At 59.5% G+C, this 113,184-nt stretch carries 94 protein-coding genes, 1 tRNA gene, 1 rRNA gene, 1 pseudogene and 1 riboswitch; of the genes and pseudogenes, 61 read left to right on the top strand and 36 right to left on the bottom strand.

What is annotated here, in order from left to right:
- Positions 1-85, top strand: a 5S ribosomal RNA gene (rrf, locus tag EFR00_RS34320); the annotation flags it as partial.
- A gap of 96 nt (positions 86-181) precedes the next feature.
- Positions 182-258: transfer RNA gene (locus EFR00_RS28740), tRNA-Met, on the top strand.
- Here the strand turns inward: EFR00_RS28740 and EFR00_RS28735 are convergent.
- Positions 215-1,942, bottom strand: coding sequence for a recombinase family protein (locus tag EFR00_RS28735; RefSeq protein ID WP_077994996.1), 1,728 nt, complete (start codon positions 1,940-1,942; stop codon positions 215-217). The two genes, EFR00_RS28740 and EFR00_RS28735, sit on opposite strands and share 44 nt — an antisense overlap.
- A gap of 12 nt (positions 1,943-1,954) precedes the next feature.
- Positions 1,955-2,149 carry a hypothetical protein gene (locus EFR00_RS28730; protein WP_125864879.1) on the bottom strand — a complete coding sequence of 65 codons (195 nt, stop codon included), beginning with the start codon at positions 2,147-2,149 and terminating at the stop codon, positions 1,955-1,957.
- A gap of 517 nt (positions 2,150-2,666) precedes the next feature.
- On the opposite strand from EFR00_RS28730, the gene EFR00_RS28725 reads away from it, so the two are divergent.
- From EFR00_RS28725 to EFR00_RS28710, 4 genes are all read left to right on the top strand, one after another.
- On the top strand, positions 2,667-4,946 hold the full coding sequence (locus EFR00_RS28725) for a ParB/RepB/Spo0J family partition protein (RefSeq protein ID WP_077994914.1): 2,280 nt from the start codon (positions 2,667-2,669) through the stop codon (positions 4,944-4,946).
- Positions 4,947-5,119: 173 nt separating this feature from the next.
- Positions 5,120-5,521, top strand: a complete 402-nt coding sequence (locus EFR00_RS28720) for a hypothetical protein (protein ID WP_077994915.1) — start codon at positions 5,120-5,122, stop codon at positions 5,519-5,521.
- Positions 5,522-5,622: 101 nt separating this feature from the next.
- A complete protein-coding gene (locus tag EFR00_RS28715) occupies positions 5,623-5,916 on the top strand; it encodes a hypothetical protein (protein WP_077994916.1) in 294 nt (97 codons plus the stop codon).
- Positions 5,917-6,578: 662 nt separating this feature from the next.
- Positions 6,579-6,893 (top strand): DUF736 domain-containing protein, encoded by a 315-nt coding sequence (locus EFR00_RS28710; RefSeq protein WP_077994917.1) that lies wholly within the window; start codon positions 6,579-6,581, stop codon positions 6,891-6,893.
- A 53-nt stretch (positions 6,894-6,946) separates the two neighbouring features.
- Here the strand turns inward: EFR00_RS28710 and EFR00_RS28705 are convergent, their stop codons facing one another.
- Together EFR00_RS28705 and EFR00_RS28700 are read right to left on the bottom strand one after the other, a co-directional pair.
- The gene (locus tag EFR00_RS28705) at positions 6,947-8,092 is read right to left on the bottom strand and encodes an XRE family transcriptional regulator (protein ID WP_077994918.1); all 1,146 of its coding nucleotides are present in this window, start codon (positions 8,090-8,092) and stop codon (positions 6,947-6,949) included.
- Positions 8,046-8,744: a hypothetical protein gene (locus EFR00_RS28700; protein WP_125864878.1), complete on the bottom strand. Its 699-nt coding sequence runs from the start codon at positions 8,742-8,744 to the stop codon at positions 8,046-8,048. Before EFR00_RS28700 ends, EFR00_RS28705 begins: the two co-directional genes overlap by 47 nt.
- A 320-nt stretch (positions 8,745-9,064) precedes the next feature.
- Between EFR00_RS28700 and EFR00_RS28695 the strand changes: the two genes are divergently transcribed.
- The 14 genes from EFR00_RS28695 to EFR00_RS28630 all read left to right on the top strand — a co-directional run bounded on the left by EFR00_RS28695 (position 9,065) and on the right by EFR00_RS28630 (position 20,642).
- The gene (locus EFR00_RS28695) at positions 9,065-10,246 is read left to right on the top strand and encodes a DUF932 domain-containing protein (protein WP_077994921.1); all 1,182 of its coding nucleotides are present in this window, start codon (positions 9,065-9,067) and stop codon (positions 10,244-10,246) included.
- Positions 10,247-10,519: 273 nt separating this feature from the next.
- On the top strand, positions 10,520-10,732 hold the full coding sequence (locus tag EFR00_RS28690; RefSeq protein ID WP_077994922.1) for a helix-turn-helix domain-containing protein: 213 nt from the start codon (positions 10,520-10,522) through the stop codon (positions 10,730-10,732).
- A 150-nt stretch (positions 10,733-10,882) separates the two neighbouring features.
- Positions 10,883-11,146 carry a DNA -binding domain-containing protein gene (locus EFR00_RS28685; protein WP_077994997.1) on the top strand — a complete coding sequence of 88 codons (264 nt, stop codon included), beginning with the start codon at positions 10,883-10,885 and terminating at the stop codon, positions 11,144-11,146.
- Between the two features lie 25 nt (positions 11,147-11,171).
- Positions 11,172-11,510 carry a transcriptional regulator domain-containing protein gene (locus EFR00_RS28680; protein WP_125864877.1) on the top strand — a complete coding sequence of 113 codons (339 nt, stop codon included), beginning with the start codon at positions 11,172-11,174 and terminating at the stop codon, positions 11,508-11,510.
- A 37-nt stretch (positions 11,511-11,547) separates the two neighbouring features.
- Entirely contained in the window at positions 11,548-12,087 is a 540-nt protein-coding gene (locus EFR00_RS28675; protein WP_425376257.1) for a DUF2285 domain-containing protein, read from the top strand.
- A gap of 163 nt (positions 12,088-12,250) precedes the next feature.
- Positions 12,251-12,514 carry a helix-turn-helix transcriptional regulator gene (locus tag EFR00_RS28670; RefSeq protein ID WP_077994924.1) on the top strand — a complete coding sequence of 88 codons (264 nt, stop codon included), beginning with the start codon at positions 12,251-12,253 and terminating at the stop codon, positions 12,512-12,514.
- 17 nt (positions 12,515-12,531) lie between these two features.
- Positions 12,532-13,392, top strand: a complete 861-nt coding sequence (locus tag EFR00_RS28665; protein WP_077994999.1) for a replication initiator protein A — start codon at positions 12,532-12,534, stop codon at positions 13,390-13,392.
- Positions 13,393-13,687: 295 nt separating this feature from the next.
- Entirely contained in the window at positions 13,688-14,206 is a 519-nt protein-coding gene (locus tag EFR00_RS28660; protein ID WP_077994925.1) for a DUF2840 domain-containing protein, read from the top strand.
- The gene (locus EFR00_RS28655) at positions 14,203-14,784 is read left to right on the top strand and encodes a S26 family signal peptidase (RefSeq protein ID WP_077994926.1); all 582 of its coding nucleotides are present in this window, start codon (positions 14,203-14,205) and stop codon (positions 14,782-14,784) included. The genes EFR00_RS28660 and EFR00_RS28655 overlap by 4 nt, the downstream gene beginning before the upstream one ends.
- Positions 14,750-15,076, top strand: a complete 327-nt coding sequence (locus EFR00_RS28650; protein WP_077994927.1) for a DUF736 domain-containing protein — start codon at positions 14,750-14,752, stop codon at positions 15,074-15,076. The genes EFR00_RS28655 and EFR00_RS28650 overlap by 35 nt, the downstream gene beginning before the upstream one ends.
- A 45-nt stretch (positions 15,077-15,121) precedes the next feature.
- On the top strand, positions 15,122-16,081 hold the full coding sequence (locus tag EFR00_RS28645; RefSeq protein ID WP_245435281.1) for a lytic transglycosylase domain-containing protein: 960 nt from the start codon (positions 15,122-15,124) through the stop codon (positions 16,079-16,081).
- A 240-nt stretch (positions 16,082-16,321) separates the two neighbouring features.
- Positions 16,322-18,064: a relaxase/mobilization nuclease domain-containing protein gene (locus EFR00_RS28640; protein WP_077994929.1), complete on the top strand. Its 1,743-nt coding sequence runs from the start codon at positions 16,322-16,324 to the stop codon at positions 18,062-18,064.
- A gap of 129 nt (positions 18,065-18,193) precedes the next feature.
- The gene (locus tag EFR00_RS28635) at positions 18,194-20,212 is read left to right on the top strand and encodes a conjugal transfer protein TraG (protein ID WP_077994930.1); all 2,019 of its coding nucleotides are present in this window, start codon (positions 18,194-18,196) and stop codon (positions 20,210-20,212) included.
- Position 20,213: 1 nt separating this feature from the next.
- Complete coding sequence (locus EFR00_RS28630; RefSeq protein WP_077994931.1) at positions 20,214-20,642, top strand: CopG family transcriptional regulator; 429 nt, start codon at positions 20,214-20,216, stop codon at positions 20,640-20,642.
- 556 nt (positions 20,643-21,198) lie between these two features.
- Here the strand turns inward: EFR00_RS28630 and EFR00_RS28625 are convergent.
- Complete coding sequence (locus tag EFR00_RS28625; RefSeq protein WP_077994932.1) at positions 21,199-22,143, bottom strand: LysR family transcriptional regulator; 945 nt, start codon at positions 22,141-22,143, stop codon at positions 21,199-21,201.
- Between the two features lie 403 nt (positions 22,144-22,546).
- Here EFR00_RS28625 and EFR00_RS28620 point away from each other — a divergent pair, with 403 nt between their 5' ends.
- The 18 genes from EFR00_RS28620 to EFR00_RS28535 all read left to right on the top strand — a co-directional run bounded on the left by EFR00_RS28620 (position 22,547) and on the right by EFR00_RS28535 (position 39,152).
- Entirely contained in the window at positions 22,547-23,332 is a 786-nt protein-coding gene (locus tag EFR00_RS28620) for an amino acid ABC transporter ATP-binding protein (protein WP_077994933.1), read from the top strand.
- 13 nt (positions 23,333-23,345) lie between these two features.
- Positions 23,346-24,005, top strand: a complete 660-nt coding sequence (locus EFR00_RS28615; protein ID WP_077994934.1) for an ABC transporter permease — start codon at positions 23,346-23,348, stop codon at positions 24,003-24,005.
- 11 nt (positions 24,006-24,016) lie between these two features.
- A complete protein-coding gene (locus EFR00_RS28610; RefSeq protein WP_077994935.1) occupies positions 24,017-24,748 on the top strand; it encodes an ABC transporter permease in 732 nt (243 codons plus the stop codon).
- A complete protein-coding gene (gene alr / locus EFR00_RS28605) occupies positions 24,738-25,907 on the top strand; it encodes an alanine racemase (RefSeq protein WP_167482305.1) in 1,170 nt (389 codons plus the stop codon). The genes EFR00_RS28610 and alr overlap by 11 nt, the downstream gene beginning before the upstream one ends.
- A complete protein-coding gene (locus EFR00_RS28600) occupies positions 25,904-26,749 on the top strand; it encodes a transporter substrate-binding domain-containing protein (RefSeq protein ID WP_077994937.1) in 846 nt (281 codons plus the stop codon). Before alr ends, EFR00_RS28600 begins: the two co-directional genes overlap by 4 nt.
- Before the next feature lie 73 nt (positions 26,750-26,822).
- Positions 26,823-28,064: a CapA family protein gene (locus tag EFR00_RS28595; protein ID WP_077994938.1), complete on the top strand. Its 1,242-nt coding sequence runs from the start codon at positions 26,823-26,825 to the stop codon at positions 28,062-28,064.
- A gap of 222 nt (positions 28,065-28,286) precedes the next feature.
- The gene (locus EFR00_RS28590; RefSeq protein WP_077994939.1) at positions 28,287-29,174 is read left to right on the top strand and encodes a LysR family transcriptional regulator; all 888 of its coding nucleotides are present in this window, start codon (positions 28,287-28,289) and stop codon (positions 29,172-29,174) included.
- Positions 29,175-29,364: 190 nt separating this feature from the next.
- On the top strand, positions 29,365-30,372 hold the full coding sequence (gene trbB / locus EFR00_RS28585; RefSeq protein ID WP_077994940.1) for a P-type conjugative transfer ATPase TrbB: 1,008 nt from the start codon (positions 29,365-29,367) through the stop codon (positions 30,370-30,372).
- On the top strand, positions 30,369-30,713 hold the full coding sequence (locus EFR00_RS28580) for a TrbC/VirB2 family type IV secretion system protein (protein WP_077994941.1): 345 nt from the start codon (positions 30,369-30,371) through the stop codon (positions 30,711-30,713). Before trbB ends, EFR00_RS28580 begins: the two co-directional genes overlap by 4 nt.
- Positions 30,713-30,994, top strand: a complete 282-nt coding sequence (locus tag EFR00_RS28575; protein WP_077994942.1) for a VirB3 family type IV secretion system protein — start codon at positions 30,713-30,715, stop codon at positions 30,992-30,994. Before EFR00_RS28580 ends, EFR00_RS28575 begins: the two co-directional genes overlap by 1 nt.
- 9 nt (positions 30,995-31,003) lie before the next feature.
- Positions 31,004-33,508, top strand: coding sequence for a conjugal transfer protein TrbE (gene trbE, locus EFR00_RS28570; RefSeq protein WP_077994943.1), 2,505 nt, complete (start codon positions 31,004-31,006; stop codon positions 33,506-33,508).
- Entirely contained in the window at positions 33,505-34,272 is a 768-nt protein-coding gene (gene trbJ, locus EFR00_RS28565) for a P-type conjugative transfer protein TrbJ (protein WP_077994944.1), read from the top strand. The genes trbE and trbJ overlap by 4 nt, the downstream gene beginning before the upstream one ends.
- 13 nt (positions 34,273-34,285) lie before the next feature.
- On the top strand, positions 34,286-34,609 hold the full coding sequence (trbK-alt, locus tag EFR00_RS28560) for a putative entry exclusion protein TrbK-alt (RefSeq protein ID WP_077994945.1): 324 nt from the start codon (positions 34,286-34,288) through the stop codon (positions 34,607-34,609).
- Positions 34,606-35,958 (top strand): P-type conjugative transfer protein TrbL, encoded by a 1,353-nt coding sequence (gene trbL, locus EFR00_RS28555; RefSeq protein WP_077994946.1) that lies wholly within the window; start codon positions 34,606-34,608, stop codon positions 35,956-35,958. Before trbK-alt ends, trbL begins: the two co-directional genes overlap by 4 nt.
- A complete protein-coding gene (trbF, locus tag EFR00_RS28550) occupies positions 35,955-36,644 on the top strand; it encodes a conjugal transfer protein TrbF (protein WP_077994947.1) in 690 nt (229 codons plus the stop codon). The genes trbL and trbF overlap by 4 nt, the downstream gene beginning before the upstream one ends.
- Before the next feature lie 20 nt (positions 36,645-36,664).
- Complete coding sequence (gene trbG, locus EFR00_RS28545; protein WP_077995000.1) at positions 36,665-37,705, top strand: P-type conjugative transfer protein TrbG; 1,041 nt, start codon at positions 36,665-36,667, stop codon at positions 37,703-37,705.
- On the top strand, positions 37,702-38,901 hold the full coding sequence (locus EFR00_RS28540) for a TraB/TrbI/VirB10 family type IV secretion system protein (protein ID WP_077994948.1): 1,200 nt from the start codon (positions 37,702-37,704) through the stop codon (positions 38,899-38,901). Before trbG ends, EFR00_RS28540 begins: the two co-directional genes overlap by 4 nt.
- Positions 38,898-39,152: a DUF2274 domain-containing protein gene (locus EFR00_RS28535; protein ID WP_077994949.1), complete on the top strand. Its 255-nt coding sequence runs from the start codon at positions 38,898-38,900 to the stop codon at positions 39,150-39,152. The genes EFR00_RS28540 and EFR00_RS28535 overlap by 4 nt, the downstream gene beginning before the upstream one ends.
- A 77-nt stretch (positions 39,153-39,229) precedes the next feature.
- Here EFR00_RS28535 and EFR00_RS28530 read toward each other — a convergent pair whose 3' ends face one another.
- The 12 genes from EFR00_RS28530 to EFR00_RS28475 all read right to left on the bottom strand — a co-directional run bounded on the left by EFR00_RS28530 (position 39,230) and on the right by EFR00_RS28475 (position 59,638).
- A complete protein-coding gene (locus EFR00_RS28530; RefSeq protein WP_077994950.1) occupies positions 39,230-42,352 on the bottom strand; it encodes a helicase-related protein in 3,123 nt (1,040 codons plus the stop codon).
- The gene (locus EFR00_RS28525) at positions 42,349-44,211 is read right to left on the bottom strand and encodes a phospholipase D family protein (protein WP_077994951.1); all 1,863 of its coding nucleotides are present in this window, start codon (positions 44,209-44,211) and stop codon (positions 42,349-42,351) included. The genes EFR00_RS28530 and EFR00_RS28525 overlap by 4 nt, the downstream gene beginning before the upstream one ends.
- Positions 44,201-45,367 (bottom strand): DUF6361 family protein, encoded by a 1,167-nt coding sequence (locus EFR00_RS28520; protein WP_077994952.1) that lies wholly within the window; start codon positions 45,365-45,367, stop codon positions 44,201-44,203. Before EFR00_RS28520 ends, EFR00_RS28525 begins: the two co-directional genes overlap by 11 nt.
- Before the next feature lie 112 nt (positions 45,368-45,479).
- A complete protein-coding gene (locus EFR00_RS28515; RefSeq protein WP_077994953.1) occupies positions 45,480-48,878 on the bottom strand; it encodes a UvrD-helicase domain-containing protein in 3,399 nt (1,132 codons plus the stop codon).
- On the bottom strand, positions 48,878-51,532 hold the full coding sequence (locus tag EFR00_RS28510; RefSeq protein ID WP_077994954.1) for a PD-(D/E)XK nuclease family protein: 2,655 nt from the start codon (positions 51,530-51,532) through the stop codon (positions 48,878-48,880). The genes EFR00_RS28515 and EFR00_RS28510 overlap by 1 nt, the downstream gene beginning before the upstream one ends.
- A 181-nt stretch (positions 51,533-51,713) precedes the next feature.
- The gene (locus EFR00_RS28505) at positions 51,714-52,157 is read right to left on the bottom strand and encodes a ubiquitination-like system serine protease family protein (protein WP_077994955.1); all 444 of its coding nucleotides are present in this window, start codon (positions 52,155-52,157) and stop codon (positions 51,714-51,716) included.
- On the bottom strand, positions 52,154-53,326 hold the full coding sequence (locus tag EFR00_RS28500) for a ThiF family adenylyltransferase (protein WP_077994956.1): 1,173 nt from the start codon (positions 53,324-53,326) through the stop codon (positions 52,154-52,156). Before EFR00_RS28500 ends, EFR00_RS28505 begins: the two co-directional genes overlap by 4 nt.
- Complete coding sequence (locus EFR00_RS28495; RefSeq protein WP_077994957.1) at positions 53,301-54,056, bottom strand: multiubiquitin domain-containing protein; 756 nt, start codon at positions 54,054-54,056, stop codon at positions 53,301-53,303. The genes EFR00_RS28500 and EFR00_RS28495 overlap by 26 nt, the downstream gene beginning before the upstream one ends.
- Positions 54,057-54,137: 81 nt before the next feature.
- The gene (locus EFR00_RS28490) at positions 54,138-57,539 is read right to left on the bottom strand and encodes a UvrD-helicase domain-containing protein (protein ID WP_077994958.1); all 3,402 of its coding nucleotides are present in this window, start codon (positions 57,537-57,539) and stop codon (positions 54,138-54,140) included.
- A 1-nt stretch (position 57,540) separates the two neighbouring features.
- Positions 57,541-58,119: a hypothetical protein gene (locus EFR00_RS28485; RefSeq protein ID WP_077994959.1), complete on the bottom strand. Its 579-nt coding sequence runs from the start codon at positions 58,117-58,119 to the stop codon at positions 57,541-57,543.
- Positions 58,116-58,973, bottom strand: coding sequence for a response regulator transcription factor (locus EFR00_RS28480; protein WP_077994960.1), 858 nt, complete (start codon positions 58,971-58,973; stop codon positions 58,116-58,118). Before EFR00_RS28480 ends, EFR00_RS28485 begins: the two co-directional genes overlap by 4 nt.
- Before the next feature lie 131 nt (positions 58,974-59,104).
- The gene (locus EFR00_RS28475; protein WP_077994961.1) at positions 59,105-59,638 is read right to left on the bottom strand and encodes a hypothetical protein; all 534 of its coding nucleotides are present in this window, start codon (positions 59,636-59,638) and stop codon (positions 59,105-59,107) included.
- A 695-nt stretch (positions 59,639-60,333) separates the two neighbouring features.
- On the opposite strand from EFR00_RS28475, the gene EFR00_RS28465 reads away from it, so the two are divergent.
- Both EFR00_RS28465 and EFR00_RS28460 read left to right on the top strand, forming a co-directional pair.
- Positions 60,334-64,425, top strand: coding sequence for an Eco57I restriction-modification methylase domain-containing protein (locus EFR00_RS28465; RefSeq protein ID WP_077994962.1), 4,092 nt, complete (start codon positions 60,334-60,336; stop codon positions 64,423-64,425).
- A 433-nt stretch (positions 64,426-64,858) separates the two neighbouring features.
- A complete protein-coding gene (locus EFR00_RS28460) occupies positions 64,859-66,439 on the top strand; it encodes a recombinase family protein (RefSeq protein ID WP_167482304.1) in 1,581 nt (526 codons plus the stop codon).
- Between the two features lie 438 nt (positions 66,440-66,877).
- Here EFR00_RS28460 and EFR00_RS28455 read toward each other — a convergent pair whose 3' ends face one another.
- Positions 66,878-68,743 carry a DUF6119 family protein gene (locus EFR00_RS28455; protein WP_077994964.1) on the bottom strand — a complete coding sequence of 622 codons (1,866 nt, stop codon included), beginning with the start codon at positions 68,741-68,743 and terminating at the stop codon, positions 66,878-66,880.
- 152 nt (positions 68,744-68,895) lie between these two features.
- On the opposite strand from EFR00_RS28455, the gene EFR00_RS28450 reads away from it, so the two are divergent.
- Positions 68,896-69,549 carry a hypothetical protein gene (locus EFR00_RS28450; RefSeq protein WP_077994965.1) on the top strand — a complete coding sequence of 218 codons (654 nt, stop codon included), beginning with the start codon at positions 68,896-68,898 and terminating at the stop codon, positions 69,547-69,549.
- Positions 69,549-70,628: an ImmA/IrrE family metallo-endopeptidase gene (locus EFR00_RS28445; protein ID WP_077994966.1), complete on the top strand. Its 1,080-nt coding sequence runs from the start codon at positions 69,549-69,551 to the stop codon at positions 70,626-70,628. The genes EFR00_RS28450 and EFR00_RS28445 overlap by 1 nt, the downstream gene beginning before the upstream one ends.
- A gap of 67 nt (positions 70,629-70,695) precedes the next feature.
- Here EFR00_RS28445 and EFR00_RS28440 read toward each other — a convergent pair whose 3' ends face one another.
- The 3 genes from EFR00_RS28440 to EFR00_RS28430 all read right to left on the bottom strand — a co-directional run bounded on the left by EFR00_RS28440 (position 70,696) and on the right by EFR00_RS28430 (position 72,587).
- Positions 70,696-71,142 carry a DUF488 domain-containing protein gene (locus EFR00_RS28440; protein ID WP_208655987.1) on the bottom strand — a complete coding sequence of 149 codons (447 nt, stop codon included), beginning with the start codon at positions 71,140-71,142 and terminating at the stop codon, positions 70,696-70,698.
- Positions 71,143-71,147: 5 nt separating this feature from the next.
- Positions 71,148-71,774 (bottom strand): DUF488 domain-containing protein, encoded by a 627-nt coding sequence (locus EFR00_RS28435; RefSeq protein ID WP_077994967.1) that lies wholly within the window; start codon positions 71,772-71,774, stop codon positions 71,148-71,150.
- A gap of 102 nt (positions 71,775-71,876) precedes the next feature.
- Positions 71,877-72,587, bottom strand: coding sequence for a dual OB domain-containing protein (locus EFR00_RS28430; RefSeq protein ID WP_125864874.1), 711 nt, complete (start codon positions 72,585-72,587; stop codon positions 71,877-71,879).
- Between the two features lie 278 nt (positions 72,588-72,865).
- Between EFR00_RS28430 and EFR00_RS28425 the strand changes: the two genes are divergently transcribed.
- The 12 genes from EFR00_RS28425 to EFR00_RS28370 all read left to right on the top strand — a co-directional run bounded on the left by EFR00_RS28425 (position 72,866) and on the right by EFR00_RS28370 (position 89,385).
- Positions 72,866-73,555, top strand: coding sequence for a dual OB domain-containing protein (locus tag EFR00_RS28425; RefSeq protein ID WP_425376256.1), 690 nt, complete (start codon positions 72,866-72,868; stop codon positions 73,553-73,555).
- Between the two features lie 454 nt (positions 73,556-74,009).
- Positions 74,010-74,828 (top strand): AfsR/SARP family transcriptional regulator, encoded by an 819-nt coding sequence (locus tag EFR00_RS28420; protein WP_077994969.1) that lies wholly within the window; start codon positions 74,010-74,012, stop codon positions 74,826-74,828.
- 104 nt (positions 74,829-74,932) lie between these two features.
- On the top strand, positions 74,933-75,547 hold the full coding sequence (locus tag EFR00_RS28415; RefSeq protein ID WP_077994970.1) for a DUF6008 family protein: 615 nt from the start codon (positions 74,933-74,935) through the stop codon (positions 75,545-75,547).
- A gap of 64 nt (positions 75,548-75,611) precedes the next feature.
- Positions 75,612-75,821 carry a hypothetical protein gene (locus EFR00_RS28410; protein ID WP_077994971.1) on the top strand — a complete coding sequence of 70 codons (210 nt, stop codon included), beginning with the start codon at positions 75,612-75,614 and terminating at the stop codon, positions 75,819-75,821.
- 258 nt (positions 75,822-76,079) lie between these two features.
- Positions 76,080-77,156 carry a DUF1702 family protein gene (locus EFR00_RS34315; protein WP_425376255.1) on the top strand — a complete coding sequence of 359 codons (1,077 nt, stop codon included), beginning with the start codon at positions 76,080-76,082 and terminating at the stop codon, positions 77,154-77,156.
- Positions 77,153-79,057: a CRTAC1 family protein gene (locus EFR00_RS28400; RefSeq protein WP_077994973.1), complete on the top strand. Its 1,905-nt coding sequence runs from the start codon at positions 77,153-77,155 to the stop codon at positions 79,055-79,057. The genes EFR00_RS34315 and EFR00_RS28400 overlap by 4 nt, the downstream gene beginning before the upstream one ends.
- Positions 79,054-80,091, top strand: coding sequence for an RnfABCDGE type electron transport complex subunit D (locus EFR00_RS28395; RefSeq protein ID WP_125864872.1), 1,038 nt, complete (start codon positions 79,054-79,056; stop codon positions 80,089-80,091). The genes EFR00_RS28400 and EFR00_RS28395 overlap by 4 nt, the downstream gene beginning before the upstream one ends.
- Before the next feature lie 132 nt (positions 80,092-80,223).
- Complete coding sequence (locus tag EFR00_RS28390) at positions 80,224-85,902, top strand: type I polyketide synthase (RefSeq protein WP_077994974.1); 5,679 nt, start codon at positions 80,224-80,226, stop codon at positions 85,900-85,902.
- Complete coding sequence (locus EFR00_RS28385) at positions 85,899-86,396, top strand: acyl-CoA thioesterase (RefSeq protein ID WP_208655984.1); 498 nt, start codon at positions 85,899-85,901, stop codon at positions 86,394-86,396. The genes EFR00_RS28390 and EFR00_RS28385 overlap by 4 nt, the downstream gene beginning before the upstream one ends.
- 71 nt (positions 86,397-86,467) lie before the next feature.
- The gene (locus EFR00_RS28380; RefSeq protein ID WP_125864871.1) at positions 86,468-87,184 is read left to right on the top strand and encodes a helix-turn-helix transcriptional regulator; all 717 of its coding nucleotides are present in this window, start codon (positions 86,468-86,470) and stop codon (positions 87,182-87,184) included.
- A gap of 122 nt (positions 87,185-87,306) precedes the next feature.
- Entirely contained in the window at positions 87,307-88,071 is a 765-nt protein-coding gene (locus EFR00_RS28375) for a hypothetical protein (RefSeq protein ID WP_077994976.1), read from the top strand.
- Positions 88,072-88,077: 6 nt separating this feature from the next.
- Positions 88,078-89,385 carry an AarF/UbiB family protein gene (locus EFR00_RS28370; protein WP_077994977.1) on the top strand — a complete coding sequence of 436 codons (1,308 nt, stop codon included), beginning with the start codon at positions 88,078-88,080 and terminating at the stop codon, positions 89,383-89,385.
- A 108-nt stretch (positions 89,386-89,493) separates the two neighbouring features.
- Here EFR00_RS28370 and EFR00_RS28365 read toward each other — a convergent pair whose 3' ends face one another.
- From EFR00_RS28365 to EFR00_RS28310, 12 genes are all read right to left on the bottom strand, one after another.
- Entirely contained in the window at positions 89,494-89,928 is a 435-nt protein-coding gene (locus EFR00_RS28365; RefSeq protein ID WP_167482302.1) for an SRPBCC family protein, read from the bottom strand.
- A gap of 1 nt (position 89,929) precedes the next feature.
- Positions 89,930-91,132, bottom strand: coding sequence for a Dyp-type peroxidase (locus EFR00_RS28360; RefSeq protein WP_077994979.1), 1,203 nt, complete (start codon positions 91,130-91,132; stop codon positions 89,930-89,932).
- On the bottom strand, positions 91,133-92,311 hold the full coding sequence (locus EFR00_RS28355; protein WP_077994980.1) for an NHL repeat-containing protein: 1,179 nt from the start codon (positions 92,309-92,311) through the stop codon (positions 91,133-91,135).
- Between the two features lie 16 nt (positions 92,312-92,327).
- Positions 92,328-93,548 carry a hypothetical protein gene (locus EFR00_RS28350; protein WP_077994981.1) on the bottom strand — a complete coding sequence of 407 codons (1,221 nt, stop codon included), beginning with the start codon at positions 93,546-93,548 and terminating at the stop codon, positions 92,328-92,330.
- Positions 93,549-94,082: 534 nt separating this feature from the next.
- On the bottom strand, positions 94,083-94,847 hold the full coding sequence (locus EFR00_RS28345; protein WP_077994982.1) for a bestrophin-like domain: 765 nt from the start codon (positions 94,845-94,847) through the stop codon (positions 94,083-94,085).
- 221 nt (positions 94,848-95,068) lie between these two features.
- A complete protein-coding gene (locus tag EFR00_RS28340; RefSeq protein ID WP_077995003.1) occupies positions 95,069-96,202 on the bottom strand; it encodes a calcium:cation antiporter in 1,134 nt (377 codons plus the stop codon).
- A gap of 144 nt (positions 96,203-96,346) precedes the next feature.
- The gene (locus EFR00_RS28335; protein WP_077994983.1) at positions 96,347-97,054 is read right to left on the bottom strand and encodes an SDR family NAD(P)-dependent oxidoreductase; all 708 of its coding nucleotides are present in this window, start codon (positions 97,052-97,054) and stop codon (positions 96,347-96,349) included.
- 108 nt (positions 97,055-97,162) lie between these two features.
- Positions 97,163-97,552, bottom strand: coding sequence for a DUF779 domain-containing protein (locus EFR00_RS28330; RefSeq protein ID WP_009986469.1), 390 nt, complete (start codon positions 97,550-97,552; stop codon positions 97,163-97,165).
- Between the two features lie 200 nt (positions 97,553-97,752).
- Positions 97,753-99,261 (bottom strand): aldehyde dehydrogenase, encoded by a 1,509-nt coding sequence (gene adh, locus EFR00_RS28325; protein ID WP_077994984.1) that lies wholly within the window; start codon positions 99,259-99,261, stop codon positions 97,753-97,755.
- Between the two features lie 166 nt (positions 99,262-99,427).
- Positions 99,428-100,387 carry a helix-turn-helix domain-containing protein gene (locus tag EFR00_RS28320; RefSeq protein WP_077994985.1) on the bottom strand — a complete coding sequence of 320 codons (960 nt, stop codon included), beginning with the start codon at positions 100,385-100,387 and terminating at the stop codon, positions 99,428-99,430.
- Between the two features lie 99 nt (positions 100,388-100,486).
- Entirely contained in the window at positions 100,487-101,695 is a 1,209-nt protein-coding gene (locus EFR00_RS28315) for a TIGR03862 family flavoprotein (protein WP_077994986.1), read from the bottom strand.
- Between the two features lie 68 nt (positions 101,696-101,763).
- A complete protein-coding gene (locus EFR00_RS28310) occupies positions 101,764-102,186 on the bottom strand; it encodes a MerR family transcriptional regulator (RefSeq protein WP_077994987.1) in 423 nt (140 codons plus the stop codon).
- 71 nt (positions 102,187-102,257) lie between these two features.
- On the opposite strand from EFR00_RS28310, the gene EFR00_RS28305 reads away from it, so the two are divergent.
- From EFR00_RS28305 to EFR00_RS28270, 6 genes are all read left to right on the top strand, one after another.
- Positions 102,258-104,495 (top strand): heavy metal translocating P-type ATPase, encoded by a 2,238-nt coding sequence (locus EFR00_RS28305; protein WP_077994988.1) that lies wholly within the window; start codon positions 102,258-102,260, stop codon positions 104,493-104,495.
- Positions 104,496-104,822: 327 nt separating this feature from the next.
- Positions 104,823-105,049, top strand: a riboswitch (cobalamin riboswitch).
- Between the two features lie 262 nt (positions 105,050-105,311).
- Positions 105,312-105,533: a glutaredoxin-like protein NrdH gene (gene nrdH / locus EFR00_RS28295; protein WP_009989857.1), complete on the top strand. Its 222-nt coding sequence runs from the start codon at positions 105,312-105,314 to the stop codon at positions 105,531-105,533.
- A gap of 13 nt (positions 105,534-105,546) precedes the next feature.
- Positions 105,547-105,951 (top strand): class Ib ribonucleoside-diphosphate reductase assembly flavoprotein NrdI, encoded by a 405-nt coding sequence (gene nrdI, locus EFR00_RS28290; RefSeq protein WP_077994989.1) that lies wholly within the window; start codon positions 105,547-105,549, stop codon positions 105,949-105,951.
- Positions 105,930-108,134, top strand: a complete 2,205-nt coding sequence (gene nrdE / locus EFR00_RS28285) for a class 1b ribonucleoside-diphosphate reductase subunit alpha (protein ID WP_077994990.1) — start codon at positions 105,930-105,932, stop codon at positions 108,132-108,134. Before nrdI ends, nrdE begins: the two co-directional genes overlap by 22 nt.
- 201 nt (positions 108,135-108,335) lie before the next feature.
- Positions 108,336-109,310, top strand: a complete 975-nt coding sequence (gene nrdF, locus EFR00_RS28275; RefSeq protein WP_077994991.1) for a class 1b ribonucleoside-diphosphate reductase subunit beta — start codon at positions 108,336-108,338, stop codon at positions 109,308-109,310.
- A 103-nt stretch (positions 109,311-109,413) separates the two neighbouring features.
- Positions 109,414-110,637, top strand: a complete 1,224-nt coding sequence (locus EFR00_RS28270) for an adenylate/guanylate cyclase domain-containing protein (protein ID WP_077994992.1) — start codon at positions 109,414-109,416, stop codon at positions 110,635-110,637.
- Between the two features lie 116 nt (positions 110,638-110,753).
- Here EFR00_RS28270 and queE read toward each other — a convergent pair whose 3' ends face one another.
- The 3 genes from queE to queC are packed head-to-tail and all read right to left on the bottom strand — an operon-like array spanning position 110,754 to position 112,545.
- The gene (queE, locus tag EFR00_RS28265) at positions 110,754-111,482 is read right to left on the bottom strand and encodes a 7-carboxy-7-deazaguanine synthase QueE (protein ID WP_077994993.1); all 729 of its coding nucleotides are present in this window, start codon (positions 111,480-111,482) and stop codon (positions 110,754-110,756) included.
- A complete protein-coding gene (gene queD / locus EFR00_RS28260) occupies positions 111,479-111,835 on the bottom strand; it encodes a 6-carboxytetrahydropterin synthase QueD (RefSeq protein ID WP_077994994.1) in 357 nt (118 codons plus the stop codon). Before queD ends, queE begins: the two co-directional genes overlap by 4 nt.
- Positions 111,835-112,545, bottom strand: coding sequence for a 7-cyano-7-deazaguanine synthase QueC (queC, locus tag EFR00_RS28255; RefSeq protein ID WP_077994995.1), 711 nt, complete (start codon positions 112,543-112,545; stop codon positions 111,835-111,837). The genes queD and queC overlap by 1 nt, the downstream gene beginning before the upstream one ends.
- Before the next feature lie 452 nt (positions 112,546-112,997).
- Between queC and EFR00_RS28250 the strand changes: the two are divergent.
- Positions 112,998-113,184: pseudogene (locus EFR00_RS28250) on the top strand (sugar ABC transporter substrate-binding protein); the annotation flags it as partial.

The following is a 113,184-nucleotide window of genomic DNA, read 5'->3' as shown; positions in this document are numbered from 1 at the left end:
GTTCCCTTTCCGAACACGGCCGTGAAACGCCCCTGCGCCCATGGTACTTCGTCTTAAGACGCGGGAGAGTAGGTCGCTGCCAGGTCTGCAAATCGCAACTATAATCTTCTCATCACATCCAACGGCCCAAAGCCGATCAAAAGGGCCGCTCACAAAGCGGCCTTTCGTGTTAATATAACGCCGCGGGGTGGAGCAGCCCGGTAGCTCGTCAGGCTCATAACCTGAAGGCCGCAGGTTCAAATCCTGCCCCCGCAACCAACGATCCCTGCGATCCACAAAAGCCCCCTCCGTGGGGCTTTTTGCGTTTCTGCACTCCATCATCCGCAGAACTACGAAGCAACCCTTCGAGCACGTCCGTTTCGGCAAGGAAGGCCGGATCCTTCTTGCCGGATGCAAACTTCAGGATCGCCGCGAGGTCGCCGCGCAGCACGATCGCCAGTTCACCGCCATTGGGGACCAGTTCGATCCGCTCGACGAGCGTACGCAGCACCTGCGCGGCACGCGCCCGTGTTTCTTCATCGCCGAGCTGGTCATGAAGGGCTGCGATCTCGTCGTGGTAATATTTGGCGAGGTTCGGATGCAGCAGCGGAGGGGGCGCTTCCGTCGTATCGAGCATCAACGACAGCTCCTTCTTCCGCTTCTCGAGACCCACCATCTTCTCGTTGATCCGTTCAGCGGCGCCACCCTTCAGAATGAGATCCAGAAGTGTGTCGAGTTCACGGTCGATACGTTTGATCTCCGCTTCGGCGGAGTCGAGCGATGCGCGTGCTTCCATCCTGGCCTTGTTCACTTCCCGGGTGAACTCCTCGCAGAACTCCTTGAAGAGCTCCGGCTCCATCAGGTGCGTGTCGAGTCCGTTCAGGATGCTCGCTTCAAGCGTGTCGCGGCGGATATTGAGCCGGTTGTCGCAGGTTCCCTTGGTGCGGGCATTGGTGCAGCCGAGCATGTCCTTCGAGATCATCGAATAGCCGCCACCGCAGCAGCCGCATTTGACGAGGCCGGTGAAGAGATGCTTCGGACGCCGGCGATCGTTCAGAGGAAGATTGTCGCCCGGCTTGGTTCCGGGTTCCATGGCCAGTTGCGCTTGCCGCGCTTTCACCAGGTCCCAGAGGCTCTGGTCGACGATCCGGAGCTCCGGCACATCCTGGACAACCCAGTCGCTTTCCGGATTGAGACGCGACACGCGTTTGCCCGTGTCCGGGTCTTTCAGGTAGCGAAGCCGGTTCCAGATCAATTTGCCGACATAAAGCTCATTGTTGAGGATGCCGGTCCCGCGCTTCGGATTGCCATGAATGGTCGAAGGGCCCCATTCGCTGCCCTGCGGTCCGGGCACGCCCTCGCTATTCAGCAGCATCGCGATGGTTCGCGACGACTTGCCGGCGAGATATTCGGCAAATATCCGGCGGACGATATTGGCCTCGGCCTTGTTGACCGTCCGCTCGCCGCGACTGGCCTCGCCGGAAGCGTCGATCTGGCGCACGACGTCATAGCCGTAGCAGAGGCCGCCACCCGATTTGCCGTCCTCGACCCGGCCCCGAAGGCCGCGGCGCGTCTTGTCGGCAAGATCCTTCAGGTAGAGCGCGCCCATCGTGCCCTTGAGGCCGATATGCAGTTCGCTGACTTCACCCTCGGAAAGGGTGACGATGCTGACGCCGGCGAAGCGCATGCGCTTATAGAAGCCGGCGATGTCCTCCTGGTCGCGCGACAGCCGATCGAGAGATTCCGTCAGGATCAGGTCGAACCGGCGTTTGAGACCGTCGGCGATCAGTTCCTGCACGCCAGGCCTGAGCAGCGACGCGCCCGAAATCGCCCGGTCCGAATAGCTGTCGACCACCGTCCAGCCCTCACGCTCGGCGCGGGCGCGGCAAACACGTAGCTGATCCTCGATCGAGGCATCGCGTTGATTGTCGGAGGAGTATCGGGCGTAGAGCGCGACCTTCATGCGGCGGTCTCCCTAGTCGGGGAAACGATCGCGGGACGCGCGCTCCCGTTCGGCTTCGACGAATTTGCGGGCAGCCTGTCGCGCGAGAAGCCGCACGAAATCGCGAAGGCGAGGATCCGGTTTCTTCGGATCGTAAACCGGCATGGTCGCGGAGGGTTGAAGGTCCACCCGAACCTGCTTTGCGGCTGTGCCCTTCTGTCTTGCCACAACGCCATCCTCGCCGACGAACGGACCAATCCGTTCCGGGCAAAGATTGGGCTGAAAGCCCCGATCTGTGAATGCGAATTCCCGGGCATTGTGGCGAACTCCGGCGCAAAACACTGATTGGCCCGCGTCTCGGGCGCATTCGGGCGTAGTCCGTGCGGCGGAGACAGCAAGCTCGGGCGCAACCATAGCGGAAAATCGCGATGGGCGAATCCCCCAAAATCGATTTTTTCGTTCACATTTTTCCTTGGAAGCCGACCAACGGGCGACGTGCCTAAAGGGGAGCCAAGGGGTCTTCCCCCTTGCTCCCCTGCAAACGCCGCCTGCGCATGGCAGGCCCGCCGGCTCGCAAGCCGTGGCACTGTCCGCCCGGCCTTCACTTCTCCGATCCGTCTCGCTCGCCCTGCAGCCCGGCGATGCTCGCCGGCATTTGCCCCCTCCATCCCCGCGCGCTCACGCGCCCCCGGGAGGCATGTCGGGGACATGCCTCCGGCATTGAACCAAAGAAAGGATTGGAACAATGGCAAGGACAGCGAAGAAGGCGAGAGCCGTCACGATCACGACGGCGGACGATTTGGCAACGGACGAAAACGTGCTCAGCATCGCAGACGCTGCGGCGGATGTGATTGCGGCTCTGCCCGCTCCGGAGAGCAGTGCGGCGGCAGCCACAAGCGGCAGGGAAATCCTGATCCCGCTCGACAAGCTCAAGAAATCGCCGCGCAATGCGCGCAAGACCCCGCACAGCAACGAGACGATCGAAACCTATGCGGCGAGCATCGCCGCCAAGGGCATTCTCCAGAACCTTGTCGTCGAACCGGAATTCGGCGCTGATGGCGAGCCGACCGGTTCTTACTTGGTGACCATCGGTGAAGGCCGCAGGCTGGCGCAGGTCCTGCGCGCCAAGCGCAAGGAGATCGAACCGACGGAGCCGGTCCGCTGCGTCATCGATACGACAAACGATCCGTTCGAAATCAGTCTGGACGAGAATGAGTCACGTACCAATCTCTCGGTTGCCGACCAAGTGGAGGCCTTCCGGACGCTTGCGGAAAACCGGGGTTGGGGTGCGGAAGAAATCGCCGCCCGCTTCGGCGTGACTGCCCATGTGGTGAAGCAGCGGCTTCGTTTGGGTGCGGTCAGCCCGAAGCTGATGCAGGTCTATCGTGACGGTGGATTGACCCTTGAACAGTTAATGGCCTTCGCCGTCACCGACGATCATATGCGGCAGGAGCAGGTCTATGACGGCCTCGGCTATAATCGCGAGGCCTACATCATCCGCCGCGAGCTTACACGGACGCATGTGCAGGCAAACGACCGAAAGGCGATGTTTATCGGCGCGGAAGCCTATATCGACGCGGGCGGGTCGATCCTGCGCGACCTGTTTACGGAGGATCGCGGCGGATACTTCGAGGACGCTGCCCTTCTGGACCGGCTGGTCCTCGAAAAGCTGCAAAATATCGCCGCCGAGCTAAAGGCAACGGAGGGATGGAAATGGACGGAAGTCTTCATCGACTACCCGCACGCCCATGGGCTCCGCCGTGTCTACCCGCAGCCGGTCGATCTTTCGGTGGGAGACCTTGCCGCTCGCGAGGCGGCACAGGAGGAGTTCGACCGCTTGACGGCGGAATGGGAGAATACCGACGAAGATTTGCCGCCCGACGTCGATCAGCGCTTTTCCGAGCTTGAAGCGGAGATCGAGCGCCTTGACGCCTTGCGGCATGCTTACGACCCGCAGGAAGTGCCCGTCGGCGGCGCATTCGTCTCGCTCAACTATGAGGGCACGGCTCGCATCGAGCGCGGCTTCATCCGACCGGAGGACGAAAAGCCGGGACCCGAAGCGGACGGCGCAGAGGATGGGATAACCGTCATCGATGGCGTGCGCGTCAATGCGGACGGAGAAGTCATCGAGGATACGGAAGGGCAGGGAGGTGACCAGCCCTACGGTTCCGCCAATCAGGCCCCGGAGGACGACGAAGGCGATGCTACGCAGCCGGTTTCCGATATTCTCACCCGCGACCTGACCGCGCATCGGACGCTTGGGCTTCGCCTCGCCCTTGGCGAGCAGCCGGATATCGCGCTGATCGCCGTCACCCATGCGCTCGCCGCGCAGACCTTCTATCGCGGCATGGACGCCCACGTCCTCGAAATCCGGCCCACCAGTGCCGCGCTTTCCGGTCATGCGGACGGCATTGAGGATACGGCGGCGGCGAAGATGCTGGCGGATCGCCATGCGGGTTGGGCGACGGACATGCCGCGTGACGTGGCCGATCTCTGGGACTTCATCGCCGGGCTGGATCCGGTGAGCGTCATGGCCCTGTTTGCCCATTGCGCATCCTTGACCGTGAATGCCGTCAAGCAACCATGGGAGCAGCGCCCGCGTGCGCAGCGCTCCGCCGAGAGGTTGGCAACGGCGCTGACTTTGGACATGAGCCGGTATTGGAGGCCGACCGTTCGCAGCTATCTTGGCCGCGTCACGAAGGCGCATATTCTCGCCGCCGTGCGGGAGGCCTGCGGCAACGAAGCGGCGGAGCGGATCGCGGACATGAAGAAGACGCCCATGGCGGAGGCTGCCGAGCATCTTCTCGGGAAAACCGATTGGTTGCCCCCGCTCCTGCGCACCGAGCGGCCAGCTTTGCTGGCCTCTGAAGGTGACGGCACTGTGGACGAAGAGGCGTCGGTCCCGACCACCAGCGGGGACGTCGATCCTCGCGAAGCGGAGGGGTGGGGCGAAGACGGGGACCATGTGCATGCCGAAGACGACGGCACGCACGACGAGCCTGTCTTCTCAGAAGCCGCTGAGTGAACAGGGTTTGGCCGGAGCCACAGCGCTCCGGCCTAAATTCTCCACATCGGGAAAATTTGCGGCCGCGCCACAAGGGCGCGGCCGTGACCTCGACGCAAACACGGCTACCACCTTTATCAAACGCGCAGCATCACATCGTCGCCAGATGTCGAGAGTGCGCGGGGAATGTTGCCATGACGCCGATTATCCTCCTGGCTGTCACGCTGTCCGTTGCGATGTGCGTACTTGCCTTTGCGCTGGCGACCCATGCCCTGCCGTTCATGCTTGGCCTTGCCGCATTCCGCCTCGCGCACGCATGCGGCGCAGGAGTGATAGTCGCTGGCATCGTTGCCATCGTCGCCGCTACCCTGTCGTTCGCGCTGTTCGTTTACCTCTGGGAGGTCTTGCGCAATCAAACTGCCCGACTTGTCGTCGCCGTCGTCTATGCAGTGCCTGCCGCTGTCGCAGGATATGCCCTCATGCACGGCGCGGTTGGTGCTGCGTCTGTATCGGAACCTACGAGGCAATTCTTCTGCCTAGCCTGCGGCGCAGTCGTCGGTTTCTCGGCAGCGGCGCGGCTCGCCCGACTGAGATGAAGCGCCCCGGCGGTGGCCGTCTATGTAGGATTCACAGTATTGCGGGTTTCCCATGCGACGGGAATGTGCACGCTTCGACTTCAATGAAGCAGGAGAAGCATATGAAGCAGGATCAATCATTCGAGTTGTTCACCTACTCCGTGGTCAGCGACAACGAAGAGCCGCGTTGGAAGGAAACCGGCATTTCGGACGTCTACTTTGCCAGCTTCGAAGAGGTAAAAGCCGAAGTCATGAGGTTACACGACGATCTGAAGTCGGCGGATGAGGAGCTTCCTGCCTTCCGAATCGAAAAGATCGAAACGCTTCCCGTCTCGAAAGCCAACTTGCTGACGCTGCTCAACGAGGGCATGGGCGCCTTCCTCAAGAGCTACGAAATTGTGGAAACGGTGGGTTAGCAGCGCCGGGCCTGTCGTTCCGGTTGGTCCCGTCAGTGCAAGGCCGGCGGTGACTCTCACGCGAAACAACGTAGCACCGCACCGGGCTGAAGAGCAGTCCGGTGCCCTGTCCAAGCCATCCATGCAAGTTCAACGACGAAACGCGGATCATCCAGCTTGGCGGGATGGACTGTGGCGACCATGCCGTTAGCCACTTCCAACTTACGCCGAGCGCGGCTGGCGGCGGAGAACAACAGTACTCTGGCCATCACGCCCGCCGTCGCGATGGCGGAAAACACTCACAGGCTTAGATGACACGGTGCCGGTGTTGCGCGTGCCGAAGATACCGTTGTCCACGGGTAGGCGAAGGCGTCGATGGTAGCCATGATGCGGTCGTCCCGTTTCCACCCACAAGATCACGCCCAATGCGAACTCGATTGATCTGGTCTGACCGAAGACCGGCGGCGAACGGCCGCCTCGATCTCAATTCCGCAACGTCCGACATCCGCTTTTTTCCGCCGCCGGCCTGATGGCCGACTTTGCATCGCGAAATCAAAAAAGCGGCTGTCGGCCGCCCTTCATTCCATTCCGGCCATTCTGGTGCGGCCCGATCGTCCCCGGTCCAACGACCGTCATCGAGATCGCGATAGGCGCGATCCGATCAGCAAAAAGGACAATGCATCATGGCTACCATCGGCACCTTCACCCGTTCCGAAACCGGCGAAATCTCGGGCTCGGTCAAGACCCTCACCCTTAACGTCAAGTCCGTGAAGTTCGTGCCCGCCGAGGGCGACACCGAAAACGGCCCGGACTACCGCGTGTTGGCAACGGCCGTCGAGTTCGGAGCCGCTTGGAAGAAGCAGTCCGACAAGGGCAACTCTTACCTTTCCGTCAAGCTGGACGATCCGAGCTTCGCTGCCCCAATCTACGCCAGCCTGGTCGAGACCGAAGGCGAGGAACTGGCCCTCATCTGGTCGCGCCGACGCGCCAGCAACTGATCCAGCCACCGCCAGGGCCCCGCGCAAGCGGGGCCTTTTACTCAACAGCGGCTTCAGTCGCGGCTCGCCACAAGCCGCAGCTTTGGCTTGCTGCCGTCTTTCAAGTTCTTTTCTGGCGGGGCAAGGCTGTGCATTTCAGCAAATTCATGTGGATTTGTTCGAAGTGCGTCAGCCAATTCCTCCAAAGAGTACCCTAGCTCTTTCATGTGAAGGTCGACGAGTTGCCTACCGAGCTTGCCAGATTCCGGCTGAATGTCGAATTCCTTGGGTTCTCGTGTCCGGTACCCGTACATGCTCATCTGTTTGTACAAACGGGTAGCACTTGGATCTGAGATGACGCCGAGTGACTTGGCTCGGTAGATCAACGCGGACATAGCAACCCGCCATTTCTGTTTCAGTTGCCCTAGCTTCGGGATCGATAGTCCCCGCTTCAGATCCGCCAACACCCCCGTTTGCGGCATGAGGAGTTCGGCCGCAAATTCATTCGCCTCTTTCTCCATCGCCTCATACGGGTAGGGATGAAGCACGACGTGTCCATATTCGTGCGCCAAGCTAAAGCGCTTGCGATCTGCAGGCCGATTCCGATTAAGGACGATGACCGGCCTCATGCCAGTCGGCCGGAGGGTGACGCCATCGATGTCGGCCTCGCCGAAGTCACCTTCGACGACAAGGATTCCGGTCGATTCGACATATCGCACGAGGTTTCCGATCGGAGCATCCCCCAATTGCCATGACGCGCGCACACGAAGTGCCGCCATGCTGGCCGATGTCACCGCACCGGCGTGTTCGCTGACACTCGACTGGCTATCGACGACCTCAAATTGCAGAAGCTGGTATTCCGGTTCTAAATCGATTGCGTCCAACAGTCTGCGGAACTGGAAGACGAAATGATTGGCGAGCGCAATGACAGCATGTTGATCTTTGGCGGAGACAGCAGCCTTCTTCCGGAACGCTGCACCGTGAAGGCTCATTGGAGTCCTGTAAAGCAGCTCCTGCTCATAAAAAAAGCTTACCGGGAATCCCAAGAAACGCGCGATCGATTGGATCTCTTCCAACGAAAGCACGTCTCGGGTGCCGTTTTCGATACGAGAGATCGCTGCTTGAGCAACCCCTGTCCCTGCGGCCAATTCCTTCTGAGTTTTTCCGCGTCTGTTACGAGCTAGAAGCAGCATCTCCCCGTTTATTGGTCTCGCTGCCATGTTTGAACTCGTCTCCTTTTACCTTCTTCAACGTCACCTTTGTTCCGCTCGGCCCATCTACAGGGGCGGGTTCCGCCACGCCAGTAGCCTCAGAGGCCGCACCGCGATGGATTTCGATTTTCCGCTGGTCGACTTTGTCCGCGAACTTGAGATACGCCCGCGCAACTGAAGCACCTGTACCACTAAGATGGCAGGCGATAAAAAATAGGAGGTCGGAAGGTGCTTCCACTTCAAAGCCAGGGAGTGTGGGCTCCCGCTCAATGTCAAAGGCTGCGAATTGATGTGCTGCTTTGGACGTACCACCGCGCGGCCCCGCCAAATGAAGCTCGAAGCAAACTGTATAGTTCTTCCCTTCAATGGGAAGGGTGCCGGTAATCTTGTTGCTCTGACCATTCTCGCAATAGTCGACACACAATCCGTGATCGGAAAGACTGGCCGCCGCGGCGGCGTCGGGCAGTGCCCCATTCAGCACCGATCCAGTCGCCCTCGGGTCGCCCAAGTCCACATGCCGGACTTTTGCGAAATCGGCCAGGGTGCCTTCGAGCTCTCCGATGAGCGCCCAGATTGGTGCTTCAAACTGTTCTCGAGCAGCGAGCAGCGCGTTGTCTCTGTTCAAGTCCGAATCGCCTTCTACCATTTCGACATCTTCCATATAGCTGCGCCGGCGATTGCTGTCAAAATATTCAGAAAAATATTCACTGCCTGAATATTCTTGTCCACATCTACATCATGGGGAGCCAAGGGAGACTTTCCCCCTTGCTCCCCGCAAACGCCGCCTGCGCATGGCAGGGCCGCCGGTTCGCAGGACTGATCACAGCTATCACCTCCCGATTTCTCCACCTGGTCCCGCTCACGCTGGCAGCCCGGCCATGCTCGCCGGCATTTGCCCCCTCCATCCCCGCGCGCTCGCGCGCCCCCGGGAAGCATGTCGAGGGACATGCCTCCGGCATCCAAGGGAAAAGGAGCAAGGACATGAACGTCATGAATAGCCAGCAGGTAGAGCATGGTTTCAAGGTGGACATCTCGCGCGGCGAGCGGATCGGGCGGGTTTCGTCGGAATGGTTTTCTAGGCCGGACGACGAGCGCTATCTGTCGTTGACGGAGCTTTACGACGCCGTGAAGGCGAGAGCGGATCGTGCAACGGCCCGGACCGTGGAAAGCCGCGCCGTACGGGTCGAAGCGAGCCGCGACAATGCCGAACGGCTCGCGCTTCTCGTTCCCGGACAGGAAGAACCCATTGCACCGACGCATTGGAGTTTTGGCCAGCTTTGCAGCCTCGTGGGCGCACCGGCAACCTATATGCGCCAGCTTCCCGCGCCATTGGCTGGCATCAATCTGCAGCATGGCTTGCTGTCGCATCGGGCGGAACTCATCAAGACGCTGGAAGCGGAAGACGGTCGCATCGAGTTGCGTGCCGTGACCGGTCCCGACTATGGCCGCATCTGGGATCATGAACTTGTCTCGGCAGTGATGAAGATCGCGGGCGACGGCGTCGGCGATACGATGTGGAAGGTGCCGGGCGTGCTGGATTGGGCGACGATGACGCACAATCCGTTCGTGGACGTGACGAAGGACACCACGACGCTTTATGCCAGCGATCGCGACGTCTTCCTGTTTCTGGTGGACGATACGCATCCGATCGAAGCCGGACGGCTGCCGAACGGAGAGCCAGATTTGTATTTCCGGGGCTTCTATGCGTGGAACAGCGAAGTCGGCAGCAAGACGCTGGGAATAGCAAGCTTTTATCTCCGCGCCGTCTGCATGAACCGCAACCTGTGGGGTTGCGAAAATTTCGAGGAGATCACCATCAGGCATTCGAAGTTCGCGGCGCAGCGGTTCGCGCATGAGGCAGCACCCGCCTTGCGCTCGTTCGCCAATTCGTCGCCCGCGCCATTCGTGGCCGGGATCAAGGCGGCGCGGGAACGGATCGTTGCCCACACTGACGAGGATCGGCAGACGTTCCTGCGCAAGCGCGGTTTCAGCAAGGCGGAAACCGGCAAGATCATCGATGTCGTCTTGCAGGAGGAAGGGCGCCCGCCGGAAAGCGTCTTCGACTTCGTGCAGGGAATAACGGCGCACGCCCGCACCAAGTCGCATCAGGATACGCGGCTCGATCTTGAGGCGAAGGCGAAGAGCCTGCTTGAGCGGGTTTGATCACAAACAACGAACCGGAAGCGAGGGAGGATTTCGCTTCCGGTCCGCCGGCCCGCCGCGCGTCAAGTCGACGCGCTGGAAACTGCCGTATTCGACGTGAGCCGTGAACCCATCTTTCCGGCATAGCGGTATTCCCGCTTTGGCAGCGCGCTCGCCGGGCTGCGCCCGGCTCGCTATTTCGGCACACAAACTTTCCGTCCGTCCACTGGCCATCGGGCCGAATACCTAATATATTGGGTGGTAGTATATTGGGTATCTGGTGACTCCTCGCTCATGAGCCTGAGGGAGAGAGTCGCCAGAAACCTGCGTCGCGTCCGACATGAGAAGTCCATGTCGCAGGAAGAGCTTGCCCATCGTGCTCACGTCAACCGCAACTATGTCGGCATGCTGGAACGCGAAGAGTTCGCGGCATCCATCGACATGCTCGAGAAGCTCGCCCTTGCACTCGGCGTCGATCCGATCGAGTTCCTGCGCGACGAGGCGTGATGTCGGCACCAGCGCTCACCGAAACATCTCACAAACTGGCCCGCCAATAACCCCAATGTTGTCTTGCCGGAACGTTGCCCTTGTGAAATTCTTAATGGGTCGATGGGGCAGGACCAGAATGAAACACGCCCGCACGGTAAGGATCGATCGATGAACAAGCCCCTGCGCGACGAGGGCCCGCCGCTGACCGACCGCGTCAATGACTATGACGAGGCGCATTTCGCGACCTATCTGCGCTTGCTCGACGCCGATGCCGAGGGCGCCGATTGGCGCGAAGCGGTGAAGATCATCTTCGGCATCGATCCGGACGCCGATCTCGATCGCGCCAGGCGTATCCATGAAACCCATCTCGCCCGCGCCCGCTGGATGACGAAGGAGGGTTACCGGCATCTGCTCGACGGGCGCATGCAGTAACCTCTTGAAACGTCACGTTGCTGCCATGATCTCCGTGCGCGCGTTGCGGGCATTGGGGGGCGACTTCATTCCAAATATGGGGGTTGCTCCGTTCGAGTCCGGATGGATACATGTGCGCCTCTCTCATGTTTCTGGACCGGAAGGACTGCCGATGGAACCATTAGAGGATTGGCGCTCGCCGAAGTTCGAAGAGGAACTTGGGCGGCTCGATCGAGGCGGGATCAGTTTCGAATTCCTTCGCCGCAATGATGAATACAGAGCCCACTACAAGGCAGCGACGGATGAACGCGGCAAGGACACTGCCGCGCTGATCGCTGCCAGGGAGGGCTTGACCCGGCAGTGGGGTCTCACGTTTCCCGGCTGATCCGTACCGGCCGGCCACACAATCCAAACCTGTCTGGCTGCCGCAGCTCTTTCCCGCGACACTGATCATCACGCCGGCGCCACTAGGCTTCGAAGGCTGCCTTTCCCTCGAACCCAAAACTCTCCCGGCGGAACACGCCGTGGATGCCGGCGGCTTCCACGTCGACATCCGCGACGTCGACGGTCTTCATCGCCTGTGGTTTCCAGGCGGTGACGCGCCGCTCAAGGCCGCCATTCTCATTCCGCTCGATGCACACCTTCCCGAACGCATCCAGAGCCTTCAGCGGTGGCATCGCTGGCTCTTGATCCAAGCGTCCGTTCCAGTGCCCCGCTGGCAGCGGTTCTCCCCCTATCGCATTCATCGCTTCAGCCTGATGCTCCGCGCCTGGGACGGCGTCAGCAAGGGCGCCTCCCGGCAGGAAGTGGCAAGCGTGCTGTGGAACCCGGCGCTGAACAAGCTACGCTCCATAGACTGGAAGAATTGCCCGGAACGCCGCCGTCTGCACCGTCTGCTCAAGGCCGCGCAGCAGCTGATCAAGGACGGCTATCTCCGCCTGCTCAAGCCAGATTCCGAATAATCAGAACTTTTGATCTCGCGCACCCGGCTGCCCCCGCATCGTGCCTGCGATGGGGGGACACTCACAGGAGCGCGCGCATTTTGTCACTCCGTGTCGCCCTCTGATCTTCGCCATCCTCGCAGCCGTTCCGCCAATGCCGTGGCGGTTGTGACGGAGACCGCAGATGCAGCAGAAAACCGATCCCGCTTGGCCGCGTTTCGTGCGCACCCCCGAAGCCGCGCGATTGCTCGATCTTTCTCCCCGCACGCTGGAAAAGCACCGTTGCGAGGGAACAGGCCCAATCTATCGCAAGCTCGGCGGCCGCGTCGTCTATTCGGTCGCCGATCTTGAGGCCTGGGTGGAAGCCGCCGCGCGGCAGTCGACGTCTCAAGCCGCGAAAGCGCGGGTGACGCCGGCGCTCATTCCCGCTGCCGGCACGGCGCGATGACGGTCGCGGTTTTTCCCATGACGACGCATCGGACTTACCAGGGCCAGCAGCTCGAACTCTTCCAGGCGCGGGGCGGGGATATCGCGGCAAGAGACGCACAGGACCTGATGTCCTGGCCGTTCTTCTCGCTCGCCAAATCGCGCCGTGTCCGGCCGATCGACTTCAAGATGGGAGACGTGGCCATTCGGGTCGAGGCGACCGCCGAGCACGGCATGGCGACGATCTGGGATGCGGACATCCTGATCTGGGCGGCGTCACAGATCGTCGAGGCGCGCGACAAGGGATTGCGCACATCGCGGTTCATGTCGGCCACCCCTTACGAAATCCTCTCCTTCATCAATCGCGACGACTCCGCCCGCAGCTATGAGCGGCTGAAGGCGGCGCTCGACCGGCTGCAATCGACCACCGTCGTCACTTCGATCCGCCAACCGTCCGAGCGGCGTCGGCATCGCTTTTCCTGGATCGCCGAATGGAAGGAGCGGCTGGATGACAAGGGAAGGCCGCTTGGCATCGAGCTCATCCTGCCGGACTGGTTCTATGCGGGTGTTCTCGACAATGCGCTGATCCTGACGATCGACGACGCCTATTTCGATCTGACCGGCGGCCTGGAACGCTGGCTCTATCGCCTCGTGCGCAAGCATGGCGGCCGCCAGAGCTGGGGGTGGAGTTTCGATCTAGAGCATCTGCATCTGAAATCCGGCAGCCTCTCTCCGTTGCGTCGCTTCCGCTTCGAGCTGCGGGCGATTGTCGCCCGCCAGCCACTGGTCGGCTATCGGCTGGCCCTGTCGATTGACCCGGACGGGCGCGAGCGGCTGACGTTTCGTCCTGCGCGCGTTGAACGTTCCGCCGCACGACGGACTTCGGGAGCGATGTCATGAGGCCTCGACCGTCAAACCGTGAGATGGCCCGCTGTGGACAAGCTGTGGATGGGCCCGTGCTATCGGGAACGGCAAAGCCCGTGCTATCAGGGACGCGATCCCCGTGCTATCGGGAACGCAAACGCCTCGTAACCCATTGGCGCGTAACGGGCAATTTGGCCCCTTCTAACTTACCTAACACAGAATCCTTCGGATTCTGCCTAACGCACCCCCGCAAAATCACAGCTGTGGATCCTCCGATTGCGGGCCGATCCGACCCGCCGAACCCACCCGTGCGGCGGCTGGGAGGCGCGCCATGAACACGCTTGAGAGGCCGGACAGCTTCCCGAGAGATGCGACCGTGGTGGAACTCACCTGGCGCAAGGGCAAGATCGAGCATTGGCTCCGCTTTGGAGAAATTGCCGCCGAACAGCGGATCGGCCGCGACAAACGCATCGTCGGCTTTGCGCCCGGCAGCCTCTTCGCCTTCGTCCGCTGGGCGGCCAACGATTATGGCACGGTGATTTCGCGCATCGACATCGTCCGCGCTGTCCGCGCCGGCGAGATCTATCAAACACTGCCCTTCGTTCGCCCCGGCGGCGATATCCTGCTCAGGCTCCACGGCTGGCCGAAGGTCGAGACCGTGCTCTTCGCCATCGACGCGATCGAGGCGCTCGGCATCAAGCCCGCCGAGGTCTCGCCTGACCATTGGCGGCACCTTCATCACCGCCTCAGCGTCAACGAACCCTTCCACGCCTATTCGCGAGAGCAGCATCGCGCCTGGCTGAAGCGGGCGGCGATCGGCGATCCGCGTGATGAAGGAGAGGCCCGATGACGCGCTTTGCTTGGCTCATCGCGACCTACGTTTCGGCTCTCTTCACCACGGGGCTGATCTTCTTCCATCCACAAAAGAAGCTCATGTGGAATGCCTCGGCGAGCGCGCCGATCGGGCTCTATCGCATAGAGCCGGTCGACGAACTGAATGTTACCGATCTTGCCGTGGTGATGCCGCCCGACGAGCTCGCGGGCTTCCTCGATCAGCGCGGTTATCTGCCGAACGGCGTGCCGCTGCTGAAGCGCGTGCTGGCGCTGTCGGGCACACAAGTCTGCCGCAATGGCACGGCGATCAGCGCCTACGACATGGTCTATGGCACAGCACTGGAGCGCGACGGCCGTGGTCGCCCGCTGCCCGTCTGGCAGGGCTGCATCACGATCCAAAAAGACCAGGCCTTCTTCATGAACTGGGACGTGCCCGACAGCCTCGACGGCCGGTATTTCGGGGCGCTTCCGCTCACCACCGTCATCGGTCGCGCCGTTCCGGTGTGGACCTATGACGCACCACCGACACCCACTTCCTCAACCACCGAAAGGAAAAACCATGAGCCAGATTGGTACCTTCACGCGCAAGGATGATGGCTTCTTCGGACGCATCCGCACGCTCACCCTCGACATCGAAGTCACCATCCTGCCGGCCGACGAGACGGACGTGGAGAACGCGCCGAACCACCGCGTCTTTGCCGCCGGTCAGGAAGTCGGTGCGGCATGGGACCGTACCGGCGAGCGTGCCGGCAGCTATCTCTCGGTCGCGATCGACGATCCGTCCTTTGTCGAGCCAATCCGCGCCCGCATGTTCGAATCCGACACAAAGAAGGATATCTGGAACCTTCACTGGACGCGCAAGATCCGGCGCGACGAACAGGGCTGAGCCATGCGAGACAATCGTTCGCGCGGCTCCTCAAGCCCAATCCCCTTGATCGATTGGGTGCCGGTCAATCCCCTCGACCCGATCGCCTCTCCGACAGCCGTCGCGCACAGCGAAGGTCAAGGGCGGCGGCTGGTTTTCCGGGAAGCGGGCCTGCCGTCCGGCGCTGCCCGTCCGGAAAACTCCGGTCGGCGGCGAAGCCTTGCCCTTGACCGCAGCGAGCACGATGGCAGGCTTAGCTCGGTTCGAGAGACGGGCCGCCAGGACGTCATGCGAGCGATCATAGCGTTGCCGATCGCACTCGCAACGATCGTCGCACTGCCCGGCGTTGTGTCGGCTGATCCGCCACCGAGCGATCGTCTAGCGGACCATGCATCGGTTTCCGCGACGCCCGGTCCGTATGCCGATGCCGTCACCGAGGCGGCCAAACGCTTCGCCATTCCGGAGCGTTGGATACACGCCGTCATGCACGTCGAGAGCCGCAATGATCCGTCCGCTATTTCAACGAAAGGTGCGATGGGCCTGATGCAGATCATGCCAGCGACCTGGGTCGAGCTGCGCGCGCGCCATCATCTTGGCGATGACGCTTACGATCCCCGCGACAACATCCTGGCGGGCGCTGCCTACCTTTCCGAACTGCACGATCTCTATGGCTCCCCAGGCTTTCTCGCGGCGTACAATGCGGGTCCGGGTCGCTATGAAAGGCATCTTGTTTCCGGCAATCCCTTACCGCGGGAGACCGTCGACTACATGGCAAGACTCGTGCCGATGATTGACGCCGAGGCTGCGCCCGTCGTGCGGATCGCGGTGCGTATACGGCGCAATGAATGGGCTGGTGCACCGTTGTTCTTCGTGTCCAGAGCCGACCGTGATCAAGCCAAGGATGCGTCGGCGAACAGGCGATCGAAAGCAGGTGACACAACAGCGATCGTTGATCTTTCGGCTCTCGAACCGGCGGCAGATGGCATATTCGTCAGGCGCGTAACCGATGAGGAGCGGCGGCCATGAGAAGTGTGGCTTGGCGTGCTGCAGCGGTCCGGATCGTAATTGGTGCGGGAGAGGGCGGGGGAGCCGCGAATTCAGCCGTGGAGGGCAAGATAAAAGGCCGCACATCGCGGCTGGGACGGTCGGTTGCTTTGATTGGTTTTTTCCGGCTTTTCCGCACCTCGCGGACCACAAACGCGATGTGCGCGTCAGCGAATTTCCGAATATTTTCAACGAAGATCGCACATCGCAGCAGGAAAGCGTATGAGCCGCGACGATGACTTCCACATCCGGCCAGGGCGCATCCGTTCAAGCAAGGCGCAGCGTGCAAGGCCATTCATCGCCCAAGCGCTCGCTGCCGCCGAGAAGGCCGGCAGGCGCGTATCGCGATCCGGCAAAATCAGGCCCGGCCGGTGCCGCGGGCCGAGCTTCGCCCGCGGTCGCGTGGCGAGCGTGCGCGCCAACCGTCTGATTACCAGCCGGACGCGGCTTTGCGCGGTCAAGGCACGCTTCGTTCGCAACAAGGGGGAGCGCGGGCCGCTCGCCCGACATCTGAACTACCTGCGCCGCGACGGTGTCACCCGCGACGGCAATAAGGCGCGCATGTTCGGTCCGGAGACCGAAAATGCCGATGCAAATGACTTCACCGATCGTTGCAAGGACGATCGGCATCACTTCCGGTTCATCGTCTCGCCGGAAGACGCGGTGGACATGGAGGATCTGAAGCGCTTCACGCGCGAACTGATGAGCCAGGCGGAGAGGGATCTCGGAACAAGGCTCGACTGGATCGGTGTCGATCACTGGAATACCGACAATCCGCACGTGCATGTTATCCTGCGTGGTCGGACAGATGACGGGCAGGACCTGGTGATAGACCGAGACTATATCCGATCCGGCCTTCGGGATCGGGCGCAGGACCTCATCACCCAGGAGTTGGGGCCTCGCACCGATCTCGACATCAGCCGCTCGCTGGAGCGGCAGATCGAGGCGGATCGCTGGACCGAGATCGATCGCCAGCTTGTCCGCGACGCCGATAAGCATGGCATCATCGATGTCGCGCCGCCGCCTGACCACCAGCCCGACGAACACCTGGTGCAGAAGGTCGGGCGGCTGCGCCATCTCGAACGCCTTGGCCTTGCCGAAACCATTGGTGCCGGCCAGTGGATTATCGCTGAAGAAGCCGAGGCGACCTTGCGGGAACTCGGCGCCCGCGGCGACATCATCAAGCGGATGCATCAGGCGCTGTCAGGTCAGGGGATCGAGCGAAGCGCCGCCGATTACGTGCTTTCCGGTGAGGTGCAGGATCAGCCGCTCATTGGTCGGCTGGTCGAGCGCGGTCTCGATGACGAGCTATGCGGTACCGCCTTTGCCGTGGTCGACGGCACAGATGGTCGTACCCACCACATTCGGTTTTCCGATATCGAGGCGGCGGGCGATAGCGCGCCGGGCTCGATTGTCGAACTGCGTTCCTTCGAGGACGCGAGAGGCGCCCGGCGCGTCGCCCTGGCCGTCCGTTCCGATCTCGTACTCGAAGCGCAGATCAAGTCGGATGGCGCGACCTGGCTCGATCGCCAGCTCATCGCCCGTGATCGAATCGAGCTTGGCGGCTGTTTCGGGATCGAGGTCGGCCAGGCGATGGCAGAGCGAACCGAGCATCTGATCGGGGAGGGGCTGGCGCGGCGAGAGGGTGAGCGGCTTATCTTTGCCCGTGACCTCGTCGGCACGCTGCGTCAGCGCGAACTCGATGCGCTCGGTGAGAAGCTCTCCCGGGAGATGAACATGCCGTTCCATTCAACCGCCGAAGGGGAGTTTGTCGCCGGCACCTATCGACGGCAGTTCGCTCTAGCCTCCGGCCGCTTCGCCATGGTGGTCGATGGTCTCGGCTTCAAGCTCGTGCCGTGGACGCCATCGATCGAGAAGCATATCGGCCAACATGTGTCTGGCGTTGCCCGCTCCGATGGTGGGGTTGACTGGAGTTTCGGACGCAAACGCGGCCTCGGTCTTTGAACCGCGCGCGGCAAGTTTTTTTGCGATGGCCTGCGCTGGTTTGCGATATCCGCTACCGCGCGCGTTGCAACACGTTGCGCGATTCCTTCCACTGTCGGCCTGCTTTGATTGCGGAAGGGAAATGTCGACTTGCCGGCCACACGCGTTCTCTGGAGCCAGATCATCGTTGTCCTCCTAATCGTGCTCGTAACGATCTGGGGAGCGACGCAGTGGACCGCTTGGCGGCTAGGCTTCCAGCCGCAGCTTGGGGCACCCTGGTTCGAAGTGGCAAGCAAGCCGATCTATCCGCCACCGGCACTGTTCTGGTGGTGGTATTTCTATGACGCCTATGCTCCGCACGTCTTCCTGGAAGGCGGAGCCATTGCTGCGGCCGGCGGGTTGCTCGCGATTGCCGCCGCCATCGCCATGTCGATCTGGCGAGCGCGCGAGGCGAAAGACGTTCACACCTATGGTTCCGCTCGCTGGGCGGAAGGCGACGAGCTTAAAAAGGCAGGGCTCCTCTGCGACGACGGCGTCGTGCTCGGCCGGTATAATGAGGCCTATCTCCGCCATGACGGCGCTGAACATGTCCTCTGCTTCGCGCCGACCCGATCCGGCAAGGGAGTTGGCTTGGTCGTGCCGACTCTTCTGACATGGCCGGGTTCGGCCATCGTCCACGACATCAAGGGTGAGAATTGGGAGCTCACTGCTGGTTTTCGCGCCAGGCACGGACGTGTCCTGCTCTTCGATCCGACAAATCCAAATTCGGCCGCCTACAATCCGCTGCTGGAGGTCCGGAAAGGCGAGTGGGAGGTAAGGGACGTTCAGAACGTCGCCGACGTCCTGGTCGATCCCGAAGGGTCTCTCGAAAAGCGAAACCACTGGGAGAAGACATCCCACTCACTCCTCGTCGGTGCGATCCTGCACGTCCTTTACGCCGAGAAGGATAAGACCCTTGCAGGCGTCGCGGCCTTCCTCTCCGATCCCCGGCGGCCGATCGAGTCCACCTTGGCGGCGATGATGACGGCACGGCACCTTGGAGAGCAGGGGGCGCACCCGGTCATCGCCAGCGCGGCGCGGGAGCTGCTCAACAAGTCCGACAATGAACGCTCGGGTGTTTTGTCGACGGCCATGTCATTCCTCGGACTCTACCGCGATCCTGTCGTGGCGACCGTTACGCGCCGATGCGACTGGCGGATTGCCGACATCGTGGGAGGGGAGCAGCCGGCAACGCTTTATCTAGTCGTGCCGCCGTCCGACATCTCCAGGACGAAACCGCTGGTCCGTCTCGTTCTCAATCAGATCGGCCGGCGCCTGACGGAGGATCTTCACGCGAGTGAGCGCCGACACCGCATGCTCATGATGCTCGATGAGTTCCCCGCCCTTGGCCGCCTCGACTTCTTCGAAAGTGCGCTCGCATTCATGGCCGGCTACGGCATCAAGGCCTTCTTGATTGCGCAGAGCCTCAATCAGATCGAGAAGGCCTATGGTCCCAACAATTCGATCCTCGACAATTGCCATGTTCGGGTCAGCTTCGCGACGAATGACGAACGCACCGCCAAGCGTGTGTCCGACTCTCTCGGTACGGCGACAGAGGTGCGCGCGATGCAGAACTATGCTGGACACCGGCTGGCGCCCTGGCTCTCACATCTGATGGTCTCCCGCTCCGAGACAGCGCGACCGCTGTTGACCCCGGGCGAAGTGATGCAGCTTCCGCCGGACGACGAGATTGTCATGGTGGCCGGCATTCCGCCGATCCGAACGAAGAAGGCCCGCTACTTCGAGGATTGGCGGTTCAAGGAGCGGGTTTTGCCCGCACCTGCGAGCGACGGGGCGGGCGACAGCCCGACGGCGACGGACAACTGGTCGGATCTGGTTCCACTGGCAGCCAAACCGTTGGCTGATCATCGCGCCGCTGGTGTGGAAGGCGTTCAGTCGGACGGTGCCGACGGAAGCGACGATGAGGCGAATGCTGGCCTGCGCCGCGAGCCCGGCCTGGAGGCGCACAAGGAGATCGTTCCAGAGCCACTAACGTCGCCGATCAACGAATTCGATCTGTATGCGGGTGAGCCGGAGCGGGATGCCCTCTCCGCGCGGGCACTTGCACGTCGCATGCGCCAGATCGCACGCCAGGCCACCATGGACCCGAATGACGGAGTGGAGCTTTGAGATGTCGGGTCCCCCCGAAAAAAAGCAGCGACTGTCTGTATATGTGGAACCCGATCTGAAACGGCGACTTGCCGACTTTGCCGATCGACGGGAGCAATCGGTTTCGCTGATTGCGGAGGCTGCGATCGCGTCATTCCTCTCACCAGATGCGGATGAACGGAAAGAGGCAGCGATCGTCAAGCGCCTTGATCGGATAGGCCGTAATCTTCAGCGGTTGGAGCGGGATCTGGAGATTACCAGCGAGACGTTGGCGCTGTTCGTTCGGTTCTGGTTGAACTCGACGGTTCCCCTACCGGAAGAGGGACAGGCGGCAGCTCGCGTGAAAGGGGCTGAGCGTTATGACCAATTCATCGCGGCTCTTGGTCGTCGATTGTCGCAAGGGCCGAAGCTCGATCACGAAGTGTCTGAAAAGGTCGAGCAAAACTGCTAACCATGATTGGTCGTTTCGTTGGACAAGGCGCGCTCCTCCTCGATTCCTCTACTTTTTTTGGGGTGCTGCGTGCGTTTCCTTATAGGGCAACCATGAGGACACTACCGATAGGTCGATGTCGGTCGACACCTGTCCGCCGACCGCCCCGCGCCGCAGGCATGAGGCGAAACCGGGCGAGGGTAACTGCGCGATCGTAAGACCAAGCAATTATCAGCGGTAAGCCTGCCGTTAAGGTGTGCGAAGTAATTGCCATCCGATTTGCGCAGCTTTTCCAAGCAATAAGGATCGAATACCTCCTTCAGACACGCATTAAAGTTGAAATCTAGTTCCAAAGGTCGATCTCGCTCACTATATTTGTCCCGATCCCTCTCGTGATCAGAGCGGTAGCCATTGCTGTTCGTCGTGCTAAGCACGTGCTTTCTGCACTTGCGTAGAAGATCCGATGTGCCCGGTCTTATAGGTTGCGCAGGAAGAAATCGTTATATCCGTCTTGTCGAAGAAATAGCCTGAGACTGACCATCTTACGTCGGTACTGACGTCCGATTCCTATCAAGGCTTAGATTGTAGCGCGCTCGATGACCCAACTCTCCCCCGATCCGTCCTGGGCGCATTCGATGAGCACGTTCACCGTTTCCTGAAGCAACTTACCCAACCGTCGGCCCTTCTGCCAGAACACGACATAATGATAGAGGGCACTCGGCTCGAACGGTCGCACTTCGACGGGGAATGATGCAAACTGCCGGGCGGCAAATGTGTTGCTGCTCGTAATGCCGAGTCCGGCGGCGACGAAGCTGATTTCCTGGCCAATAATATCCACTTGGATCGCCAGACGCGGCTCCGCGCCCATGTATCTCAGGGCATTCTCGTTCATTTGGTGGGAGTGCAACTGCGGTTCGATGTCCGCAAGCGGCTCGTCGACCAGATCTTCCGGCTTGATAACGTCTTTTTGCGAGAACCGATGATTGGGGTGGAAAATGCAGACATTGGTCGCCGTCGTTGCGGGGCACCAGTCGAAGACGTTTTCATCCAGCGGCAGCCGGGCAAGCCCGAGATCCGCACGTCCCTCCAGCACATGGTCTGCCACCTCTCGGTAGTTGCCGGACTTGATATGGATTGCCGTGACCGGCTGGCGGGAGCGCAACTTGCGAATGGCTTGGGGAAGGAGATGGAGAGAGAAGACATGCGGTGCCGCGATGGCGATCGTGTCGCTGTCTGTACCCTTCAGTGAGGCGACGGTCCTAGCGATCCGTTCCATTTGGATGAACGTCGCGTCGGCATCGCGAAAGAGGGTCAACGTCTGTGCCGTCGGCAGAAGCCGCCCCTTATCCCGCACGAACAATTGTAGGCCGAGCAGGCCCTCCAGTTGCTTGATCTGCTGGCTGACGGCCGGCTGGCTGATGTCCAGCGCCTTCGCCGCTGTCCTTTCGGACCCCGTCCTGACGACCTCGCGCAGGATCTGAAGCTGGCGGAGTGTTATACCTGTCTTTGCGATTTCCACCATACTGGGGCTTCCGTTTAGAGGTCGATTGTATCCCGGCGCGCACAAAGGTCAGCTTATACTACTCGTGTACATTCGACCAAGTCGCTTCCAATTTAGCTTTGAATTGTCGCGTTTTTGCTGGACGAGGCTTCGGGCCATATAACTTGAACTTATCTAAAAATAATTTCCCTTATAAATTGACCCCTGTTGGAGTGTCAGGCAATCATCCTCCCAAGACGCCGCTCTAAAGACACACCCGGCGTAAGTGGGGCACGGGACGCTCCGAAAAACCCAAGCCTGAAAGACGAAAGGGTGGTGCCGCTCCATGCGTGCAGCAATGGTCTTGTCGTGCTCAGAATCGGCCGTGACTTGTTCACGCGGGACGCCGCTTTCCCGCGCGGGGCGCGTGATGTCGAGCGGATTGATGACAGAACAGGCGCCGGGACACGGCATTCGCGCCGAGCGCATCGAAAAGCGGCTCGGCGGCAACGATGTCCTGCGCGGCGTCGACCTCACCGTCCGGCCCGGCGAGATCCTCTCGATCCTCGGCAGCAGCGGTTCAGGCAAGAGCACGCTTCTCCGATGCCTCAATCTCCTGACCGTTCCTGATCGCGGCGACATCTGGGTGCATGGCGAGAAGCTGGCGATCCGGGCCGCATCGCAGCAGGGTGGGCGGGCCAGAATCCTCGACCATCGGCAGGTCCGAAGGGTTCGGGCTTCCACGGGCATGGTGTTCCAGAGCTTCAATCTCTGGCCCCACAAGACGGCGCTTGAGAATGTCACGGAAGGCCCCGTCCTCGTAAAGGGAACGCAGGGCAATGCCGCCGCGGACCTCGGGCGTCACTACTTGGCCAAGGTCGGGCTTTTGGACAAGGCGGACGCCTATCCGCGCCATCTTTCCGGCGGCCAGCAGCAGCGCGTTGCGATTGCCCGCGCGCTGGCAATGGAGCCCCGCGTGCTGCTCTTCGACGAGCCGACATCGGCGCTCGATCCGGAATTGGTGGGCGAGGTGCTGCGCGTCATAGCCGCGCTTGCTGGAGAGGGGTGCACGATGGTGATCGTCACCCACGAACTGGCTTTCGCGCGAGAGGTGTCGACGCGGGCCGCTTTCATGCACGCGGGCTTGATCGAAGAGGAAAGCCCGCCGCAGGAATTCTTCTCCTCTCCCGTCTCAAGTCGCCTTCGCGGCTTTCTCGCCTCACATCGATAGAAGGACGTTACGCGTGGATGGTTTCGTGGTGCAGTTCGTCAACGGATTGAAGACGACGGTGCTGCTGGCGCTTGTCAGCGGGGCGCTCGGCATGGCGCTTGGGTTGCTTGCCGCGGCGGGGCGACTGTCGCGGTGGCGGGGCATTAGCCTCGCCGTGGGCTTCTACACGACGATCATTCGTGGCGTGCCTGAGCTCATCATCATCCTGCTGATTTATTTCGGCGGAACGGTCGCCATCAGTGCCTTCTTCAGTCGCTATGTCGAGGTCAACGCGTTCCTCGCAGGGGTCATTTCCCTCACCGTCGTTTTCGGTGCCTATACGGCAGAAATTTTCCGAGGCGCGGTGCTCAGCATACCGACCGGACAGATCGAGGCGGCCCGCTCGCTCGGGCTGCATCCATGGCAGGCCTGGCTGCTGGTTATCCTTCCGCAAATGCTGCGGATCGCCCTGCCGGCACTTGCGAACCAATGGATTTCCCTCGTCAAGGAAACGTCGCTGATCTCGATCGTCGGGCTGGCCGACATCATGCGCGTCGCAGCGATCGGCGCGGGCTCGTTACGGGCGCCGCTGACATTCTATCTCGCTGCATCGGCTCTCTATCTCGCGCTGACCAGTTTGGCGCTGGTTATCTTCAGCCTCCTCGAACGGCGTTTTGCCGTTCCCGGACGGTGAGGTGCCACGTCATGGATGTCATACTCCTCCTCACCAGCACGGTCACGCTTACCAGCGGTATTCCGCTGACACTCCTCCTGACAGCCGCATCGCTCCTAGCGGGCCTCGTCCTCGCCGTGCCCCTGGCCTTCATGCGCGCGTCGTCTCGGAAGTGGCTCTCTCTGCCTGTGCTTGCCTACACCTATGTTTTTCGCGGCACGCCGCTGCTTGTCCAGCTCTTCATCATCTATTACGGCTTGGGCCAGATCGGCATCATTCGCTCGAGCGTCCTTTGGGTTCTACTGCGCGATCCTTTCTGGTGCTGCCTGCTGGCCTTTTCCCTTAACAGCGCCGCCTACACGACGGAGATTTTTCGCGGCGGTATCCAAGCCGTGGCCGACGGCATGATTGAGGCGGCACAGGCTATCGGCATGTCGCCACTGCAGATCAAGCGCCGGATCATCTTCCCGATCGCCTTTAGAAGTGTTCTTCCATCCTATGCTAACGAGATTATTAGCCTCGTGAAAGCGACGTCGCTCGCCAGCACCGTGACCTTGCTGGAGATCACTGGGCATTCGCGCAAACTGGTTTCAGAATCTTTTGCGCCCTACGAGATCTTCATTGCCGCTGGAGTGCTCTATCTCGGCCTTACATTCTTTCTGACCGGCTTCTTCCACGCCTTGGAGGCTCGGTTGAATGACGCTCCGCGGGCAAAAACCCATCCGGACCGGGTCGCGCTGCAGCAGGTGGCTCATGAACAATAGTCCCCTTCAAAACCCATCGTTGTTATGTGAGACCACTTGGCGCGAAATCGACTTGTCTGCCATAGGATCCAACTTCCGCGCCATTCGAGGGGCTATCGGCCCGAACACAAAAATCTTCGCGTGCCTGAAGCAGGACGCCTATGGATGCGGGGCGGGGAAGGTTGCTTCGATCTTGTCCGCGGCGGGCGTCGACGCCTTTGGCGTGGTGTCCATCGCCGATGCATTGGCCGTACGAAAAGCGGCGCCGAGAAAACCCATCCTCATGTATCCGGGCATTGGCCCGAGCGCGGTGGGGCTTGTACGCGACCTCGATCTGACGATTTCGATCTCCGGCGAGGAGGATCTTGCCAGCTGGCTTTCGATCGGTGCACCGCTCAAGGTTTTCGTGAAGGTCGATCTAGGTTTTTGGCGCGCCGGTGTAGCGCCTTCAAACCTCCGACGTTTGATGGATCTATGCACGTCGCATAGCAATGTCACCGTTGATGGCCTTTATGCCCATCTCAGCGAGTTAGGCGACGCCGGTTCCTCGACTTTGACGCAGGTCGCACGCCTGACGCCGCATCTCGCAGGACTGAAGGCGGAGGGGCGGCTTCCGGCAACCGTCATGGTCTCAAGCAGCGAAAGCCTGCTCAATCATCCGGAATTCGACATGGATGCGGTCGATCCTGGTGCGCTCCTCTTCGGACTGACGCGTTCCCGCACCGGGCGCAGAATCCTGCCCATCCGCCCGGCATTGTCGGCGATCAAGGCGCGTATCGTCGCGCTCAAGACAGGCCACGACAGTATGGGGGCGCCTCCGGACCTGCCGGGATACCACCCGGACATGCGCCTAGCGGTACTGGGGATCGGCTGGGGGCATGGGATTCCGCGACGACTCGGTTCCTCGGCCTCAGTCCTCGTCAGGGAGCGGCGCGCGCCGATCGTGCCGCCCATCCACCTCGAACATCTTCGCATCGATGTCACGGATATTCCCGAAGCGGCGCTCGGGGATGAAGCGGTCCTGCTCGGCTCTTCGGGCGCGGACCGCATCACGCTGCCGGAACTCGCAGAAGCCTGGAACACGGATGAAACGGGCGTTAGCTGCGGCCTGCGGGAGAGCCTGCGACGGATAGACGTCGCACAAATCGAAACCGAACCAAGAAGAAGGGGAATAACATGAAGCGACATCTAACTTGCGCCGTCGCGGCGTTCCTGTTCGCAGCCGGCATTGCCCAGGCCGGGGAGCGCACGGCGATCACCATTGCCTCGGAAGGGGCCTCGCCGCCGTGGGACTATATCGACCAAAATGGCGCGCTCGTAGGCTTCGACATCGACGTGGGCAACGAACTCTGCGCGCGGATGAAACTGCAATGCACCTTCGTCGCCCAGGATTGGGACGGCATCATCCCCGGCCTTCTAGTGAAGAAGTACGATGCGATCATCTCCGGCATGTCGATCACCGACAAACGCAAGAAATCCATTGCCTTCTCCAAGCCCTATGCGGTGACGCCGAACCAGATCGTCATGCGTCGGGCAGTCGGCCTGCCGCCCGGCGATACCGCGGTGAAACTCGACTTGACGGACATCGACGGGGTGAAGAAGGACATCATCGCGAAACTGCGGGAAAGCCTGAGGGGCAAGACCCTCGGGGTGCTTCGGTCGTCGAATTCGGAGGCGGTCGTCCAGGAACTCTTCGGCGATGTCGCGCAGGTGCGCAGCTATGATAGCCAAGAAAACCTCAAGCTGGACCTGACCTCCGAGCGCATCGACGGCGGACTGGGTGACTATCTGACCTGGAAGCAATTCCTCGAAACGCCGGACGGAAGGAGCGTCGATTTCTTCGGTCCGCAGCTTTCCGGTGGCAGTTGGGGTCCGGGCGCCGGCATCGGCCTGCGCAAGGAGGATACCGACCTCATAGCGGCCTTTGACATCGCGCTTGAGACGAGCATCACGGACGGTTCGCTCGGCAGGATTAGCTTGAAATGGTTCGGTACGGATATCTCACCGCAGATTGGGAAGTGACCGCTCTTTCATTCCAGTCGCGGCGGTCCGCAAGGGGCGGCTGCCACTCTCGTTTTTTCTAAGGTTTGCCATCATGTTGTCGCCATTCACGCTCGTCCTAACCGGACAATCCCTCATCCATCATGATGTTCGGCAGGTCACGGACGAGAGTTTTGCAGCAATCAAGGAGAGGGTCCAACAGGCCGACATCGCGTTCACAAACTTCGAGACAACAGTTTTCGGCCGGCACGGCGGATGGCCGATGAAGGGTTCCTATTTCGGCTGCTCGAAGCCCGAGGTGTTGGATGCATTGAAAGACATTGGCTTCAACGCTTTGGCGCTCTCCAACAACCATGCCTTCGACCTCGGTCCACCCGGCATCTTGTCGACGCTCGAAGAGGTGGCGGCGAGAGGTTTCCTCCACGCGGGCATTGGTGTCGATGCAACGGATGCGCGCCGGCCAGGTTTGAAGGCGGTCGGCCCAAGGACGGTGGCACTTGTCGCGATGGACGCGGGACCCGGACCGGCGACGATGTACGCTGCGGATGCAACGGATCGGTGCCCATCACGGCCTGGCGTGAATGGGCTCGACGTCTCGAGGCTGTTCGAGGTCGACCATGCGGCCTTTGCAAGCCTGGCCGGTATTCAGAAAATCTTTCGAAGCAATCCCATGGAGCGGGCCAACTATGCCCAGCCGCACGATCCACCCACCCTTCGGTCCGAGGGTGAGATTGATTTTTACGGCACCGTTTTTCGCCGAGCCGCGGACAACAGGCGCCGGATCGTCGTAGACGAGGCGAACCTGCAAGACCACCTCTCGACGATCCGCCGGACTGCAACGGAAGGGGTATTCGTTATCGCCTATCTCCACCATCATCACTGGGAACCGAGCTGGCGGGAGGTCCCTGCCTGGGTTCAAGCGCTTGCCCGCGCCTGCGTCGATGCGGGTGCGGGCGTGTTCGTCAGCCATGGCGCTCCGGTCCTGCAGCCGATAGAAATCTATCGTGGCGCGCCTATCTTCTTCGGGCTCGGCAATTTCCTGTTCCATTTGCATGAAGGTGAGGTCAACTGGAGTTCGCCGGAGGTCTGGAAAAGCGTCGTAGCAACCTGCCGCTTCGATGCCTACGCCAAATTGCAGTCGATCGACCTTCTGCCAATTGTCATCGGCGGAGAGCGGATGCTGGATGCCAACAACTATCATGACCGCATTTTTCCGGTTGGAGCATTAGGCGAGTTGGGCACTGAGATCCTGAGGGACTTGGCGGTCCGCTCAAAATTGCACCAAGTATCCATCGACGTCGATAAGGGTTGCGGGATTGTCCGATATCAGCAGTGATTGAAGGAAAACGGGCTGACTGGCGACGGAGGAGGTCTGAGTGTCGCCGCGATTTCCCGGCGCGAGGGCATAGAAGATCCCGATGGCTGCAGCGCGAAGCGTTGGCAACTCCGTTAAACCGCCACCGGCGTCCGCAACAGCATCGAATAGGCAGTACACAAAGCGTTGACCCGCATCTTCGAGATACCGCCATGCCTTGAGATATGTTGCGAGGAATAATTAATGGACCTGCGTCATCTCCGATATGTGGTCGCGGCGGCCCGCAACGGGAGCTTTAGCGCAGCCGGCCATGAGTTAAATGTGCGGCAGCCGATTATCAGCAAGCGGATCCGGGAGTTGGAAGACGAGCTAGGCGTCTTTCTGTTCGACCGTTCGACCGCTGGTGCGCGTCTTACGCCCACTGGAGAGGAATTCGTAGTCGGCGCCAGGCGCATCGTTGACTCCTTCCAGAGACTTTCGGACCGGGCAAAGGCGAGCGGGGCGGGAAAGACCGGCCGCATGGTGGTCGGCTTCCACAAGTCGATGTCATCAGGCTGCTTCCGCGCTGCCTTGAAGGCCTTCCGCACGAAATACACCGGCGTCGAAGTGGAGTTGATGGAGGCGTCCTACGTCGAGCTAAGGGCCGGCGTCATGTCCGGAACAATTGATCTCGCCATCGTCCTTGGCGACAGGGGCAAGACCGAGTTCCTCGACTCGATGCCGCTCTGGTCCGCCCAGTTGGTTGTCGCCCTACCTGAAGATCATGTGCTTGCCGAGAAGTCCACGATCTACTGGTCGGAATTGAAGGGCGAGCGGTTCCTGATCAGCAATGATGATCCGGGCCCCGACATCCGCAATGTCATCCTTCGCCATCTTGCCGCGCCCTCTGATCACCCGGACATCATCATGCGGCAGTTGAGCCGGGAAAGCATGCTGGGTGAGGTCGCAAGCGGGCAGGGCATCAGCCTCCATTGCGAACGCATGCAGCTTGTTCCGGAGCATGGCGTTGTCTTCCGGCCCGTCCATGACGGTAATGGTGGCATCCGGCTCGGCTACATCGGCTGCTGGCGGCCTGACAATTCCAACCCCGTTCTTAAGAACTTCTTCGAGACCTTCCGATGCTTTGATTGATTCTCGCGACGCTGTCGTCACCGGTGGTCGACGAGGCTGGCACAAGCACGACGACGCAAGTATTTTTGCGAGCGCCTACGCTCTGCTACGGGGCTCCAGATTATCTTGTTGCCGGACGCATATTTCTGCCTTTCTTGATTGTCCCCATTGCGATCCGCCGCTTGGCCCGATCGCCGAAAGCGGGGACCATATGGCGGGACAGCACCACCATAACCAGGAAGCGATCTCGCGCGGCGCGCGCATGTTGCGCACTGCGCTCGGGCCTGCCATCGCACGCCATCTCGAGGATCCCGCCGTCGTCGAGGTGATGCTCAACCCGGACGGTCGGCTCTGGATCGACCGGCTGAGGGAAGGGCTGGCGGATACCGGCGAGACTTTGCTTGCTGCGGACGGCGAGCGCATCGTCCGGCTCGTCGCCCACCACGTCGGCGCCGAGGTTCATCCTGGAAGCCCGCGCGTCTCGGCCGAGCTTCCGGAAACCGGCGAACGCTTCGAAGGGCTGCTCCCGCCCGTGGTCGCTGCCGCCACCTTCGCCATCCGCAAACCCGCGGTCGCCGTCTTCACGCTCATCGACTATGTCGCGGCCGGCATCATGACCGCGGCGCAGGCCGAGGTGCTGCGGCTTGCCGTGGAGCGGCGGAAGAACATTCTCGTCGCCGGCGGCACCTCGACCGGCAAGACGACGCTCACCAATGCGCTGCTGGCCGAAGTCGCCAAGAGCGCGGATCGCGTGGTGTTGATCGAGGATACGCGCGAACTGCAATGCGCCTCGCCCAATCTCGTCGCGCTGCGGACCAAGGACGGCGTTGCCTCGCTTTCCGATCTCGTCAAATCGTCGCTGCGCCTCAGGCCCGACCGCATCCCGATCGGCGAGGTGCGTGGCGCCGAAGCGCTCGATCTCCTTAAAGCCTGGGGAACCGGCCATCCGGGCGGCATCGGCACCATCCACGCCAATACGGCCATCGGCGCGCTTCGGCGCCTGGAGCAGCTGGTTCAGGAAGCAGTGGTGACGGTGCCACAGGCGCTGATCGCCGACACGATCGACCTCATCGCCGTGCTTTCCGGCCGGGGTGCTGCGCGCCGGCTTGCCGAAATCGCCCTCGTCGACGGGCTGGACCCGGCAACCGGCGACTACCGCACCCTCAACGCCCATCTCCCAACCGACCGCCAACCCCTCCCGAAAGGAGAAGAGGAATGATCTTGTCCGCCACCTCCCTGTTCCACCTGTCCCGCCGCCGCTTCCTGCAGGCGACGGCGCTCGCGTCCATCATCATCGTGACAGCACTGCCAGCATACGCCTCCGGTTCGTCCATGCCGTGGGAGGAGCCGCTGGAAAAGATCCTCGAAAGCATCGAGGGACCGGTCGCCAAGATTGTTGCCGTTATCATCATCATCGCCACGGGCCTCGCGCTTGCCTTCGGTGACACATCCGGCGGTTTCCGGCGGCTGATCCAGATCGTCTTCGGCCTGTCGATCGCCTTTGCCGCCTCGAGCTTCTTCCTGTCCTTCTTCTCCTTCGGCGGCGGAGCGCTGGTCTGATGGCGGCGTTCGGCTCTGACCACGAGGAGATCCGTGGCTACTACGCGCCGGTCCGCCGGGCGCTCACCGAACAGATCCTGCTCGGCGGCGCGCCGCGGAGCGTGGCGATCGTCAACGGCACGCTTGCCGGCGCTGTCGGCTTGGGCCTTCGCCTCTGGCTCGCGGGCCTGGCGATCTGGGCGATCGGCCACTTCGCGGCGGTCTGGGCGGCTAGGCGCGACGCGCAGTTCGTCGACGTCGGCCGCCGGCACCTGCGCTATCCGGCGCATCTGGGCGTGTGAGGTTTGGCCATGTTGAACCTTGCCGAATACCGCAAGAAGAATGCCGGCCTCGCCGATTTCCTGCCATGGGCGGCGCTGATTGCGCCCGGCGTCGTCCTCAACAAGGATGGCTCGTTCCTGCGGACGGCGCGGTTTCGCGGGCCCGACCTCGACAGCGCCACGCCGGCCGAACTGGTAGCGACGACCGCACGGCTCAACAATGCGCTCCGCCGTCTCGGTTCCGGTTGGGCCACCTTCGTCGAAGCGCAGCGCAATCCCGCCAACGATTATCCCGAGAGCCTGTTTGCCGATGCTGCCTCCGCTCTGGTGGATGTCGAGCGGCGTGAACAGTTCGAGGAAAGCGGCTTGCTTTTCGAGAGCAGCTATTTCCTCACTTTCGTCTGGCTGCCGCCGGCCGAAGAGGCATCGCGCATGGAGAGCTGGCTCTATGAGGGCCGCGAACAGTCCGGTGTCAATCCGTGGGAGCTCTTGAAGGGCTTCGTCGACCGCACAGACCGGGTGCTGCACCTCATCGAAGGCTTCGTGCCGGAAGCCGCGTGGCTCGATGACGCGGCGACGATCACCTATCTGCATTCGACCGTCTCGGTCACACGCCAGCGCGTGCGCGTTCCGGAGACGCCGATGCATCTCGACGCGTTGCTCGCCGACCAGCCGCTCGCCGGCGGGCTCGAACCGCGGCTCGGCGATTTCCATCTGCGCACTCTGACGGTCATCGGCTTTCCGACCGTCACCTTTCCCGGCATTCTCGACGATCTCAACCGGCTGGCCTTCTCTTACCGCTGGTCGACCCGCGCGATCATGCTCGACAAGACCGACGCGACGCGGCTGGTGACGAAGATCCGGCGGCAGTGGTTCGCCAAGCGCAAGTCGATCGCGGCGATCCTCAAGGAAGTGCTGACCAACGAGCAGTCGGTGCTCGTCGATTCCGACGCCGCCAACAAGGCAACCGAGGCCGATGCCGCTCTCCAGGATCTCGGGTCCCACCAGATCAGCGAAGCCTATGTCACCGCCACCGTCACGGTCTGGGATGCCGATCCGCGCATCGCTGAGGAAAAGCTGCGGCTCGTCGAAAAGGTCATCCAGTCCCACGACTTCACCTGCATCGCGGAAACCGTCAACGCGATCGAGGCCTGGCTCGGCAGCCTTCCCGGTCACGTCTACGCCAATGTCCGGCAGCCGCCGATCTCGACGCTCAACCTCGCCCACATGATCCCGCTCTCGGCGGTCTGGGCCGGGCCGGAGCGTGACGAGCATCTCGATGCGCCGCCGCTCTTCTATGCGAGGACCGAAGGCGCGACGCCCTTCCGCTTCTCGCTGCATGTCGGCGACGTCGGCCACACGATGGTGGTTGGTCCAACGGGCGCCGGCAAGTCGGTGCTGCTGGCGTTGATGGCGCTGCAGTTCCGTCGCTACGAGCACAGCCAGGTCTTTGCCTTCGACTTCGGCGGGTCGATCCGTGCGGCCACACTCGCCATGGGCGGAGACTGGCAGGATTTGGGCGGTGCAATCTCGGATGCAACGTCCTTCCTCAACATGGTGGCGCTGCAGCCGCTCGCCGGCATTCATGACACGCCGGAACGCGCCTGGGCGGCAGACTGGCTGGTGGACATCCTGATCCGCGAAGGTGTGCCGATCACGCCTGATGTCAAGGAGCATCTCTGGACCGCTCTGACCTCGCTTGCCTCCGCGCCAGTCGCGGAGCGCACCATCACCGGTCTGACCGTGCTGTTGCAGTCGACGGCGCTGAAGCAGGCGCTCCGACCCTATTGCATAGGCGGTGCCTATGGCCGTCTGCTCGATGCCGAGATGGAATGGCTCGGCAATGCCTCCGTCCAGGCCTTCGAGACCGAAGGGTTGATTGGCACCGGGGCGGCGCCTGCCGTGCTCGCCTATCTCTTCCATCGCATCGAGGCGCGCTTCGACGGCCGTCCGTCGCTGCTGATCATCGACGAGGGCTGGCGGGCGCTCGATGACGGCGGCTTTGCCCAGAAGATCAAGGAATGGCTGAAGACGCTGCGCAAGAAGAATGTCAGCGTCGTCTTCTCCTCCCAGTCGCTCGCCGACATCGAGGCCTCACCGATCGCGCCGGTGCTGGTCGAAAGCTGCCCGACGCGGATCTTCCTCGCCAATGAGCGCGCCGTCGAGCCGCAGATCACAAACGTCTATCGGCAGTTCGGCCTCAACGACCGGCAGATCGAGATCGTCGCCCGCGCGACGCCGAAGCGCGACTATTACTGCCAGTCCCGGCGCGGCAACCGGCTGTTCGAGCTGGGCCTGGGCGATGTGGCGCTTGCGCTGTGCGCTGCCTCCGACAAGGCCGCCCACGCCGCGATGAATGACCTGGTCGAGGAGGGCGAGCGGCCGCGCTTTCTGGAGGCTTGGCTCCCCGCCCGGGGTCTCCGTTGGGCTGCCGGTCTCATTCCGGTTCTCACCAACATTGCTGAGCCGACGCCCGCTGTGGCCAGCAATCCTGCCGTCCATCCCACAACACTTAAAGAGGAGATCATGCCATGATCCGTTTCGTTTCCCGCTCTCGCCATTCCGGCCGCGCGCTTGCCTTGGCCCTTGGCGCCACCACGGTTCTGCCCCTTGCTGTAACGCTCGCGCCGCAACCGGCCCATGCGTTGATCGTCTTCGACCCGAAGAACTATACGGAAAACCTGCTGTCTGCCGCCCGGGCGCTGGAGCAGATCAACAACCAGATCACCTCGCTTCAGAACGAAGCGCAGATGCTGATCAACCAGGCGCGCAATCTGACCAGCCTGCCGACGTCGATGCTCTCTGAGATCGAGGGCAACTTCTCCGAGATGAAGAGCCTACTCGATCAGGCCGAGCAGCTTGCCTACAACGTCCAGAACATCGACCAGCAGTTCAGCAGCACCTACGAGACCTTTGCCGCCGGCAAGACCAACGAGCAGCTTATCACAGCGGCGCGAGAACGGTGGCAGCAATCGGTCTCGGCCTTCGAGGATTCGCTGAAGACGGGCGCCGTTGCGGTCAGCGGCATCGCCAGCACCCAGGCCCAGACCTCGACGCTCGTCACCGCCAGCCAGTCCGCCGTCGGCGTGCTGCAGGCCGCCCAGGCCGGCAACCAGCTGCTCGCGGTGCAGGCGAAGCAGATGTCCGATCTGACTGCCATACTCGCCGCGCAGGGAAGGGCGGAAGCGCTCGAAAAGGCGCGCCAGGCAGCCGCCCAGGAGCAGGCGCGCGAGCAGTTCAGCCGCTTCATGACCGGCACCGCCTACAGCCCGTCCAGCGTCCAGATGTTCCACCAGTAGGAGCACCGAGACGATGGACCTCAAGATCGCCGCCCGGATGACCGCTGTCATTGCCATTGGAGCAGGACTGACCGCGACGCTCATGGCAATGAGCCAGCAAAACGGCCCGGAAGAGACCCCCGTCTTCCGGCCGTTCGATCCGGGCGGCGAGCCTGAGACCAATCGGGCACGACAGGAGCTGTTGCGTTGCCGTGACCTCGGCGCCGAGGCGCTGAAGGACAGGGGCTGCCTGAAGGCCTGGATGGAAAGCCGGCGGCGCTTCTTCAAGCCTTCTGACACCGACAAGCCGACCGCCCCGGCATCCGGAGCCGGCGCCGATGTGACGGTGAAGCCATGAACACCGGCATCATCGATCGCTTCCTGGAGACCTTCACCTCCTATATCGACTCCGGCTTCGGCCTGCTCGGCAGCGAGGTCGCGTTTTTATCCTCGACGCTGATCGCGATCGATATCGTGCTGGCCGGTCTCTTCTGGGCCTGGGGTGCCGACGAGGACGTCATCCAGCGGCTCATCAGGAAGACACTCTATATCGGCTTCTTCGCCTACATCGTCGGCAACTTCAACAGCCTTGCCCGGATCGTCTTCGAGAGCTTCTCCGGGCTCGGCCTGAAAGCCGCCGGATCCTCGCTTTCCAGCACCGAGCTCCTGCAGCCCGGCCGCGTCGCCCAGGTCGGCATCGATGCCGGCAATCCGATCCTTGAGGCCGCTGGCGACCTCATGGGCTATGTCAGCTTCTTCGAGAACTTCGTGCAGATCTTCGTGCTGATGACCGCCTGGGTCATCGTACTCGTCGCCTTCTTCATCCTGGCGATCCAGATTTTCGTCACGCTGATCGAGTTCAAGCTGACGACGCTTGCCGGCTTCGTGCTGATCCCCTTCGCCTTCTTCAACAAGACCGCCTTCCTCGCCGAAAAGGTGCTCGGCAACATCGTCGCGTCCGGCGTCAAGATCCTGGTGCTCGCCGTCATCGTCGGCATCGGCTCCCGCCTCTTCAGCGAATTCACCGCCGGCTTTTCCGATCAGCCGACCATCTCCGAGGCGCTGTCGCTGGTGCTCGGCGCGCTGGCGCTCATGGGCCTGTCGATCTTCGGGCCGGGCATTGCCACCGGCCTGGTGTCCGGCGCGCCGCAGCTTGGCGCTGGAGCAGCGGTCGGCACCGGTCTCGCCGCGGCCGGGCTCGGTTCTGCCGGCTATGTCGGCGCGCGTGTCGGCATGGGTGCTGCGGCCGGGGCGGTTGGTGGTGCCGTGCGGGGAGGGACGGCCGTCGCCGGCGGCGCCAGCACCGCCTATGGCCTCGCCAGCGCCTCGTCCGAGGCGGGCAGCGCCGGTCGCACCGCGGCAGGTTTGATCGGCGTGGCCAAGGCGGGCGCCGGTTTCGTCACGGGCAAGGCGAAGGAGGCAGCCGGCCGTTCGAGCGAAACGTTGCGCTCCAGCTATGGGGCAGGGCAATCCGCAGCCTGGAAAGCCACGGGTGGACAGAACGAGGTCGGCGCCGGCGCCTCCGGCATTGCTGCCGAGACAGCGGGCGTGACCACGCAAACCTCTTCGCCGCCGCCATGGGCCGAGCGCATGCAGCGCCGGCAATCCTTCCATCACGGCGTCAGCACCGCCGCCCATTCCGTCCGCTCCGGCGACCACGGCGGCAGCTCCATGTCCGTTTCCCTCAATCAGGATGACCGAAGATGAACCCCTTCAAACGCGCCTCCGTGCGCTATGCCCGAACGCCCGAGCCCGAAACCCCTTACCAGAAGGCAGCCCAGGCCTGGGACGAGCGGATCGGCTCGGCCCGTGTCCAGGCGAGAAACTGGCGGCTGATGGCCCTCGGCTCGTTGGCGCTGGCAGGCGGATTTGCCGCGGCCCTCATCTGGCAATCGACGCAGGGGACGGTGGTGCCCTGGGTGGTGCAGATCGACAAGCTCGGCGAAGCTCAAGCGGTGGCACCGGCGACCGCCGACTACAAGCCGACCGATCCCCAGATCGCCTGGCATCTCGCCCGCTTCATCGAAAACGTCCGTTCGATCCCGGTCGATGCTGTGATCGTCCGCCAGAACTGGCTCAGCGCCTACGAGTTTACGACAGACCGCGGCGCCGTGGCGCTCAACGACTATGCCCGCGCCAATGATCCGTTCGCCAAGGTCGGCAAGGCGCAGGTCGCCGTCGATGTCTCCTCCGTCATCCGCGCCTCGCCCGAGAGCTTCCGCGTCGCCTGGACCGAGCGCCGCTACGAGAACGGGCAACTGTCATCGACGGAACGCTGGACCGCCATCCTCACCGTCGTGATCGAACAACCACACACGGCCGACAGGCTGCGTGCCAATCCGCTCGGTGTCTACGTCAACGCCATCAACTGGTCGAAGGAGCTTTCGCAATGAAGGGGGCAACAGAAACAAGCATGAACAGGATCCGGTCGAAAAGAGCCATTGTGCTCGCGATGGCATTGCTCGCAGCCACCGCGCTTGGCGGCTGCGCGAAAAAGTACATCCCGCCCGAGATCGACTATGACGATGCCGCTCCGGCGGTGAAGCTTGCCGATCCGGTCGGGCCGGTGAAGGTGGTCGAACTGGCGAAGCCGCTTCCGCTGCCCGGTCAGCTGAAACCGATCGACGACGGCAAGAAGAAGCAAGAACCCTCCGATCCGAAGATGCGGATCGTCGCCGCCAACGAGGCGGCGCGCATGCAGCCAGTCCGTGATGGCTTCATCAATGCCGTGCAGGTCTATCCCTACGCCCTCGGCGCGCTCTATCAGGTCTATGCCGCACCCGGCCAGGTGACCGACATCGCGCTGCAGCCGGGCGAAGAGCTGGTCGGCGCCGGCCCCGTTGCCGCCGGCGACACGGTGCGTTGGATCATCGGCGATACCGAAAGTGGCACCGGCGCGGCCAAGCAGGTGCATATCCTGGTCAAGCCGACGCGATCCGAGCTGCAGACCAATCTCGTCATCAACACCAACCTTCGTACCTATCATCTGGAACTGCGCTCGACGGAAAAGACCTACATGGCTTCAGTCTCCTGGCAATATCCGGCCGACCAACTGATCGCGCTTCGGCGTCAGAACAGCCGCGCTGCGGAAACGCAGGCCGTGGCGAGCGGTGTCGACATCTCGAAGCTCAATTTCCGCTACCGGATCGAAGGCGACGCTGCGCCCTGGCGGCCACTGCGCGCCTTCGACGACGGCTCAAAAGTCTATATCGAGTTCCCCTCCGGCATCGCCCAGGGCGAAATGCCGCCGCTCTTCGTCATCGGCGCCTCGGGCAATTCCGAGCTCGTGAATTATCGCGCCCGGCAGAACTACTATGTCGTCGATCGTCTGTTCGCGGCGGCCGAACTGCGGCTCGGCGACAGGGACAGCCAGCGCCGTGTGCGGATCGTCCGAACCGATGGCCGCCGGATTGCCAACCGCACGGCGCTGTTTTCCGCGGAGAAAAGCCGATGACCGGTGCTTCCGACCTCAAGGCGGAGTTCCGGCTCAGGCCGGAGCCGCCGCGTGTCACCCGCCTGTCGCGTAAAGTTCTGATCGGTCTTGGCGCCGTTTCGAGCCTTGCCATCGCCGCGGCCCTGTTCTTTTCCCTCGACACCGCCCGGCGCGACAGAGAGACGCCGGACGAACTCTACAACACTGAAAACCGTACGCCGGCGGATGGCCTAGCCAACCTCCCGAAAGACTACACCGGCATCCCGAAACTCGGCCCCGCACTTCCCGGCGATCTCGGCAAGCCGATCCTGAAGGCTCAGGAGGAGGGCAAGCCGGTTGTCGTGCCATCGATCCAGACGCCACGCGCCGATCCGGAGGAACAGCGCCGGCTGGCCGAGATCGAGGCGGCACGCGTCGCCAAGCTGTTTACCGACAGCCGCGGCGAGCGCACGGACGACAATCCGGCGCTCGATACGCGAAAGAGCACGACCGACCCAAATGCCTTGCTGACGCAACCGGATGCGGTCCCGCCACTCGACGCCGGGGCGGCGCAGAACATGCAGGACCGCAAGCTCGCCTTCGTTAATGCCGAAGCCGACCGGCAAACCGTCAGTCCTGACCGGGTCGAAGAGAAAGCCTCGCCCTATGTCTTGCAGGCGGGGTCCGTGATCGCCGCGGCACTCATTACCGGCATCAAGTCCGATCTTCCTGGCTCGATCACCGCCCAGGTGACGGAAAACGTCTATGACAGCCCAACCGGCTCCCATCTCCTTATTCCGCAAGGCTCGCGCCTGATCGGCCAGTATGACAGCCAGGTCGCCTTCGGGCAGTCGGGTGTGCTCCTCGTCTGGAACCGCGTCGTCATGCCGGATGGCACATCCATCGTGCTCGAGCGTCTGCAAGGCACCGATCCGCAGGGCTTCTCAGGCCTCGAAGACGAGGTCGACTATCACTGGGGCCAGCTGTTCAAGGCCGCGGCACTTTCGACGCTGCTCGGTGTCGGCACGCAGATCGGCAGCGACGACGAGGAAAGCGAGATCGCGCAGGCGATCCGGGAAAGCGCGCAAGGCACGGCGTCGAATGTCGGCCAGCAGATCGTCAGCCGGCAGCTCAATATCCAGCCGACGCTGACCATTCGCCCAGGCTTCCCGGTCCGCGTTATCGTCAACAGGGATCTCGTGATGCAGACCTACGGTCCGAAGAGGGAGCCGACATGACCAAGCTCAAGCTCTCCGCGCTTCCGGATGATAAGCCTGTAAAGGTCACCGTGGAATTGCCGGCGGCGGTGTTTCGGGATTTGCAGGCCTACGCGGCGATTCTGGCGAAGGCGAATGGCGAGGCGTCACCACCTGATCCGGCCAGACTGATCGTGCCGATGATCGACCGGTTCATGTCCAGTGATAGGGACTTCAAAAAGGCGAAGCGAAGTTACCCACTGCAGCCGAATAACGCAGATCCCGCCACGTAATGTCAACTTTCGGCTTGAGCTGCCGTAGTGCCTGGACTTCAAACAGCCACAAATGAGATCGACTTGGTCTTGGCCGCTCATTCATCAGCGAACGAAGCCGTTAGATTTGGTTCACCCGCTGGCTTCAGTGAAATTTGTAGGTCGGCCAGTTCTGCGACCACATCATATTCGAAGCCTGAAAACAGGTTGATCAACTCATCTTGGCGGGGTTGACCGAATGCCAATCGATAGGTCGCCAGAGACTTCTTCAAATTCTCGTAGCGCTCGACCTCTCTACTAAACGGGGGGATGAGCACAACGCGCTCAATTTTTTCGTCGCCGGGGTATACCCAGAACGGCACGATATCGCCGGCGCGACCCTGCGCGATCTCTCGCTGCCGGGCGGCCTCGAACATGTTCTCCCAAGGGGCGACACGACCATCCTCGCTCAGTGCGAACTCGCCGAACTTGAAAGCAATGTTGCGACGGACAGCATGGTTCTTAAAACGATGGACTCTGCCTTCGCGCTGTTCAATGTCGACGGGATTACGCGGCAGGTTCCAGTGAATGATCCGCGCACAATAAGGATGGAAATCCAGGCCTTCTTGACCAATCGAAGTTGTCGCCAGTACGAACGGGCGGAAAGGGGATTTGAAGGCGGCTTGGACGAGCGTCGTGCGGCGGACACCTTTTTCATCCTCCGCTTTTGTCGCAAATCGCATCGCAAAACGCGCTCGCACCTCGAATGTCTTGTCGTGCAAGCGTGAGCGCCCGGCAGTCCAGTGATCCAGCGTTATCTGAGCCGGCCGCAATGCAACAACTTCGACGACCTTGGTAGCAACCAGTCCCGCGCGTCTATCCGCTTGCAGTTCGACGCCGCGCTCAGCGTCGAGGACCAGTTGGAGATATTCATCCAAGACTGCGGACAAATCGTGCGCGGCGGCATGCGCAATGATCTGGCGCCAATAGTTCAGGGGCGATGTCTCTCCCAACAACGCCCGGCTTTCCGGCTGGTTATACAAAGTCCGGAAGCCGAGAGCGATCGCGACTGCCGCTCCGACGAGAGCAGGATCGTCTAATGGTAGCTCCGGACATAGGCGACCAAGTGCTCGAAGGGCACAAGTTGCTGGTGATCCAAGGGCAAAGTCTGCGAGTTTGTCGTAGACATCTCGGGCATCTTGATCGTCGGAATGCTCTTCGGCTTCGAGCGCGTTCGTGAGCACATCAATGGCGCGCGCCATTGCCCCATGTTCCTCGTGGCCTTCGTGCTCGATGGCGCCCACCCTGCTCCAGTCCACGCGTCTACCCAGCTCATCCTCCAGGTTGAGCGGGAGGAGTCGATCGGATCTTCCGGACAGACGCAATAGTTGTTCTTTGTCGATGTGCTCGGTGAGCACTTCAACCGCCTGGCGGCGCAGCTCCTCATAGCTTGCCGCACGTCCAAACCGACGCTCCATTGCCAAGGGGTCTATCCACGCCGCCAGTGTGGGGGAGGGGCAGAGCATTGGCATCATCTCCTCGATGCCAATTGGGCGGCTGGTGCGGCTAACCAGATCGCTCGTCATGCCCATGCGACGGCTTGCTTCATGCGAGAGAAGTGCAGCGATCGCGTCCGGCACCATCGACCAGTCTGAAAATATGAGCGACTTCGTGGCCGGGACCTGCTCTCCGTATGTTGGTCGAGAAGGCGGAAGCCACAACGCGCGATCAAGTCCGTGCTGGAAGGCTGTGTCGGCCACCGCGCGCATTCTCGCGTTCCTCAGCGGAATCTCAGCATAGCCCTCGACCTGCTCCTTGCTGATCAGGAACGGAGCAGCAGCCTTGATTGCGCTGCGCAGTTCGCTGGAGGGCTGCAGTTTCAGCGTCTGTAGTTTCTGGCGAAGCTTGTATTCACGCATGAAATTGAGCAGGTATGGCGACGACTTCCAATACTCGACGATACCCGGCGCGCCGACAATGGCCGCCACCTGGGCAATAGCCTTCGCCTCCTTAAGATCCTCCGTCTCGATCATCAGCTCTGGCTTGCTCTCCCTAACCAGAGCATTGCGGTCGTCGGTGGAATCCACGCGCTCGGTCCGAGCGATGACCTCACCCAGAATTTGCTGTACACGGTCACGCTGTGCTCGGACGTGAACTCTTGTTTCTGGCATTGCCTGCAACGCACGGCGGAAGCCTTTAAGCTCGTGTTCGAGTTCCTTAATCCGCACGTCACCATCTTCTTCCCCGAACAAGAAGCGCATGGTGCGCAAGAAGTCACTGTAGTGATCGCCCTCTTCCGGATCGTCGCTATTCAATGTCAGCATGCGGTATGGTGTCGCTGATAGTAGCAACAGGCGGGCTTTCGAGCCGTCGGCGCCGGAGTAGGAAAAGAGAGCACGGGCAAGCTCCGCCGCGGCTGCCTTTTCCGGCGCCGACCGCTCATCGTGCTCGTGCAGCAGGTCGGCAAACCGCTGAAATTCGTCGAGGATGATCAAGTCCGGACTTAGCGCATCAACGCAAATCCGGGCCAGGATACGGCGCAACTCACCAATCATGGCAGCCGGCCGCTGATCGGGTGGGAAGTTTGGATTTCTTTTGCTCCTCGCCAACTCCGCGGCGGCACGAATTCGCTCTATGAATTCATCTCCGACGGCGGCGTTAAAATTCTTGGCGATTTCTTCAGAGATTTCCTGGCCGCGCATCCAGTCGGTCCAGCCGGGCCAGTTTTCCGCATCGACACCTCCACGGAAGACTCGCTGTATGCCCCTATGCCGAATACCGAGTCTCTTCCTCAGCATCTCGTAAATGAGGGCCCGTTCCCTTGCGGTACCCAACGATGACTTGAGATCGAGTGCCGTTCCCGGGGTGAGGCTGATGAGATTTACTGGTCGGGAGGCAATCCCGCCATCCTGCTCGATTTCGAGCGGAAGCAGGGTGAGACGGGTATTCAACGGTTTTGTCGCCGAGCCGATGACGTTGAGCGACTTGATGTTCTGCTCGGCGATCGCCTGATTTGAGCAAATGTAAACGACGTCGATACGATCGACCTTGCCCGTCAGCTCTTCAATCGCTTTCGCAATGACACCTCGTGCCACCATGGTCTTACCAAGACCGACCTCATCGGCGACGAGAAACTGCCTCGTGGTGCGCGGGTCAGTGAAAAGACGCCGAAACACATAGTTGACCGTGGCTCGCTGAAAAGGCTTGAGCAGCTTCAGATGCTCGTCTGCTTGGTAGGTCATTTTCGGGTGTCCATGGTCGTCACGAGCGGCGCAAAGCTCGCCCACAACTTGAGGAAGTCTTCGGGGACGATGCTCTTGCCCGTGTCTGGGTCTTCCAGGTGGTCGATGAGCCGTTCGATCTCGGCAAGCTCGTCGCTAGCGAGCGCAAGAGCCCGCACCATTGGCTCCAGCAGCGCGTTTCCACCTTGACCAAATCGTCGAAGCCACTGGCCTTCGCCCGCCTTGTCGCTCTCCAGGAAACTGCCTTCACCCAAACTTCCGAGAAGCATGCTCAGATAGCGGAAGAAATTCTCGACATTGGCAATGTGCGCCCGCAGTACTGCAGCGTCACGGCCTTCGGGCAGGCCAACGAGCCGGGCGCCCAAAGTAAAGGCAATCTCGACGCCCGTTTCCTCGTCCCGGATCCGCATTCCCAACCAACGTGTGACATCGCTCAATGGAACAGTGCTCACAGCCATCCTCGGGGTCCTACCGGAAAGCAGGGGTGCTGCGTCGTAGCCCTGTTCATTCGCAACCGTGATCGGCCGAATAAAACATTTCACGCCCGATGGAATTTCGATCTGAACCGTTTTGCCGGCAATGGCCAGTTCGAGGCCAAAGCCTTCACCAGATGGTGTGCAGTGGAGATCGAGCGGTAGTGCTGCGATCTTGGTGCGCAATTTTTCCAGGACCTTTTCAGCAACCGCAGCAGCATCCTGCTCGATTGGCGCTGACGGCACATAGGGCGTCAGAAGGCGCTGAAACCCATCCGAATACAGTGTCTCTGCAATAGAACCCATGCGGCTTTTAGGACCATCGAGGGTCGCCATAACTTCTACGTTTTGCGTGCGCCCGCCGCGTGCGGGCACCAGTGCGGCGGTTGTTGCGTTGGCAGAGCCAAGGTGGATGTGCAGACGCGAGCCACGTTCGACGACGTACGCCTTGGCATGCAGGCCTTCGAGATCGGCGGCACCTGGGTGGTCACGGTCTTCTTCCTCATATCGCGTCGCTCGGTCATCGAGGGTCTGTATCTCAAAAAGACTGCGAACGTCAGGCTTGATGCAGTCCAGTTCGTCAGCGCGAGCGACAAGCTGACAGGCCGAGGGTTGGTCGTAACCTTGGGAGAGTCGCGCAAGCGCCTCACTGCTGACGAAAGGCGACAGGATGGCAAGGCGGTCACCCTTTTGCGGGGACCATGCACCTGAACTCAGACCATTGACTGCGAAGCCAACCTTGGTCGCCCCTGCAGGGAGATCCTCCCAGGTGCAGCGCTCGAGGTCGCGCAATAGCGATGGAAGAAATTTTGGCGCCGCCGGACGAGTGGCCGAATTTGCCAAACCGGGAAGGGCGCGAAGAAGCTGCACAATCGGCTCATTGGTATCATTGATATGTTCTTGAACCCTGCCGTCGAGACAGAGAGCCAAATCCCAGCACCTATCATTGGTCAGGTTCCGGGAAAGAACAGCAAGCCGGATGCGCGTAGGCTGGCCCTCACGCTCGGGTTTGAAACGAATGCACCAAAGCTTGGGATGGAACGCACCGCCACCAGGAGCGGAAACTTCGATGATGGTCTTCTCGTACAGTGCCATCAGACGCGCCGCACTCGGCCGCGCCTCCTTGATGCGGCCTCTATCGCAATAGATGGCCATTCTGCCGGCCATTCGCTCAACGCTTTGCAGCAAAGCCAGTGGACTTCGCAACATCTCGTCGCGGTTCTCGGCATCTCGAAAAACGATAGTGATGGGAATGGTGAGGGCTGTTTCGAAGTCAAGCGAGTAGGTCGTCGCCACGGCGTTGTCGAACTGGTATTGATCGGGTGCCCGCATAAGCGCCGTGTAAAGCTGGCGATTTTCGGGGTCAAAAGCGGGTTCAGCCGGCATCGGCGAGTTCTCCAAGGTAGTTTCTGGAAATACCCCATCTGAAATCGAGACGCGCATCGCCGGAGGCACCCGACCATCTCTCCAGTGGCGCATCGTGCAGAAGCCGCGCCTTCAAGCGCTTGAGGCCATGTTCTCGATGTCTGAGAAGCTCGATCGCGGAGCTGTCCGTTTCCAGATTCCCTGTCCCGTCTCGCGCTATGGATGCCCACGCGCGGATAAAGTCTCGGGATGCTTTCGTTAGGCTGTGGCTTGTCGTTCCAATCAGGCTAAAGAGATCGTCAAGGTCCCAGCTGTTCAAGTCCAGCAATTCCAGCTTCGTCTTCCAGTCGTCAAGGCGCGAGCGGTAATGCTCCATCAGCGCTGGAGCATCTGCGTGCTTCTTTGCGTTTGGTCGTTCAGCAGCACGTAGCGCTAACAAGAGATTGTAGAGCAGGCTTGCGCCATACATCACGCCAGAGAACCGCTCTGCGTGTCGCAGTAGCGCGCGATTTGACTCTGAGATGGTGCTCTCGCTCACCTGCCATGGCCAATCCTGGTTAAACGGCTTTCCCGAGCGAGCCAGTTCATTCAGCAGGCTTGACTTTGCATTACTGGCGATGCGGTCTCGCAGAAAGTCCGCTTCCTTCAGCGTCAGAGCGAATGTGGCCTCCTCAAACAGATTTTCGGGCGGCTTCGGCAGGCTTGATGACCAGAGCTTCAGGTCGTGATCCTTGAGACTTTCGGGACCATAAGACAGGAAGGTTGCCTGCGAACCCATCATGGTGCGGATGCCAAGGGTATTGAGGCCCGCCCAGTACACGCTTGAGGCAAGCCGCTTGAGGTCTCGGCCCGCATCACGACCAATCACACCGATCGTCTCACCGCCGCGAAGCAGGGATTCGCTCAGACGAAATTCCAGATCGCGAGCAATGTTTGTGCGTTCTGCTTGCGTTGCCTTGCGTCTTTGCGCCTCGCAATAGGTCCAAGGAATGAACAGCATGTAACGCAGACGTGTCTGGATAGTGCTGGTCCCGGGAAAAAGAAGATCGGCAAGGCCATCGCGCACGGTTCCCAAACCGAGCTCGTCGCGAGCTTCTGGTTGTTTGAAAAGATCGATGAGCGTTTGAGCGCGTCGTCGTTCGTCCGGGTCGAAATCAATCCAAGCGAGATAGGACATGCAAATCCGTCTTAGGCAGTGAGTTAAACCGGCGGCTCGGTCCTGCGGCGGTGGTCGTCACCGCTACGAAACAAGCCGATGAGGTGTTCTGCAGGCTATGGAGGTCTCGTCGTCAGGATGGCGGCGAAGGCACTTTTGCGGGGTTGACAACGATTACCGTCGCGCTCGTCATCAGCACGATCAGGCCCAGCTCGGCGCCCGTCATTTCGAGATACGCGTGAATCTGGCCGCGGTAATGGTCCAATGTCTTTGGATCCGGGTTCACATCGCTCTTCCAATCGACCACTACAATTGGGCGGCCCTCGCGGTTGACTGTTAGAGCATCGGCGATGCCTGCCGTTGCGACTATTTCATCGTCCTCAGCCCGTAGAGCATAGACAGGAAACTCGGCGAGCAGGCTTGACCGCAGGGACGCGATTTCCGGCAGCGCAAGCGTCCGGCTGACGCAGCCTGCCAGTTCCTTCGGGGCGAGCCCGGCGGCCGGATCTGCGACAGGGATCTTGCCGAGCGCGCGGATCAGAGTCTCGGTGCGCGTGACAAGCGCGGTTTCGTCAGCGCTGGTTTCGCCGGTCAAAACCTCTTCCATCAGCTTGTGCAGGATGAGCCCGCGCTCGCGGCCACCCTGCACGGAGGCGAGAACCTCGATCTCTGTCGGTGGTTCATCGTCCGAACTGGCCCAGATGTCGGCTTCCTCCTCCAGCAACACAGTACCGGCCGCGTTCTCGTCGCGGCTTGGGGCAAGCCACGTCAAGCGCGTCTGCCGATCGGTGATCGCGCCTGCCTCGGTGGCGAAAGCCTCGCGCGTCTGGCCGTTGCTCACGCCGCCGTCAACTACCACGGCATCTGGCGGCAAGTGCGACGCGTCCAGCACGGCAAGCGATGCGATCGACAAGTCGACGAGACTGATCCACGCCGACTTCGAAGGACTCACGTCGATACGCGGAAGAACCAGTAACTCCCGGGCACGGGTCGCGGCGACATACCAGAGACGGACACGTTCGCGGTCGAGTTCGTCCTTTTCTGCCTGCCGCGCGGCGTCATAGCCTGACGGTTGGACCCCGAGAATTGGGCAGTAGAATGTATCGTTCTGCCGGTCGATTAACGCGCTGTCCGGCGCCATCACACCGGTCATAGTGTTGATTGGAATGACCACCGGCCATTCGAGACCCTTGGCAGCGTGCATGGTGAAGAGCGCCACGGCTTCTTCCTGAGCATCAGGCCGGCCCTCGACGGCGCGTGCCTCGTCGGTCCACGCTGCCGTCATCGCCTCGGAGAATGCCCGCAAGCCGCGGACCGCATAGTTCGTCGACAGACTGAGATAGAGATCGACATTGGCGAGTGCGCGCTCCGCCTGACCGCGGTGCCGTTCAAGGAGGATAGGACGCACCCGCAATACATCTATGGCCTGCGAGAGAAGCGCGTGTGGTGTTGTGCTGTTGCTGCGCCGATGAAGCGCCTGCAGCTTTTGAATAACATCGCGAGCTAGAAGATGACCGATAGCTGCCGGATCGACGCCAAGATCGAGACGGGGGATTCGTTCAGATTCGTCCTCCGAGCGCGGCAGCGTCCAGCTGATATCCAGCAGCTCTTCTTCGCTCAGCCCGACAAGTGGGCCGCGCAGTAGCGCACCCAGTGCCAGAGTGTCCCGGCGATCGGCCAGCACTCGGGTGATCGCAATCAGATCCTGAATCTCCTGCCGGCGGAAAAGGCCCTTGCCAGCCTGTGTCGCCACTGGAATGCCGCGCCGCTCCAATGCTTCTTCATAGCGCCACAGATCCGCGCCGGTCGGGGCAAGGAGAGCGATATCGCCAGGCTGACACAGCCGGTCCTCACCACTTTTTCGGTCGAGAATGTGATGACTGCCGATCAACCGGGCGCAGAGCTCGGCCACGGCGTCGGCTTCCGCGTCACGTTGCCGTTCGGCACTGGCCTTCCCGTCTGCGTCCGCGGCGGCAATGTCGAGGGCGGCGACGCAGAGGCTTTCGCCGCGATCATTGTGGAAAGGATCGAGCGCCGTGAAGCCGGGCTGGCCATCCGCTGACAGAATCGCCTCGAAGCGCTCGTTGACGAATGTCAGGATCGAGGCGCAAGAGCGGAAATTAGTCGAGATTGACACCAGGCTGTCCGCATCCTGTGTCGCGAAGGCCGCGCGCGCCTGAACATAGGCACCGACGTCCGCTCCGCGAAAGCGATAAATGGCCTGCTTCGGATCGCCGACAAGGAAGAGTGCGCCGGGTCGAATTCGGAAGCTGGTCCAATCCTGCTGGTCGTTCACGGGATCGCCGCACAAGCGCCAGAAGATTTCCGCTTGGAGGGGATCGGTATCCTGAAACTCGTCGACGAGGACGCGGGCGTAGCGCTGTCCAAGCGCCTGCCGTACCGCCTCGTGGTCGCGCAGCAGATCACGTGCAGCATATATGAGGTCGTCGAAATCGAGCTGGGCGCTGGCGCGCTTGTGCTCTCGATAGCGCACCAAGATTGGCCGTGCCTCATCGATCAGCGCCGCGAGCACCTGGCTGGACGCGGCCTGGAGAAGGGCGGTCCATGCTGCGCAGCAGGCATCATAGGAGCCCTCCGCAGCATCATTCAGCCGCTCGCCGTCGGCCTTGGAAAGTCCCGCCTGCTTTGCGGCCGCGGCCCATTTGCCCTTCTTGCGATAGGATAAAAAGCCGCCAGCCTTGGTGCACAAATCAGGATGGGGGCGTGAGACCAATAATCCGACGAGACCTGCAGGCGTTGATGCGTGCGCTGCAGTTGGCAGGCGCGTAGCCATTTCGGAAAAGCGAGCCGCGTAGACCTCGGTCTCCGGCTCAATGACGCCGGCGGCTCGCATGAAGGCAGAGAGGCTATCGGCTGCCTGGCGAAATGCCTGCAAATGCTCGGGCAGCGGTGTTACCGCTGGCGCGACGAGGCTCCTGCGCCGTCGTAGCGCTTCGGCGATCTTGTGCATGAGCGCAACCGTCTCGCCAGGACTGTGCAACACCATCTCGGCGAGGATCCCACCCTGATCGCCCGACAAGCGTTCTCGGAGCCAGTCATCGACAGTTTCTAGAAAGTTGAGGTCCGCCTGGTTGCGGTCCATGACGCTGGCGCCGGGATCGATATCCGCGTCGGCAGGGTAGGGCTTGATCAGACGCTGACAGAAGCCGTGGATGGTCGAGCAGGTGATCTCGTCGATGGCCGCGCTCGCGATGATGAGATTATCGCGTTGCGCTTGCGACAGACCGTTCGGCAGCCCGACGCGGAGTTCGGGCGCGATGCGACCTGCGGCGAGATCGGTGACGAAGTCGCGTACGCGGGAAAGAAGTTCACTCGCGGCGAGTTCCGTGAACGTGACTGCCGCAATAGCACGCGGTGCAACACCCTGCGCCAGCATGACGGCAATGCGCCCCGCCATGACGGCAGTCTTGCCCGAACCGGCGCCGGCCTCAACCAGGATCGAACGGTCGTGTCCGCTGATGGCATCGCGCCGGGCGCCATCATCCTTGAGAATCCTTGGCATGGTATTCATTATTCCGCCTCCCAGACCTGAGCGACTTCGCCAAGCCGCTCTGTCGCGGCGGATTGCTTGCGTTTGCAGTACGTGGCGCTAGCATTCGCCGGCAAGGCGAAAGCGAGATCGTCATAATCGCTGCCGGTATCAGGACCTGGCAGAGCGGCGCCACTCGCGAACGCACTTCGCGCCGCCCGCAGATGCTGGATGATTTCCGCTAGCGTCGCTTCTGGATCATCGAGCTGAAGGTCGATCGCTTCGCGCGGATAAAGCAGTGATGCGCTGATCGCGACATGGTCGCCCAAGAGCGCCTTCACGGCGAAAGCGTAGAGGCAGCGCTGGAGTTCGCGTCCTCCATTCAGCCGAATTTCGCCTTTGGGAGGCTTTCCGGTCTTGTAGTCGCGAACAAGCGCACGGCTACCGTCGCCGGCAACATCGAGCCGATCGATGTAACCGGCAATGCGAAACCCGGTGTCCGGAATTGTCACGGGCAAGCTCGCATCCCATGGAAGCTCTGCCGCCGATTTGGGTTCGGAGCCACCGAAGGGCACTTCGCCATAAGAGCGGCTGCCCGGCAGATGCGGGTCGCCATAGGCAAGCGCCTGACCAGCCAAAAGGCGCACGTCAGCGAGTGTTCGGCCCCATATGACATTGGGGGGAATGGGGCGTTCGCTTTCCCAATCGAGTGCTACCGCCTCCACGGCCTCGTTAACGGCTCCCTCGATGGCAGAGGCATCGGCGGAAGCCAGCCCTCCGGCTGTTTCGAGATTCCGCAAGGCGCGATCGAGTACGAGGTGAACGAGATCGCCCGCTGCAAGGGCGTCGAGCACGAGAGGCTCGGCGCTGCTCTGCGGTGACTTCCAGCCGAAAGCGTAGCGCCAGAGAAAGCCGAGCGCGCTGCGCAGCAAGGTTTTCAGCGAACTGGCCGACTGGGTCCGCTCAAGCACAGAAAGAACGAGCGGATGATCAGGTCGGATGAGGCCATCATGAGGGGTGATGCCGGTCGACTGCCAGTCTCGCCAGCAGTTGCGGGAGCCGATCGCCTGAGGATCAGCGGCAAACTCCTGCGGCCGAGCCATCAGTCGGTCGGTTTCGCTGAAGGCATGCTGAGGGATTGCATTGCGACGCACATATATTTCGTCGCCATGAAGGGTCGACAACGGGCTGCGACCCAGCAGACGCCCATCGCTGTCACGACGGGCGCGCGAGAGGACGACTTCACCTCTGGTGGTCGCGAGGATTGTTTCGAAATCCCTGCGATCGGCGAGGCTGACGGGAAGAGGGTCAAGCTCGGCAGTCGGGATAACATGATCTGGTATCAGCCTGTCTTCAGCAATCCCGCGCGGCCAACGAGACGAGTTGAGACCGATCAGCCGAACGAACTGTCGGGGCGATGCGGCAAGCGCGCTTGCCGGCATCCACGCGACCGACACGCAGGCCTCCAGCCCGTCATCTTGCTTCAATGTATCGAGGGTGACGTCGATGGACGCGGCGGGCCCGGCAAGCAGCGCCTTTCGCCAGATGGACAGCGCCCGGCCTGTGAGGAAGGCAGCGCCTATCTCCTGCGCGGCATCCGGTCCCTTTGCCAATATCTCGACCACCGCCCGCAAAGCCGGTACGTGGTCCGTGCGATCGGGCCAGTCGTCCGGCCTGAGGCGTGCAAGCAGACGGCTCCACGCGGCCGATGTCGACAAAGGCGCATCGCTCGGCAGGACTCGCAGCCACCCGTCCGGAAGCCCAGACAGAGGCGCCGATTCTCGACACAGCGATGCTAGGCGGCGCAGACGTGATTGCGTGAGGCCGCGCACGACGATGTCGGCAAGTGCCGCGGCCGCCTGTCCCTCGCGCGTCGCGACGGCGCGCACGCCGTGAACGAAATGCAGGTCGATATTGGCGTCGCCGCGCAACGCCAGGAAATGGTCGTCATAATCGGCCGGAGAAGCCGTCGCGATGGCGATTTCGGAGGGAGAGATGCCCGAGGCGAGCAACGCACGCGCCCAGCGCATCGCCTCGATGGCTTCGTGGTAGGCGGTGGCGGCACTGATGGAACGGACCGCCGGCTCTTCAGCCTCGCCCTGGACGACGGTGATGCCGCAACCGCCCAACCAGGCCGGGACTGAGCGGGGGCCGGCCGTCCATCGCACCGGGATCTGATCGGCAAGCTGCTTGACCAGCGGACGCCAGCACGGAGACAGTTCCGTCAGCCCAACGATTTCAATGTCGCCGAAAATCGCCGGTGCGTGAGCAATACGGCTGCTTGCAATGGCTACAATATCGACTGGGCGCATCATCCCTTCCGGGAGTTGCGCAAGGACTGCAGCCTCCAGCCCAGCAATGGCGTCGAGGCGCGGATGTTCACCTGCCCGAACTGCGAGTTCGATGCCTGCGCGCCATGCCTTGTGAAGTGTGTCCGCGGCTGCGCCAATCATGCCCGGCAGCATCTTGATGCTTTCGAGTTCGCCCATGGGGGTATCTGGCAAAACCGTTTGAATTGCCGCGCGCAGACTTTCCTCGTCGATCGGGCGGGCGAAACCGCCAGCAAGCCGCACAGCCGCCTGCTCAAAAGACATGATCTGGAGGCCGTGGCGACCGTCGCGCGCTGCCGCAAGCCGGGCTTCCCGCATAGCGAGGCGGCCATGGACGACAAGTGTGGACCGACTTGCGGTTGTCATGGGTGTTTCCTTTCCTGGCCGAACCCCGTTGTGGTTTGTTCCCGGTCGGCTTCGCAGTGCTGTCGGACCGCGCGAACCTTCCGCCTTTTCGGGCCCGCACGGTCTTTCTTACGAGGTACAAGCAACGGTTTGAAAGTACACTTCGGCGCGATATGCTTGCGCCGCAATGTAACTCACAGGTTTATTGCTTAGGTGCCGATATCCACGCCCAGATCCGTTGCCAGATACTGCGTTGGGGCGATGCCGGAGCGGGATGGGCAGAAGGTTCGACCTTTGAAGGCTGGCCGTAGAAGCGGGCCTTGGCGGCGCTATCGCGACGACGCTCGGCCTCGATCTGCTCGTCACTCCACGGGCCTGCTTCGATCACCTTGCTTCGGTCGATCACATAGTGTGACCGGCACTTCAGCGTCCAATTGCCAATCGACGGACGAAGCGAGATGGTTTCGCCGTCGAACGTCATCTTCCAGTCCGTCGGCGTGAAGGGGACGATCACCTCCTCGCCGCAGCCACAGCAACAACTGTGGGCCGACGTCGCATAGTCCATTGACACGTAAAGGACACCTGCCTCAAGGCGCTCGGGGATATGCTCGACAAAACGATGCGCAAGTCTTTGGTGCCTTATCATGCGAGGTCTCCGTTGATCAGCATGTTGCCGTCGGTCGTGTAGGTGCAGTGATGCTCCTGCTCGAGATCGCGATAGAAGCCGCGGATCTTCTTCCACTTCACCACCGCGAGAACGGCATTGAGTGCGTTGAAGTCTGCCACCTGGATGTTGGAGGCGTAGATGTCCTTGGCGCCGCCGCCCACAAAGGAAATGCGCTGCGGCACGTGATCCCGCTTCTCGGGCGTGCTGGCGGTCACCCGCAGTATGCCGCCCAGCGACCCTTCTTCGAGCTCAAGCCCCATGCCGACATCGACAAACCCGGCTCCGATTGTATGGAGTTTCTCCACGATCGACCGCTTCGCCTCACCCGCATCAAGGGACAGGAACGCAAAGGTCACGCCGTCGAGAAGGTGAAGGTTGTCAGCGTTCAGAGCGACATCGTTCGCCACGATGTTGCGGTGCATGCGGCTATAAATGCGCTTCAGATATTCAACCTTCTTGGGCGCTTCTCGGAGCTCGTCCAGGCTCGGAGCGCCTGGCGCGCGGAACGCGTTGTGGGTCAGAAACTCATCGCTGTCGAATATCCGGATTTCGCAAACCGGTGTTTTCGCGACGAGGTCGAGAATGTAGCCGCCAGTGCCGCCGAGCCCGATAATTGCGATGCGCTCGTCGACGAGCCGTCCGGTCAGCGCGCCGATACCAACGCGGTCGGAGGCAGTCTCGACATAGTTGAAGACGCTCTCTTCCTCCTGTTCGGGCTCGCGAAAGGTACGTGCGGTCGAACCGGGTTTCAGCACTGCCGCAGGGCCCGCGATGATGTTCGCGTAGCTCGTCATCTTGTGGTGGTAGTCCGCGTAGCCGCCTTCCGGCTTGCTCGAGAAGCTGTGCGTCGCCTTCAAGCCGTGGCCGAGGTTGAAGGCGCCGCTCGCGTGCGAAATCCCTTGAATTCGAACGCCATTGGCATGGCATGGAAAATCACCGTCCCAGTGGACGACATGCGTATCGGGCGTACGCGTCTGATCGCCCGCGAGCGTGAGGCTGGAGATCAACGTGCCGATGCGCAGCTGTCGGCGCTCGTCGATATAAGGGATCTCGCGCATGACGAGATAGCCGCCCTGCTGCTGGACGAAGTAGCCTTCGTCCAGCAGGCGCTTGAGGTCCGGATTACGATTGAACAGTGCGCGTGACATTAAACACCGTGCCCTTCTTCTTGACATCGACAGAGCCGCCGGCCCCGAGTTCTCCGGCATGAGGCGCTGACGCCGCGTGCCGATAAGTCATCGAGAAAACGACATTCGGCTCATGCTGGCCCGGAAAGGCGAGCTGCACGACCTGCTCGAACGTGACCGTTTGTGCGTCTACCGTGCGAAGGCGCGAATTGACGATGATTTCAAAGGTCGCCGGCGGCTTGCGCGCGGTGATGAAACGCTCGATGCCGGCGCCGGTCAGATCGATCAGCTCGTCGTGTTCGATCAGGCGATCTTCACCGCCCGGAACCTCGAGGAATACCGCCTCGCTGTCTCCCGGCTTGGCCAGGCCATAAAGGACAGCACCGCTAATGACGGGCTTGCCCCAGCGCAGTTCGTCATCGTTCAGCGTCAGCTTGAATTCGCGATCCGACTGGAAAGCAATGAAACGCTCGGCCCCACGCTCGCGCAGGTCGAAGGGTTTGTTCAAGCGCACATCCTCGAATTCGCCCGATTGCAAGATCGCAAAGAGGCTATAGCCGTGCCGAGGATCGAGAGATGCGGCCTCCAGCACCTGGCGGCCGAGCGGCACGGGATCGCTCACCTGACGCTGCTGAAAATTGAGATCGCCGTCAGCGAGCAGAAAGCGATATCCCCGCGCCGGGCGAAGCGCCCGACCTTCGCGCAGGGCGTCTCCGACATCGTCATAATCAAGAAGTTCTTTTGTAGTCATGTATTGGGTCCTTATGTTTTCGCCGTGGCGGCGCCGCGGCTCTAAGGATCCAATCGGAGCGACATTGGCCGACCGGTAAGGTCAGGCAAACTTTTTTTTAAGCGGTCCTCCCGGGGTCGAACCACAGATGAAGAAAGCGGGACAGTTCGGGCATGTGAATGATGAAACCGCAGCAGGGAACCGCCCCGCGCGAATTTCGCCGAGAAACTTTGCAAGCTTGTCTCTACGCCCCGATAATTCACGATCGGACAGCGACAGCAGATGCGCCTCGCCGTCCGAAAGGTGGACCAGCTCTGCGACGGCGCCCGGGAAGGCCTGCTTGACGGCGAGGATTAGCGTCGCGGCGGCGACATCCTTGCCCTCGGTGGATCGCATGTGACCTGTACCAATGCGGCGCACGGCGCGGACGCCACCGGGTCGCACCAGCACCTCGTCCGGCTGGACAAGAATTTCCTCGCCACCAACTATGAGACTGACGGCGGTGGGCTCCTCGGAGACCGCTCCCGCGCGGCTGGACAGAAAGAAGCGCAGCATCGCCAAGGCGAGATCGAGGAATTCGGCGCGATAGCCATGATCGGAAAGCCCTTGGCTGACGAACGCTGCTTCCGCGCGATCTTGCAGCTCACGCTCCGAAAGAGACACATCGGACGCGACCACCGCCCCGACCACCGAGCGGACTGCCTCATGCAACTGCATGAATGCGGTCGTCGTTCGACGTCCACCGACCTGAAGGACATGCGTGTAGAAGAAGCGCCGGGGACATGACTCATAAAGAGCGATTTGCGGTCCGCTAAATCGAAGCCGTCCGTCGATGATCAATTCAACACCCTGCGCGTCTGCGGCCGGGGGAAGGGCGCGCGCCGGCACGATCGGGCGGCGCATCAACGTGGTCCCGAGGCGGTCGAGGAACGGTGAGAGCGGCCGATTGTGCCCATTGCTCTTCTCTGTCGGTGCATAAAGGAACAGGCGGTCGCGAGCGCGTGACAACGCAACATAGAGAAGGCATTCCTGCTCCTCGGCCTGGCCCGCCCGGAATGCATCAAGGGCGCTGCCTTCCGCACCAGCGATCATGCCCGTCGGCGCCGGGCACGGCGGAGCCTGCGGCGTGCGTGGGATTGTATCGCTGTTAAGTCCAAGGATATGCACGGCTTCAAATTCCAGGCCCTTGGCACCATGGATCGTCATCAGCCGCACCCCGTCGAGATGCTGTGCTGCTGCAGGCAACTGGCGCAGATCGCGGTCGTCGCCCAGGCGCACAAGTCTGCGCACGCGGTCGAGCAGGCGCGTGACCGGCAGCCCGCGCCCCGCCGGTTGTATGCGCACAAAGTTGAGGAACTGCCAGATCGCCACACCGCGTGTGCGATCACCAAGGTCCGAAGATGCTCCGAGACGTGCCGCAATCTGCGTGCGATCAAGAAGCAGCGTCGCGAGTATTGTCCACGGCGAGGCGACGTCGCCGAATCCATCCAGGGCAGTTGCCAGATTCCCGAGCGCCCGACGTCCTGCCTCACTCAGGTCCGGGATGGAGTCGATATTTTGCAGCCAGCTTGCCGGAGCGGGATCTGTGGCTCTCAAATACGCAAATACTGCCGCGACGTCCGCGAAAGACATCGCGAAATCCGGCCAGCACGCGATGCGAACGAGGCCCATGGCGCGCCGGTCGATGAGGATCGAGAGGAGCGCCAGCAGGTCCTTGACCTCACCTCGCTCGAACAGACTGCCCAGGAACAGGACCGGCACACCGAGCCGCTCAAGATCTTGCCCTATCCTGGACAGCTTTTCATTGCCGGTGCACAAAACCGCCTGATCGCGATAGGCATGCCCCTCGCGCCGCAGTTCCTCGATCGCGTCTGCCAGGCCGACCTGCTGTTCTTCGGCTCGCCGCACCGTGCGCAATTCCGGTTGATAGCCATTGGCGTCCCGCTCTGCCTCAAGGCCGCTATCAGCATCGCCAGCTAGCATCTCGATCGCGAAATTGGAAAAGCTGGTGGTGATCTCCGGCACGGAGCGATAGTTGCGCTTCAATCGACCGCGTTTGCCGCCGGCGAAGTCTTGCCTGCCGAAGCGTGTCATGTTGAACGATGACGCTCCCCGGAACCGATAGATCGACTGCTTGGCGTCACCAACCACCCAGAGATTATCGCCGTCGGGGCGTATTGCGCTCAGCAATCTCACGCTGCTGCGGTTGACGTCCTGATATTCGTCGACCAGGATGTGATCGTACTGCGCCTGGAGTGCCGCGCGGATAGCCGCATCCTTCTCGAGCAGCTGCACCGGCAACGCTACAAGGTCGCCAAAGTCGACACAGTTGGCATTGCGCTTTAGCTGCTCATACGCGGCGTAGAGGCGCGCAACCTCGACCGCACGCTCTGCTGCTTCGCGCGCCTCCGGATCACTCGCCTTTGACAGCATCGCGTCGGCGAGCACTGCATAGGTGTCGGCATCGACCACCTCATCCTTCGCTCTCGACACGGCAACCAGCATATCGGCGATGATCTGGGTGGGATCATAAAGATTGCGATAGTGAGATAGCCTCAGACGCGGAAACTCCTCCTCAAGGAGCTCGACCGCCTCGGTCCGATCCATCATCCGCGGGTCTTTCGGCAAGCCGAGTTCCGCATAGAACCGGCGAATGATATCCAGGCCAAAGGCGTGAAACGTGCCAATCCACATTGCGGCAGCCGCCTCGGGCCTCTTGCGAGCGATCCTTTCGGCCATTTCGCCCGCCGCCTTGTTCGAGAAGGTCAGAAGCAGGATACGCCTCGGATCGACGCCATCTTCCAGAAGGCGTTCGACGCGTGCAACCAACGTTTGGGTCTTGCCGGTGCCTGGACCGGCTTCGAGCAGGTAGGCTTCCCCGCGATGTGCCGCCGCCGCCGCTTGCAAAGGATTCGACGGCCGTTCCACATGCGCCGCCTCGGTCGTCGGCGGCACCGACGGCAGGAGCAAGGCATCGAACAGCTGTTGCGCGACAACCTCGAAAGGCGCGCCGAGCTTTGTGGCGATCTCGGAAGCGGAAAACCCCTCGTCGATATGAAGTGCCCGCGCGACGTTGCGCGGGAGCAGCAGCTCGCGCGCGAATAGGTCCATTTGAACTTCGCGCCGCTGCCTGCGCCCATAGTCGACAACCCGATCAATGCCGACCGGCGACGGCTCGGCCGCGCGCGCGGGATAGATTGTCGGCGCAGGAGCATCATCGGGATCGTCGCCAAGCTCGACATGTCCAATCTCGTGCGCAACAAGAAAGGCTCTTTCAAACAAGGAACCGACATTCTCATGAATGATCAGGTCGTCGGCGGCTATGAAGGTCGCGCGACCGCCGTTGAGCACAGCCGCACCCGCCGCTGTCGGCTCAACGTCGAGGCCCCGTCGCTTGGCCTCGGCGACAACAAAATCATATGGCGACCAGGGATCGGCGCCGGATTCGACCAGATGAGCGTGAAGCTCGGCGGCGACTTGCCTGGCAAGCTCCACGCTTTCCATATCACTCGGCCTCTGTCAAAAGCTCAGCGCGCTTCTCATCGGAAACGCCGGCGTCGAAGAGAACTCTCTCGAAGGTGACCTGCTCGTCCGCGTTTGGCTTACCATCTGCCTTGTAGCTGCGAGCTGCGGTCAATGGCGCTGTTCCCCAAGACATCTGTAGCTGTGTGAGCGAGCAGCGCATTGCTTCTGCCAGCTTATCAAGAAATCCCAGCGGGATACTCAGCAGCGACACGCGCCGTTCACGCAGCGCGGTGATGACCTGGCGCGGGACATCCAGTTGGCGAGCAACAGCGCGCCAATCGTCGGCTGTCAGAGCCGCAAAAGGATCTGACCCAGCCGCTGGCAAAGACTTCGCATGTTGCGACCAGGCGGCGTCGATCAGCGCCTGATCCGCGGCGGAGAGCGGTGCGTCATCTTCCGAAGTTTCACGGCTCAGCTCGCGCGATAGGTCAACGAGTTCCGCGGCGTATTCCGGGTAAAGCCGCAGGTAGCGCTCGAGGGTCGAGCGATCTGGCTCGCTTTCGACCGCGAATGCATCAAGAACGGCTTCACGGGAGGGGCGTTCGCCAGCCGGGCTCATTGCTGTTCCCCGTCAGCCAGAGCCAACCGCAATGCTGCAATCGCTTTATCGCGATAAGTCCGGATCGTCTTTTCGGAGCGGCCCAGTGCCTTCGAGATGGTCATGACGTCTGGCTCCTTTGAATCTATGGGAAAGCCCTCTTTGAGCATGTATATGATCCTGCTTTGTTCTGGCGGTAGAGCTTCAATCGCCGCATCCAGACGCGACCGGTAAACCGGATCGTCGAAATCCGGTGCGGCAAAAGGATCATGAGCGCCGGCCGCTCTCTCCACCTCCGCGGTCAGTTCACCGCTCTCCTCGTCATATTCGAGAGTTTGAGATCTGTTCTCGTCCCGCCAAGCCTGTTCCTGGGCATCGCGTCTGAGGCTCGCAACTGCGCCATCGAACCGCACTTCGAAATAGTCGAGTTTGCCGACATATGAAGCTCGGTCCGCGGATAGCATTCCGACGAACCGGCTGAAGACTTTGTCACGGATCACGCTGCGCGTGAGCGATTCAGTCTTGCCGTCGGAGCTTTCTGATTTGGGCACACTGCGCAGCACCCGCTCCATGAGAATACGATAGAGGCGCTCGAACCATGCCTCGCTATTGTCGTGACGGCTCGCGCGAATGAAATACACGAGGCATTCGCTCGGTACGTAGCCCGGGTCGGAACGCTTCGTGATCGCAGCTCGGCCGATCAGCTCGTCGCGTGGCAGGACCATCAATTCGCCGATCAAGGTCTCTATCTTCGGGTCCCTTTTGTAAAGTTCGCCGTTGAGGCTTCGTTTGCGTAGCGGGACCACGACTGCCTCCGCAGCCCCGCATGATACTGCCTCGTGCACCATTTCGGGAGCTCCCTCCAGCTTGTTCATCGTGCCGCCCCGCACTCTCTCGTTCCGGCGCGCGCGTGCGCGGGGGCATCATCGAGCATTGCCTCGCCATCAGGAGGACTGTGAAAGATCATGCCATGCGCCGTTTTATTCTCCACCGCATCACTCTGGTTCTAGCCGCCAATCACATCTACGAGTGCCGCAGATTGCCCGGGCTTACCATGAAGCCAAACCTCGACACGTGGCCTCACTTCCAACCGGTCAGCAATTTCACGTACGAGTCGCTCAGGATATGAGCCATAGAACAAATACAACCCGCGTTCATAGCCAACTTCCGTCTGGAAAACTGAGAGCGTGACTAGATCCTTTGCGATCCCGCGCGGATTTTTTACCGCATTGTCGCCCGGCTTAACTTCAATCACAGCATGGTTTCGCCCCATATATCCCGGGACGTGCACGAGCAGGTCAGGAATCGACATGTCTGCCCCAAGTCGATGAAGTATAGGGTGGCCGCGCTTGTCTACTTCGCCATTAAGCACGAAATCGGTTTGGTCCTGCGTCGGCCACTGTATTCTGAGTTGGTGGTAAAGTTCGTAGCAGTAAACTCGTTCTCGGTAGACTGGCCCCCCGCCGTCAATTGGCAAATTGAAGAAGTGCGCTTCGATTCGTCCAGTGGATGTGGCAATGATTTCGTTGAGTTGCTGCATGTGGTTCCACCAGAGGCCGGCGTCGATTCTCGGAGTTTACGGGATAGGTGATAATTAAGGACAGTCCGTTGCAACTTTAATAACGTAAAAATCAAGCTACCGTAGGGTAAATGATTTCCAGGGTTCTTCGCAGCAACGCGATCAGCGATTTCCCAGTGTGCGCAAGTTAGTCTTCCGCATTGGAACTCCTCCCTTGTTCGCTGAGGCAGATCAAGTGCTTGCCGCATAGAACCGTCCTCATCTTCACCATGTCAACGGAGCGTACTTTGTAACTGCAGCTCGGAAATTGGCTACGCCCGAGAAACCAACTGCTGCTACGACCTCGCCGCTCTACCATCTGACCTACGAGACAGGCCGGGCATTGATGCCGGCTTAGACGGATTAAGCGTCAGCATCCACTTCCCTGAAGGAAGAAGCGGGCGAGGAAACCAGGGCGATATGTGCGGGGACGGCAAGACACCAGACCACACCTACCATATGCGCTTGTGGCCGCCACCATCGAATGGCAAAAAGCACGACGATACTGCCGCACACGCACTTCGGCGCTCCATCGGAAAGCCTTGAGTGACGTCAGAATCGGCCTGTACCCCTGATAAGCGGGGGATAGCACCGGATATTGGATCAATAGTGCGCGCGCGAATCCTTCACTTGGGCTATCGGTTCTCGAGTAGACGATTGATTGGGCAGAAGAGTTAATGATCGAAAGTATCTTTCAGGGTAGTCTTTTTACCAGCGATTTTCTGACGCAATCGATTGCAGATAACGCGGATTGGAAAAGTCTAAATGACCACGATGTCGATGCGTTGACGGCAGACCTAGCTGCCGTCTTCTCGTCCTTTCCAATTTTGCAGACGCCTAACGAAACCCGAACTGAAGACGATTTGATCTGGCCAATTCTCCGGCGGTTGGGCTGGGGTCAAGCCATGCGCCAGCAAAACCTGACCGTCAAAGGGAGGGATGATGTGCCGGATGGCCTGCTGTTTGCTGACGCTTCAACCAAGACGCAGGCAGATCGATTTCCCGAAGAGTGGAGGCGTTATCAGTTTGGCCTCGCAATAGTTGAATCAAAGCGCTGGCGCCGGCCGCTTGATCGCCAATCGGGCAGGCGGGGTGAGGAGCTTGCGCCATCAACACAGATGCTCCGCTATCTGCGGCGTGTCGACGATTTGACGGCCGGCAACCTGCGTTGGGGCATTCTCACAAACGGCGGCAGGTGGCGACTTTATTATTCCGGCGCTCGGTCGGTCTCCGAGCAGTTCTTCGAAGTTGACCTTGCTGCTGTTCTCGGAATCCCTGGGGCCAGTGACGGCCTGGTCGCGCTTGATGACGAACTGCGCCGGCATGCCCTTCGAGTTTTCGCTTTGGTGTTTCGAAGGGAGGCGTTTCTGCCTTCCGCGACCGATCCGAGGACCTTCCATTTACGCGCCCTTGAAGAAGGCAAATTCTACGAGCAGCGCGTCGCTGCCGACCTGTCGAACCTGGTGTTCGACCATATCTATCCATTGCTAGCGCGTTCGATAGCCAGCAGCGCAGTGGATGCCCCGCTGCAGGATGTACGAGAAGCAGCACTGATCCTTCTCTATCGGCTGCTATTTATCCTCTATGCCGAGGACCGCGGCCTGCTTCCTGTGAACGACCGTCGATACGACGACTATGGTTTGCGCGATCGTGTTCGACTGGATGTCGGCGACCGCAAGGACAGGGGCGACACCTTCTCGACGACCGCAGCACGCTACTGGTCTGTTCTCGATGATTTGTGCCGCGCCATTGACGAAGGTGACTCGTCAATCGGGCTGCCGCCGTATAATGGAGGTCTGTTCGATTCCGAACGTACTCCGCTGCTGCGCCGGGTGCGCCTTTCCGACTCCATAATGGCGGAGGTGATCGACAAGCTCTCTTTTGAAAGAGCTGACGGCGGGCGCAAATACATCAACTATCGCGACTTGACTGTGCAACAGCTAGGCTCGATTTACGAGCGGCTACTAGAGCATGAGGTCGTAAGGGACGGAGAAGTCGTCGATATCCGCCCCAATATATTCGCGCGCAAAAGCTCAGGCAGCTACTACACGCCAGATGATCTAGTAGCTCTCATCATCCGCGAGACGCTAGAGCCGTTGATCGATGCGCGTCTCGCCACGTTTCAGGAAAAGGCCGAAGAGTTGGCAGCCTCGGACCAGGACGAAGGACGCAAGCTGGGCATCCTGAGACGGTTCGACCCGGCTGAGAAATTGCTCGATCTCAAAATCTGCGATCCGGCCATGGGCTCAGGACACTTTCTTGTCAGCCTTGTCGACTACATGGCCGACCAGGTCATCACCGCTATCGCCGAAACCGAAACCATGGTCGAGTGGGCAGACTATATCTCACCCCTTGCCGACCGGATCGAAGGCATCCGCAGCACTATTCTCGGCAACGCCGAAGAGCGTAGATGGACCGTTGATCCCGAACAGCTCGATGACCGTCACATCATCCGGCGCATGGTCCTCAAGCGCTGTGTCTACGGTGTCGACAAGAATCAGATGGCCGTGGAGCTTGCAAAGGTCGCGCTTTGGCTGCACAGCTTCACCGTCGGTGCGCCGCTGTCGTTTCTCGACCACCATCTCCGCTGCGGCGACAGCCTTTTTGGTTCGTGGGTGAAAACTGGCATCGAAAAGGCCACGGCCTATGGCAGCCCGCTGCTGCTTCATGAACCGGTTAAGACGGCGCTTGGGTCCGCGGCCTCGATGCAGACCATCGAGGGCCTACCGGATGCGGAGATCGCAGAAGCGCACCGCTCGCAGGAAATCTTCGAAGGCGTTCAGGTGATGACGGCGCCGCTTAACGCGTTCCTTTCTTTGCTTCATGCGATTGAATGGCAGGACCTGAAAGGGAAGGACAACGCGAAGGCAATCCAGGGCTTTTTCGACGGCTCCTTTGGAGACCCTTTTGAGATTGCACTTGGCAAGCGCGAGCCGCAAGTCCGCGATGATCACGGCCGACGCTTTGTCGAGATACTCGCCGTTGCTCGCGAGCTGATGGCGGAAGAGCGCTTCCTGAACTGGCAGGTCGCATTTCCGGGCGTCTGGAGCGATTGGGAGGGCGAGGGCCTCACCGGCGGCTTCGATGCGATCATTGGCAATCCGCCGTGGGATAGGATGAAACTTCAGCAGGTCGAATGGTTTGCTGCGCGTCGACGCGAAATTGCTCTTGCGCAGCGCGCCGCTGACCGCAAGAGGATGATTGACGACCTGGAAGCCGTAGGTGATCCCTTAGCTAATGATTTCAGGAAGGCGAGCGAGCGCGCCGAAGCGGCGACCCACATGGCTCGATCTGGCGGTGACTACCCGCTGCTGTCCGGGGGCGATATCAACATCTATTCGCTTTTTGTTGAGCGGGCGATGGCTCTGGCCAAGCGCAACGGGATGATAGGGCTGTTAACGCCATCCGGGATTGCATCCGACAAAACTGCATCCTTGTTTTTTAAAGGTGTAGCAACACAGGGAAGGCTCAAGGCGCTCTACGATTTTGAGAACGGTCGCCAGGGGTTCAACAGCGCGCCCTTCTTTCCCGACGTTCATCGCAGTTTTAAATTCTGTGCCATCGTGGCAAGCCCGTCGCCGACGAAGTCTCCCGCAACCTGCGCATTCTTTCTACACGATGTGGCGCAGCTCTCTGATCCCGATCGGCGCTTTCCGATGACGGCTGACGATTTCTCCCGCGTGAATCCGAATACAGGCACGGCACCGATTTTCCGCTCGCGCAGGGATGCAGAGTTAGCGAGTGCGATTTACGCACACCTTCCAATTCTGATCGACAACTCGGGCGACGAACCGGTGAGAGCTTGGCCGGTCAAGTATGCAACCATGTTCCACATGACGAATGACTCCAAGCTGTTCCGAACATTTTCGGAGCTCGAAGAGCGGGAGCGTGCATATCCGGTTGGTGGCAACCACTATCGCAGCAGCTCCGGCCCATGGCTGCCCCTCTATGTTGGCCGCATGATCCATCAGTTCGATCACCGCGCGGCTTCTGTCGAAGTGAACGAGGAGAACCTCCATAATGCGGCCCTAAGCGGTGATATCACGCCTGAGCAGAAAGCAGACCCTGATTTCGTGCCGACGCCGCATTTCTGGGTTCCCGGAAGCGAGGTCGAATTTCCTGCCCAGCTCGATTGGCTGATAGGTTTCCGCGACATCGCCCGTGCGACGGACGTCAGAACGATTATCAGCGCGATTGTCCCAAAGGCGGGATTTGGCAACAAGCTACCTTTGCTAATGCCGACGAACGTGGAGGAGTATCGGCGCAATGGCTGCTTGTACGTGGCAAATCTGAATGCCCTCGTTTTCGATTTTGTCGCCAGAACAAAAGTGCACAGCACTACCCTTAACTGGTACATTGCGGAGCAACTCCCCGTTGTCCGTTCGCAGCGCTTTGATGATATTCGCTTTGGCTCAAGGACGGCCGGCGAAATTGTTCGCGAAGCGGTGCTGGAATTGACGTACACTGCGAACGACATTGCGCCCTTCGCGCGTGACCTGGGGTACGTCGATGCTGCCGGTGGGATCCGGCCGCCATTCGTGTGGAATGAAGAGCGAAGGCTGAAACTGCGGGCTAAACTGGACGCCGTCTTCTTCCACCTCTATGGAATCACCGACCGTGACGATGTTCGCTACATTTACTCCACGTTCCCGATCGTTGAGCGGCTGGAGAAGGCAACTTATGGCGGGCGTTACCGTTCCTGTGAACTGTGCCTTGCCTATATAAACGCCCTCTCCGCCGGTGACCCAGATGCGGACATTGCTCTATGAGTAAGCAAAAATCCCCTCCGACCCTGAAAGTGTCGAAGTAATCAAGCGTAAGGCTCGCTTCGCCGGTAGCGTTCGGATGTGCCGTTCGACCAATCGCAGGAATCGTTGGTTGTGAGCCCCCGCAACCAACATAAGACGAAAAAACCTTGGTGGCACAATGGGTTACCGGGTTTTCTGTCTTGCGCCAAGATCGGCGCCCGGATTCACCTTCCAATAAAATCAATGACTTAGTACCGCAGGTGCAAATCGGGTTGGCTGACACCCGCAACCAATTGCGATGCGGAAAATCGTCTGCTTTAGCCATTAATGGCGTACCAGAGCGTGAAATCGCGTCTCCCGCTGAAGGCGTTTCCTTTGGATAACCGACGTTGCGGCTTCTCCTTGGCTTTTATCGCTGGCAAAGGCCTCCGCTTTGAAAATGCCAGGAATGCCGATGCCCCGTGTTGCGCTCTATGCCCGCTACTCCTCCGACCTCCAGAACCCCAGATCGGCTGATGATCAGTTCCTCATTTGTCGCCAGTTTGCAGAACAGCAAGGATGGCAAGTGGTTGGGTGCTATCGCGACGAAGCCGTTTCCGGCGCCAGCCTTCGAGGACGGGACGGGATACGCAGTCTCCTCGCTGACGTTAAGGGAGGCCAGTTCGAATTTGTCTGCGCCGAGGCGCTCGATCGGATCTCTCGGGATCAGGAAGACATGGCCCATGTCTACAAACTCCTGCGCTTTGCAGGGGTCATACTGCACACCGTCTCTGACGGCCGCGCCGATGAATTGCAGATCGGCTTCCGGGGGACGATGAATGCTCTGTACCTGAAAGATCTGGCGGATAAGACGCGCCGTGGACAAAGAGGAAGGGTTGAGAAGGGGCGATCCGGCGGTGGTCTCGCTTACGGGTATAAGATCTTCGCCGATGATGAGGATGGTGCTGGCGGTCGGCGCATCAACGAGGCAGAAGCCGCCATTGTCCGTCGGATCTTTATGGACTTTGCCAGGGGTGAGACGCCCGTTGCCATCGCCATGACGCTGAACAAGGAGGCCATTCCCGGACCAGCGGGACGTCCATGGGCAGCGAGTACCATTCGAGGACATAGGTCAAGGGGGACCGGCATCCTCAATAACGAGCTTTATCAGGGCGTGCTCATCTGGAACAGGTTGCGCTACGTTAAGGATCCGGGCACAGGGAAGCGTCAGGCACGGCGCAACCCGGAGACCGATTGGGTCACAACGGATGTCGCCAGCCTGCGCATCATCGAGGAGCCCTTGTGGCAAGCTGTCAAAAACCGGCAGCAAGATATCGAACAGCGCTTCAAAAATGTGCGCGAAGGGGTCCAGAATTCCAGAGAGGCCCGCTCTCGCGGTCTGACGGTCTCCGCCTCGTATCTCTATCGATTGTTGGTATGCGCGGATTGTGGCTGCGACTTCTGCCATGTCGGAAGAGATCGTTATGGCTGCGCGGGGCACTATCGGCGCAAGTGCTGCGACAACGGCAAGACGATTCAGCGTCACGTCATGGAAAAGCAGGTGCGAGCGGTTTTGGTGGAAACCCTATTCACCATTGAACGGCACTTCGCCGCTTTGGTCACCGAAGACCGGTTCGACCACCATGAGCGGAGTCGCAAGATCCAAAACGATCGGCGAGAGTTGGAGAGAATCGAGGGGAGGCTGCGCGGCCTCCTAGCGGCCATAGAGGATGGCCTCTACACGCCGCGTCTGAAGGAACGATTCCAGCAACTCGAAGGCCAAGCCGAAAGGCTGCGCGCGAAACTCGAAATCTACCAGGAGCGCTTGGAAACCAGGAACTTTACGTCGCAGTCATTTTACAGCCGCGTCAGGGCGCTGATCGAAAACCTGCCCGATAGTAGCGATGAGAAAATCGTTCTGCAACTTAGGCATATAGCCGGTCCCATCAAGGTAACACCAGGAAAGAGCCGCAAAGAGTTTGTGTTTGCCTTGGCGACGCAAGGCAAGCTCATCAGCCGGGAGTCCGGCGATTCGATACCCAGCCCGCCTATCTAGCGCATTTGCGGGTAAGGCAGAGCAAAACAGACCCGCGTTCGCAGCGGCCTCGATTCCGGCTGATATCGTGACCGCCAAAACCGGCTGCGCCAATGATTCCTTCACCAAGGTTGGCAACGCGCGGTCGCCATCGACGTTTCCTCGGTCATCCGGATGACAGCGCGTGAAGGTCACCGTCCAATCGCCAGGTGTTTCGGGATCTTCAAGCCCACGCCGGCCATTTTGGCGAGAGTGGGTGGCGAGGGGCCGCCGCCCGACCCCGCAAGGGTATTAGTCCCGATGATCGCAAGTCTATGGAGACGGACCGCGAATTTCGAAGAGAACAGAGTGCAGAAAATGACCACCGTGCGGCGGTCCTTCCCACCTACCGCGGCCAGCCCTCCGACTTTGCGATCCGCAGATTTCTCATTCTAGTTTACATCTCACGACGCGAGGAGATCACACGGCAATTTCAAATGGCCAGCCATGGTAACTCGAAAGCGCTCCGTCCGCGCCCCGTTTAACAGTCAATCTGTAACGCGTCCCAGCAGCGCTTTCCCGGACATCTTTCGGACATGACTTTATCGGAATTGCTGGATCGTAGCCTTGTCCCTCGACAGCTCGTATTTCGCTTTTCCCATTATCGAGCGCTACGATTTCCACGACTATCTGCTCGTGCTTAGGGTGACCGTGCTTTTTGGGGCTTCGATCCTCGATAAACATCAGAACTGAGGGTATTTTTCGGACATCCAGCTGCTGCATGTTGCGCATCAAGCTGATCTTCGAAAATAAAGGCAGGTTTTCCGATCGGTCGTCCTTATTCTTGTGAGTGATAATGCCGAAAATGACCTTAAAATCAAAGGAATCGAGAGGCGCAAGAAACACCGCGGCGTCGTTTCCGTTCAGTTTCCCGGTCACCAGCGCCTTCATTTTTTCGCGAGACGCGGGCTCTAACTGGATGAGGTCCGCCGAGTTGACGCCTTGGTTGAATAGATGGCTGAGGTGAGAGGAGCGGGTAGAAATTTTCAGATGGTACAAGAACGCCCGGTGACCGCATGACGCGCTGGCGTCAGCGGTCACGGTATAAATGTCGCACGGCTCGATTTCTGTGCTGCCCGCCGGGCTGATATCAGTCTGGTCGAGACAGATAAAGGCATTGTTCCAGTGAGGAATGGCAGCGTTGTAGCCCCCCTCACTATAGACCGCCTTGCCGTCTTTTTCGGCATCATGATTGTAAGGCGGCAGATCGGAGTCAAAGCATTTGGCATCCAGATAGTTCTTCAGCCGCTCGATGTAGCTTTTCTCCACCCGATACCATTTTCCCTCGCACAAATGGTAGACGACGCCTCCGGGAGGCTCTCCGTCGTAGATCAGAGATCGATAGACGCTGTAGCTACGACCGGGCGCACCATCGACGTCGGTTAACATCATCCGGAAGGTCCTGAAGGCCTCAATGGTCATCCCAGCGAGGTCGTAGTCGTCTCCGAGAAATTCGTAGAACTCCTCAATCGAAATGTCTGGAAAGACGTCGCTGGACCGTCCGTCGCCCTGAAATATGCAGCATGTGTTGTCCCGATAATCAATGATGTCGGGGATCGTCAGCGTCACTTTACCGTCCTTGGCTTTCACGGAGGAGAGCAGCAACTCATCGAGTTCGGCGATTTTGGAAGGATCGTTGACTGGAGATATATTCTGTATGTTGGGAAACGAGGCTTTGTAGTCTTCCGCGTCATAAAGAGCTAGCAAAGTCTCGCAAATGTCTGGCAATTCGCCGGGCTCGAGATCGAGGCTAACCTTGAGCGATGCCGAACCAGTCGCATTCCTGAATAGTTCCTCATACTCTTCTCTCACCCTGCCGGTCAGACTCTTGATGATTTCGCTGTTGCCATCGAAATCGAGATAGGTCAGCTCGGTCGAAACCGGCACTTGGGTTCTCTTGCGGCGCGCTACTCCGGGTGCGACCATGTCTGCACTCTTCAATTCGTTTGGGTCGACGCTGTTCAGTGTTACCCGCAGGCCAAAATCGTATTCATAGGCGCTGTCGTTCAGATGATGGAACACCTGCCCGAAGGAGAGAGCAAACCATCGGTCGCCAACGGGAAGAAAGACGAGAGCCCCCTTGAATTGCTGCAGAAGCGGTTCGATGACGCCGAAATAGCCTCTCCACCACGGAGGCTTTGGCGCGGCGTCTAGGATGTAAAGGACAGCGCCCGCGGGTAGGTCGGTTGCTTCCGCTTCCTCCAGATCGTGATCTTCCCTCAAGGAGTTCGTTGCGTCGTAATCGTTTTTTAGGAGATAAATAGAGAACGGTCGCGTTTTGCTCATCAAACTCCCCCCATGCCCAAAGTGACACTACTATAAGTTGGTAAAAAGAAAATAGCAGCGGGGCTCTCTCAGACGCATAGCGCTCCAACTTTGCTGGACTTCATTTTTCAAACCTGCTAGAAGGTGAAAAAAATGAAGTAGCGAGCGAATCAATGGCACTTTCAGCAACTGTCGTCCATCAGCATCCTTTCGACGCCCGGCGCCGACTCGCTGAACTAAACGTCTCTGTGGAGGCTGTTTCCAGAGCAGTCTTGGCTGGCCACACCGCTCGCCTCAACTGTACGGACAACGACCCCCCTTTTATCCCTGGTACGGAAGCATGGCGGTATGTGGTACGAACTTTGAGGGATGAGTTACTTCCGTTGGGATGGCGTAAAGATGATCCGAGCAATTATTCGCTTGTCATCAATGATTCCGCCCAGATCAACATCGTTGTTGCCAGTTCTGATGCGCTGACCTGTGTCGCACATGGATCGCCTCGGACCAAATCCTTGAAGGGGCTTTTTACGGAGGCCGCGGTTCTCAAGAACAATCTGGAGACAGACATGTTTCCGGAAACAGTTGAAGCGGAGCTCCGTAAAGCTGCAACGATTTTGAGCTATCTAACCTGGATGTTGTTGATCCACATCGAAGACGAGGACTGTCGAGCTGAGCTTTCGCTGCCATCGGCCTTTGATGATCGCAACGTTACCGATTGGGCTGAGCGCATCTTCATACCATTGCCAGGCATCGACGGTGGGTTACCAGTCGAGGATCCAATCAACCACACAGATATCGACGTGCCAGTAAAGCGCAAGGCAGCGTGATGTTTAATAGAACGCGGCTTATTGTGGCTCGTCAGCGTGCGGGCCTTACGATGAAGGAACTCGCCTTAAAAGCAGGCATCGAACCGCGCACAATAACGGGATATGAGGCTGGGGAATATTTTCCAAGTGAGGATGTCGCCAGGAGACTGGCGCGCGTTCTAGGGTTTCCAATTTCTTTCTTCATGGCAGACGACGTGGACATTCCTCGGGCGGAAGGAGTGAGCTTCCGGTCGATGAGCAAAATGACTGCACGACAGCGAGATGGCGCAATAGCTGCGGGTGCGATAGCATTTATCCTGTCCGACTGGTTGGAAAGCGAGTTCGATCTGCCAGCATCCTCTGTACCAGACATGCGGGAAGATACCCCTCAGAGTGCCGCTGCTGGGCTCCGTGATTTCTGGGGCCTGGGGAACCGCCCCATCAAGAATATGATCCACCTCTTGGAGTTGAATGGCGTACGGGTCTTCTCGTTGGGTGAGGAAGGCAAAGAGGTCGACGCATTCTCTGTCTGGCGTGGCGAGCGCCCCTATGTGTTTCTCAATTCTCAAAAGTCTGCCGAGCGTAGTCGTTTTGACGCTGCTCATGAATTGGGGCACCTCGTTTTGCATAAGCATGCATCGCCGAACGGGCTCGAAGCGGAAAAGCAAGCAAACGAATTTGCTGCTGCGTTCCTGATGCCAGAGGGTCCCCTGCGGACAGTAGGGAGAATATCGGGTCTGCCGAGGGTTGTTGAACTTAAGAGCATGTGGGCAGTCTCGGTCGCTGCCATGACTTATCGGCTCCATGAATTGGGCTTGGCATCCAAATGGACTTACCAACAGCTATTCATGGAAATTTCTCGTCGAGGCTGGCGAACCAACGAGCCAGTGCCGATCCGGCGTGAGCAGTCACAGGTCTGGAAGAAGGTTTTGGACGATCTACGTCAAAACGGCACCGGCGTTGAGCGCCTTTCCGAAATCCTTTCGGTGCCCGAGTCCGAAATCGTCAAGTTGCTCTTTGGGCTTGTGACGGTTGGTGTGCCGTCAAACTCGAGAGCTTCCCCGACTCCTAAAAAAGGGAACTTGCGGTTGGTCAAATGACAACTTACCGCGTGTCGGCGACCCCCACTAACGTCAATGGCTACGGCAACCTGCGTGGACAACTGAATTATAGATGACGGACTTTTAGCGCGCCATCCCATTTTGAATTGAGATATTCGCAGACAAGCCGCCGATGGCAATGATGCGGCTTATCCTCCGAGCACAGCAAGCATCCGCCTAAGAACATGTCTGGTCTCAAGCGGCTCTCGATCTTTCTTTGTCCCATCAGTTTCATGAAAGAGGCTTCGTAGATGCCCCAGTCGCCTTTATCGCGCTTGAAGGCTTTCAGAATATCGTCAGTAGGGGCTAGAAGCGGTTGATGAATGTAATCCGCCCCACATATTTCCTTTAGGAAATAGGCGAGGTCGTCGGCTTTGGCAAAACCAGCAAGCTGCGATGTATTATGAAGGCGAACGTCGATGACCTTTTTGACGCCAGCCTTCTTGATACGATCAAAGAAACCGGCAGCTGTCGTCTTCGTGAAACCAATCGTTGTGATACTGACGCTTTCCAACGGCGTTACTCCCCGACTGCCGACTTAGGTTGGAAGTCCGTCTGCCGTTCGGCAAACGCAACCTTCATTGCACGATCCCTATAGGCCGCTGCAAGCCTTTCAGCGGGTGGGTCGAACAAATCGCTATTGTTCTTGCCTGACATCTTCATCAGCCTGGCTTCGACTGCAACCTGGTCGACTGTCGCTCCATTACCGAGAATGTGCCGAACGGCTATTCCCCTCTCGTGGAGCGCGCGTCCGACGAGCAAGCAGCGATGGCAGTCCAGAGGGTCGTGTTCGGAACACATCAAAGCGATGCGGTACTTTTTCGAGCCCTCGACAACCCTATCTAGGCCGCGAGCGAAATCTTTCGTCATGGCCATTTTTTCATAATCAGCGACGCCGTCACAGAAAAAGCGTTTGTCTTTAGGGCGCCCTCCCAGCTCCTCTCCGAGGAAAACGTACGCAATTTGATCCAGCCGCAACTCGTCACGTAGGGTTTCTCTATTGAATTGCGGGAAATGCCGTGAATATGGAGCTGTTCTCACGTCAGCTATCGCTGTTACCGACGCTTGACGCAAAAGTTCCAAGAAGCGCTCGTAGGGAAGTGTTGAGTGTCCAATCGTCAGAACCTCACCAGCCGTATCTGCCATTACTGGCCTCCTTCATGTTACGACCGCTCGTCTGACACGATCTCCGTTTCGTCGACTTCATGTACCTTACCAATGGGCAATCTATCCGGCCAGCGGTCTCGATCACAAAAAATACAAACCATTTACTTGCGCATAGCAGGAGTTAGGCATTGCCGAGAACGGCCGGCAAAGGCCGAGACGAACGTGTATGCGTTGACTAGCCAACGCGTCGGCTTGTAGCGTCGCAATTCCGCCGATCAAGAATCGGCTTTTTGCAGCATCGGCCGGGACAGATAGATCATACTCGGCATCGTGTTGATCAATTAAGGCGCGAAGTTGCCGTTTACCGGGAGAAGGATTGTCTTCATAAAACGAGATCGATGCTGGTTCAATTTCGATGGCATCTAGGGAGCATGTCTGAGCTCCGGCTACCACATATGCCTTCCCAGAATTTGCTCTATGAAGCTGACCACCGAAAGATTGACCCAGTGATGCGGATAAGCCTGGCGCAACAACCTGTGCGATCTGTGTAGGCGTCAATTGCCCAATGATCGCGGTATTCCCACCCGCGACAAAGATGCGATCTTCCGTCGCGTGGGGAAAAGGGAAATGCGCCGGCGCTACGGCTGCATCGAGGCGCACGATGTTCCCAACCGCAAAAAATTTGCCTGGGCCGGCATCCTCTTCACCCCAGAAACGAGATGCTTCTGCGAGGGCGTTTGCTGTCGCCGGTTCCGGCCGTATCATGCCTCCGTTTTGCATGTCCCATCCCGCGACGCAGAATAAGGAGCCATATCGAGTAACATCCGTAATAATCAGTTCGTAAGTTGGCATCTGGTCCACCCCCCCGTTTCTCGATATCTGTGGTTGAAATGGGTACTTTGCAAGCGAGCCACTTGCTAGTTCCGCATTCCTCGCCGACAAGCACCTGCGTGCGCTGTCGCCGACTTACGGGAGCAACTCGGACACGGCTTATGCTCATTGACACGAAGCTCGAGAAACAACGGAAAATTGCGCCGCAAGGCCACGGCAGCTAGCGATGTGCGAGGATCCGATGAATCTTACTTGAAACAGAGGGCGCCGCGGGCTGTGGGTGCGAATGAGGGGGAGTAATGCCTATGCCGAAATACAGCAAAACAATATTGTGTCTTGCCAATTCGAGGAAGATCAGCGGTCGCTGCATAGCGGGGCGTGAACTGTCTAAGGGGCAGCTTGGTGCGTGGATACGCCCTGTTAGCGCTCGCTTAAACGCGGAGCTCTCGGAAGAGGACCGTCGGTTTGAGAACGGTCGCGATCCACGCGTCCTGGACATCATACGAATTCCCATGATCGAGCCGAAGCCGCACGCGTTTCAAGTCGAGAACCACTTGATTGACGCCGAATATTATTGGACTCTCGAGGGTAGGGGAAGCTGGCAGCAAGCTATTGGGGCCCTGGACAACCCCTTAAAGCCATTATGGGACAACACCTCGTCGAGCTACAGCGGATTGCACGACAGGGTGGCCGAGGCCAATGCCTCCCCGGCTGACGGCTCACTGCGGCTCATCGAGGTGGACGACCTTCAGATCACTGTCGCGGTGGAAGGTGCTGAATTCGGCAATGGCAAGCGGAAGGTCCGCGGCCGCTTCACGCATGGCGGGGTGCAGCACTATCTTTCAATCACCGATCCACCCGTAGAGCGCCAATATCTTCTGGGGGCGAACGGCGTGTTCCCGGTTGGGAAAGCTTTGCTTTGTGTTAGCCTCAGTGAGCCATTCAATGGATGGACATATAAGCTCATCGCTTCTGTCATCACTGCATAGTTTTTGGCCGCACGGTCCAACCATTGATGGCTTGGGGCAAAGATAAACTAGCCATGAGCCGAGGGGAACTTAAACAGAGCGTAGCGGAACTGCCATTTCGGCCAGCCTCGATAATCCTGAGCTACAGATACTACCTTAGCCGATGCAGCGACCTAGTGCGCCCGTGCTCGACATGTGTGTCCTCCAATACCGAATCCGAAACAGGATGCTCACGTTTGCAGATGCAACGAATACCCGTCCAGCCATAACGTCAGATGACCAACCTGAGGTGGCTGGACAAGACCAGGCCGGCGGCCTTCTCGACCCACGTGACAACGAGGTTGAATAGCGATCGCGCAGGCGCTTTCTAATATCTCGTGACTTTTCCGTGATTGTGATTATTCAGTAATGCTACTATGTAGAGAATTTACTCAAAATTAGCAAAATAGGCGTGGAAGCTGCGTGGGGGCGGGGTATGATAGAAGTATCTCTTCTTGGGCCATTTTCCATAAAGCTTGATGGAAAGCGGCTCTATCCGGATCTGGGCCATTCTGGCCTTCGGATGGCCGCACACCTATTCTCCTCGCCTGGCAGATTGCATCGGAGGGAGAAGATTGCGGATATGTTTTGGCCTGAGATGACGCTTGAGCGATCGCGGGCTGCTCTGAATTCCGCAATCTGGCGGCTCCGGAAAATTCTGTGTCAAGATCCGCACAGCAATGGCGGAAAAAATCTGCGGTCCATAGGTGAGAACATCGTCTTCGATCTCGAGCCGTGGATCAAGGTAGACACGGCCATTGTTTCTTGCATTGCCAAGGCCTCAGCAAACAGGAAAGACACCGCTTCAATCACCGAATTGCAGCAAGTCATTGATCTTTACCTGGGACCATTCATGGATGGAGACGACAGTCCGGCATTTTTGGAAGAGCGGGAAAGACTTCACACATGCTTTGTAGGGGTCGCGTACGAGCTGCTTACACATTATATCGCGCAAGAAGATTATCCCGCTGCGATTGCCATTTGTCGGAAGGTCCTAACGTTTGATCCATATCGAGAGTATTTCGTTCGGAAGATATTGGGTGCGCTATGTCTCAATGGGCAGCGTGCCGAAGCGGCGAATTACTTTGAGCGATGGCAGAGGCTCTTACGCGAAGAGATAGGAGTCTCCCCTATGCCTGAAACGCTTGATCTGCTGCGTATCGTTCGCAGTTGCCAAACTTTCGAAGATGTTAATGCAATACGCGCCGTCGTACATGCGAGTAAGCAGAATGCGTGCCTTCAACATTCTTGGTAGAACCACCCAATCAGAAAAGTTCATTCAGCCGTGACCATTTGGTGATGGAGTCGAATGACGACTGCTTCAGAGTTTGGAGAGAATGAACGTCTGGAGCGGCGCACATGTCTACCGTCACTTTCCCAGAGACTAATCGGCTGTCACGGTTGATGGTTGCAGCGGGTGTCTTGGCAATCTTAGGGCTGGCTTTCCAAGTCGGACATTTCGCGGAGCACGCTTTACAGTTTGCAATATGGCTGTTGGGTGATCTTTCGAATATTTGTGGCCGTGACACCCCTTGGATGTCACCTTGGGTCATGGCGCTTTGCCAGCGGCTTGGCTTGTGGATTGCGCCGGATGCACCTTCAACGCGCCAGGTTATGCTCGGCATGGAGGTTCTCCATCTCGTTGGGAACAGCATTTTCCTGACCGGATTGATGTGCCTATACAAAGTAGTTCCATCGAGATGGGTTCGTTGGGCTATTTATATCGAGACCTTCCATTTGTACGAACACATCATGTTGACAGCAACGGCCTTCTTTCTTGGAAAGCCAGTTGGAATGAGCACGCTATTCGGGGGCACCAGCTTGGTCGATAGTCGGGAATTCGCAGTTGGTGTCCGTGTATCTTGGCACTTTGCAATGAATCTGCTTCCCATGCCATTCGCGATGCTAGGAATCATGGAATTCGCCCGAGATCATTCACTTAGAGCGATGCTGGTGCGTAATCAGGGGAGCTGAAGCCCTCGGGCGGCGATGCGCAATTCGCGAGCGCAAAACCGCTCGCCTTGCCTTGGAAAAAATCATGGTCAATCGATATGGTTCGCAAGGCGAACGTGTGTTTATTATTCGGATTCCAAATGAAGGTGGGGTCGTCTGGCGCCGAGCAAGGATCGAGGTGAAGGAAGTTGCTGCAACCCACGCTTTCGATCGTCGGAAGGTGGTAAGTGACGTCCCGGCTGCCTTCGACGTCATCGCGCAATGGCTGCGCCACCCTTCAAAGACTGATGTTTGAGTGCGGTTGACGTCATCCGCATAACATCAGGCGCCCAGAATCGGTCAGCCTAATCGCCGCTTTGTGCCGCCGCCGTGAAACTCACATCTCTGCCGACATTCGTGATGATTTCGTGACCTTCCTGCGACTGCAGGTGGAGGCTCGAACAAGAGGTCCGGACACTCGCTCGAATTCCCGTCTGTTACTTCTGATCCTCTAACACTGCGGCGGCCGCGCCAGAGCGAAGTCTGGTATCGACAAATCTGTGGCCCACCGTTTGTGTTTTGTTTGACGAAAGAGGGCTGTCCCGTGGCAGATCACCTTGTGAACGAGCCAGATGATGACGTAACAGGCGGTTTCTCGCGAGGACTGACATTCGGTGCAGTTCAACTCACGAGGCGCCTTGCGGGCTTGGGTCTACATGAAGCTCATCTTTCTGTCCGCGGCTTCAGGGCCGCGACCCCCCAAGCTCGAAGCGCGCTTGAAGAAGCGGGAATGGCTTTCGTGAGAGGCTATAACCGCGCCCTTGGGAGTTCAGAAGCCGCAACCATTGAGCAATCACCGCGGATCGCCCAACGGCTGAAAGGCTTCTTCATGGAAGGTGCAGCCATGGGACTTGGCATTCGGGATGGAATGCCTTGGTACATGTTCTCCGCCGCCAAACTGCCCACTTTCCTCACCTCGACCGCGGTTGAGCATCCCTATCTCACAACTGTTGGCGCTGGGTGGGCAATCGCCCGATTGCCTTGGAGGCGATCCCGGATACTCGAGAGCCTTGATGGATTGCTTCTGCCTCTCGCCTTCGACGGTTGGGGTTTTCACGACTGCTACTTTCGCCGTGCCAATGTTGCTACTGGGCCGGCACGTGCCGTGACCCACATTGCCGGGTGTCCTGGTGCTCGGGCGTGGGACCAAGGGGCGGGTAGGGCACTTTGGTTTGTCTGCGGAGGCAGCATCGAAGAGGCTGTCGCGTGCATCGCCAGAACAAAGGTGGAGCGACATTCAGATCTTTTCGCAGGGCTCGGGCTCGCAGTCGCTTATGCTGGGGGCATTGAACCATCGGAGGCGCAGGCGCTGGTGTCTGCTGCAGGCCCTCACCGCTGGCATGTCGCCCAAGGGGCCGCATTCGCGCTTGAGGCGCACGTAAGAGCTCGAACCGAAACCCCTGAAACTCTTTCGCGTGGTGCGGTTCTCGCTGGGGGCGATGCGTTGTCGTCCGTCGAAATCGTCCGAATGGCAATGCCCAGAAGACCAACGCACTTACGCGGACCGTCGGCGCAGAGCTGGACGCTTTACGAGCAGTGGCGGGCACGCGTCTCCGAACAACTCAAAAGAGCGGCAGGGTGGACTTCATGAGAGATATGCTGTTGCGAAATGCTGGCAGAGGCACGGCGGCAATCCTTGCAGGGCTATTTCTCCTTTCCGCGTCGGTCGCTCAGATGCCGCGTGGTGGTGTGATAAGAATCTCAGAGCGCTTTGCCTTTGAGAGGATAGTGCTTTCGCCTGCCAGCACTGAAGGCTTGCGCACGATACGTCCGGTGCATCGCAACTTCGCACAAATCGCCGCATGGATATCGTCGGTGGGAGCATCGGTTGCCATTGGTGATCTGGATAGCGACGGGATCGCGAACGATGCCTGCTTGATTGACCCTCGCGACGACTCGATATCCGTCCTTCCTCTGGCGCGCGACGTCGGCGCATTTCCTAGGTTCATGCTTTCGACGCCTCCCAACGGATACCAAGCTAGTGCCATTGCGCCGATGGGATGCCTTATCGCCGACGCAAATGCTGACGGACGCGCAGACATTGTTGTCTACTATTGGGGTCGGCCGCCGGGGATTTTCGAGAACACCGGTCGCATGTCACGCGAGGCTTTCGTTTTTCATGAGATTGTTCCAGACCGAGAGATTTGGTTTACAAATGCAGCCCTATTCTCGGATATTGACGGTGACGGCTTCCCCGACTTTGTCTTTGGCAATTACTTCCCCGATGGCTCCGGCGTCCTCGATACGACTGGGAAGCGCACGGTTGAGATGCAGCATTCTATGTCCCGTGCATTCAACGGTGGGCGGAACAGGTTGTTGCTCAGTGTAGGGGCGAAGAACGGCGCTTTCTCATTCGAGGACCGCTCGGACGCGTTCACCAAAGACATGTCCGACGGTTGGACATTGGCGCTTGGTGCTGCAGACCTGAACCAGGACAATTACCCTGAAATATACGTAGCCAATGACTTTGGCCCTGATCGCTTGCTGGTCAATAGATCGCGACCTCGTGCCCCGTCTTTCTCCATCATTGAAGGTCGACGTGGTCTTACAGACATACGCTCGGGCGTCCTTGGTCGAGATTCTTTCAAAGGCATGGGCGTGGATTTCGCGGACATCAATGGCGACGGTGGCTTAGACATCTATGTGAGCAACATCGCGCAGGACTATGCGCTCCAGGAAAGTCATTTTCTTTTCTTGCATCAACCCGGAAAAAGTTGGGATCAGGGAATCGCCCCATACCGAAACGCAGCTGACATTCTCGGGCTTGCGCGTTCGAGTTGGAGCTGGGATTCGAAGCTAGCCGACTTGGACAATGATGGGTCTTACGAGGCGTTGCAGGCAGCAGGCTTTGTAAAAGGAGCACATGACCGCTGGCCCGAGTTACAAGAATTGGCGATGGGGAACGACGAACTTCTGAAATTCCCCCAGTTCTGGCCTCGCTTTGCGCAGGGTGACGGATTATCCGGTGACCGCACCGACGCATTCTTCGTGCGCGGTGCCGACGACCGATTTCACGATATTGCTGCTCAAATTGGTTTTGACGAACCCAGCATCACACGCGGCATCGCTCTTGCAGACGTCGATGGTGACGGAGACCTCGATTTCGCGCTCGCTCGACAGTGGGAAGACTCTATCCTGCTTCTTAACAAAGCGGGCCAAAAGAACAGTTCGCTCATACTGGATCTCCGCTTGACGAACAAAGATGGCTCGACACGGCCAGCTATAGGTGCCGTGGCCACGGTCGTTTTCGACGACAACCATGCTCTTTCTGCATTTTCTGACGTTAGTAATGGGCATTCCGGGCACCGGGCGGCAGAAGTGCATTTCGGCCTCGGCGATCGAATGTCGAGCATGAAAGTGCTGATCACTTGGCGGACCGAGGGTGGCCGTCAAGAACGAGAATACTGCCTCGCGCCAGGACGGCATCGGTTGGTGCTTGACGAGCCTGGAGACTTGAACAGCCGCTGTCTCATGGAGGTAAGTAAGCGATGACCATAGCCATCGAACGCGAGCCGCATTCGCTTCCCACGAAACCCGGCTTGAGCCTTGGGGACCGGTGGTATATCGACAAACGTTTGAAGGGCCTGGCGCGCTTCGCCTTGGCGATAACCTTTCTCAACATTCTCGGCCATCTGTGGCTTGGTTTTGAGCAATCTTGGATAACGCCTTTCGTTGCGCTTGCAGCGGCGTATGGCACGGAACTCGCCGCCGAAACTGCTCAGGCCCACGCCGATAGGCGCCGTCCGCGATATCTCGGCTCGCCAGGCAACTTTATCTCATTTCTGCTGTCGGCTCACATAAGTGGGCTCGCGGTCGGCATGCTGCTTTTCGCCGCTGAGCAACTTTGGGTCGTCGCTTTCGGGGCTTCGCTAGCCGTTGCGTCGAAGTGGCTATTCCGGGTTCGGTTACCCCTTGGCGACGGTCACACAAGCCGACATTTCCTAAACCCATCGAATTTCGGAATCAGTGTTGTCTTGCTTCTCTTCCCGTCAGTCGGAATTGCGCCGCCATATATGTTTGCAGAGAACATCTCAGGGGCGCTCGACTGGGTTCTGCCACTAGTCGTTATATTGACCGGCAGCCTGCTCAACACAAAGCTCACCGGGCGCATGCCGCTGATTGGAGCTTGGGTGATCTGCTTTGCGGCGCAAGCCGCAATCCGTAGCGCGGCAAATGGCACACCGCTCGAGGCTGGTCTGGTCCCGATGACAGGCTTCGCATTTATCCTTTTTACCTTTTACATGATTACCGATCCAGCAACGACGCCGGGAAAGCCACGCAATCAGATCATCTTCGCGATGGCGGTGGCGGCCGTGTACGGCATTTTGATGCAGCTTCACGTCGTCTTCGGCTTGTTCTTTGCACTCACGATTGTCACCGCGACGCGTGGAATTTTGTTGATGCTATCTGCAGGGAAAGTGGGGATGCATCCAAGTACAAGTGTGCTCGACGGAAGAGTTGATGGGAAGTGGTCCCACGCCGGGGACGGGGCGCCCCAAGCCGCACGATTGGCGTCCAATCCGTAGTGGTCGCGCCCTCGAGTTTTGCGACAGACTCTGCTTCAGCGGTTTGGATAGATTTGTAGAAGGCATGATTGGTGCAGCGATTGCTCACCCCCCGGGTCTTCAAGGTGTCGAAAGGCAGGAAGTCGAGTAGCGATGAACGTTCGAGAAGCAATTGCTATCTGTTCTCTCTCTTGTCGGTATCCGGATGCGAATACGCCGGACGAGTTGTGGACGAACGTGATGGAAGGCCGTCGCTCATTCCGGTCGATCCCCGCCGAAAGGCTTTCCCTTAGTGCTTACTCGCCGGACACCGTCGGGCAATCAGATTCCATCACGCCTGTGCTCGCTGGCTTGTTAAGTAACTGGCATTTTCCTCGTGACGCGTTCCTCATCTCAAAAGGCACATTCGAGAACACGGATCTCACTCACTGGCTAGCGCTTCACCTTGCATCTGAGGCAATCAATTCCTTGGGTGGCACGGCACGCCTAAACCGCGCGCGAACAGCGGTCGTCGTCGCAAATACACTGACAGGCGAGTTTAGCCGGACAGCCCTCCTGCGTCTGCGCCAGCCGTTCCTTGACGAACTGCTGAATGATGCATTGAGCACGGTAAGAACGAACCCAACTGAGGCGAGTCAGGTACGAAGCGAATTCTCTAAGTTGCTGAAATCCCGCTTCCCAGAACCAAATGAGGATTCGCTTGCTGGCGGTCTTGCCAATACGATAGCCGGGAGAATTGCGAATTATTTCGATCTAAAAGGGGGAGCATTTACCGTCGATGGGGCTTGTTCCTCGTCACTTCTTGCGATTGCTAATGCTGCCGACCTTCTTCGGAGTCACGCCGTCGATGCGGTGATCACGGGGGCAGTGGATCTCTCTCTTGATCCCTTCGAGCTGGTCGGGTTTTCCCGCAATGGCGCTTTGTCGCCGACAAGAATGCGTGTGTTTGACGCGAGATCTGACGGCTTCTGGCCCGGTGAAGGAGGTGCTTTTGGTGTCCTAATGCGCTTAGAAGATGCCCGGCGTGTTGAAGCCCCCGTCCTGAGCGTAATTCGCGGCTGGGGCATGTCGACGGATGGTGCAGGCGGTCTAACTCGTCCAGATAGCAATGGCCAGTTGCTCGCGTATCGCCGCGCCCATGAAATGGCAAATACTGACCCGCGCGATCTGGCATATGTGGAGGCGCATGGAACCGGGACCCAGATTGGAGACCCGACTGAAGTTAAAGCCCTTGCATCGCTCCGAGAAGGTGCAGGGGAGCCATTGGCAATCGGCTCAATTAAAGCGAATATCGGTCATACCAAGGCGGCCGCTGGCTTTGCTGGCCTCGTTAAGGCGGTACTATCGCTCAAGCATGGCATCCTACCGCCACATATCGGCTGCGAAGTACCCCATCCAGTGTTTCGCGAGACCGACAACCGACTGTTCCCAATCCGGCAGGCCGGCGCTTACAAGGATGGGCGTCAACCTCTTGCGGCAGTATCGAGCTTTGGTTTCGGGGGCATCAATCTCCACGCGGTCTTGGAACCAGCTGAGTCCCGCAGAGCCCCTCCAGCATTCGCCACGCCGAAGATGCGTGGTGAACAGGGCGCGGAATTATTCTTGTTCAGAGCTGCCGATGTGGGCTCCCTGCGAAATCAACTCGCCGCTCAGCGTGCTGTCTCTCCGAAACTTTCGCTGGCCGCGCTCGGTGACGCGGCAGCAATGCTTGCAAGCAACCTCGAGCGTGGGACCGTTCGGCTTGGCTTTGTTGCCCGGGACGCAGATCAACTGTGCAAACGGCTCGATCAAGCGCTCGAACATCTGGCTGTAACGGAGATTGCTTTAGACCAAATCTCACATCTCTTTTTTGGATCCAAGCGCGAAGCCGCGCCGATCGGTTATCTGTTTTCAGGCCAGTCAGCTCCGGTGCGAAAGCCGTCCTCCGTATGGCTGGAACGCTTTCCCTTTCTGCGCCCTTTGGCTGAGGCATTGTCGATCGAGATCGAGCCAGGTGCGGTCGACACCGCAGTTGCTCAGCCAGCAATCACCTATGCCAATCTAGCGACACTGACGGTGCTGGATAGGTTGGGCGTCACCGCAGTTGCAGCCACGGGCCACAGCTTGGGTGAGCTTGCGGCCCTCAGCTGGGCCGGGGCGCTTGATCAGATCGAGGCGCTCAAGCTTGCCCGGCAACGCGGGACGATCATGGCTCGCTACGGCAGGGCTGGCGGGTCAATGCTTCGCCTTGGAGATGACGCCAGCGGTTGCGAACGGCTAGCGGCTGGGCTGGACTGCACTGTGGCCTGCATCAACGGGCATCGCGAAACCGTTATGGCCGGCAGCGGAGCGGCGATCGCCGAGCTGGCCAAGCGCGCGGAAAGAGCCGGCATCGATTTACAGTTACTCCGGGTTTCGCACGCGTTCCACAGCCCGGACATGGCTCCGGCCGAAGAGTCGTTTTGCGCCGTGCTAGGCAATATTGCATTCGACGTTCCATCGAGGTCAGTAATATCGAGCATAGATGGAGGCTTGATAGGCGCTGCTACTCCCATTGCGGCCCAATTGCTCAAACAACTTACTGAACCGGTGAGATTTGTGGATGCGCTCGACGAAATGGGACGGCGCTCAGAGATCGTAATCGAAGTCGGCCCCGGCTCCGCATTGACGCGGCTAGCCACAGCTCACGGTCTTCGTGCCCTGACCGTGGATTCCCAGACTGACGACCTTTCTTCGATGCTGGAGGTTCTCGCAGGTGCTTTCGCCGCCGGGCACGAACTTAATTACGACGAATTGTTCGTTGAGCGCGGAATACGCCATGAAGGCGGTGAACCAATAGTACTACTTTCTAACCCGTGCGGCATTCAACCCAAGCCTAAGGAAGTCGCCAACGCGGCCCCAAACCCTCCCGTTGAGGTCGGCGATCTCATTGATCTCGTGCAAATATCTGAGACGTCGCTAACGGAACGAGTTTTGTCCCCAGAAGAGCTGCTAGAGACCACCTTGAGGGTGGTGTCCGAAGAGACAGGGCTGCCCGTGCCGGCCATCAGCTCTAACGCGCGATTTCAGTCCGATTTGCACCTAAACTCGTTAGCGGTCACGCGAATTGTCGTCACCGTTTGCCGACAATTGGGACTGGCCGCGATGAGCAGTCCGACTGACTTTGCTGAAGCGACGCCCGCCATCCTAGCTTCTCAATTGGCGGAATTGTCTGAATTTGAGTGTGATAACAACAGTTCCCCGCGTGTCACTGGGATTAGGCGATGGGCTGCACCTTATCGGGTCAATTGGTATGCACATAAACAGCCAAAGAGGGGCGGCCGCAGGATTTCCTGGATATCTGAGACAGAATTCACCCAAAGCATTGCGACCCCAGAGCATGGCCTACTGGTGAACCTCGCCGAGAATTTTGGAGTCGATGAAAGTGTCAATTTGATCACGCTGTTGCAGCGTGTAGCGAGATGGGGGCTAAAGCACATCGCAATCGTGCATGACCGCCTGCCCATCTCTGCGCTTTTTCGCTCAATATTTCAGGAAGCGGTGTTTGAAACGATCTTAGTAATCGATCGCAACGGCCAGGATGCTGGAGATTGTCGGATTGGCCAAATTATGGGTCACTGTTTCCCAGGGTTCTCAGAATACCGCTTAGGGGCCGCAGGCGAGATCGAGTGGCCAAGTTTCGAGCGGTTGCACTTTGACAACAACAAAGGAACCGCTGGCATGCCGTCAGCTGTTGACACCATCCTTGCGGTGGGCTGCCACCGTGGAATTGGTGCCGAATGCGCTTTGACGCTTGCCGCAAGCGGTGCGAAGCTAATTTTCGCGGGGCGCAGCGAGCCAAGTGACGCGGGCGTCATACAAACATTGAAGATGGCGCGCGAGCGCCACATCGAAGCCACTTACCAGCGGTGCGATGTGACTGATCACAGCGACGTTCTGAGGCTTTCGCGGCACCTCGAAGCGGCGGCACTTGCGCCGAGCGTCGTGGTATTTGCGCCCGCGATCAATGAGCCAATGCGCTTCAGTTCTCTGTCCGACGATATTGTCAGAGCCACCCTATCTCCAAAAGTAACAGGGCTATCAACCTTATTGGACCGGTTTGGAAAGAAGCTGAACAGGCTAATCTCGTTTGGGTCTATTATCGGTCGGATCGGTCTCGAAGGAGAGGGCCACTATGCGCTCGCGAACGCCTTGCAGAGCCAAATTGTTGAGAGTTTTGCGCGGTCTCATCTCTCCTGCCGTTGCGTCTCCTTCGAATGGACGGTCTGGAGCGGGGCAGGAATGGGGGAGCGCCTCGGCACAGTAGAAAGGCTGGAAGCCAAGGGCGTTGATGCTCTTCCCTTTGATCTCGCGCTCTCGACGTTCGAGCAGCACGTTGCTTCGGGCTCGAGTGGAGTTATTGCGATCACCGGCCGTTTTGGACCGCCACCTGGCCTGGAAATTGGGAGAGCCTCCAGGCAGCCGCTTAGATTTGTCGATCGCATCCTAGTTGATTTTCCAGGAACTGAATTGGTCACAGAGACAGAACTCAATCTCGGACGTGACCCTTATCTCAACGACCATCGTCTCGAGGGACATCCGGTTCTTCCCGGAGTGATGGGGCTAGAGGCGATGGCCCAAGTAGTTGCCGCACTGGCGGGAAATGGTTTTACGCAGAGAATTAGCGAAGTGATTTTCCATCGCCCCATCATAGTGACACGAGGGCGACTGGCGATACGGATAGCAGCTCTCCGCGCCGAAGACACCCAGGTCGAAGCTGCAGTGTTCACTGAGGAGGATGATTTCCAGGCGCCGTACTTCACAGCATGTTTCAAGAATGCGCCTTTACCCGCGGGCCTCGAAGCTTTGAACGCTGATCCCAATGCGGCGGGAACTGACACCGTTTCCGCGGACCCGCTATATGGGTCGCTGCTCTTCCAGGGGGAACGTTTTCGTCGTGTCGCGAAGCTTCTGCGGTGCACGTCTCGTGTTGTTGAGGCGGATCTGGCGAAAATTGCCGTCGTTAATTGGTTCGGGGTTTTTGAACCAAGCACCTTGATCCTCCTTGATCCGGGAGCGGCGGATGCGGCGCTCCATGTGCTGCAAGCAACTATTCCGTATCGCCGCCTCGTGCCGGTTTCGATCGCTGACGTGGTGTTGACAACGCGCGAGGTTACGGGTTGTCGGCTTGTTGGCCGAGAAAATTGGTCTGCTGGGAATACATACTCGTTCGACGTCAAATTGCTTGATCTTCACGGAAACCTCGTCGCCAGCTGGCTGGACGCGCGATTCAAAGCCATCGGCTCGCTCGATGTCATCCCGGTCCTGCCGTCTGCCCCCATGCTCTGCAGTGCTCATCTCGAACGGCTGGCGAGAGAGGAACTTGGTGACGACGCCATTCGGTTGAGCCTGATATCCAATGCTCGGATATCCCGCTCGGAACGCCGGCTTCGAGCGATTGAGGCCTTGGGGCTCAGCTGTAATGTTATTCATCGGGCGGATGGCAGGCCGGAGCTGGAGTCTGGCGAGGGATTCGTGAATCTCAGCCATTGTGAGGACATGAGCGTTGCGATCTACGGAATGAGACCGGTTGCGTGTGACCTCGCCGCAGTCGATGAGTGCTATCCGGATCTCGACGGGCAGCGCCTCTCGGCAGCGGAATGGGCCGAAGCGGAAGTCCGACGAAAACTTGGTGAGCCACGCCCCTTTAAGTTGGCTGGTGACCGTTCGACATCGAGCTCCATTTCGTCGGCGCGAGTCATCACAAGTAGCGCTTTGCAATCGGTCGGGATGGCGATTGCGTTGGGTGGGTCGCGCCCAATGTATGGCGGCGACCCGAAGCACACACAAACTCACGCCGAGGTAACAGAATGAACGTCTGGGAAAACGCTCACCCCTATCATGCGCAGCAAGCAATTGAGGGCTTTGGCGGCCAAAGACCCGTATTTTTACACCGTCATGTAGTGTCATTCGAGGAAACGAACGTGGTCGGAAACGTCTATTTTTCGAGACACGTATCGTGGCAGGGGCGATGCAGGGAGATGTTCTTGAGGAACCATGCGCCCGGCATTCTCGATGAGTTGAATAGGGACTTGAGGCTCGTAACACGGAAGGTTTCTTGTGAGTATTTTGCAGAGCTTCGCGCGTTTGATGAGGTGGAGATTCGGATGCGTCTTGCCTATGTTGAACAGCATCGGATCGGCCTTGAGTTTGACTATTTTGTAACAGGCAGTATTTCGGAAGCGGCCGCCGCACATGGTTTTCAGGAGATCGGCTGCATGCGTCTCCGAGAAGGATCGTTGGTCCCGGTCTCTCCTCCGGCCGAGTTGGTCGAGGCTCTCCGCCCGTTTATGGTTCCGCGGCCGTGACATTGCAAAATCAGAACTTGGAGATCGTCGACCAAGTTCAATCCACGGCAGTGACTAGAACAATAGTCGCAATGAGGAAGCCGGTTAACAGCAAAATTTCGCTCAATGAATGGGCCGAATTCGCATCATTGGGAAAACTCGAGCTAATTGGAGCTTTCAATAGACTTACGGGGATTCCACCTATGACTTTTCACAATGCGGAAAGGTTGGAGATCGCGAAGCGGCTTTTGGTATTTGAAGGCATGCCCGTGACCGAGGTGTGCTACGAGATCGGATACGAAAGCCTCGGCTCCTTCATCACAAAATTTACTCGTTGGGTAGGGATCTCCCCTGGAGCCTATGGTCAAGCCATGCGCGAAGTGGGTTTTCTCTCAATTTTTATGCACGCAGTCCGCACGCGGATGTACCCGCGCGGAGCTCCGACAGAAGCTGTTGATGTACGTTTAATGCTGCCGCCACGTCAGTTCGCCCATTGTCTGCTCGTAGCAGTGTTTCGGCGTCCTTTTCCCGCGGGGAATCCAATGGCATGGCGATTCATCCCTCCAATGCGCCAGCGCACCAAGTTTGATGGTGCTCTCTCGGGCTATTGTTTGGCTGCCTCGGTACCTCGTTGGCCGCGTCTAGAGGAACTCGTTTGCTTCAGACCCGCCCTGGTTGGTCGCGAGACAATCACAACCTTGGACAATGAGGTAAAATTACAACTCAATCCACCAACAATCTTTGATCCTCCAATCACGCTTGCGGTTCCCGTGCTGTTTTCCCGGCAGTCGGATTTGGTTGAAGGCTAGGCGCACTTTGAATACGCGGAGTTCCCCCAACAAATTTTCGAGAAGCGTCAGTTCCAATAGAAAAGTAAGCTGTTCCAAGCATTTCGACGATGTTGAATCTAAACTACGAAGGGGGAAATTCGATGGCAGCACAGAAACGGGTTGTCCCGCGGGGTCAAGATTATCTGACGACTATTCGCTCTGATCAGTATATCGAATTGGCGCCAGACCTGCTCGGCCCTAACATGAAAGTGTTTTCAGAAAAGGTCGCGATGGTGGGCATTCCGCTCAATCCTCCTGTTGGAAATGCCGACACAATCATGGAAAGAGGCGACGTAGCCTCTCATGGGAAGACCGTGAAAACCCGACTCGTGGCTTTTGCCAACGTAAGTGCAGCTCCAATCCTCTTAGAAGGCGATAGCGCTTTAGCCGGCTACTATGATCTATATGCCACGCTATCACCCACGCGAGAATCGCCCGGCGAGATGACGTTCCACTTCGAAACCGACAATGGAGGTTGGTTCGAGAGCAGGGCAGAGTTCTGGCCGATGTTCGAGCTTCGTCCCCTTGGTGGAGGGACATCCATCTTCATAGACACCGGACGCGACAAGGTCCCTGGCTTCCCGATGAATGTGGGGCACTCAGGTGGCCGGTGGTCATTTACCCCTCCGACGCCGTCGGCGGTTCGTGGGTTCCGGACAAAACAAATGTACTATGAGGATGTTGTAATAATTACGGCGAGCCGAGATGGCCAGATAACCGCCGAACGGAAAATGGAATTCGCACCAACAGAACTTGCCAAATGCGCAAAGGCACAAGCCGAGTTCGACGCCGGCGGAGAAATTGCCACCTTCGGCCGGCCAAACTTCGGACGAGCAATGACAGGAGCCAACTTCCTGTTGGAGTGATTGTGCATGGCTACTCAGGTGCTGTCGCGCATTTTTCGGATAGTCACTTATCTCGTCGGCGGTGCGGTGCTTGGTTTTCGCGCCACTTGGCAGAAACAAAAGATCGGCGATCGCTTCGACAGTTCTTTAGCTTTCGCAACGGTGGTTGCTCATCTATCCTACCATCTCGGCGGAATCTTTCCAAAACTTGCTCAAATTTTGAGCACTCGCTACGATCTAATGAGCGAAGATGCAATAGCACTGCTCTCGCGAAGCTGTTCACAGCTTAGATTGGCGCCTGCCTTACATCACATTGATGCTCGGGGCTTGGAACTGGGCGGTGAGATAGCGTCGTTAGGTGCCGGCGCGATTGCTGAGACTTTTTTAGTGAAGACACCAGAAGGCATCAACTTCGTAGTCAAAGCGAGGCGGCCCGGCATTGATGTGGTCCTCAGGACTGACCTAGCGGTCATCAAGACGGTAGCAAACCTTGCTAACCTCCTACGCATTTGCCGTTCCTTGAATATTGAGGATAACGTGCGTGTCCTTGGTGAACTCTTCCTGAATCAGGTTGATTTAGAAGCAGAGCGACGGAATCTAAGAAACCTTCAAGCAAATCTTGGCAAATGGGTGAGAGTTCCTAGTGTTATCGAGGGTGGAGGATCCGAGCGAATTCACATGGAGTATTTGCCGCGTGGGTGCGAGATCACAGCCCACGACGCGGTCACACGACGACACCTTGCAGTTTCGCTGCTCCACTTGGTTTATCGAATGATCTTCATCGATGGCTTTGTTCACTGCGACCTCCACCCGGGCAATATCTATGTAGGTGAAGATGGGGGTTTGGTTATCGTCGATGCGGGCTTTTGTGGCTCGATCGATGATGCGGTTCGACTTGACTTTAGAGAGTTTTTCCTCGCCATCGGTTTGAAACGGGCGAAGATCCTTGCGGACATTATCATCCGCTATTCAACAGGAGCCCCTGATCCGCAAGGTGCCACTATCTCAATACGAAATGATTGTGTTGTATTGCTCAACAAGTATTCTAGGCTTCCCTCTCGAGCCTTCAGGATAGTAAATTTCATTCGAGATCTACATCAAATTTACCAGAAGCATCGCCTTACAATGACAAGCGAATTTTTCACCATTATCTATTCGCTGTTGGTTGTTGAGGGTACCGTGACAAAACTCGACGGTGAACTTGACTTTCAGGCTCTTGCCGTTCAATACATGATCGACAACCGAGAAGAGATTTACTCGCTCCGGAAGCCCCAATCGGCCCAACTTGTGGCGGCGAGTGTGCCCAGTTCTCATACGGTGCGAATTGGCGTTTGAAACTGCTGACGTTCCGATCGCTTCCGGTGAAAGAGCGGCGCGGGCCTTTGCGTTTGAAACGAAACCTCGGTTCATGCCCCACCCGATAAAAAATATCCTCGTGGCGCCTTACGTCTTGAGAATGGCGATGTCGTGCTCCAGGTATATTTTTAGTGCTAACAACGCCTCGCCCCAGCCCACAGCAGTGGAGCCAAATGCTTCTATACCGTCGGTGGTATCCGGGAAGGGTCCATCAGTCAGATCCACGACCGTCTCGCCACCTTGGGAGGAAAATGTCATCGTGACAATAGTCGGCGCCGGACCAGGCTCCCAAGAAAATGAAAAGAGCTCTGCGCGTCTATATTCTAAAATGGTACCACTATCACGCACCGTGGCTCCGTTTTCACCGAAATTAACCCATTCGAGCCTTACCTGTCCGCCTGGAAACTCTTCTAATAACGCGCTGCTTACAAACCAGCACTTCAGCCCCTCTGCCGTGGCAAGGCTATGGAAAACCTTATCGGCAGGCTTCAAAATTCGAACGCGGTTTCTGATAGTGTACACCTCAAGCCCTCCTAGACAAGTATGACTGGATCCGGCTGATTGGCGGCATGTAGAAGCAGTACCGCTCCCCAGTCTGAACGAATTGGTGCTTCGCCTGCAAAGGAGTTTCTTGCCTCAGCCTGCCATCGATCTTGTGGCGTAGCATTGACCAAAAAGAGGCTCCTTTGCCAACAATAGGATCTACGCCTGCGCCAATGTCTGGATGGTCGATATCATTGGACCACTTCTCGTATACGTGGAGGAATTGCTCAACAACAGATACCTGGAAGCAAACGAAATTTAGAACGTGCCAATCGCCGACGACCTCCGACCAAAATCCGCGCCTCAGTATGGGGCGCTCCCAGCCACCATTTCTCGAACGCATTTTCGAAACATGGCTTACACTTAAACCGTTCTCGCGCGCGTCAGCGTATCGGTGGGTAGCAAGCTCCCTTCCGTCTTTCGATACGCCCATTAGATTTTCAGCGAGCCACTCTTCAGAGACTGGATTGATGGACTTCAGCCTAGAAACTTCAGCGCTGATATTGTCCTCGAAGCGACGCGGAGAAATAGGAAATCTCGCTAAAACAACGAAGCTCCCTCCTTGCAACTGCATCACGTGTCGCCGGCAATCGATGCCAAAATTGTTGTAATTCCATTGAGGCCTGAAGCCGTGTCCAATGACAAAATCGCCAATGTTTGCGCTTTGCGTTTCACCGGGCGGTTGCTCTCGCTCAGCTCCGGGGCGTTTCATCATGTCCGGGAGCCGTGGCTGACGACGTCCATCCACGAAGCCTAATGGGTTCACATCCATTGCGTCCCCATAGCCGGATCGGCCGCGAAGCACCAACTTGGGCCCAACTTCAGAGAGCTGAATAAGCTGATTTATTGTACTCTCGACCTTGGTGCTGTCCTCGCAGGAAATCCATATAATTAAAGTATCGTTGAGAACGTGAAATTGCCTTTCAGCCAAATGTGGAGCTGGCGACTCGATTTCAAGGCTACGCGTGATACAATCCAGCGAGAATAGGACGCTAAGTTTTACCTTCTTTATTCCGGGCTTGTCCTCGAGTTTGTCGAAACGGAGCATGGAGGTGTTATTCAAGACCCATTTCTCAAGGCGGATCTGGTCATGATCCATTGGAAAGGCCAGCAGGGCCTGGAACCCTTTGCCAAACCCGGACAACAGGTGGGTCTGCGTATCGTCAAGTCCAGCCTTATACATTCACCGCAACCACCTAATTGACTCCACAGTTTCTAGTGGCGTCACCATGCCTTTGCCGGTGCCGAGAACGGGCTCAAGTGACCATTTATCTAGTATGGTTCCGGCTTTTACATCTACAGTGTAGAGGACCTTGTTGTAACTATCCGCGACCGCGCCGATTCCGGCCATTACATCACTGACTCTCGCAAAGATCGTTTCGTGTTCTGATGCCTCCAAAAGCGGTTTTATTTCCCCGGTGTCACTTTTGCGAACGAAGATGCCGCCGCTCTCTTGAAGGGGCCAATCGTTTCTTGAATAAAGGATATATGTACCGTCCTGGTCGTCCACGGCGACGCTGTCGATGACCCCTCGTGGGGTACGAGTTTCATCATGTATGATGTCTATTCTCCCCTGTCTTAGATGGAGAAGAGCGCCCATTTCTTTTAGTTTGGCACCACCGGGCCCGGTTGTGGGCGCATATCGCATGAAAGAATTCGCAATGACATATTCGTCCTCACCCAGTGCGGCCAAAGCAACTGGCTCTTTCAAGGGTTCCCCTTCAAACAGCAACGTCCGCGTGCCCGTTTTGGGATCCAGTTTGTATATTTTTCCTGATCCACCAAACCCCATGAAGTCAACGACCACAAGGGCGTCTTTTTGGAAAAGTATCTCGCCAGGGTCAAGAAAGGTCTCACTTCCTGGAATTAGGAATAGATTTTCGTCGCGATGATCTGCGAGAAATATCGCACCGCCTTGACCAAAGGCAACCTCGGTGGGGTGCCCTGGCCACCGTGTGCCAGACATTGCAATGAATAACTTTCCATCAGGTCCGGGAATAGCACGCCACAGCAACATAGGTGAACCTTCAAGGCGGCAGTATATCTCAAATGTTCCATCACTCGGATCAAAGATGTGCACGCTATTATCTTTTTGCACACCAAGAACCATCTTGCCGGGGGTAAGTTTGGCCCGTGCATTTGGGAGTATCGCGACGTCTGCTGGGGCGGGACGGGCGGGTTGGGCCACACCCATTAACCTAGCAGGTAAATCACGCGGTGCTGCATCACCGACCAAGGTTTCCGGATACCCGGCCATCGTTGGGTTCGCGGAGGCCGTGACCGGTGCAGTCGCGTCTGACCTCTCATTGAGAACGTCTCGCAAAATATCGCGTAGTGCCGCTCGCCAATCTTTCTCGGCCATGAAATTTGCTCCCAACTCACGCGAACGGGTCTCTGCTCGCCAAACCGCACAAGGAATAGTCTAAATCGCCATTTAGAGTGGAATGGCATCGCTCTGTATTCGCGTCGAGCACCCCGTCGCCATCGAGATCAGACAGTTTCCCTTTAAATGTTCCATACAAGAATAGGTTTGTCATGCTCCCTATTTCTGGATGAGTTGGCGAAGTAAGCTGGATAGTCCCAGGGTGTATTTGAAATCCGCTGCTAAAAAGCCTGTCAATGTTTGCAAACGCGAAACCATAATACTTTCCGCGGACAGATTCTACCAGCTCCTTCCATCGTCCATCACTGCCCCTATTCGCACTCCCAACTAGAAGGTGTTGCTTTGGTCGTACAATAACCGGATTTGCCTTCCTCGCGAGCACAACGTTCACATCATCGACGATGCCTAGGCTTTTGTCTTCGACCGTCCCCGAAAGGTAGAATGGGTGACGGCTTTGACATTCATAGATGTGCTCGGTTACGCCCGGAAATGGCGATGAGGAAAGCCCGTTGAACTTGTAAATCTCAAAATGGTCTGTGCCATCCGGGTGATATGATCTGATACGCTTTTCTATAATAAGATTCGACCCAAATGTTTCCTGTCGTGTGCAAGCCATCACGCGCCCCATGATTTGCTCGAACCAGAGGGGTGACAGTACCACCCGAACTAATCCGACCGATGGCACGGTGGCGATCGCATAACCGGCAATTCTGAGGGGAAGCGTTTGATCGAAGGGATTGTCATCGCTTACGGCAATCCTTCTTTCGGCGGGGCGGAGGTCTTTGCCAGTCATTTCGCGAAACAAAAGACAAGCCCAGTCAGCAACCTCGGCGTCTTTATCTTTGCAATACGCCCCGATCTCGTGGATATCATCCATCGATAATGTTTTCTGGATTAACCAAAGAAGGCCTTGACGTATGTCATTATCGATTTCGGCTCGCATTCTATTAAGAAGATATGCGATAGATTCTTGGCCGTGTCTGTCTGCGTACTCCCACATAGCCCGTTCGCGTTCCAGTGGCGAAGTGTCGTCTTCAATAGCCTGCAGCAATGCTTGGTCGTCTCTCGTATCAAACCTAAGATATTGAGCAGACAAGCTGTCGAATGTGACGTTTTCGGCAGGGTCGTTTGACCTGCCAGGGGTATTCAACCCGGCGAAGTATCTCTCGGTCGACGGCGCCAGACCTGAGTATTTCCAGCGGCTATCAAATTCCATGGCCAGCTCCCAGCGCGAATTGCACTTTGTCCCTTGGAATTTAGCATTTAAACTTCTTTCGGCCGTCACATGGCGCTCTTCTATCAGTCTCGAATGCCTCACGATAAAGTGGGCGCGCAGTTGCGGTGCGGAGAGCCTTTCTTGATGCAGCATCCGCGGTTGGCGGAAGATATGGAGTTATAACGTGTGCCATGAACGGGTCTGCACCCGCATCCCACACCAGCGAATGCAGGCAATCCGGCCCGTTTCGAAAGTTGACCGGCCGACTCGCGAGGGCACCATCAGACCTGGACGAAGCATCAAGCCGCAGCTGGCCAGTTTATACTGCTAGCGATGAATGAGGCATTCTACCAATGGCAGGAATCGTTGGTTGCGAGCCCCCGCAACCAAATAAACAAAAGCCCGCCTCGTGCGGGCTTTTTTGCGTTTGCGGGCGACAGAACAGGACGGCGACGGACTCCTGGGCGTTCTGATCGATTCCGAGCGGCGCTGCAGGTCGTATTCCTGTTGCGCGCTGACCTTTGCGCGACATGCTTAGGGTTTCCCGAGCCGTTCGATGGCCGATTGCAAAGGTGCATCGGAAACATGGATAAGGCCAACATAGGGGTTGGCCATATCCGTAATCAGGAAGATCGCGCCGGCGACGGAGAGGGCGCAGACCAGCAGAATTGACAGCAGCGTCGGATTGGCCGGCGCCTGCAGCCCGAAGGTCGCAAAAAGCAGGCCGAGCCAACACACGAGAACGGCGAGAAAGGCCCAGGGCAAACCCTCTTTGCCGGATTCGACCAGCAGCCAGTGGGTCTCGGCCAGCATGCCGCTCACCTCGAGAGCACGGGCCTGGAGAGAAAGCTGCACGGCATCCCTCGGCGAGAGCGCCCGAAGGTCGCCCTGAACCGCCTCGATATCCTGGTATTCCCCCAGCGCCTTGCCGGATGCCTCGTCGGTGGTTTCGGCCGACCAGCCGCGGCTTAGCCGTTTCTCGATCAATTCACGCAGCAACTGCCGCGCCTTGTCGGTTTCCGGCCCGTATTGGGCCATGACGCGGTCAAGCAAGAGCACCCGTGCGGCCGCCGTTCTCATCTCCACTTCGGCGTTGTCGTAGGTGGACTTGGCCGAGGCGATCAGAAGGCCGAGCGCTAAGGCCGACAGCGTCCCCACCACCGCGGTTGCCAGCCTGATGACGTCCTTGGATTCGGCATTGAGATGATGATCCGGCAAGCGGTCGCGCACGATCAATCCGATCGCCGTTGCGGTCGACAGAAACACAAATACAAGCCCGCCAAGTAACAGTGAGCCCAAGTCCGGTCTCCGTATCGCCTACAGCGCCGCGCGCGTCTTTTCAGACGGACAAAGGACGCTGTAGGACTTTGAGTGCTTCAGCCACTGCGATTGTTTGCACGCCGTGCAATAGCTCCCGTGATCATAACGGAAGACTGGCCGGGCGCGGAACTTTTACTTTCCCGGTTTTTTAGCGCCGTTTTTCGAGTGGATTTCGGTCGGCAAGATATCGCCGGGGGGCGTCATTGCCGGAAAATGAGCAGCACGTAAGCGAGGAAAAGCACCAGATGCACCGCACCTTGCATGAGATGCGTGCGGCCGCTGGCAAAGGTAATGATGCTGACGGCAAGCGTGAGCAGGAGCATCACCAGATCGCCGCGCTCCAGGCCGAGCGTCACTGTGTGCCCGTAGAGCTGACTGACAACGAGCATCGCCGGCACCGTCAGTCCGATCGTCGACAATACCGAACCAAGGAAGATGTTGACGGAGCGCTGAAGATTGTTGGCGATGGATGCGCGCACGGCGCTGATTGCCTCGGGCGTCGCGACGAGGACTGCCATCACGACACCGCCAAATGCGGTCGGAGCATGCAGGGTTTCGATAATGTAGTCGATCGGCCGGGCAAGCTGTTCGACCAGGAAGACGACGGGACCCATATAGGCGAAAAGCAGAATGGCATGAGGCCAGACCGGTCCATGGTGAGGGTGACGTTCGCCGGGGGGCTCGTCGCGGTTGCTGTCGTCGGTGAAATAGTCTCGATGGCGGCCGGCCTGCAGAATCAGAAACGTGCCATAAAGGCCGACCGATATTATGCCCAGTATCAGTTGTCTCGGCGCCGATGAATCCTGGCCGTCCGGGCCTGCCAGAAATGTCGGCATGACCAGGCTCAAGGTGGCCAGCGGTACGATCACCCCGAGATAGGCGTTGGCGCCCTGCAGATTGTGCTGCTGTTCCGGCCGACGCCACGCGCCGAGCAGCAACGACAGGCCGACCATGCCGTTCAGGATGATCATGACGACCGCAAACAGCGTGTCGCGGGCAAGCGTCGGATTGTTTTCGCCGTGCAGCATGACGGCTGAAATCGCCATCACCTCGATCGAGGTGATGGCAAGCGTCAGAATGAGCGTGCCGTAAGGCTCCTTCAGCCGCTCCGCCAAATGATCCGCGTGCCGCACGACCGACAGGGCGGAGCCGAGCACGACGGCAAACAGCCACACGAAAACAACGGTGAACCAAAGCGGGTGGGAAAGCCGCCCGAAAAGCTGCTCCTGGAAAGCCAGAAATACCAAGCTCGTCGCGACGCTGACGCCGAGGAACCATTCCTCGCGCAGCAGGCTGGTGGCACTGACGGCGCGCAATGCGGGACCATCCGTCATCGGAATCACCTGCCTTCCGGCAAATGCCGCCGCAAAGCGATCATCAACATCATCGCGCCCGCCCGCTGTCCGCGCCCCCTAAGAGAAGGAAACGTACCGCAAGCCGAGCGGCATGTAACCGTACAACACGTGTAAGACCTTGCTTTATTCGCGGCCGGTCGCCGGGATCGCCGCGCCGGTAACGACAGCTGCGGCCGGCGAAATCAGGAAGGCGATGAGGCGGGCGATCGATTGCGGCGATACCCAGCCGTCCGTCTTCGCATTGGGCATGGCGGCGCGATTTTCAGGCGTGTCGATCGTCCCGGGCAGAATGCAGTTGGCGGTGATGCGGTGTTCGCGGTTTTCCGCCGCAATCGCCTCGGTCAGCCGGATGACGGCGGCTTTCGAAGCGGCGTAGGCCGCCTGATTGGCCCCGGCCTTCAGGCCGGGGGCGGCGGCGACGTGAATGATGCGGCCATAGCCGGCCGCCTTCATGGTCGGGAGCACCGCAGCGCTGATCGTCAGCGCAGTGCGGGCATTGGCGCTCATCATCGTGTCCCATTGGGAGGGCGCATCCGGCCCGACCGCCCCCATCTGGAAGCCGCCGACCGTATTGATGAGGGCGCTGACGCCGCCGAAGCGCTTGTCAGCCCGCGCGACGGCGGCAGCACAAGAGCCATAATCGGTGAGGTCCGTTCCCGCGATCGACAGGAACTCGGTGGAGGCGGGAAGCTCGCCGGCCAAGGCTTCCAGTTCCTGGCTCGACCGGTTCATGCAGACGAGTTTGGCGCCGCCGGCGGCAAGCTCGCGGACAACGGCGCTGCCAAGGTTGCCGCCGGCTCCCGTGACGATCACGGCTTTCTGCTCGTTCATCACAATCGATCTCCTGACAGTGCCGCTGTTGACTGATGTCGCCTGCTTCCGCGCTGACAACAGCGGTAGCTTAAGCCCGCCGCCGAGACAAGAAGAGACATCCGTAAACTATGCGCGGGACGTCAAATCCGGCACGGCGCAGGCCTCGCCGCCGCTAAAGAGGCGGGAGCGGGTAAGGAAGCGCTTCTCGCGGCCGTTATCGAGCGAGAACATGCCGCCGCGACCCGGCACGACATCGATGATCAGCTGTGTGTGTTTCCACGCCTCGAACTGGCTGGCGCTGATATAGACCGGGACGCCGCCGATCTCGCCGAGCTTGACGTCGCTGTCGCCGACCATGAATTCATTGGCGGGGTAACACATCGGCGAGGAGCCGTCGCAGCAGCCGCCGGACTGGTGGAAGAGGATATCGGGATGATCACGCTTGATCTCAGCGATCAGGTCAAGGGCTGCGTCGGTTGCGAGAACACGCGGTTCACCGTTGACGGTCGTTTCCATGGTTCTTCCTCCAAGGTTTTGGGAGGAAGTCCCCTCCCCAACCCCTCCCCACAAGGGGAGGGGCTTAACTCGTTGAACTGCTCACCCTAAGGCCAACGCATCTTCTTGGTGAGACCTCGGCGAGGAACACTGTCGGTGAGGCACTCTAAGCCCCTTGTGGGGAGGGGTTTTGACACTCCCTCCCACCGCAAGAAAGCTTCTCAGAAGAAACCGAGCGCCTTCGGGCTGTAGCTCACCAGCATGTTCTTGGTCTGCTGGTAGTGTTCGAGCATCATCTTGTGGGTTTCGCGGCCGATGCCCGATTGCTTGTAGCCGCCGAAGGCGGCATGGGCGGGGTAGGCGTGGTAGCAGTTGGTCCAGACACGGCCGGCCTGGATCTCGCGGCCGAAACGGTAGCAGCGATTGGCGTCGCGGCTCCAGACGCCGGCGCCGAGACCGTAGAGCGTGTCGTTGGCGATTTCGAGTGCTTCCTTCTCGTCCTTGAAAGTCGTGACCGAGACCACCGGCCCGAAGATCTCCTCCTGGAAGATGCGCATCTTGTTGTGACCCTTGAAGATCGTCGGCTTGACGTAATAGCCGTTCGCCAGGTCGCCGCCGAGATCGTTGCGGGTGCCGCCAGCCAGGACTTCGGCGCCTTCCTGCTTGCCGATGTCGAGATAGGCGAGGATCTTTTCGAGTTGCTCCGTCGAGGCCTGGGCGCCGATCATCGTCGCGCTGTCGAGCGGGTTTCCCTGCTTGATCGCCTCGACACGTTTGACCGCCTTTTCCACGAAGCGGTCGTAGATCGATTCCTGGACGAGGGCGCGGCTCGGGCAGGTGCAGACTTCGCCCTGGTTGAGGGCAAACATCGCAAAACCTTCGAGCGCCTTGTCGAGGAAGTCGTCATCCTCGGCCATCACATCGGCGAAGAAGATGTTGGGCGATTTGCCGCCAAGCTCCAGCGTCACCGGAATGAGGTTCTGGCTGGCATATTGCATGATCAGCCGGCCTGTCGTCGTCTCGCCGGTGAAGGCGATCTTGGCGATGCGGGGGCTGGTCGCCAGCGGCTTGCCGGCCTCGATGCCGAAACCGTTGACGATGTTGAGCACGCCGGGCGGCAGCAGATCGCCGACCAGTTCGGCCCAGAGCAGGATCGAGGCCGGCGTCTGCTCGGCTGGCTTCAGCACGACGCAGTTGCCGGCCGCCAGCGCCGGAGCCAGTTTCCACGTAGCCATCAGAATCGGGAAGTTCCAGGGAATGATCTGGCCGACGACGCCGAGCGGTTCGTGGAAGTGATAGGCGATCGTATCATTGTCGATCTCGCCGATCGAACCTTCCTGGGCGCGGATGCAGGAGGCGAAATAGCGGAAGTGGTCGATCGCCAGCGGAATGTCGGCCGCCATGGTTTCGCGGATCGGCTTGCCATTGTCCCAGGTCTCGGCCTGGGCGAGCAATTCCAGCTTGTCTTCCATGCGCTGGGCGATCTTCATGAGGATGTTGGAGCGCTCGGCAGCGGAGGTGCGGCCCCATTTTTCCTTGGCCGCATGGGCGGCGTCGAGCGCGAGATTGATATCCTTCTCATCGGAGCGGGGAATGTCGCAGAGCTTGCCGCCGGTAACCGGCGTCAGGTTTTCGAAATACTTGCCTTCGACCGGGTCGCGCCATTCGCCGCCAATATAGTTGCCGTACTTCAGCTTGAACGGCGATTCGACGATTTTCTGATGAAGCATGTCATCCTCCCTTGATGATCCAGGTTCCCAAGCGAACCAGTGGGAGGAAAATGTGCGGGTTTCGGCAAAGGGAACAGGGCGGCTCCTCGATACCGCAGTGCACAGTGTCGCAGACTTGCGACAGGATCCAGTCACGATTGCCGTCGCCGCGGAACCCTTGAGCCGATCAGTGGAGGTCGAGCTTCTTCATCTTCCTGTGCAGGGTGGCGCGGCTGATGCCGAGCGCGATCGCCGCCTGCGAGACGTTGCCGCCGGCGCGCGACAGCGCACGCAGCAATGCCGCCTTTTCCGCTTCGACGATCTCGTCTTGATGGGAGACGCCGGCCTCGTGCAGCGCATCGGCGGCCGGAATGCCGGCGGCAATCCGCCTGTCGTCCAGCTGCAGCGCGATACGGGCGGCGCGCGTCGCGCCGAGCACGAGGTCGTGCCGGTCGACGGCCAGCAGGGCGGCGGCCGAATTGACGCCGGCCGGGACCATCAGGAAACGGGCGCTGGGAAAGGCCGCGCGGAAGAGGTTGAGCTCGATGCGCATCGCCGAATCGCGCACGGTCTGCGTCAGGATCGCCAGCGTCATCTCATTGACGTCCTCACGGCAGGTGGAGATGTCGAGGGCCGCGGCCAGCCGGCCACGATGGTCGCGGATCGGCGCCGTCGTGCAGCTCAGGCTGGTATTGGCGCAGAAGAAATGCTGGTCGCGAAAGATGGCGACGGCCCGCTCGTCGGCAAGCGCGGTGCCGATACCGTTGGTACCGATGCTCGCCTCGGTCCAGACCGAGCCGGTCCAGAGGCCGAGTTCGCGGAATTCCTTGTCGTCGCCGGCGGCACCCCGGCGCTCCAGAGCGATGCCGTTCTTGTCGGTGAGAAGCAGGCAGCAGCCCGCCTTGCCAACGGTGGTAAAGAGACGATCGAGCTCTTCCGTGGCACTGGCGATCAGTTGCCCGGACTGCTCGCGGGCACGCCGGAATTCCTCATCGGTCAGGCGGATCGGCGCACGTTCATCCTCGGGGGCGAGCTGGTGCATGGTCATGCATCGCCGCCAGGAGGCGACAACGGGAGAGCTGGCCGCGGCCGAATCGCGCTGGGCAGAGCTGTAGACATGCTCGGCGTGTGCTGAGTGTTCGTGCATCGGCTCCTCCCACGGAACGTCAGAATAGTCTGATGGAAAAGCGGCCGGTTTGCAAATGGCCGGCATTGGCGATCGCCTAGACCTTTGGCTATGGCGATTTCAGCGCCGCAACCAGGCATCGATGCCGCGTGCGGCGGCGCGGCCGGTCGCCAGGCAGGCGGTGAGGAGATAACCGCCGGTCGGCGCTTCCCAGTCGAGCATCTCGCCGGCGACGAAAGTGCCCGGCAGCGCCTTCAACATGAAGTTTTCGTCGATGCCGCTCCAGCGGATGCCGCCGGCCGAGGAGATGGCCTCGGCGATCGGCCTCGTTTCGAGGACCGGCACCGGCAGGGCCTTGATCAGGCCGGCGAGACGTCCGGGATCGCTTCGGTCACGCTCGGAAGCGAGTTCACGCAGCAATGCCGCCTTGACGCCGTCGAGGCCGGCGCCCTTGCGCAGCCGGTTTGAAAAGCTCGATTTGGCGTCCTGGCGCGTAAGGTCGCGGGTCAGCCTTTCGATCGTTCGGCCGGGGGCGAGGTCGAGCGTCAGGGCAGCGCTGCCGTGGCTCTGCAGCCGCTCGCGCAGGCTTGCCGCATGGGCATAGACCAGGCTGCCCTCGATGCCGTTTGCGGTGATGACGAATTCGCCGGGAAAGGTGCCGGCATCGGAGGTGGCGGTGACCGACTTCACGGGCTCGCCGGCGAAACGTTCGCGGAAGCTTTCGCTCCAGCCGACGACAAAGCCGCAATTGGCGGGTCGGAAGGCGCCGATCTCGACGCCCTTCTCCGATAACCAGGGCAGCCAGCGTGCATCGGAGCCGAGGCGCGGCCAGCTTGCGCCGCCGAGCGCCAGCAGGGCGGCATCGCAATGAACGATGCTGCGCCCTTCCGGCGTTTCGAAAACATAGCCCTCTTCGGCAAAACCGATCCAGCGGTGGCGGGTGCGCAGCGTAGCGCCCTGCGCCTCCAGCCGCTTGAGCCAGGCGCGCAGCAAGGGAGAGGCTTTCATCACATCAGGGAAGACTCGGCCGGAGGAGCCGACGAAAGTCTTGGTCCCGAGCCCTGCTGCCCAATCTGTGATATTGCCAGGGGTAAAAGCATCGAGAGCGGGGCGCAGGCGGGCAGAGGCGGCGCCGAAGCGTGTGGCGAAACGGTCGTAATCCTCGGAATGGGTGATGTTCAGCCCCGACTTGCCGGCCAGCAGAAACTTGCGGGCGAAGGTCGGCATGGCGTCGTAGATCGTTACCGCATGGCCTGAGAGCGAAAGCAGTTCGGCGGCTGCAAGGCCCGCCGGGCCACCGCCGATGATCGCAATTCGCTTCTGGTTCATGGATGTCGTCGCCCGATTCTGTCTGCCCGCAGTTTTGGCGCGGGCATCGATTGCCTGCAAGGGCGGGATCAGTGATGCGAATGCGTGCACTGATCGTGATCGGCGAGAACCTCGATGACGCGGCATTGATCGACGCGGCCGTGGCCGCAGCCTTCCACCATGATTTCGAGTTCGGCCTTCAGCGCCATCAGGCTGCGGATGCGCTGCTCGACCTCGGCGAGACGAGCCTTGGCGATGGCGTCGGCCGAGGCGCAGGATTGGTGCGGATCATCCTGCAGGGTAAGGAGAGTGCGGATCGCCTCGATCTCGAAGCCGAGTTCACGGGCATGGCGGATGAAGGCGAGGCGGCTGATGTCGGCGGGTTCGAAGGAGCGCTGGTTGCCTTCGCTGCGGCTCGGGGCTGCGAGCAGGCCGATGCTCTCGTAATAACGAACCGTCGGTACTTTGACTCCGCTGCGGCGAGCGGCTTCGCCGATCGTGATCTTTTTCATGATTTTCCTCTTGCACCTCTAGTCGCTAGAGGATGTAGGAGGGGTGCTTCTGTTTGACAAGGAAGCGGATCATGGCTGAGACGAGCGAGACACGATACCGGGTCGGCGGCATGGATTGCGCCGCCTGTGCGACCAAGATCGATATGGCAGTCAGGCGCGTGGCAGGTGTCGCCGATGTGTCCGTCTCGGTGGTGGCTGGCACGATGACCGTCCGGCATGATGGCAGCAGCGACCTCAAGGCGATCGAGAAGAGGGTGACGGGGCTCGGTTATTCGGTTTCGCTCTTTGCCGGAAGCGCGGCACAGGCACAGGATCACGGCCCGCACGGTCACCACGACCACGGCGATCATGCCGGCCACGACCATGACCATGATCATGATCACGCAGATCACGATCATGGCAAAAAGAAAGTCGTCGGGCCGCATGGGCGTGACCATGCGCCGATGGCCGGTTCCTGGTGGCAAAGCCGGAAGGGCCGATTGACCATCGTCTCGGGTGCAGCGCTAATTGCCGCCTATGTCATCGGCCATCTCGTGCCGGCGGTCGCATCCTACGCCTTCGTCATCGCCATGCTGGTCGGGCTGGTGCCGATCGCGCGACGCGCCGTCATGGCGGCTCGATCGGGCACACCGTTTTCAATCGAGATGCTGATGACGATCGCCGCCGTCGGCGCCGTCATCATCAATGCCGGCGAGGAGGCGGCGACTGTCGTGTTCCTGTTTCTCGTCGGCGAGCTGCTGGAGGGGGTGGCGGCCGGCAAGGCGCGGGAAAGCATCCAGTCGCTGACGGCGCTGGTGCCAAAGAATGCTTTGTTGGAAGACAATGGTCAGACGCGGGAGGTTCCGGCGGAGAGCCTTGCCGTCGGCGCTATCATCATGGTGCGCCCGGGTGACCGCATTTCGGCGGACGGCGTCATTGTCTCCGGCGAGAGCGCGATCGACGAGGCGCCGGTGACGGGCGAGAGCACACCAGTGCGCAAGGGCGTCGATGCCACGGTCTTTGCCGGAACGGTGAACGGCGATGCGGTGCTCAGGGTTCGCGTCACGGCGGCCGCCGCCGACAATACCATCGCCCGCGTCGTCAAGCTGGTGGAAGCGGCGCAGGAATCAAAGGCGCCGACGGAACGCTTCATCGACCGGTTCTCTCGTTATTACACCCCCGGCGTGATGGCGGTCGCAGCACTTGTCGCGGTCGTTCCGCCGCTGGTTCTTTCCGCCGCGTGGGGCGAATGGATCTACAAGGGCCTTGCCATCCTGCTGATCGGCTGCCCCTGTGCGCTCGTCATTTCGACGCCGGCGGCGATTGCCGCCTCGCTTTCAGCAGGCGCGTGGCGCGGGCTGCTAATGAAGGGCGGCGCGGTGCTGGAAACGCTCGGCAAGGTCACGATGGTCGCCTTCGACAAAACAGGCACGCTGACGGAAGGCAAGCCTCAGGTGACCGATATCGTTTCCTTCGGATTGAGCGAGGCGCAGGTCTTGTCGCGCGCGGCGGTGCTGGAACAGGGCTCCAGCCATCCCTTGGCGCTGGCGATCCTCAACCGTGCTCGGGCGGACGGCGTTCCCGTGCCGCCGGCCTTCGAGCTGGAAGCGCTGCCGGGCAAGGGCGTCACCGGAAAAGTCGGGGGCGAGACTCTGGATCTGCTGTCGCCGTCCGCCGCCCGCGAGCGCGGGGCGCTCGATGGAGATCAGGATGCGCGTATCATCGCGTTGAACGACGAAGGCAAGAGCGTGTCGGTGCTGCTCGTCAACGGCGCGGCAGCCGGCCTGATCGCCATGCGCGATGAGCCGCGCGAGGATGCCGAAGCCGGGCTTTCGGCGCTGAAATCGGCGGGCGTCAAGGCGATGATGCTGACGGGCGACAACAAGCGGACGGCGGCAGCCGTTGCCGGCATGCTCGGTATCGACTGGCGCGGCGAAATGATGCCTGAGGATAAGCAGCGGGTCGTCGGCGAATTGAAGCGTCAGGGTTTCATCGTCGCCAAGGTCGGCGACGGTATCAACGACGCTCCGGCACTGGCCGCCGCCGATATCGGCATCGCCATGGGCGGCGGCACCGATGTGGCGCTGGAGACGGCCGATGCCGCCGTGCTGCACGGGCGCGTTGGCGACGTGGCGCGGATGATCGAACTTTCCAAACGAACGATGCACAATATCGTGCAGAACATCACCATCGCCCTCGGGCTGAAGGCGGTGTTCCTGGTGACGACGATCATGGGGATCACCGGCCTCTGGCCGGCGATTCTCGCCGATACCGGCGCCACCGTGCTGGTGACGATCAATGCGCTGCGATTGCTTCGAGTAAAGATGTAAACATGTCGTGCTTGCGGCGCTCGTCACCTGAAGAGTGCCGCTGACAGCGGCCGCCAACCCCTCTTTCGTCATGCTCGGGCTTGTCCCGGGCATCTGCCTCCGGTCGATAGGCAGCAGATCGTCGGCACAAGGCCGAGGATGACGCGGAGAGGGAGGTTTGTCATCGAACTGAGAGCGGCTGTAGGCCGGCCCTCTTCATCCGGACCTTCTCCACAGCCTCTTTTCGTTAAGCCTTCGCTATCCATGTTTTTCACAGGAACGCAGCGATTTCAAACGTGCCGTAACGCTATGCACAAACCATCCGTTGACGTGATTTTGGATTCGCGTACTATATCTAGTGTTCAAGGTTCCTTCGATTCGTCAGGATCGCGGGCGAAGATGGGAATACGGTGCGTTTCGCCATGACGGCGCAACAAGGCCGGAGCTGCCCCCGCAACTGTGAGCGGCGAGCAACTGTCCGATTTCAGGTCACTGAGGCATGATGCCTCGGGAAGGCTAGGGGCAGGGTGCTTCGACCCGCAAGCCAGGAGACCTGCCTTGAACTAGATGTCCACGGGCGGGGTGTCCGGAAGGTCGCGTGCAAGAAAGCGGAGTGATCCGCGCCTGTTGCGCTGCCCCGAACGTCCGCATGAGCACTTCGGGGTTTAAGTCATGTCGAGAATATCAAGGCCGCCGCCCGCGCAAATCCCGAAAGGGATCGTATCGGGCGTTTAAAGCGCCGACTTTGCCAGATCACCATCAAACGTTGCCCCGGACGCCGCAAGGCGCCCGATCCCAGTATTGCGTCCAGAATTTTTTGACATCACGAGGAACATGATGAGCGTTACCGTCTATAGCAAACCTGCCTGCGTCCAATGCACCGCCACCTATCGCGCCCTCGACCGCCTGGGCGTCGATTACGATATCATCGATATCTCGCAGGATGCCGAAGCGCTCGATCGCGTCCGCAGCCTCGGCTACATGCAGGCGCCCGTCGTCATCGCCGGCGAGCGGCATTGGGCGGGTTTCCGTCCCGATATGATCAGCGCGCTCTCCTGACCGGAAAACGGCGATGGGGCTGCTCGTCTATTATTCCAGCCGATCGGAGAATACCCATCGCTTCGTCGCCAGGCTCGGACTGCGCGCGGCGCGCATTCCGGCTAGCGGCGCAGAGGCGCTCCCTATCCGCGAACCCTTCGTTCTCGTCGTGCCGACTTATAGCGGCGACGGCGGCAAGGGGGCCGTTCCCAAGCAGGTGATCCGTTTCCTCAACGATGCGGAGAACCGAGGACATATCCGCGGCGTGATTGCCGCGGGCAACAGCAATTTCGGCGAGACATACGGGCTTGCCGGCGACGTGATCTCGCGGAAGTGCCAGGTGCCCTACCTCTACAGGTTCGAGCTCATCGGCACGGAGGAGGACGTCGTCAACGTCAGATACGGATTGGAACGGTTTTGGACACGGGAACAACTCTGACGCGGGATGCGGGCGCAAAACCGCATAACACTTTTGCTCATCCCGCCGGCGAACGCCCCGTGAAAGCGGCGGAAACGCTCGACTATCACGCGCTGAACGCCATGCTGAACCTCTATGACGACGAAGGCAGGATCCAGCTCGACAAGGATCGCATGGCGGCGAAGCAGTATTTCCTGCAGCATGTGAACCAGAACACGGTGTTCTTTCACAATCTCAGGGAAAAGCTCGATTACCTCATGACCGAGGGCTATTACGAGCAGGAGGTGCTCGACCAGTACTCCTTCAATTTCGTCCGCGACCTGTTCGATCAGGCCTATGCGAGGAAATTCCGGTTCCCGACCTTTCTCGGCGCCTTCAAATATTACACCAGCTATACGCTGAAGACCTTCGACGGAAAGCGCTATCTCGAGCGCTACGAGGACCGCATCTGCATGGTGGCGCTGACCCTGGCACGGGGCGACGAAGCGCTTGCCCGCGATATGGTCGACGAGATCATTTCCGGCCGGTTCCAACCGGCGACGCCGACCTTCCTCAATGCGGGCAAGAAGCAGCGCGGCGAACTGGTTTCCTGCTTCCTGCTGCGGGTCGAGGACAATATGGAATCGATCGGCCGATCGATCAATTCGGCGCTGCAATTGTCGAAGCGCGGCGGCGGCGTGGCGCTGTCGCTGACGAACATCCGTGAGGCCGGCGCGCCGATCAAGCAGATCGAGAACCAATCCTCGGGCATCATTCCGGTGATGAAGCTGCTCGAAGACTCGTTCTCTTATGCCAACCAGCTCGGTGCCCGTCAGGGAGCCGGCGCCGTTTATCTCAACGCCCATCACCCCGACATTATGCGCTTCCTCGACACGAAGCGCGAAAATGCCGACGAGAAGATCCGGATCAAGACGCTGTCGCTCGGCGTCGTCGTGCCCGACATCACCTTCGAGCTCGCGAAAAATAATGAGGATATGTATCTGTTCTCGCCTTACGACGTGGAGCGCGTCTATGGCGTGCCTTTCACCGAGATTTCGGTGACGGAAAAGTACCGGGAGATGGTGGCGGATGCGCGCATCTCGAAGAAGAAGATCAAGGCGCGCGAATTCTTCCAGGTGCTCGCCGAAATCCAGTTTGAGAGCGGTTATCCCTACATCATGTTCGAGGACACGGTGAACCGGGCGAACCCGGTCGCCGGGCGTATTTCGATGAGCAATCTCTGCTCGGAGATCCTACAGGTCAGCGAAGCGAGCGAATACAATGACGACCTCTCCTACAAGCATCTCGGCAAGGATATTTCCTGCAATCTCGGCTCGCTGAACATTGCGGCGGCGATGGACTCCGCCGATTTCGGCAAGACGATCGAGACCTCGATCCGGGCGCTGACGGCCGTCTCCGACATGAGCCACATCGCCTCGGTTCCGTCGATCGAGAAGGGCAATGACGAGAGCCACGCAATCGGGCTCGGCCAGATGAACCTGCACGGCTATCTCGCCCGCGAACGCATCTTTTACGGCTCGGAGGAAGGCGTCGATTTCACCAATATCTATTTCTATACGGTGACCTATCACGCGATCCGCGCCTCGAACCTGCTGGCGGTCGAACGCGGCACACGCTTCAAGGGCTTCGAAAATTCGAAATATGCCTCCGGCGACTATTTCGACAAATATACCGAGCAGGAATGGAAGCCGGCGACCGAGAAGGTGCAGGCGCTGTTCGACAAATCAGGAATCCATATTCCGACGCAGGACGATTGGGCGTCGTTGAAAACGGCTGTCATGACCTCCGGCCTTTATAACCAGAACCTGCAGGCGGTGCCGCCGACGGGGTCGATCTCCTATATCAACCACTCCACCTCCTCGATCCATCCGATCGTCTCGAAGATCGAGATCCGCAAGGAAGGCAAGATCGGCCGCGTCTATTATCCGGCGCCGTTCATGACCAACGACAATCTCGATTATTATCAGGATGCCTACGAGATCGGGGCGGAGAAGATCATCGATACCTATGCGGCGGCGACCCAGCATGTCGACCAGGGGCTGTCGCTGACCCTGTTCTTCCGCGACACGGCGACGACGCGCGATATCAACAAGGCGCAGATTTACGCCTGGAAGAAGGGCATCAAGACGATCTACTACATCCGCCTTCGCCAGATGGCGCTGTCCGGCACCGAAGTGCAGGGCTGTGTGTCTTGTACGCTGTGAATTGATTTCGCTCCGGACCGGCAAGATGCCCCTCACCCTAACCCTCTCCCCGTAAAAACGGGGAGAGGGGACGTGCCCTGCGAGAGGTTTGTGGGGAACGGAGAGCTTGCGGCGTGCCTCCTTCGCCCCGCAAGCGGGGAGAAGGTGCCGGCAGGCGGATGAGGGGCAAACTCAGACAAATTCCTCAAGAGGGACCGCTCAATGAACATGCAATTCAAATCCGTTTCCCGCGTGCGCGCCATCAACTGGAACCGTATCGAGGACGATAAGGATCTCGAAGTCTGGAACCGGCTGACCGGCAATTTCTGGCTGCCTGAAAAAGTGCCGCTGTCCAACGACATTCCCTCCTGGGCGACGCTGACGGCGGCCGAGCAGCAACTGACCATCCGCGTCTTCACCGGGCTGACGCTGCTCGACACGATCCAGAACGGCGTCGGCGCGATCAGGCTGATGGAAGATGCGATAACCCCGCATGAGGAGGCGGTGCTTTCCAATATCTCCTTCATGGAGGCGGTGCATGCGCGCTCCTATTCCTCGATCTTTTCGACGCTGTGCTCGACGCCCGATGTCGACGATGCCTATCGCTGGTCGGAGGAAAACGAGTTCCTGCAGCGGAAATCGGCGCTGATCATGGAGCAGTATGGTTCAGGCGATCCATTGAAGAAGAAGGTCGCCAGCGTCTTCCTCGAAAGCTTCCTGTTCTATTCCGGCTTCTACCTGCCGATGTACTGGTCGAGCCGCGCCAAGCTGACCAACACGGCCGACATGATCCGGCTGATCATCCGCGACGAGGCGGTGCACGGCTATTATATCGGCTACAAGTTCCAGCGCGGGTTGGAGCGGCTTTCCGAGGAGAGAAGGCAGGAGATCAAGGATTTCGCCTTCGACCTGCTGCTCGAGCTCTACGACAACGAGGCCCGATATACCGAGGCGCTCCATGACGGCGTCGGGCTGACCGAGGACGTCAAGAAATTCCTGCATTACAATGCCAACAAGGCGCTGATGAACCTCGGCTACGAGGCGCTGTTCCCGGCCGAGGCCTGCAAGGTCAATCCGGCGATCCTGTCGGCGCTTTCGCCGAATGCCGACGAGAACCACGACTTCTTCTCCGGCTCCGGGTCGTCCTATGTCATCGGCAAGGCTGTGGCGACCGAGGATGAGGACTGGGATTTCTGAGGTTTTATCGCCATCTGCCCTTATCATTTGCTTCCCTGTCGCCCACATTCAGCGGAAACTGAAATCGATCCTCGCCGATGACGCGATGTAGCGGAGTTTTTTGATGTCGTCTTTTCCAAACAAGGCCGGGATTGCCGTCGAAGCCAACGACGGCGTTTGGCCGATCCGCAGGAGACGCGTTCTCGACTGGCTGGTGAACGAGACGCGCGGCGAGCGCTTCATCGACAACATCCTGGTGGAGATGTGTGAGAAGCTGCTGGCGGCTGGGGTGCCGGTGGCGCGGGCGACGCTGCATTTCAGGGTGAACCACCCGCAATGGGTCGGTGCCCGCATTCTTTGGAAGGAGGGACTGGCGGAGGCGAAGATCGATACATTCGCCTATGGCGTCGAAAACACGCCGGAGTTCCTGACCAGTCCGGTCAACGCGATCCATCAGGGTGCGGAGGAGGTGCACAGGCAGCTGGAAGGCGCAGCCGACGGCGAGATGGATTCATTCTATCAGGACCTGCGCGACGACGGCTTGACCGAGTATATCGCCTGGCCGGTCGAGCACACCTTCGGCAAGCGGCATGTCGTGACATTTTCCACCAGCCGGCCGGGCGGCTTCGAGCGCGGACATGTCGATTTCCTGCGCGATCTCCTGCCAGCGCTAACGCTTGTCAGCGAAATCCGGCTGAAGAATATCATGGCGCGCACGCTGCTGCAGACCTATGTGGGACCGCATGCGAGCGAACATATCCTGTCGGGCGTCACGACGCGCGGCAGCGGCGCCACCGTCGGCGCGGCGATCATGATCTGCGACCTGCGCGACTTTACGGGGATCTCCGATCTCTGGCCGCGCGACGATGTCATCCATCTGCTCAACGATTATTTCGACGCCATGTCCGACCCGATCGAGCGCTATGGCGGCGAGATCCTGAAGTTCATGGGCGACGGATTGCTGGCGATCTTCCCGTTAGCCAAGGAAACGGCCTGCCATGATCTGCTGCAGGCGATCCGCGAGGGGCAGGCGTTGATGGCGCAACTGAACCAGCAGTATGCGGGCAACGGGCGTGAACCGCTGCGCTACGGGGTCGGCGTGCATGTCGGCGATGTCATGTACGGCAATATCGGCTCGAGCCGGCGGCTGGATTTTACCGTCATCGGCCCGGCGGTCAATGTCGCCTCGCGGCTGGAAAGCCTGACGAAGGAGGTCAAGCGTCCGGTGCTCCTGTCACGGGCCTTCGTCGAAATGGCGGGCTGCGCGCAAGATATGGACAGTCTCGGCACCTTCCCGCTGCGCGGGCTCGGAGAGCCTGTCGATGTCTTCGCTTTTCCGGAGCGTTAAAGCATGTCGCGCAAAAGTGTGCCGCGGTTTTGCGGCAACGACATGCGTAAAAACAAAGAGCTAAAGCGCGACGAGCGAATCTGAAGGATCGCGACGCGCTTTAGCCTCAGGCCGAGTCATACGCCGCGCTTGTTCCCCCACAGCAGCACATGCAGCTGAGGCAGCACGCGCGGGGCAAACCATCCATCAGCAGTCACTTTCTCCACGAGCCAGTGCATCCGATCCATCACGCCGTCGATATCGATACGGGCGTCGTCGTCATCCGGCGGCGGCGGCGTGTGGTTGCCCGGCTGAAGGTACAAGGGAATATAGGGATAGCGCTCCCCCACCTGTCGCGCAAACGCGTAATCGGCATCATCGAAGACCACGATTTTCAATGCGATCTCCGGCCCGCCGGCGGTGAGCCGAAGGCAATTGCCGAGCTCGCCCCAATTGGTCGACATTCCGCTTGACGGCGGCTTGGGGCTCAAGACCAGGACGTCGAGATCGCGAAACCAGTTCCGGGCCACACTTCCCTGCGTTTCCAGCGCGAAGCGGTATCCCTGGGAGTGGCCGAGCTCGATCAGCGGTCCCAAAGGCTGGATCGCCGGATTGCCGCCGGACAAAGAAACCGTCATCGGCCGGCCTCCGGAGAGCTTCGTGACCTCCTGCCAGATCGCCTCGGCCGACATGGGGCTCCATTGATCCCGGTATGCGCTATCGACCGCGTGAAGGCTGTCGCACCACGAGCAGCGGTAGTCGCAGCCGCCCGTCCGGACGAACACCGTCGGCAGCCCGATCAAGGCGCCTTCGCCCTGGATGGTCGGGCCGAAGATCTCACTGACGCGAATAGTTTCGGCGCTCACGGTCTGTACTCCGCCCAGGTCTTCGGCGTCTCGCTGACGCGGACCGACGATGTCTCTGGGAAGCGCTGCTTGCACCAGTCGTAAAAGTGCTTTGCCAGGAACTCGGACGTGACCTTCGAATGACCGAAGACCTCGTTCAGGTGGCGATGATCGAGAGCTTCGTCGATATAGCGCTTGAGCGGCGAGAGGTCGTGATAGTCGCGAACGAAGCCGTCGTCATTCAGGCTTTCGGCGGCGAGCTCGACGACGACGATATAGTTATGGCCGTGGAGCCTGGCGCATTGATGGTCGGCCGGCAGATAATCCAGCTGGTGCGAGGCGGAGAGGTGAAATTCCTTAGTGATGCGATACATCAACGCACCTCCGCGGCGGAATATTGCGACACCGCCGCTTTCCAGAAATCCCGGTCTTCATAGTCCGTCGGATCGGAAATGCCGGCAAGATGGAAAGCCTCGCGGCGTTCGACGCAGGTTCCGCAGCGCCCGCAATGGAGCCTGCCGCCTTTGTAGCAGGACCAGGTTTCCGAAAATGGTGTGCCGTGCTTCGCGCCATCGGCCACAATCGCCGCCTTGGGAACATCGACATAAGGGGCGAGCAGTCTGACGTTGGCATAACCGTCCAGCGCTTCGTTCTGCATGCGCTGGAAGGCGTCGATGAAGCCCGGCCGGCAGTCGGGATAGATGAAGTGGTCGCCGCCATGCACGGCGACGGCAACGGCATCGGCCTTGTGCGCAGCGGCCAGGCCGAAGGCGATCGCCAGCATGATGGCATTGCGGTTCGGCACCACGGTGGCCTTCATGGTCTCCTCGGCATAGTGGCCGTCCGGGACCTCGACATTATCGGTCAGCGCCGATCCGCTGAGATGGCCGCCGATGGCGGCGATATCGATGATATGATGAGGAACGGCGAGACGCGCGGCGCACCGGGCGGCGAAACCGAGTTCCTTGCGGTGCCGCTGGCCGTAGTCGAAGGAGACGAGGCCGATAAGCTGTTGTTCCGCTGCTATCTTGTGTGCAAGCGAAACGGAGTCGAGTCCGCCAGAGCAGACGACGAGAGTCTTCATATTTTGGATTCCCTTGTTTTGACCGGGTGGGCTGCGACCGGATTACGGCGTCCTTCTACGGCAAATCACGCCTCAGGGAAATAGGCAGGGCCCAATGATCGGAAAATTGATCAGCGGCCGATCCTCGTGGATGGCGTTGGCGACAATGCGCTATCGATATACGTCGGCTGCGGATGAGATCGCACTCGCGGGCGACATGGAGACCGCGTCTGGCTCTCAAAGGCGTATAGGTGGACTGGTGAATAGTAGGATTAATAAAGTAATTAATTCAATAGGATAATAGATAAGGCATATTTTTCTCGGGAGTCGAGAAAGGACTTGACGATCAGAGGCTTATAACGTTTTAAATTAGCAACCGTGCGGAGGAGCGCGGCCGAATGTTGACCGTCGCAACGCGGAAAGCATCGGGCGGCAGGGAGGGCCCGCCGCCGATTTTCAATGGGAGGAATTTCATGCGCAAGTTCTTGAGCTCGGCGGCTGTTGCCGTCGTGATGATGGCTGGCCTCGGTGCGGCCCAGGCCGCCGACGTAAAGGAAGTGCAGATGCTGCACTGGTGGACATCAGGCGGCGAGGCGGCTGCCTTGAACGTGTTGAAGGAGGATCTGTCGAAGGAAGGTTTTGCCTGGAAGGACGTGCCGG

This window comes from Rhizobium sophoriradicis (assembly GCF_003939025.1).
GTDB classification, from domain to species: domain Bacteria; phylum Pseudomonadota; class Alphaproteobacteria; order Rhizobiales; family Rhizobiaceae; genus Rhizobium; species Rhizobium sophoriradicis.
Note: the sequence above shows the minus strand (reverse complement) of the source record. Positions and strands in the feature narration are given on the sequence as shown.

Bases quoted from the DNA above. Each gene is read 5' to 3' on its own strand.
- EFR00_RS28735 (WP_077994996.1), bottom strand. From the start codon at position 1,942: ATGAAGGTCGCGCTCTACGCCCGATACTCCTCCGACAATCAACGCGAT.
- EFR00_RS28725 (WP_077994914.1), top strand. From the start codon at position 2,667: ATGGCAAGGACAGCGAAGAAGGCGAGAGCCGTCACGATCACGACGGCG.
- EFR00_RS28720 (WP_077994915.1), top strand. From the start codon at position 5,120: ATGACGCCGATTATCCTCCTGGCTGTCACGCTGTCCGTTGCGATGTGC.
- EFR00_RS28715 (WP_077994916.1), top strand. From the start codon at position 5,623: ATGAAGCAGGATCAATCATTCGAGTTGTTCACCTACTCCGTGGTCAGC.
- EFR00_RS28710 (WP_077994917.1), top strand. From the start codon at position 6,579: ATGGCTACCATCGGCACCTTCACCCGTTCCGAAACCGGCGAAATCTCG.
- EFR00_RS28705 (WP_077994918.1), bottom strand. From the start codon at position 8,092: ATGGCAGCGAGACCAATAAACGGGGAGATGCTGCTTCTAGCTCGTAAC.
- EFR00_RS28700 (WP_125864878.1), bottom strand. From the start codon at position 8,744: ATGGAAGATGTCGAAATGGTAGAAGGCGATTCGGACTTGAACAGAGAC.
- EFR00_RS28695 (WP_077994921.1), top strand. From the start codon at position 9,065: ATGAACGTCATGAATAGCCAGCAGGTAGAGCATGGTTTCAAGGTGGAC.
- EFR00_RS28690 (WP_077994922.1), top strand. From the start codon at position 10,520: ATGAGCCTGAGGGAGAGAGTCGCCAGAAACCTGCGTCGCGTCCGACAT.
- EFR00_RS28685 (WP_077994997.1), top strand. From the start codon at position 10,883: ATGAACAAGCCCCTGCGCGACGAGGGCCCGCCGCTGACCGACCGCGTC.
- EFR00_RS28680 (WP_125864877.1), top strand. From the start codon at position 11,172: ATGATCTCCGTGCGCGCGTTGCGGGCATTGGGGGGCGACTTCATTCCA.
- EFR00_RS28670 (WP_077994924.1), top strand. From the start codon at position 12,251: ATGCAGCAGAAAACCGATCCCGCTTGGCCGCGTTTCGTGCGCACCCCC.
- EFR00_RS28665 (WP_077994999.1), top strand. From the start codon at position 12,532: ATGACGACGCATCGGACTTACCAGGGCCAGCAGCTCGAACTCTTCCAG.
- EFR00_RS28660 (WP_077994925.1), top strand. From the start codon at position 13,688: ATGAACACGCTTGAGAGGCCGGACAGCTTCCCGAGAGATGCGACCGTG.
- EFR00_RS28655 (WP_077994926.1), top strand. From the start codon at position 14,203: ATGACGCGCTTTGCTTGGCTCATCGCGACCTACGTTTCGGCTCTCTTC.
- EFR00_RS28650 (WP_077994927.1), top strand. From the start codon at position 14,750: ATGAGCCAGATTGGTACCTTCACGCGCAAGGATGATGGCTTCTTCGGA.
- EFR00_RS28640 (WP_077994929.1), top strand. From the start codon at position 16,322: ATGAGCCGCGACGATGACTTCCACATCCGGCCAGGGCGCATCCGTTCA.
- EFR00_RS28630 (WP_077994931.1), top strand. From the start codon at position 20,214: ATGTCGGGTCCCCCCGAAAAAAAGCAGCGACTGTCTGTATATGTGGAA.
- EFR00_RS28625 (WP_077994932.1), bottom strand. From the start codon at position 22,143: ATGGTGGAAATCGCAAAGACAGGTATAACACTCCGCCAGCTTCAGATC.
- EFR00_RS28620 (WP_077994933.1), top strand. From the start codon at position 22,547: ATGACAGAACAGGCGCCGGGACACGGCATTCGCGCCGAGCGCATCGAA.
- EFR00_RS28610 (WP_077994935.1), top strand. From the start codon at position 24,017: ATGGATGTCATACTCCTCCTCACCAGCACGGTCACGCTTACCAGCGGT.
- alr (WP_167482305.1), top strand. From the start codon at position 24,738: ATGAACAATAGTCCCCTTCAAAACCCATCGTTGTTATGTGAGACCACT.
- EFR00_RS28600 (WP_077994937.1), top strand. From the start codon at position 25,904: ATGAAGCGACATCTAACTTGCGCCGTCGCGGCGTTCCTGTTCGCAGCC.
- EFR00_RS28595 (WP_077994938.1), top strand. From the start codon at position 26,823: ATGTTGTCGCCATTCACGCTCGTCCTAACCGGACAATCCCTCATCCAT.
- EFR00_RS28590 (WP_077994939.1), top strand. From the start codon at position 28,287: ATGGACCTGCGTCATCTCCGATATGTGGTCGCGGCGGCCCGCAACGGG.
- trbB (WP_077994940.1), top strand. From the start codon at position 29,365: ATGGCGGGACAGCACCACCATAACCAGGAAGCGATCTCGCGCGGCGCG.
- EFR00_RS28580 (WP_077994941.1), top strand. From the start codon at position 30,369: ATGATCTTGTCCGCCACCTCCCTGTTCCACCTGTCCCGCCGCCGCTTC.
- EFR00_RS28575 (WP_077994942.1), top strand. From the start codon at position 30,713: ATGGCGGCGTTCGGCTCTGACCACGAGGAGATCCGTGGCTACTACGCG.
- trbE (WP_077994943.1), top strand. From the start codon at position 31,004: ATGTTGAACCTTGCCGAATACCGCAAGAAGAATGCCGGCCTCGCCGAT.
- trbJ (WP_077994944.1), top strand. From the start codon at position 33,505: ATGATCCGTTTCGTTTCCCGCTCTCGCCATTCCGGCCGCGCGCTTGCC.
- trbK-alt (WP_077994945.1), top strand. From the start codon at position 34,286: ATGGACCTCAAGATCGCCGCCCGGATGACCGCTGTCATTGCCATTGGA.
- trbL (WP_077994946.1), top strand. From the start codon at position 34,606: ATGAACACCGGCATCATCGATCGCTTCCTGGAGACCTTCACCTCCTAT.
- trbF (WP_077994947.1), top strand. From the start codon at position 35,955: ATGAACCCCTTCAAACGCGCCTCCGTGCGCTATGCCCGAACGCCCGAG.
- trbG (WP_077995000.1), top strand. From the start codon at position 36,665: ATGAACAGGATCCGGTCGAAAAGAGCCATTGTGCTCGCGATGGCATTG.
- EFR00_RS28540 (WP_077994948.1), top strand. From the start codon at position 37,702: ATGACCGGTGCTTCCGACCTCAAGGCGGAGTTCCGGCTCAGGCCGGAG.
- EFR00_RS28535 (WP_077994949.1), top strand. From the start codon at position 38,898: ATGACCAAGCTCAAGCTCTCCGCGCTTCCGGATGATAAGCCTGTAAAG.
- EFR00_RS28530 (WP_077994950.1), bottom strand. From the start codon at position 42,352: ATGACCTACCAAGCAGACGAGCATCTGAAGCTGCTCAAGCCTTTTCAG.
- EFR00_RS28525 (WP_077994951.1), bottom strand. From the start codon at position 44,211: ATGCCGGCTGAACCCGCTTTTGACCCCGAAAATCGCCAGCTTTACACG.
- EFR00_RS28520 (WP_077994952.1), bottom strand. From the start codon at position 45,367: ATGTCCTATCTCGCTTGGATTGATTTCGACCCGGACGAACGACGACGC.
- EFR00_RS28515 (WP_077994953.1), bottom strand. From the start codon at position 48,878: ATGAATACCATGCCAAGGATTCTCAAGGATGATGGCGCCCGGCGCGAT.
- EFR00_RS28510 (WP_077994954.1), bottom strand. From the start codon at position 51,532: ATGACAACCGCAAGTCGGTCCACACTTGTCGTCCATGGCCGCCTCGCT.
- EFR00_RS28505 (WP_077994955.1), bottom strand. From the start codon at position 52,157: ATGATAAGGCACCAAAGACTTGCGCATCGTTTTGTCGAGCATATCCCC.
- EFR00_RS28500 (WP_077994956.1), bottom strand. From the start codon at position 53,326: ATGTCACGCGCACTGTTCAATCGTAATCCGGACCTCAAGCGCCTGCTG.
- EFR00_RS28495 (WP_077994957.1), bottom strand. From the start codon at position 54,056: ATGACTACAAAAGAACTTCTTGATTATGACGATGTCGGAGACGCCCTG.
- EFR00_RS28490 (WP_077994958.1), bottom strand. From the start codon at position 57,539: ATGGAAAGCGTGGAGCTTGCCAGGCAAGTCGCCGCCGAGCTTCACGCT.
- EFR00_RS28485 (WP_077994959.1), bottom strand. From the start codon at position 58,119: ATGAGCCCGGCTGGCGAACGCCCCTCCCGTGAAGCCGTTCTTGATGCA.
- EFR00_RS28480 (WP_077994960.1), bottom strand. From the start codon at position 58,973: ATGAACAAGCTGGAGGGAGCTCCCGAAATGGTGCACGAGGCAGTATCA.
- EFR00_RS28475 (WP_077994961.1), bottom strand. From the start codon at position 59,638: ATGCAGCAACTCAACGAAATCATTGCCACATCCACTGGACGAATCGAA.
- EFR00_RS28465 (WP_077994962.1), top strand. From the start codon at position 60,334: ATGATCGAAAGTATCTTTCAGGGTAGTCTTTTTACCAGCGATTTTCTG.
- EFR00_RS28460 (WP_167482304.1), top strand. From the start codon at position 64,859: ATGCCCCGTGTTGCGCTCTATGCCCGCTACTCCTCCGACCTCCAGAAC.
- EFR00_RS28455 (WP_077994964.1), bottom strand. From the start codon at position 68,743: ATGAGCAAAACGCGACCGTTCTCTATTTATCTCCTAAAAAACGATTAC.
- EFR00_RS28450 (WP_077994965.1), top strand. From the start codon at position 68,896: ATGGCACTTTCAGCAACTGTCGTCCATCAGCATCCTTTCGACGCCCGG.
- EFR00_RS28445 (WP_077994966.1), top strand. From the start codon at position 69,549: ATGTTTAATAGAACGCGGCTTATTGTGGCTCGTCAGCGTGCGGGCCTT.
- EFR00_RS28435 (WP_077994967.1), bottom strand. From the start codon at position 71,774: ATGGCAGATACGGCTGGTGAGGTTCTGACGATTGGACACTCAACACTT.
- EFR00_RS28430 (WP_125864874.1), bottom strand. From the start codon at position 72,587: ATGCCAACTTACGAACTGATTATTACGGATGTTACTCGATATGGCTCC.
- EFR00_RS28425 (WP_425376256.1), top strand. From the start codon at position 72,866: ATGCCTATGCCGAAATACAGCAAAACAATATTGTGTCTTGCCAATTCG.
- EFR00_RS28420 (WP_077994969.1), top strand. From the start codon at position 74,010: ATGATAGAAGTATCTCTTCTTGGGCCATTTTCCATAAAGCTTGATGGA.
- EFR00_RS28415 (WP_077994970.1), top strand. From the start codon at position 74,933: ATGTCTACCGTCACTTTCCCAGAGACTAATCGGCTGTCACGGTTGATG.
- EFR00_RS28410 (WP_077994971.1), top strand. From the start codon at position 75,612: ATGGTCAATCGATATGGTTCGCAAGGCGAACGTGTGTTTATTATTCGG.
- EFR00_RS28400 (WP_077994973.1), top strand. From the start codon at position 77,153: ATGAGAGATATGCTGTTGCGAAATGCTGGCAGAGGCACGGCGGCAATC.
- EFR00_RS28395 (WP_125864872.1), top strand. From the start codon at position 79,054: ATGACCATAGCCATCGAACGCGAGCCGCATTCGCTTCCCACGAAACCC.
- EFR00_RS28390 (WP_077994974.1), top strand. From the start codon at position 80,224: ATGAACGTTCGAGAAGCAATTGCTATCTGTTCTCTCTCTTGTCGGTAT.
- EFR00_RS28385 (WP_208655984.1), top strand. From the start codon at position 85,899: ATGAACGTCTGGGAAAACGCTCACCCCTATCATGCGCAGCAAGCAATT.
- EFR00_RS28380 (WP_125864871.1), top strand. From the start codon at position 86,468: ATGAGGAAGCCGGTTAACAGCAAAATTTCGCTCAATGAATGGGCCGAA.
- EFR00_RS28375 (WP_077994976.1), top strand. From the start codon at position 87,307: ATGGCAGCACAGAAACGGGTTGTCCCGCGGGGTCAAGATTATCTGACG.
- EFR00_RS28370 (WP_077994977.1), top strand. From the start codon at position 88,078: ATGGCTACTCAGGTGCTGTCGCGCATTTTTCGGATAGTCACTTATCTC.
- EFR00_RS28360 (WP_077994979.1), bottom strand. From the start codon at position 91,132: ATGTATAAGGCTGGACTTGACGATACGCAGACCCACCTGTTGTCCGGG.
- EFR00_RS28355 (WP_077994980.1), bottom strand. From the start codon at position 92,311: ATGGCCGAGAAAGATTGGCGAGCGGCACTACGCGATATTTTGCGAGAC.
- EFR00_RS28350 (WP_077994981.1), bottom strand. From the start codon at position 93,548: ATGGAATTTGATAGCCGCTGGAAATACTCAGGTCTGGCGCCGTCGACC.
- EFR00_RS28340 (WP_077995003.1), bottom strand. From the start codon at position 96,202: ATGACGGATGGTCCCGCATTGCGCGCCGTCAGTGCCACCAGCCTGCTG.
- EFR00_RS28335 (WP_077994983.1), bottom strand. From the start codon at position 97,054: ATGAACGAGCAGAAAGCCGTGATCGTCACGGGAGCCGGCGGCAACCTT.
- EFR00_RS28330 (WP_009986469.1), bottom strand. From the start codon at position 97,552: ATGGAAACGACCGTCAACGGTGAACCGCGTGTTCTCGCAACCGACGCA.
- adh (WP_077994984.1), bottom strand. From the start codon at position 99,261: ATGCTTCATCAGAAAATCGTCGAATCGCCGTTCAAGCTGAAGTACGGC.
- EFR00_RS28320 (WP_077994985.1), bottom strand. From the start codon at position 100,387: ATGCACGAACACTCAGCACACGCCGAGCATGTCTACAGCTCTGCCCAG.
- EFR00_RS28315 (WP_077994986.1), bottom strand. From the start codon at position 101,695: ATGAACCAGAAGCGAATTGCGATCATCGGCGGTGGCCCGGCGGGCCTT.
- EFR00_RS28310 (WP_077994987.1), bottom strand. From the start codon at position 102,186: ATGAAAAAGATCACGATCGGCGAAGCCGCTCGCCGCAGCGGAGTCAAA.
- EFR00_RS28305 (WP_077994988.1), top strand. From the start codon at position 102,258: ATGGCTGAGACGAGCGAGACACGATACCGGGTCGGCGGCATGGATTGC.
- nrdH (WP_009989857.1), top strand. From the start codon at position 105,312: ATGAGCGTTACCGTCTATAGCAAACCTGCCTGCGTCCAATGCACCGCC.
- nrdI (WP_077994989.1), top strand. From the start codon at position 105,547: ATGGGGCTGCTCGTCTATTATTCCAGCCGATCGGAGAATACCCATCGC.
- nrdF (WP_077994991.1), top strand. From the start codon at position 108,336: ATGAACATGCAATTCAAATCCGTTTCCCGCGTGCGCGCCATCAACTGG.
- EFR00_RS28270 (WP_077994992.1), top strand. From the start codon at position 109,414: ATGTCGTCTTTTCCAAACAAGGCCGGGATTGCCGTCGAAGCCAACGAC.
- queD (WP_077994994.1), bottom strand. From the start codon at position 111,835: ATGTATCGCATCACTAAGGAATTTCACCTCTCCGCCTCGCACCAGCTG.
- queC (WP_077994995.1), bottom strand. From the start codon at position 112,545: ATGAAGACTCTCGTCGTCTGCTCTGGCGGACTCGACTCCGTTTCGCTT.